95 protein-coding genes, 1 pseudogene and 1 other annotated feature (1 of these 97 cut by a window edge) are annotated in these 115,343 nt (G+C 40.5%); of the genes and pseudogenes, 39 read left to right on the top strand and 57 right to left on the bottom strand.

The genetic code is table 11. The annotated features are described in order from the left end of the window. The first annotated feature begins 456 nt into the window (after positions 1-456). Complete coding sequence (locus tag ACPEH5_RS06485) at positions 457-1,821, top strand: MFS transporter (protein ID WP_042846923.1); 1,365 nt, start codon at positions 457-459, stop codon at positions 1,819-1,821. 61 nt (positions 1,822-1,882) lie between these two features. Here the strand turns inward: ACPEH5_RS06485 and ACPEH5_RS06490 are convergent, their stop codons facing one another. Next, entirely contained in the window at positions 1,883-2,374 is a 492-nt protein-coding gene (locus tag ACPEH5_RS06490) for a YajQ family cyclic di-GMP-binding protein (RefSeq protein ID WP_042846924.1), read from the bottom strand. Between the two features lie 189 nt (positions 2,375-2,563). Here ACPEH5_RS06490 and panE point away from each other — a divergent pair, with 189 nt between their 5' ends. From panE to ACPEH5_RS06505, 3 genes are all read left to right on the top strand, one after another. After that, positions 2,564-3,475, top strand: a complete 912-nt coding sequence (gene panE / locus ACPEH5_RS06495; protein ID WP_206227204.1) for a 2-dehydropantoate 2-reductase — start codon at positions 2,564-2,566, stop codon at positions 3,473-3,475. Then, entirely contained in the window at positions 3,438-4,031 is a 594-nt protein-coding gene (gene yajL / locus ACPEH5_RS06500; protein ID WP_042846926.1) for a protein deglycase YajL, read from the top strand. Before panE ends, yajL begins: the two co-directional genes overlap by 38 nt. A 267-nt stretch (positions 4,032-4,298) precedes the next feature. Beyond that, the gene (locus ACPEH5_RS06505) at positions 4,299-4,442 is read left to right on the top strand and encodes a Hok/Gef family protein (protein WP_004914564.1); all 144 of its coding nucleotides are present in this window, start codon (positions 4,299-4,301) and stop codon (positions 4,440-4,442) included. A gap of 69 nt (positions 4,443-4,511) precedes the next feature. Here the strand turns inward: ACPEH5_RS06505 and thiI are convergent, their stop codons facing one another. After that, positions 4,512-5,963, bottom strand: coding sequence for a tRNA uracil 4-sulfurtransferase ThiI (thiI, locus tag ACPEH5_RS06510; protein ID WP_042846927.1), 1,452 nt, complete (start codon positions 5,961-5,963; stop codon positions 4,512-4,514). A gap of 219 nt (positions 5,964-6,182) precedes the next feature. Between thiI and xseB the strand changes: the two genes are divergently transcribed. The 5 genes from xseB to ACPEH5_RS06535 all read left to right on the top strand — a co-directional run bounded on the left by xseB (position 6,183) and on the right by ACPEH5_RS06535 (position 11,042). Further along, positions 6,183-6,434, top strand: coding sequence for an exodeoxyribonuclease VII small subunit (xseB, locus tag ACPEH5_RS06515; protein ID WP_042846928.1), 252 nt, complete (start codon positions 6,183-6,185; stop codon positions 6,432-6,434). Between the two features lie 3 nt (positions 6,435-6,437). Then, entirely contained in the window at positions 6,438-7,355 is a 918-nt protein-coding gene (ispA, locus tag ACPEH5_RS06520; RefSeq protein ID WP_187550661.1) for a (2E,6E)-farnesyl diphosphate synthase, read from the top strand. A 252-nt stretch (positions 7,356-7,607) separates the two neighbouring features. Next, positions 7,608-9,473: a 1-deoxy-D-xylulose-5-phosphate synthase gene (gene dxs / locus ACPEH5_RS06525; protein WP_166685959.1), complete on the top strand. Its 1,866-nt coding sequence runs from the start codon at positions 7,608-7,610 to the stop codon at positions 9,471-9,473. 614 nt (positions 9,474-10,087) lie between these two features. Then, positions 10,088-10,480, top strand: coding sequence for a carnitine metabolism transcriptional regulator CaiF (gene caiF / locus ACPEH5_RS06530; RefSeq protein WP_042846931.1), 393 nt, complete (start codon positions 10,088-10,090; stop codon positions 10,478-10,480). Positions 10,481-10,835: 355 nt separating this feature from the next. Continuing rightward, entirely contained in the window at positions 10,836-11,042 is a 207-nt protein-coding gene (locus tag ACPEH5_RS06535) for a hypothetical protein (RefSeq protein ID WP_281110690.1), read from the top strand. 98 nt (positions 11,043-11,140) lie between these two features. On the opposite strand, the pseudogene caiE reads toward ACPEH5_RS06535, so the two are convergent. The 6 genes and pseudogenes from caiE to caiT all read right to left on the bottom strand — a co-directional run bounded on the left by caiE (position 11,141) and on the right by caiT (position 18,238). After that, positions 11,141-11,733: pseudogene (gene caiE / locus ACPEH5_RS06540) on the bottom strand (carnitine operon protein CaiE). A gap of 23 nt (positions 11,734-11,756) precedes the next feature. Further along, the gene (gene caiD, locus ACPEH5_RS06545) at positions 11,757-12,542 is read right to left on the bottom strand and encodes a crotonobetainyl-CoA hydratase (RefSeq protein WP_129466860.1); all 786 of its coding nucleotides are present in this window, start codon (positions 12,540-12,542) and stop codon (positions 11,757-11,759) included. A gap of 87 nt (positions 12,543-12,629) precedes the next feature. Continuing rightward, on the bottom strand, positions 12,630-14,189 hold the full coding sequence (gene caiC, locus ACPEH5_RS06550) for a crotonobetaine/carnitine-CoA ligase (RefSeq protein ID WP_042847027.1): 1,560 nt from the start codon (positions 14,187-14,189) through the stop codon (positions 12,630-12,632). Between the two features lie 70 nt (positions 14,190-14,259). Next, positions 14,260-15,480: an L-carnitine CoA-transferase gene (caiB, locus tag ACPEH5_RS06555; RefSeq protein ID WP_042846934.1), complete on the bottom strand. Its 1,221-nt coding sequence runs from the start codon at positions 15,478-15,480 to the stop codon at positions 14,260-14,262. Between the two features lie 63 nt (positions 15,481-15,543). Beyond that, complete coding sequence (gene caiA, locus ACPEH5_RS06560; protein WP_042846935.1) at positions 15,544-16,686, bottom strand: crotonobetainyl-CoA dehydrogenase; 1,143 nt, start codon at positions 16,684-16,686, stop codon at positions 15,544-15,546. 34 nt (positions 16,687-16,720) lie between these two features. Next, positions 16,721-18,238 carry an L-carnitine/gamma-butyrobetaine antiporter gene (gene caiT / locus ACPEH5_RS06565; RefSeq protein ID WP_071547710.1) on the bottom strand — a complete coding sequence of 506 codons (1,518 nt, stop codon included), beginning with the start codon at positions 18,236-18,238 and terminating at the stop codon, positions 16,721-16,723. A gap of 504 nt (positions 18,239-18,742) precedes the next feature. Between caiT and fixA the strand changes: the two genes are divergently transcribed. From fixA to ACPEH5_RS06590, 5 genes are all read left to right on the top strand, one after another. Then, positions 18,743-19,513: a putative electron transfer flavoprotein FixA gene (gene fixA, locus ACPEH5_RS06570; protein WP_281110691.1), complete on the top strand. Its 771-nt coding sequence runs from the start codon at positions 18,743-18,745 to the stop codon at positions 19,511-19,513. Between the two features lie 11 nt (positions 19,514-19,524). Beyond that, on the top strand, positions 19,525-20,466 hold the full coding sequence (locus ACPEH5_RS06575; RefSeq protein WP_281110692.1) for an FAD-binding protein: 942 nt from the start codon (positions 19,525-19,527) through the stop codon (positions 20,464-20,466). Positions 20,467-20,518: 52 nt separating this feature from the next. Continuing rightward, positions 20,519-21,805 carry an FAD-dependent oxidoreductase FixC gene (gene fixC / locus ACPEH5_RS06580; RefSeq protein ID WP_042846939.1) on the top strand — a complete coding sequence of 429 codons (1,287 nt, stop codon included), beginning with the start codon at positions 20,519-20,521 and terminating at the stop codon, positions 21,803-21,805. Next, positions 21,802-22,089: a ferredoxin-like protein FixX gene (fixX, locus tag ACPEH5_RS06585; RefSeq protein ID WP_217008456.1), complete on the top strand. Its 288-nt coding sequence runs from the start codon at positions 21,802-21,804 to the stop codon at positions 22,087-22,089. Before fixC ends, fixX begins: the two co-directional genes overlap by 4 nt. A 77-nt stretch (positions 22,090-22,166) precedes the next feature. After that, positions 22,167-23,492, top strand: a complete 1,326-nt coding sequence (locus tag ACPEH5_RS06590; RefSeq protein ID WP_129466863.1) for an MFS transporter — start codon at positions 22,167-22,169, stop codon at positions 23,490-23,492. Positions 23,493-23,657: 165 nt separating this feature from the next. Here ACPEH5_RS06590 and pgpA read toward each other — a convergent pair whose 3' ends face one another. The 11 genes from pgpA to queA all read right to left on the bottom strand — a co-directional run bounded on the left by pgpA (position 23,658) and on the right by queA (position 33,904). Continuing rightward, complete coding sequence (gene pgpA / locus ACPEH5_RS06595; RefSeq protein ID WP_042846942.1) at positions 23,658-24,176, bottom strand: phosphatidylglycerophosphatase A; 519 nt, start codon at positions 24,174-24,176, stop codon at positions 23,658-23,660. A 1-nt stretch (position 24,177) separates the two neighbouring features. Continuing rightward, positions 24,178-25,161 carry a thiamine-phosphate kinase gene (thiL, locus tag ACPEH5_RS06600; RefSeq protein WP_042846943.1) on the bottom strand — a complete coding sequence of 328 codons (984 nt, stop codon included), beginning with the start codon at positions 25,159-25,161 and terminating at the stop codon, positions 24,178-24,180. A gap of 202 nt (positions 25,162-25,363) precedes the next feature. After that, a complete protein-coding gene (gene nusB / locus ACPEH5_RS06605) occupies positions 25,364-25,780 on the bottom strand; it encodes a transcription antitermination factor NusB (protein ID WP_042846944.1) in 417 nt (138 codons plus the stop codon). Positions 25,781-25,906: 126 nt separating this feature from the next. Further along, positions 25,907-26,380, bottom strand: coding sequence for a 6,7-dimethyl-8-ribityllumazine synthase (gene ribE / locus ACPEH5_RS06610; protein ID WP_042846945.1), 474 nt, complete (start codon positions 26,378-26,380; stop codon positions 25,907-25,909). Positions 26,381-26,470: 90 nt separating this feature from the next. After that, positions 26,471-27,586, bottom strand: a complete 1,116-nt coding sequence (ribD, locus tag ACPEH5_RS06615; RefSeq protein WP_281110693.1) for a bifunctional diaminohydroxyphosphoribosylaminopyrimidine deaminase/5-amino-6-(5-phosphoribosylamino)uracil reductase RibD — start codon at positions 27,584-27,586, stop codon at positions 26,471-26,473. A gap of 5 nt (positions 27,587-27,591) precedes the next feature. Further along, on the bottom strand, positions 27,592-28,041 hold the full coding sequence (nrdR, locus tag ACPEH5_RS06620; protein ID WP_042846947.1) for a transcriptional regulator NrdR: 450 nt from the start codon (positions 28,039-28,041) through the stop codon (positions 27,592-27,594). Between the two features lie 239 nt (positions 28,042-28,280). Continuing rightward, the gene (secF, locus tag ACPEH5_RS06625) at positions 28,281-29,249 is read right to left on the bottom strand and encodes a protein translocase subunit SecF (protein WP_042846948.1); all 969 of its coding nucleotides are present in this window, start codon (positions 29,247-29,249) and stop codon (positions 28,281-28,283) included. 10 nt (positions 29,250-29,259) lie between these two features. Further along, positions 29,260-31,107 carry a protein translocase subunit SecD gene (gene secD / locus ACPEH5_RS06630; RefSeq protein WP_071547706.1) on the bottom strand — a complete coding sequence of 616 codons (1,848 nt, stop codon included), beginning with the start codon at positions 31,105-31,107 and terminating at the stop codon, positions 29,260-29,262. A gap of 26 nt (positions 31,108-31,133) precedes the next feature. Next, positions 31,134-31,466, bottom strand: coding sequence for a preprotein translocase subunit YajC (gene yajC / locus ACPEH5_RS06635; RefSeq protein ID WP_004905542.1), 333 nt, complete (start codon positions 31,464-31,466; stop codon positions 31,134-31,136). A gap of 151 nt (positions 31,467-31,617) precedes the next feature. After that, a complete protein-coding gene (gene tgt, locus ACPEH5_RS06640) occupies positions 31,618-32,745 on the bottom strand; it encodes a tRNA guanosine(34) transglycosylase Tgt (protein ID WP_042846950.1) in 1,128 nt (375 codons plus the stop codon). Between the two features lie 88 nt (positions 32,746-32,833). Continuing rightward, on the bottom strand, positions 32,834-33,904 hold the full coding sequence (gene queA / locus ACPEH5_RS06645; RefSeq protein ID WP_042846951.1) for a tRNA preQ1(34) S-adenosylmethionine ribosyltransferase-isomerase QueA: 1,071 nt from the start codon (positions 33,902-33,904) through the stop codon (positions 32,834-32,836). Positions 33,905-34,388: 484 nt separating this feature from the next. On the opposite strand from queA, the gene ACPEH5_RS06650 reads away from it, so the two are divergent. The 4 genes from ACPEH5_RS06650 to ggt all read left to right on the top strand — a co-directional run bounded on the left by ACPEH5_RS06650 (position 34,389) and on the right by ggt (position 38,691). Next, entirely contained in the window at positions 34,389-34,997 is a 609-nt protein-coding gene (locus ACPEH5_RS06650) for an ACP phosphodiesterase (RefSeq protein ID WP_042846952.1), read from the top strand. Between the two features lie 223 nt (positions 34,998-35,220). Next, positions 35,221-35,823: a peroxiredoxin C gene (locus ACPEH5_RS06655; protein ID WP_042846953.1), complete on the top strand. Its 603-nt coding sequence runs from the start codon at positions 35,221-35,223 to the stop codon at positions 35,821-35,823. 270 nt (positions 35,824-36,093) lie between these two features. Continuing rightward, positions 36,094-36,714: a hypothetical protein gene (locus ACPEH5_RS06660; protein WP_042846954.1), complete on the top strand. Its 621-nt coding sequence runs from the start codon at positions 36,094-36,096 to the stop codon at positions 36,712-36,714. A gap of 210 nt (positions 36,715-36,924) precedes the next feature. Then, positions 36,925-38,691: a gamma-glutamyltransferase gene (ggt, locus tag ACPEH5_RS06665; RefSeq protein WP_071547704.1), complete on the top strand. Its 1,767-nt coding sequence runs from the start codon at positions 36,925-36,927 to the stop codon at positions 38,689-38,691. A 115-nt stretch (positions 38,692-38,806) separates the two neighbouring features. Here the strand turns inward: ggt and brnQ are convergent, their stop codons facing one another. The 3 genes from brnQ to phoB form a co-directional block, all read right to left on the bottom strand. Continuing rightward, a complete protein-coding gene (brnQ, locus tag ACPEH5_RS06670; protein ID WP_048608400.1) occupies positions 38,807-40,132 on the bottom strand; it encodes a branched-chain amino acid transport system II carrier protein in 1,326 nt (441 codons plus the stop codon). A 491-nt stretch (positions 40,133-40,623) separates the two neighbouring features. Continuing rightward, positions 40,624-41,934 (bottom strand): phosphate regulon sensor histidine kinase PhoR, encoded by a 1,311-nt coding sequence (gene phoR / locus ACPEH5_RS06675; protein WP_281110694.1) that lies wholly within the window; start codon positions 41,932-41,934, stop codon positions 40,624-40,626. 23 nt (positions 41,935-41,957) lie between these two features. Continuing rightward, positions 41,958-42,647: a phosphate regulon transcriptional regulator PhoB gene (phoB, locus tag ACPEH5_RS06680; RefSeq protein WP_042846958.1), complete on the bottom strand. Its 690-nt coding sequence runs from the start codon at positions 42,645-42,647 to the stop codon at positions 41,958-41,960. 248 nt (positions 42,648-42,895) lie between these two features. On the opposite strand from phoB, the gene sbcD reads away from it, so the two are divergent. From sbcD to ACPEH5_RS06700, 4 genes are all read left to right on the top strand, one after another. Then, entirely contained in the window at positions 42,896-44,101 is a 1,206-nt protein-coding gene (gene sbcD, locus ACPEH5_RS06685) for an exonuclease subunit SbcD (protein ID WP_048608403.1), read from the top strand. A gap of 11 nt (positions 44,102-44,112) precedes the next feature. Further along, positions 44,113-47,796, top strand: a complete 3,684-nt coding sequence (locus ACPEH5_RS06690) for an SbcC/MukB-like Walker B domain-containing protein (protein WP_206227198.1) — start codon at positions 44,113-44,115, stop codon at positions 47,794-47,796. A gap of 606 nt (positions 47,797-48,402) precedes the next feature. Next, entirely contained in the window at positions 48,403-49,002 is a 600-nt protein-coding gene (locus tag ACPEH5_RS06695) for a nitroreductase family protein (protein ID WP_042846961.1), read from the top strand. A gap of 429 nt (positions 49,003-49,431) precedes the next feature. Further along, complete coding sequence (locus ACPEH5_RS06700; protein ID WP_048608407.1) at positions 49,432-49,731, top strand: hypothetical protein; 300 nt, start codon at positions 49,432-49,434, stop codon at positions 49,729-49,731. A gap of 204 nt (positions 49,732-49,935) precedes the next feature. On the opposite strand, the gene ACPEH5_RS06705 is transcribed toward ACPEH5_RS06700, so the two are convergent. After that, positions 49,936-51,885 (bottom strand): bifunctional 2',3'-cyclic-nucleotide 2'-phosphodiesterase/3'-nucleotidase, encoded by a 1,950-nt coding sequence (locus ACPEH5_RS06705; protein ID WP_042846963.1) that lies wholly within the window; start codon positions 51,883-51,885, stop codon positions 49,936-49,938. 607 nt (positions 51,886-52,492) lie between these two features. Continuing rightward, a complete protein-coding gene (gene mak / locus ACPEH5_RS06710) occupies positions 52,493-53,398 on the bottom strand; it encodes a fructokinase (protein ID WP_042847028.1) in 906 nt (301 codons plus the stop codon). 190 nt (positions 53,399-53,588) lie between these two features. Between mak and rdgC the strand changes: the two genes are divergently transcribed. Together rdgC and ACPEH5_RS06720 are read left to right on the top strand one after the other, a co-directional pair. Next, entirely contained in the window at positions 53,589-54,494 is a 906-nt protein-coding gene (gene rdgC / locus ACPEH5_RS06715; protein WP_048608409.1) for a recombination-associated protein RdgC, read from the top strand. A gap of 239 nt (positions 54,495-54,733) precedes the next feature. Continuing rightward, entirely contained in the window at positions 54,734-55,243 is a 510-nt protein-coding gene (locus tag ACPEH5_RS06720; RefSeq protein WP_042846965.1) for a GNAT family N-acetyltransferase, read from the top strand. A 207-nt stretch (positions 55,244-55,450) separates the two neighbouring features. Here the strand turns inward: ACPEH5_RS06720 and yedF are convergent, their stop codons facing one another. The 4 genes from yedF to exbB form a co-directional block, all read right to left on the bottom strand. Continuing rightward, entirely contained in the window at positions 55,451-55,690 is a 240-nt protein-coding gene (yedF, locus tag ACPEH5_RS06725; RefSeq protein WP_042846966.1) for a sulfurtransferase-like selenium metabolism protein YedF, read from the bottom strand. Next, positions 55,687-56,901, bottom strand: coding sequence for a selenium metabolism membrane protein YedE/FdhT (gene yedE / locus ACPEH5_RS06730; RefSeq protein ID WP_042846967.1), 1,215 nt, complete (start codon positions 56,899-56,901; stop codon positions 55,687-55,689). The genes yedF and yedE overlap by 4 nt, the downstream gene beginning before the upstream one ends. Positions 56,902-58,519: 1,618 nt before the next feature. Continuing rightward, complete coding sequence (gene exbD / locus ACPEH5_RS06735; RefSeq protein ID WP_042846968.1) at positions 58,520-58,948, bottom strand: TonB system transport protein ExbD; 429 nt, start codon at positions 58,946-58,948, stop codon at positions 58,520-58,522. A gap of 5 nt (positions 58,949-58,953) precedes the next feature. Beyond that, positions 58,954-59,898, bottom strand: a complete 945-nt coding sequence (exbB, locus tag ACPEH5_RS06740) for a tonB-system energizer ExbB (RefSeq protein WP_042846969.1) — start codon at positions 59,896-59,898, stop codon at positions 58,954-58,956. A gap of 444 nt (positions 59,899-60,342) precedes the next feature. Between exbB and metC the strand changes: the two genes are divergently transcribed. Then, positions 60,343-61,527, top strand: coding sequence for a cystathionine beta-lyase (gene metC, locus ACPEH5_RS06745; RefSeq protein WP_129466865.1), 1,185 nt, complete (start codon positions 60,343-60,345; stop codon positions 61,525-61,527). Positions 61,528-61,700: 173 nt separating this feature from the next. Continuing rightward, positions 61,701-62,369 carry a DedA family protein gene (locus ACPEH5_RS06750; protein WP_042846971.1) on the top strand — a complete coding sequence of 223 codons (669 nt, stop codon included), beginning with the start codon at positions 61,701-61,703 and terminating at the stop codon, positions 62,367-62,369. A gap of 205 nt (positions 62,370-62,574) precedes the next feature. Here the strand turns inward: ACPEH5_RS06750 and ACPEH5_RS06755 are convergent, their stop codons facing one another. The 9 genes from ACPEH5_RS06755 to ribF form a co-directional block, all read right to left on the bottom strand. Then, complete coding sequence (locus ACPEH5_RS06755; RefSeq protein WP_166686977.1) at positions 62,575-63,600, bottom strand: MerR family transcriptional regulator; 1,026 nt, start codon at positions 63,598-63,600, stop codon at positions 62,575-62,577. A 159-nt stretch (positions 63,601-63,759) separates the two neighbouring features. Beyond that, positions 63,760-66,981, bottom strand: a complete 3,222-nt coding sequence (gene carB, locus ACPEH5_RS06760; RefSeq protein ID WP_042846974.1) for a carbamoyl-phosphate synthase large subunit — start codon at positions 66,979-66,981, stop codon at positions 63,760-63,762. Positions 66,982-66,995: 14 nt separating this feature from the next. Continuing rightward, positions 66,996-68,159, bottom strand: a complete 1,164-nt coding sequence (gene carA, locus ACPEH5_RS06765) for a glutamine-hydrolyzing carbamoyl-phosphate synthase small subunit (protein ID WP_048608414.1) — start codon at positions 68,157-68,159, stop codon at positions 66,996-66,998. Positions 68,160-68,603: 444 nt separating this feature from the next. Further along, positions 68,604-69,425 carry a 4-hydroxy-tetrahydrodipicolinate reductase gene (gene dapB, locus ACPEH5_RS06770; protein WP_042846976.1) on the bottom strand — a complete coding sequence of 274 codons (822 nt, stop codon included), beginning with the start codon at positions 69,423-69,425 and terminating at the stop codon, positions 68,604-68,606. A 284-nt stretch (positions 69,426-69,709) separates the two neighbouring features. Then, a complete protein-coding gene (ispH, locus tag ACPEH5_RS06775) occupies positions 69,710-70,663 on the bottom strand; it encodes a 4-hydroxy-3-methylbut-2-enyl diphosphate reductase (protein ID WP_042846977.1) in 954 nt (317 codons plus the stop codon). Next, positions 70,644-71,114, bottom strand: a complete 471-nt coding sequence (gene fkpB, locus ACPEH5_RS06780) for an FKBP-type peptidyl-prolyl cis-trans isomerase (protein WP_042846978.1) — start codon at positions 71,112-71,114, stop codon at positions 70,644-70,646. The genes ispH and fkpB overlap by 20 nt, the downstream gene beginning before the upstream one ends. 83 nt (positions 71,115-71,197) lie before the next feature. Then, positions 71,198-71,701, bottom strand: a complete 504-nt coding sequence (lspA, locus tag ACPEH5_RS06785; RefSeq protein ID WP_042846979.1) for a signal peptidase II — start codon at positions 71,699-71,701, stop codon at positions 71,198-71,200. Continuing rightward, complete coding sequence (ileS, locus tag ACPEH5_RS06790) at positions 71,701-74,511, bottom strand: isoleucine--tRNA ligase (RefSeq protein ID WP_042846980.1); 2,811 nt, start codon at positions 74,509-74,511, stop codon at positions 71,701-71,703. The genes lspA and ileS overlap by 1 nt, the downstream gene beginning before the upstream one ends. Positions 74,512-74,539: 28 nt before the next feature. Beyond that, a complete protein-coding gene (gene ribF / locus ACPEH5_RS06795; protein WP_042846981.1) occupies positions 74,540-75,478 on the bottom strand; it encodes a bifunctional riboflavin kinase/FAD synthetase in 939 nt (312 codons plus the stop codon). Between the two features lie 588 nt (positions 75,479-76,066). Between ribF and rpsT the strand changes: the two genes are divergently transcribed. Next, the gene (gene rpsT, locus ACPEH5_RS06800; RefSeq protein ID WP_042846982.1) at positions 76,067-76,327 is read left to right on the top strand and encodes a 30S ribosomal protein S20; all 261 of its coding nucleotides are present in this window, start codon (positions 76,067-76,069) and stop codon (positions 76,325-76,327) included. A 52-nt stretch (positions 76,328-76,379) separates the two neighbouring features. Here the strand turns inward: rpsT and nhaR are convergent, their stop codons facing one another. Further along, entirely contained in the window at positions 76,380-77,303 is a 924-nt protein-coding gene (gene nhaR, locus ACPEH5_RS06805; protein WP_048608452.1) for a transcriptional activator NhaR, read from the bottom strand. A 187-nt stretch (positions 77,304-77,490) separates the two neighbouring features. Then, entirely contained in the window at positions 77,491-78,666 is a 1,176-nt protein-coding gene (gene nhaA, locus ACPEH5_RS06810) for a Na+/H+ antiporter NhaA (RefSeq protein WP_048608421.1), read from the bottom strand. Positions 78,667-79,056: 390 nt separating this feature from the next. On the opposite strand from nhaA, the gene ACPEH5_RS06815 reads away from it, so the two are divergent. Together ACPEH5_RS06815 and ACPEH5_RS06820 are read left to right on the top strand one after the other, a co-directional pair. Next, positions 79,057-79,905, top strand: a complete 849-nt coding sequence (locus ACPEH5_RS06815; RefSeq protein WP_129466869.1) for an EamA family transporter — start codon at positions 79,057-79,059, stop codon at positions 79,903-79,905. Between the two features lie 175 nt (positions 79,906-80,080). After that, positions 80,081-81,481: an amidohydrolase gene (locus ACPEH5_RS06820; protein WP_048608426.1), complete on the top strand. Its 1,401-nt coding sequence runs from the start codon at positions 80,081-80,083 to the stop codon at positions 81,479-81,481. A gap of 70 nt (positions 81,482-81,551) precedes the next feature. On the opposite strand, the gene dnaJ is transcribed toward ACPEH5_RS06820, so the two are convergent. Both dnaJ and dnaK read right to left on the bottom strand, forming a co-directional pair. Then, the gene (gene dnaJ / locus ACPEH5_RS06825) at positions 81,552-82,685 is read right to left on the bottom strand and encodes a molecular chaperone DnaJ (protein ID WP_042846986.1); all 1,134 of its coding nucleotides are present in this window, start codon (positions 82,683-82,685) and stop codon (positions 81,552-81,554) included. A gap of 105 nt (positions 82,686-82,790) precedes the next feature. Then, positions 82,791-84,707 carry a molecular chaperone DnaK gene (gene dnaK / locus ACPEH5_RS06830; protein WP_048608428.1) on the bottom strand — a complete coding sequence of 639 codons (1,917 nt, stop codon included), beginning with the start codon at positions 84,705-84,707 and terminating at the stop codon, positions 82,791-82,793. 336 nt (positions 84,708-85,043) lie between these two features. Between dnaK and satP the strand changes: the two genes are divergently transcribed. Beyond that, entirely contained in the window at positions 85,044-85,610 is a 567-nt protein-coding gene (satP, locus tag ACPEH5_RS06835; RefSeq protein WP_129466871.1) for an acetate uptake transporter, read from the top strand. A gap of 94 nt (positions 85,611-85,704) precedes the next feature. On the opposite strand, the gene mog is transcribed toward satP, so the two are convergent. After that, positions 85,705-86,286 carry a molybdopterin adenylyltransferase gene (mog, locus tag ACPEH5_RS06840; RefSeq protein WP_042847030.1) on the bottom strand — a complete coding sequence of 194 codons (582 nt, stop codon included), beginning with the start codon at positions 86,284-86,286 and terminating at the stop codon, positions 85,705-85,707. Between the two features lie 187 nt (positions 86,287-86,473). Beyond that, entirely contained in the window at positions 86,474-87,427 is a 954-nt protein-coding gene (gene tal / locus ACPEH5_RS06845; RefSeq protein WP_042846989.1) for a transaldolase, read from the bottom strand. A gap of 353 nt (positions 87,428-87,780) precedes the next feature. On the opposite strand from tal, the gene yaaA reads away from it, so the two are divergent. Both yaaA and ACPEH5_RS06855 read left to right on the top strand, forming a co-directional pair. Continuing rightward, on the top strand, positions 87,781-88,557 hold the full coding sequence (yaaA, locus tag ACPEH5_RS06850; protein WP_048608432.1) for a peroxide stress protein YaaA: 777 nt from the start codon (positions 87,781-87,783) through the stop codon (positions 88,555-88,557). A 187-nt stretch (positions 88,558-88,744) separates the two neighbouring features. Beyond that, positions 88,745-89,740 carry an aldo/keto reductase gene (locus ACPEH5_RS06855; protein WP_281110695.1) on the top strand — a complete coding sequence of 332 codons (996 nt, stop codon included), beginning with the start codon at positions 88,745-88,747 and terminating at the stop codon, positions 89,738-89,740. Positions 89,741-89,794: 54 nt separating this feature from the next. Here the strand turns inward: ACPEH5_RS06855 and ACPEH5_RS06860 are convergent, their stop codons facing one another. Genes ACPEH5_RS06860 through ACPEH5_RS06880 form a run of 5 tightly spaced genes read right to left on the bottom strand, consistent with a single transcriptional unit; the run spans position 89,795 to position 96,426 of the window. Next, complete coding sequence (locus tag ACPEH5_RS06860; RefSeq protein WP_042846992.1) at positions 89,795-90,217, bottom strand: DUF411 domain-containing protein; 423 nt, start codon at positions 90,215-90,217, stop codon at positions 89,795-89,797. 43 nt (positions 90,218-90,260) lie between these two features. Further along, a complete protein-coding gene (locus ACPEH5_RS06865) occupies positions 90,261-93,398 on the bottom strand; it encodes an efflux RND transporter permease subunit (protein ID WP_210786769.1) in 3,138 nt (1,045 codons plus the stop codon). A gap of 3 nt (positions 93,399-93,401) precedes the next feature. Beyond that, entirely contained in the window at positions 93,402-94,670 is a 1,269-nt protein-coding gene (locus tag ACPEH5_RS06870) for an efflux RND transporter periplasmic adaptor subunit (protein ID WP_042846994.1), read from the bottom strand. 17 nt (positions 94,671-94,687) lie between these two features. Next, positions 94,688-95,029, bottom strand: coding sequence for a copper-binding protein (locus ACPEH5_RS06875; protein WP_042846995.1), 342 nt, complete (start codon positions 95,027-95,029; stop codon positions 94,688-94,690). 2 nt (positions 95,030-95,031) lie between these two features. After that, complete coding sequence (locus ACPEH5_RS06880; protein WP_272579460.1) at positions 95,032-96,426, bottom strand: efflux transporter outer membrane subunit; 1,395 nt, start codon at positions 96,424-96,426, stop codon at positions 95,032-95,034. A 162-nt stretch (positions 96,427-96,588) separates the two neighbouring features. Here ACPEH5_RS06880 and ACPEH5_RS06885 point away from each other — a divergent pair, with 162 nt between their 5' ends. The 3 genes from ACPEH5_RS06885 (at position 96,589) to ACPEH5_RS06895 (ending at position 99,250) form a co-directional block, all read left to right on the top strand. After that, positions 96,589-97,272, top strand: coding sequence for a heavy metal response regulator transcription factor (locus ACPEH5_RS06885; RefSeq protein ID WP_048608439.1), 684 nt, complete (start codon positions 96,589-96,591; stop codon positions 97,270-97,272). Continuing rightward, positions 97,265-98,653, top strand: coding sequence for a Cu(+)/Ag(+) sensor histidine kinase (locus ACPEH5_RS06890; RefSeq protein ID WP_042846998.1), 1,389 nt, complete (start codon positions 97,265-97,267; stop codon positions 98,651-98,653). The genes ACPEH5_RS06885 and ACPEH5_RS06890 overlap by 8 nt, the downstream gene beginning before the upstream one ends. A 129-nt stretch (positions 98,654-98,782) precedes the next feature. Then, positions 98,783-99,250 carry a hypothetical protein gene (locus ACPEH5_RS06895; RefSeq protein ID WP_166686983.1) on the top strand — a complete coding sequence of 156 codons (468 nt, stop codon included), beginning with the start codon at positions 98,783-98,785 and terminating at the stop codon, positions 99,248-99,250. 81 nt (positions 99,251-99,331) lie between these two features. Here the strand turns inward: ACPEH5_RS06895 and thrC are convergent, their stop codons facing one another. From thrC to thrL, 4 genes are all read right to left on the bottom strand, one after another. Continuing rightward, complete coding sequence (gene thrC / locus ACPEH5_RS06900) at positions 99,332-100,627, bottom strand: threonine synthase (RefSeq protein WP_048608444.1); 1,296 nt, start codon at positions 100,625-100,627, stop codon at positions 99,332-99,334. 3 nt (positions 100,628-100,630) lie between these two features. Further along, positions 100,631-101,560 (bottom strand): homoserine kinase, encoded by a 930-nt coding sequence (gene thrB / locus ACPEH5_RS06905; protein ID WP_048608446.1) that lies wholly within the window; start codon positions 101,558-101,560, stop codon positions 100,631-100,633. A gap of 3 nt (positions 101,561-101,563) precedes the next feature. Then, complete coding sequence (gene thrA / locus ACPEH5_RS06910) at positions 101,564-104,023, bottom strand: bifunctional aspartate kinase/homoserine dehydrogenase I (protein ID WP_042847001.1); 2,460 nt, start codon at positions 104,021-104,023, stop codon at positions 101,564-101,566. Positions 104,024-104,047: 24 nt separating this feature from the next. After that, positions 104,048-104,169 (bottom strand) — a sequence feature (Thr leader region). Further along, positions 104,108-104,176, bottom strand: coding sequence for a thr operon leader peptide (gene thrL, locus ACPEH5_RS06915; RefSeq protein ID WP_071548816.1), 69 nt, complete (start codon positions 104,174-104,176; stop codon positions 104,108-104,110). (Overlaps the previous feature by 62 nt.) A gap of 1,154 nt (positions 104,177-105,330) precedes the next feature. Between thrL and arcA the strand changes: the two genes are divergently transcribed. Continuing rightward, positions 105,331-106,047 (top strand): two-component system response regulator ArcA, encoded by a 717-nt coding sequence (gene arcA, locus ACPEH5_RS06920; RefSeq protein ID WP_004905684.1) that lies wholly within the window; start codon positions 105,331-105,333, stop codon positions 106,045-106,047. 117 nt (positions 106,048-106,164) lie between these two features. On the opposite strand, the gene creA is transcribed toward arcA, so the two are convergent. Then, positions 106,165-106,641 carry a protein CreA gene (gene creA / locus ACPEH5_RS06925; protein ID WP_042847002.1) on the bottom strand — a complete coding sequence of 159 codons (477 nt, stop codon included), beginning with the start codon at positions 106,639-106,641 and terminating at the stop codon, positions 106,165-106,167. A 184-nt stretch (positions 106,642-106,825) separates the two neighbouring features. Between creA and robA the strand changes: the two genes are divergently transcribed. Next, complete coding sequence (gene robA, locus ACPEH5_RS06930) at positions 106,826-107,740, top strand: MDR efflux pump AcrAB transcriptional activator RobA (RefSeq protein WP_042847003.1); 915 nt, start codon at positions 106,826-106,828, stop codon at positions 107,738-107,740. Between the two features lie 44 nt (positions 107,741-107,784). On the opposite strand, the gene gpmB is transcribed toward robA, so the two are convergent. Beyond that, positions 107,785-108,432 carry a 2,3-diphosphoglycerate-dependent phosphoglycerate mutase GpmB gene (gene gpmB / locus ACPEH5_RS06935; protein WP_042847004.1) on the bottom strand — a complete coding sequence of 216 codons (648 nt, stop codon included), beginning with the start codon at positions 108,430-108,432 and terminating at the stop codon, positions 107,785-107,787. 52 nt (positions 108,433-108,484) lie between these two features. Here gpmB and yjjX point away from each other — a divergent pair, with 52 nt between their 5' ends. Continuing rightward, on the top strand, positions 108,485-109,021 hold the full coding sequence (yjjX, locus tag ACPEH5_RS06940; RefSeq protein WP_004914743.1) for an inosine/xanthosine triphosphatase: 537 nt from the start codon (positions 108,485-108,487) through the stop codon (positions 109,019-109,021). 242 nt (positions 109,022-109,263) lie between these two features. Here the strand turns inward: yjjX and trpR are convergent, their stop codons facing one another. Beyond that, positions 109,264-109,581, bottom strand: a complete 318-nt coding sequence (gene trpR, locus ACPEH5_RS06945) for a trp operon repressor (RefSeq protein WP_042847005.1) — start codon at positions 109,579-109,581, stop codon at positions 109,264-109,266. Between the two features lie 343 nt (positions 109,582-109,924). Next, on the bottom strand, positions 109,925-111,838 hold the full coding sequence (gene sltY, locus ACPEH5_RS06950) for a murein transglycosylase (RefSeq protein ID WP_042847006.1): 1,914 nt from the start codon (positions 111,836-111,838) through the stop codon (positions 109,925-109,927). Between the two features lie 659 nt (positions 111,839-112,497). Here sltY and ettA point away from each other — a divergent pair. Next, positions 112,498-114,165, top strand: a complete 1,668-nt coding sequence (ettA, locus tag ACPEH5_RS06955) for an energy-dependent translational throttle protein EttA (RefSeq protein WP_042847007.1) — start codon at positions 112,498-112,500, stop codon at positions 114,163-114,165. Between the two features lie 189 nt (positions 114,166-114,354). On the opposite strand, the gene nadR is transcribed toward ettA, so the two are convergent. Then, positions 114,355-115,343, bottom strand: the 3' portion of a protein-coding gene (gene nadR, locus ACPEH5_RS06960; RefSeq protein WP_042847008.1) for a multifunctional transcriptional regulator/nicotinamide-nucleotide adenylyltransferase/ribosylnicotinamide kinase NadR. The gene runs 247 nt beyond the window's last position; the window shows 989 of its 1,236 coding nt (coding positions 248-1,236); the start codon falls outside the window, past its right edge; it ends in the stop codon at positions 114,355-114,357.

The following is a 115,343-nucleotide window of genomic DNA, read 5'->3' on the forward strand; positions in this document are numbered from 1 at the left end:
GCTACAACATCACTTTTTTATTCAAAATAGTTCGTGTTGTAGCAAGGCGGCAAACGAGGATATCTTAGGGAGCATACATCAGTATGTGACCTAAGAAGCCGAGAAAAGCCAACACCGCTACAGCTAACATACTGATAGTTTGGTTTAAATTATTTTGCTACAACATCACTTTTTTATTCAAAATAGTTCGTGTTGTAGCAAGGCGGCAAACGAGGATATCTTAGGGAGCATACATCAGTATGTGACCTAAGAAGCCGAGAAAAGCCAACACCGCTACAGCTAACATACTGATAGTTTGGTTTAAATTATTTTGCTACAACATCACTTTTTTATTCAAAATAGTTCGTGTTGTAGCAAGGCGGCAAACGAGGATATCTTAGGGAGCATACATCAGTATGTGACCTAAGGAGCCGAGAGAAGCCAACACCGCTACAGCACGAAATATGAAGAATAAAAATGAATGATAATAAAATGACATCCACAGAGCTTAGATCCACTTGGGGGTTAGGTTCTGTTTTTTCCTTGCGCATGCTTGGAATGTTTATGGTTTTACCCATTTTGACCAGCTATGGGATGCATTTACAGGGCGCTAGCGAATTTTTAGTTGGTGTTGCTATCGGTATTTACGGCCTTAGCCAAGCCATTTTCCAAGTTCCTTTTGGCTTAATGTCAGACAAAATAGGCCGTAAGCCACTCATTATTATTGGGTTAGTGATCTTTATTCTCGGTAGCATTATTGCTGCATTAAGTGATTCTATTTGGGGAATTATCATCGGTCGGGCCCTTCAGGGAGCTGGGGCGATTTCTGCGGCTGTAATGGCATTACTTTCTGACTTAACCCGCGAACAAAATCGAACCAAGGCTATGGCATTTCTAGGCATTAGCTTTGGCTTAACATTTGCCATCGCATTAGTTTTGGGCCCTATTATTACCCATATGATTGGGTTAAATGGCCTATTCTGGGGGATCGCACTTCTCGCTGTCGGCGCTATCGCACTCACTATTTTTGTTGTTCCAGACACCAATACCCATGTTTTAAACCGTGAGTCAGCCTTTGTTCAAGGTAACTTAAAAACCGTTCTTGCTCAGCCACAATTACTGAAATTGAATATAGGTATTTTATGTTTACATACCTTGTTAATGTCGAGTTTTGTTGCCTTGCCACTCATTATGACAAAAGCTGGTTTTTTAGCCCCCGATCATTGGAAAGCCTACCTAGTTACCATGCTAATTGCCTTTGTAACAGTACTGCCTTTCATTATTTATGCTGAAAAATACCGCAAGATGAAGCAAGTCTTTCTATTTTGCATCGTACTGCTCGCTGCTGCTGAAGTGACATTATGGCTTTCAGGTAATCACTTATGGGTTATTTTCTTAGGTATCCAACTGTTTTTTATTGCCTTTAATATTATGGAAGCCATTTTACCATCACTGATTAGTAAGGAAGCTCCCGCTGGTTACAAAGGAACCGCAATGGGTGTTTACTCCACTAGCCAATTTTTAGGTGTCGCTATCGGTGGTATTGTCGGTGGGTGGTTATACAATTTTGAAGGGGCAAGCACTGTCTTTATTGGTGGCTTAATTTTAACGGTTATCTGGTTTGTTATTAGCTTAACAATGCAACAACCGCCTTATGTCAGCAGTATTCGCATCGAATTACCAAAACACATTGAAGATAGTCGCGCTCTTGAGCAAAAATTACAGGCACAAAATGGAGTCATGGAAGCGCTCGTTGTAGATGAAGAGTTAAGTGCTTACGTTAAAGTTGATAGAAAGATTATTAACAGGGAACAACTCGAAGCGATTATCAACTCACAATAAGCAATAAATAGTTAGCCCATAATAAATGGGCTAACTATTTAACATGTAAGTTTCACAATGATTAATCGCGAAAATTATTAAACTGGAAAGGTTGACCTAAATTACCACCACGCACGAGCGCCATAACCGATTGTAAGTCATCGCGAGCTTTACCTGTCACACGAACTTGGTCGCCTTGAATTTGCGCTTGTACTTTTAGCTTGCTGTCTTTGATCAATTTTATTATCTTCTTAGCAATAGCAGCGTCTATCCCTTGTTTGAATGTCACTTCAACACTATAGGTTTTCCCGCTATGTACAATATCATCTGGTACATTTAATACCGCACCATCAATACCGCGTTTTGCCATTTTTTCTCTTAAAATATCGACTAACTGAAGTACTTGGAAATCAGACTCACTGGTGATTTTCACTGACTCATTTTTGTCATTTAGTTCAAAGCTGGCTTCAACATTTTTGAAATCCCAACGGCTTGTTAGCTCACGCTGTGCATTTTCCACTGCGTTGCGCACTTCATTCATTTCAACTTCAGATACAATATCAAACGATGGCATAACTAAAACCTCGACTAATTATTTTTTAGGTTGCCCGCATAATACCGTCTTTGCTCCCCCTACTTCAAGTTATCAAGGACCACTAGATTTCGTTTACTACAACTCAACGTATTAACAGTATATACTAAGAAAAAATCACTTCCGCCTTACCTTATAAGACGTTAGAGATCCGATATGAAAGGGGAAACAATGAAAATAACCCTAATTGGTTGTGGTGCAATAGGTAAATTGTGGCTTTCCTCACTAACCTTGCAAGGGCACGAAACACAAGGTTGGTTACGTGTTGCTCAGTCTGATTTATTTGTCGATGTTAATGACCCCAGTGGGCGTACTTTCCGAGAACTTATTCCTTGCAATAATATTAACCATCTGCAAACAAGTGAGCTTGTTATCGTGTGTTTAAAAGCATGGCAAGTTTCCGATGCCCTACTCCCCTTACTCGGTAATATCCCTGAGAATACGCCAATTTTATTGCTCCACAATGGAATGGGAACAATCGAAGAACTCGCCCCTATACGCCACCCAATTTTAGCGGGTGTCACAACACACGCTGCTTGGCAAAAAAATAACCAAGTATTCCATGTCGCTCATGGTATTACGCATATCGGTGCAATTAATTCACAAGCACAAGCTTACTACCCAATTGCAGATATTTTACATGAAGCTTTACCAGACGTCGCTTGGCATAACCATATTCAAACAACCTGTTGGCGCAAACTTATCGCAAACTGCGTGATTAACCCGCTTACGGTTGAATATGACTGTAAAAATGGGCAGCTAATTGATTACCCGAAACAAATTTCACAAATCATAGATGAAATCTGCGCTGTTATGGAAGCAGAAGGGCTACATACCGATAAATCAGAGCTAACCGAGTATATATACAGCATTATTTATAATACTTCGGCTAACTATTCTTCTATGCTGCAAGATGTGCGCAATAACCGCCGTACCGAAATTGATTACATTACGGGTTTTTTAATCAAACAAGCGCGAGCTCATGGGCTTAATACTCCTGAAAATGACCGCCTTTATCATTTAGTCAAAAATAGAGAACAACAATATGACGATTTCCGTTCTAATTTGCATCGCTCATGGTAGTGAAGAAATAGAAACCGTGACTAGCGCAGATTTATTAGTCAGAGCCGGTATTAATGTTACTTTAGCCAGTGTAACTGAGGATAGCTCCTTACAGGTTACTGCTTCTAGAGGAATGAAAATTGTCGCAGACACACCATTAATTAAAGTCGCAGATGAACCTTTTGACGCAATCGTACTTCCAGGAGGGCTTGCTGGCGCTGAGACTTTCCGTGATAGCCCTCTGGTTGTCGAAAAGGTTCGCCGCATGCATCTTGATGGCAAAATTGTCGCAGCTATTTGTGCAGCGCCAGCCATTGTATTGGAGTACCATCAACTATTCCCACTTGGCAATATGACGGGTTATCCTGCCATGAAAGATAAAATTTCAGCCAATAAATGGGTTGACCGCCGAGTTTATTTTGATGAGCGAGTTAATTTGCTAACGAGCCAAGGTCCCGCAACATCTTTTGATTTCGCCTTAAAATTAATCGAACTCTTAGTTGGTCGTGAAATTGCAGGGAATGTTGCCAGCCAGCTAGTTTTGCCGAATGGGATCAACGATTATTTAGAAGATTAAATGGAAATTTATAACATCGCATAATAGGTTATCAGCTAACATTAACCCACTGAATAATAATGATTATCAAATAAAATCATCAGTAAAAAGACTTCGTTTATAGCCCTTTTTTGCTATTATCATAGTGGGTGCTTGGATCATTTTGGTTCAAGCATTTGCCAAAGCCAAAAAGACGAAAGCCCCGAATTTAGATGTTAATCTTAATCCGAGGCAGTTTCCAAACTCACAATTTGATTCTGTCTCCTTTTAGAAAAGGAGTCAAGAGGAATGGCCAAAATTGCCCTTCTGGGGCTAGTTACCGTGTGTCTTACGGTATTGTGTTTTTCATTGTTAATGCAAGAAAGGCTATGCTCTTTCAGTATCAGCAGCGGAAGCACGCTGGTTCAAGCGACGTTATCTTGCGATAACTAGTCTTGTGGGGGAATTTCCCCCACATTTCTCTCTAATTGTGCGTTGGTGATACAAGCACCCTGTTTTAAGTTATGGGCGATAAACCTTTATATTTTCATAACCTTGCTCTTTTAGGTATAGTGCTTGCAAGCGGCTCATTACCCCACGGTCACAATATAATAAATAGGTTTTATCTTTTGGTAAGTCACCAAATTGCGTACTCAATTTATAGAATGGAATGTGCTTAACTTCCATTCCATCTACATTCAGTGGCTTGTCTTCAAATTCATCAATTGAACGAATATCTAAAATCACTTCATTTTCAATTGAAAGCTCACTCACCATTTCAATTTCAGGGACTTTTTCAAGGCTTTCTTGTGCAATTTGTCGAATATCGATATTTTGCGCTTGCTCCACAACAGACTCTAAAATAGCAAAATCAAAATTGGCCTCTTCTGCTTCAATTCGTGCTTTAACAGCTTTCACTGTTGGGCTTTTTGAAATCACACCACAATATTCCGGCATGGTTTTCGCAAAATCTTCAGTCCCAATTTGCCGAGCTAATTTGATTATGTGTTCTTTGTCATGAGAAATCAGTGGCCTTAGCACCAAAGTATCAGAAGCATTATCAATAAGACGCAAGTTAGTTAAAGTTTGGCTAGACACTTGACCAAGCGCTTCACCCGTAACAATTGCCTGCACACCATAACGCTCCGCAACTTTAGACGCAGCTCTCACCATCATACGTTTAAGTACAACGCCCATTTGGCCATCATCGACTTTCTCTAAAATTTCAGCCACAACTGGCTCAAAGTTTACAGCAATAAAGCGCACTTTATGGGAGCTACCAAAACGGTTCCATAGATAATGTGCAATTTGCTTCACCCCAATTTCATGTGCCGCACCACCTAAATTAAAAAAGCAGTAATGAACACGGCAACCACGGCGCATCAACATATAGCTAGAAACACCAGAGTCAAACCCACCGGAAATTAGCGATAAAACATCTTCTTGCGTCCCTATAGGAAACCCGCCAATACCTTCAATACGTGATTTAACTAAAATCAGTTTGTCATCTTCAATTTCCAAATGCACGGTTGTATCTGGGTCTTTGAGCTTAACTTTAGCCGAAGGAATATGTTGGTTTAAACCACCACCAATGTAACGCTCAGCTTCAATCGATGAAAATTCGTGCTTACCGCGGCGTTTCACCCGAACACAAAAAGTTTTGTTTTCGAGAGACGCACCATAAGATTCATGGGTCATTTCATAAATATGGTGCAGGCTAGTAAACGGTTTTTCTTCCACTTCAAGGATATGGTGGATACCGGGAATACGACCTAACATGTCACAAATTTCGTCGTGCTTCGTTTCCCCTTTCACACGCACTTCAATATTATCCCAATTACGGACAACCGAAATTTCTTCGCCAAGAGGTTTTAGCACGTTACGGATATTGCTAGTCAGAATTTTAATGAAACGTAGCCTAACAGTTTGGCTTTTGATGGTAATTTCTGGGAATAACTTAATGATAAACTTCATAATAGCTGCATGTTCATGGTTGTGGGGCAAACGAACGTGTCTTAACAAGGACACACGTATAGGTTACCAATTGTCAATAAAGAGGCGTATTATAACACTATCTTGCGGACTGAATCTAAAAACACCAATAATAAATTGTAACCATGGCAAGACTACGTTAGTCTGCTAAATATTTAACATTCCCCGAATTAACTAATTTAACATTAGTGGCTAAAGAATATGGCTAAAGAAAAATCTCAGCAAGTTGCACCTGTTAGTTTTGAAAACTCGCTTCAAGAGCTAGAGCAAATCGTCGCTCGTCTTGAATCCGGTGACCTCCCTCTAGAAGACGCTCTGAATGAGTTTGAACGTGGCGTTCAAATTGCCAAACAAGGTCAAAAAGTACTGCAACAAGCTGAGCAGCGTGTACAAATATTGCTCAGTGATGACGAAAATAAACCTCTTGCCGATTTTTCACCTGATACTGAATAAATTATGTCTGAACAACATTTAGATAGCTTCACGCTGCAACAAAAACAAACCTATGACAGAGTCAATCAATACCTTTTAGATGCCCTAAATGCGATGCCTTTTGCAAACCTTCCTCTTGCACGAGCAATGCGATATGGCACGTTATTAGGCGGGAAACGTTTACGCCCATTTTTAACTTATGCGGTAGGCTCTATGCTTGGTGTGAACCAAGAAAACCTTGATGCACCAGCTGCCGCTGTCGAGTGCATCCATGCCTATTCATTAATTCATGACGACCTGCCCGCTATGGATGACGATGATTTACGCAGAGGTCAACCAACCTGCCATATAAAATATGGTGAGGGTAATGCTGTCTTGGCGGGAGATGCATTACAAACGCTGGCCTTTCAATTACTTGCTTGTGCCCCAATGCCAGATGTCGCTGATAAAGACCGTATCGCAATGATAGCCGAGCTATCCTATGCAAGTGGCCTTGCTGGGATGTGTGGTGGGCAGGCTCTGGATTTAGACGCCGAAGGGAAATACGTCGACCTTGAATCCTTAGAACGTATTCATCTGCATAAAACTGGTGCACTCATTCGTGCAGCTATTCGCCTTGGTGCTTATGCCGCTGGCGAAAAAGGGCATCAATTACTACCTGTTTTAGATAAATACGCACAGTCCATCGGGCTTGCCTTTCAAGTTCAGGACGATATCCTAGATGTTATCGGGGACAGCACGGTAACAGGTAAGCGCCAAGGGACTGATGCTGAGCACGAAAAAAGCACTTACCCATCTTTACTCGGCCTTGAAGCGGCTCAACAAAAAGCACGTGAGCTATATCATGATGCAATAAGCGCTTTAGAGACGATCCAGTCATATGGGTATAATATAGAAATGCTAAGCGCTTTAGCTAATTTCATTATTGAGCGTAAAAACTGACAATATGCTTTGCCTTTTGGCAACAAGAAGGTCGATAATTACGGCATTTATTACCTTGATGAATCTTCAGAACATTCTATAACTCAAAAAACAGACAGACTATTGCTTACACTAAGCGAGTTATAGAAAGGCAATCAATGAGGATCACCCACAATATGCGTAGATAAATTTACGCACCGCAATACTTAGATAACTGTTTCAGTACCGAGTATTCAATATGTGGGTTTTTTATTAATTATAAGTGAGTACCTAATGAGTATTGATATCGCTAAATATCCAACGCTAGCATTGGCAGAGACACCAGATGAGCTTCGTCTGTTGCCCAAAGAAAGTTTGCCTAAGCTGTGTGATGAACTCAGACAGTTTTTGCTGAGTAGCGTTGGCCGTTCTAGTGGTCACTTTGCTTCTGGTCTCGGTGCAGTTGAGCTTACCGTCGCATTACATTACGTCTACAAAACCCCGTTTGATAACCTTGTTTGGGATGTCGGTCACCAAGCCTACCCACATAAAATTTTAACGGGTCGTCGTGACCGTATTGATACTATTCGTCAAAAAAATGGTTTACACCCTTTTCCATGGCGTGAAGAAAGTGAATATGACATTTTAAGTGTTGGCCATTCATCCACATCGATTAGTGCGGGTTTAGGAATGGCTATTGCGGCAGAAAAAGAAAAGCAAAACCGTAAAACCGTCTGTGTGATTGGTGATGGAGCTATCACCGCAGGGATGGCATTCGAAGCCATGAACCACGCAGGGGACGCCGCACCCGATATGCTTGTTATCTTAAATGATAATGAAATGTCTATCTCCGAAAATGTTGGCGCGTTAAATAACCATTTGGCTCACCTGCTTTCTGGCAAGCTATACACCACATTACGTGAAGGTGGGAAAAAAGTTTTCTCTAACTTACCGCCAATCAAAGAATTGCTGAAAAAGACCGAAGAACATATCAAAGGTATGGTTGTTCCCGGTACCATGTTTGAAGAATTAGGCTTTAACTATATTGGCCCTGTTGATGGACATGACGTCGTCGCCTTAGTTCAAACCTTAAAAAACATGCGTGATTTAAAAGGCCCACAGTTTTTACATATCATGACTAAAAAAGGTCGTGGTTATGAACCTGCCGAAAAGGACCCGATCAGTTGGCACGCAGTACCAAAATTTGACCCAAGCACATTCACTTTACCCAAAAGCAAAGAGACGGGACCGACATTCTCTAAAATCTTTGGGGATTGGCTGTGCGAAGAAGCCAAAGATGATGACAAGCTAATGGCAATTACGCCAGCTATGCGCGAAGGCTCTGGTATGGTTCGGTTTTCTAAAGAATTCCCTGATCAATACTTCGATGTCGCGATCGCAGAGCAACATGCTGTCACCTTTGCAGCTGGTCTTGCTATTGGGGGCTATAAACCCATCGTCGCTATCTATTCGACCTTCTTACAACGGGGTTATGACCAAGTCATCCATGACGTGGCTATCCAAAAAGTACCGGTGATGTTTGCTATTGACCGAGCCGGCATTGTTGGCGCTGATGGCCAAACCCACCAAGGTTCATTTGATATTTCATTCCTACGCTGTATCCCTACTATGGTGATCATGGCACCAAGTGATGAAAACGAATGCCGCCAAATGCTACATACTGGCTACCATTACCAAGATGGCCCAAGTGCTATTCGTTACCCGCGAGGCACGGGGACAGGTGCACAGCTACAGCCTTTAGCTCCACTAGAAATTGGTAAAGGAGTTATCCGTCGCCAAGGGGAAAAAGTTGCTATTTTGTGTTTTGGTACGTTACTTAGTCATGCATTAGAAGCCGCTGAGCAATTAAATGCGACTGTGGTTGATATGCGCTTTGTTAAACCATTAGATGAAGCCCTAATCCTTGAGGTGGCAAGCAGCCATGATGTGCTCGTTACACTCGAAGAAAATGCAATTAAGGGTGGTGCGGGTAGTGGTGTGAATGAGTTCCTAATGCAGGAAAAAAGAATCATTCCTGTTTTAAACCTTGGTTTACCAGACTATTTTATTTCTCAAGGTAGCCAAGAGGAACTTATCGCTGAGCTCGGGTTAGATGCAACGGGTATTATTAAGTCAATTAATACCTACTTAGCCAAGTAATAGGTTAACGAAAAAAGGCATTACCATGATAATGTAATGCCTTTTTAAATAACAAAGTTAATCACTCTCATTTTCTTTTTATATACACAGTAATAGAGTGTTAACTTTAACTCTATTATTTCATTTCCAATGCAACTTTTAAAAAAAACACTTTTAAACCCTGCTTTTACATCTTAACTATATTTTTATATCATAATAATAAATAAAAAAACCAAACATAATAAACTTATATACAATGATATTTATTCTATTCACTCTAAAACAGAATATATACAAAATATTTATCTTGAATGTAAATTTTGAAAATAAAAACATGCAAATTATTTTTAAATCCATTAATATGAACTATGTCACTGTATGACAGTGTAACTTAAGCTCTGACTTATATTGGTTTTTCATTGCATTATGCAATAAAGCTTTTCCTATTATATTTCAAAGCGTAACACTGAATAATAACGACTATATGATTTTAACAATTTTAACCAGGCTTTAATATTTAATTATTTTGTTTTCTTAATTTAAAAACCAGGAAACAAATAAACGCATTCCAACTACAATTTGCATATAGTTTCTCTTTATTTAGCCAATTTTAATAAATATATTTGGGAGCGCTTATGTGTGGACAATATATTAATGAACCTTTGTATTTATCCATTGCTAACTGGGTAATGAAACAAGGGCGCTGGATCACCGCCAGAGAAATATCTAATAATTTTGATATCCCTCACCCTAATGCGGTTAATATTGTTTCTTATATTTTATCTGACGTAGCTGAAATTCAATGTGAAGTTAAAATGATCCCGAATAAATTATCGGGTCGTGGCTGTCAGTGCCAAAGGCTGATTAAGGTTACAAAAATTGATAATCAACTTTATGCACGTCTTAGAAACCACCAATCTGAAAAAGTCACTATTGATTCTCCAGTGAAAGCGGCATCTATGCCACCGAGTGAATTAAATCGAGAGCAAAAATGGCAATGGATGCTATCAAAGGCACAACGCCGTTAACATAATGATCACATCAAAAAAACACGGGCTCAAGTCTGCGTTAAGGCTGTCGACAAAGCGGGATAAAAGCGTATTTTTCCCGCTTTGTATTATCAGCCGAAAATCAATAAATTAATTTTCTTCATATACTTTCAATAACTTATACAACTCAACAAATGAGATGCAAAGCTAGCTTTATAATTCTAAAAATATATTATTTATGGCATGATAGCCATCTATGGGAAAAATAAGCCTGTATAGTATTGCCTATCCAAGAGGAGAAATATTTACTGAATATTGGTTTAGGTTAAAAGGTTGCTAAGAAAACTTAACTTTCATAGCAGAAAATGGACGCTATTTATCACCTATAATTAATATGAAAAATAAATTATTTCTAATCGCGCTATTGTTAATAACGGCAAGCCATGCATATTCAAACCCAGAGTTAAATAATGATAACTTTGAGCAAACAAAAATATTAGCAGAACAAGGCAATATTGAGGCTCAAAATCAACTCGCGATCATGTATTTCAACAGTTCTGGCTCCAAGCAAGACTATGTTAAGGCAATAGAGTGGTTTTAAAAAGCTGAACAGCAAAAAAATAACTAACCTCATTTTTTCATAATAATCACTGTCGATAATGAAAACGCCCAGCTTTTAACTGGGCGTTCAAAGATTAATTACTGGCCTTTAGGTTTGACATCCGTTGTCCCCATGAGCCTTGGCCTATTCAACTCTATTTCTATCAAGGGTAACGTTTCATGTAATCCTTGTCGGTATCGAATGGCTAAGTCTTGATATTCTTTCGTATTGAGCTGCTTCCAATGCAATTCCTCCTCACGAATATGACGAGCAAAACGTGCAGGCTGCCAACCAGTAATTGGCGAGGTTCGCCTTGAAACCCAGCTTTAACAAAGCTCATCGCCGCAACAATACTTTGTTCACCAACCAGGGCTCCATCCATAATCACACTGTTCATTCCCACTAATGCATCACGACCAATAATACATCCATGCAAAATAGCTCCGTGGCCTATATGCCCACACTCGTGGACAATGGTTTCGACATCGCTATAACCATGCATAATGCAACAATCCTGAATATTGGCGCCTTTTTCTATGATCAAACGGCCATAGTCTCCACGTAAAGAAGCGTTAGGCCCAACAAATACCCCTTCACCGATAATCACATCACCAATCACCGTCGCTGATGGGTGTACATATGCGGTAGGGTGAACAACTGGGATCACCCCTTCAAAAGCGTAAAAACTCAAAATTCACCTCTTTGCTAAATGAACTAGCGCCCTTTCCAACTTGGTGAACGTTTTTCGGCAAACGCCAGAGGACCTTCTGTTGCATCTTCGGAGTGTAAAACCGCGGGGTAGTTTGTCAGCACACCGCTGCGCATAAGCTTATAACCCTCTTCAACAGTAAGCTCTCCGGTTGCGCGAAAAATTTCTTTCAAGGCCGCAACCGCAAGTGGTGCACTTTGAGTGATTTTTTCTGCGAGTTCACGTGCTTTTTCCATTAAACTTTCCATTGGTACTACTTCATTAGCGATCCCCCAGCGTAATGCTTCCTGAGCATCCATACGCCTTCCCGTCATCACCATTTCATTCACGATCGGTGCTGGTAAGATTTTAGGTAAACGCAAGACACCGCCGCTATCAGGCACAATACCAAGTTGGGCCTCTGGTAAGGCAAAACTGGCATTTTCAGAGCAAATGATCATATCTGCCGCTAAAGCTAGTTCAAAGCCTCCACCAAACGCATAACCATTAACAGCAGCAATCACTGGTTTGTTTAAATTGAAAATTTCAGTGAGTCCGGCGAAGCCACCGGGACCAAAGTCGGCATCAGGTGCTTCACCTTCTGCCGCAGATTTTAAGTCCCAACCCGCAGAGAAAAATCGCTCTCCTGCTCCTGTTATAATGGCGACACGCAGCGAAGGATCATCGCGGAAATTAAGGAAAACTTCCCCCATTTTAAAACTGGTTTTTGCATCTATCGCATTTGCTTTAGGTCTATCAAGTACGATTTCCAAAATGGAGCCATTACGGGTAATTTTTAATGATTCGCTCATAGTGCAATCCTTTAGTCATCATGCGCTACCATTTTGCCTACAGAAAGTTGCAGCCAAAACGTTCGCGTAATTAATAGAGTTATTCGATTATTGCAGATGTTTTTTCAGCACTTTTCCAGAACAGTTACGCGGTAAATCCTTACGTACCTCAACCCATGATGGCACTTTAAATTTCGCCATTTGCTTTTCACAAAAAGCGAAAAACTCTTCCTGAGTTAATGTTTCACCCTCTTCTAACACAATAAAGGCTTTAATCGCTTCATCACGGATCTCATCAGCAACACCAATCACCGCCACGTCAACAATCAAAGGATGTGAAGCAATAATATTTTCAATTTCACTACATGAGACGTTCTCACCGCCTCGTTTGATCATATTGATGCTTCTGTCCACAAAATAGAAAAATCCATCTTCATCTTGGTATGCATAGTCGCCTGTGTGCATCCAATTTTGCTCATCAAATGTTTTTTCTGTGGCTTCAGGGTTGTTGTAATACTCTTTAAATAAAGTTTTACCTCGTTCTCCCTTCACACAAAGCTCACCAATCACCCCAGTGGCAACAGGTTGATTGGTTTTATCCCTAATTTGCGCTTTATAGCAAAAACCAGGACGACCAATGGATGGCCAACGGCGGATATCACCAGGTCTATCCCCAATTAGCCCCACAATAGTTTCCGTCATGCCATAAGAAGTCAGAAAACTTTTCACAGCAAATCGAGCCATAAACTGCTCTTTTTCCTCATCACTCAAGTTGAGGTAAAACATGGCTTCACGTAAGCAATGGTCTTTTTCATTATCCGCCAGCGGCTGGCTTAAAAGCGTACGGATCATCATGGGGATCAGCTCAACAACAGTGGCTTGGTGCCTCACAACTTGCTGCCAGAAACGTCTCGCGCTGTATCTCTCAAGTAAGACAAATGTTGCACCCACTGAAAATGCCGCCATCGATGCTGTACATTGGCAATCGATATGAAAGACTGGCATTACCGTAAGGTAAATATCGTCGGAACGTAACGTGTTCTGCCAAGAAGAGTAATAACCCGCAAAGCGTAAGTTGTAATGGGTAATAACCACCCCTTTCGGTTTGGAAGTGGTACCTGAGGTAAATAAAATTTCCGCAGTATCACCCACACTAAGCTCAATAAGTTGGGTTAACTCTGTCGGTTTTTGTGCTTGTTCAAGCAAAAAGTTTGAAATGCCTTCCTGCGGTTTAAACGACATATCTGAAATTAAAAAAATGTGCTCAAGGCTGGTACTTTTATCATCAAGTACACGTTGATAAATATCTAAAAAAGACGCACAAGTGACCACCATACGAGGTTGGCAGTTTTGCATAATCCAAGCGGCTTCATGGTATTTATAGCGTGCGTTAACTGGGACCATAATCGCCCCAATTTTCGCCAAGCCAAACCAGCAAAAGAAAAACTCTGGGCAATTATCTAAATGTAAAGCAACCTTATCCCCTTTTTGTATTCCATAATCTAAAAAGAGATTTGCTGTGCGATTAATTTGCTGATTCATTTCTATATAACTGAATTCACGAATATTTCCATCGCAGGATTCAAAGATAAGCGCCTTATTATCCCGATGGGTCAACGCTAGGTCATCCCACATTTGGCGCAAATTTTGTTTACCGATTACATCCATTAATTGTTTCCCATCATTTCCCTAATGAATATCAGGCCAGTTGGATTAATTGACCTGACTACCCATTCAATTAATCAACTATTTTGGCTAATCCTTTGTCGACTAACCCCCGAATATCAATTTCGCTATATCCAATATTTTTTAGTATCTCTGTCGTATCCATGCCATGTGATGGCATACCACGCCAAATTTGCCCTGGATTATTTTTGAATTTTGGCATCACATTTGGGCCTCGACAGGTTTTTCCATCCATAGTCTGCCAACTGGTGATCGACTCACGAGCCAGATATTGTGGGTTGGTTTCTAATTCAGGAATAGTTAAAACTTTGGCGCTTGCAATGTTGAGTTCGGCTAATCTCGCTAGCACCTCATCAATTGAGCGAGCACCTAACCATTCATCAAGTTTTTCTTCCATTAAAGGCCCATAGGGGCACTCAATACGATGAATAAGCTGTGTGCCTTCCGGTATTTCTGGTGTACCAAGAAGATGAGCAAGGCCAATATCTTTAAATATTTCTTGGATTTGTGTGATACCGACGATTTCCATCACAATATAGCCATCATTACAACTATAAAGGCCGCAACCTGCGTAATAGGGGTCTTTCCCCTTGGTCATCCGCGGGCAGATTTCACCACCATTGAAGTAATCCATCATGAAGTATTGCCCCATTCGTAGCATGACTTCATACATGGCAATATCAATACTTTCCCCTTTCCCCGTTTCACGGGCTTTATACAATGCAGCTAGAGCCGCTGTTGTAGCTGTCATGCCTGAAAAATAATCAGCAGTATAAGGAAAGGCTGGCATTGGCTGGTCTTTATCACCATTTTGGATAAGATAACCACTAAAAGCCTGTGCAATAGTATTGTAGGCAGCTAGGTTAGTGTATTGAGGGTCACCGTATTGCCCAAAGCCTGATAAATGGGCGATAACCAGTTTTGGGTTATGTTGCCAAAGTACTTCATCGGTGATCCCTCTACGGGCAAATGCAGGTCCTTTACTCGCCTCAATGAATATATCAGTTGTTTCCATTAATTTTAGAAATGCCTCACGCCCTTCATCCTTAAAGATATTCAATGATAATGCGCGTAAATTACGCCTTGATAGCTGTGGGTAATTGGGTTGAACACGGATAGTGTCTGCCCAAGCTACGTTCTCTATCCAAATCACTTCCGCGCCCCATTCTGCAAACATTTGCCCTGCAAATGGACCGGCTATTTCAATCCCTGAAAACACCACTCTGACCCCTGCTAATGGGCCAAATTCTGGCATTGGTAAATGCTCTGCCATGTTCTAATCTCCTGTTAAATTTGGCTGGCCTTCTTAAAAAGCCAACCAATAAACATTCAGCTATTAGCGGTACTGTTTCAGTACACTGCGGCCTAATGTCAGTATTTGCATTTCATCTGAACCACCAGATACACGGTCTACACGCAAGTCACGCCAGAAACGTGCGATTCGATGCTCACCAGCAATACCTACACCACCCAGTACCTGCATCGCAGAGTCTACGACTTCAAATGCCGCATTCGCACAGAAGTATTTACACATTGCTGCATCACCTGAGGTAATCAATCCGTTGTCACTCTTCCAAGCAGTTTCATATAACATGTTACGCATTGAATTGAGCTTGATCGCCATATGTGCAAATTTTTCTTGAATTAATTGATAACGGCCAATTGCTTCACCAAACTGAACACGTTGATTGGCGTAACGGGCTGCATCTTCAAATGCACACATTGCAGTTCCATAGTTAGTCAATGCGACTAAGAAACGCTCATGGTCAAACTCTTCTTTCACACGGTTAAAGCCGTTACCTTCACGGCCAAACATATCTTTTTCATCCAGTTCAACGTTATCAAAGGTAATTTCGCAGCAGCTATCCATACGTAGGCCCAGTTTCTCAAGTTTATTGACCTTGATACCGGGTTTGCTCATATCTAAAAACCACTCGGTGAAAACAGGTTTATCAGGAGAATCTGCATCACGACTCATCACCACAATGTATGGTGTGTAAGCACTACTGGTGATAAAACATTTGCTACCATTGAGATAAACTTTGCCATTACGGCGTTGGTAAGTTGTTTGTAAACTCCCTACATCAGAACCCGCGCCGGGCTCCGTAATCGCAGAATTCCACATTTGTTTACCTGTACCGCGAAATGCCATAATTTTATCAATTTGTTCTTGGGTCCCTTCTCTGAGTACGGTATTAAACCCCCCCGGTAATTGGTACAACACATACGTTGGTGCGCCAAGGCGACCCAGCTCCATCCATACCGCAGCGACTGTAATAAACCCAGCGTTTAAACCGCCATGCTCTTCTGGGATCAACAGGTTATCAATTTCCATGTCCGCCAAGGCTTTAACAAAACGTTCAGGATACATACTGTCGCGGTCGCATTGTGCAAAATAGCTTTCCCAGTTTTCACTGGCCATCAGCTCACGGATCCCTGCGACAAACAGCTCCTGCTCATCATTCAATCTAAAATCCATATTAATAACCTCTTAAATGTTGTTTCTGAATAAATTAATCATTTTTCCAATGCACTTTTGCATCTTTAATAAAGGAGAGCGTTACCATAATGTTGACGAAAAAAAGTGGGCATCCTCCGGCAATTATCGCTGTTTGAATCGGTTTCAATCCGCCTAGAGCCAGTAATACGATACCGATAACACCGACTAAAACAGACCAACCGATACGCACCAATAACGGTGGCTCATCGCCATCTTTCACTGCGCGACAAGTCGACATAGCGAGAGTGTATGAACAAGCGTTGATGAGTGTGACGGTGGCGATAAAGCAGAGGATGAAGAAGCCCCAAATTGTTGCAGTGCTCAAAGGTAAGGCTGCCCATGTTTCAATAATGGCGCGTGCAACGCCGAATTCTTCAATCAGCTTTGGAATGTTAATAATATTTTGGTCAACGAGTTGTAATGTATTACTGCCTAGGATGGTCCAAATTAACGTTGTCCCTGCCGTCAAGCCTGCTACCATGCCGATACACAGCTCACGGACAGTACGGCCTTTAGAGATACGGGCGAGGAAAATACACATTTGGATGGCATAGATTACCCACCACGCCCAATAGAATACGGTCCAACCTTGTGGGAAACCGCCTTTACCCACTGCATCTGTATAAAACAGCATGCGTGGCATATACATCATTAAAACCCCGATAGAATCGGTGAAATAGTTCACAATGAAGCTGGCGCCGCCAACAATAAATACCCATCCCAGCATCAAGAAACTCAAGTAACTACGGACGTCACTGGCAATTTTCACCCCTTTTTGCAAACCAAAAGCCACGCAGATTGCATTTAGGATGATCCAGCAGAAGATAATGATGGCATCAAGTTGTAAGGTATGAGGAATACCAAATAAGTATTGAATACACTCAGTAACGAGTGGTGTAGCTAACCCTAAGCTGGTCCCCATGGCTAATATCAAAGCGACCAAGTAAAAATTATCAACGATGGTACCGAACCAGCCATTTACATGTTTTTGACCCACTAATGGGACAAGGGTGCTACTTGGGCGGATAACATCCATTTTGCGAACAAAGAAAAAATAACCGAATGCAACAGATAAGAAACTATAGGTTGCCCATGGTAGTGGTCCCCAGTGGAATAAACTGTATGCAAGCCCAATATTTTTGGCCTCTGTTGAATAGGCTTCAAAACCAAAAGGAGGTGCAGAGACGTAATAATAGATTTCAATAGAACCCCAAAATAGTACCGCAGCAGAGGTACAGGAGGCGAACATCATAAAAATCCAGCTCGCGCGGCTAAATTCAGGTTTTTCATCCCCCAAACGCTTTTTGGCGTAAGGACCCAATATTAACCAAAACCAGCCACCAAACATTATCACCATGTACCACTCAAATGCCCAGCCCCATACATTAGTGACATAGCTGAATACTTGATTGATAACTTCGTTAGAAGCATCAAGGTCACGGACGGTTAACCAACACAATAGTCCAACAATGATCAATGGCGGAAAAAAAACTTTTGGTTCTATTCCACCCTTTTTATTTTCTTTGCTCATAGTTCGATCCCAATTTATTATTTAATATATAAGCTTTTAAATAGATATTAGTCTCAACACCTCATCTCACTTATTTATTACTAAACTCAATAAATTTAATTAAGTATTAATCCAATCACTATTCAAATCATGTCGAGTCCCCATTAACAATTCTGTTATTAAGGTCACAATATTATTCGTGATAAATATTTGTTACTAATATCTGACGCTTTAATAATTAAAATAATCAATAAATACATATAGATAAATTATCTTGTAATATTAATGTTATTAAATACCTTCAGTATTGGTGATTAGCATAACAATATTGAACATTACATTGATAAGTTGATGATTTTTACAGTATTGGTGAGTAGTGTATCAGTATGAATATTTAAACCGACTTTAATTCAAGGTTTTCAATATTGGTGACTTAGGTTTTATTTTTAAATATCCAGTTCATGATAATTATATAATCCGAAACAAAAACGGATCATATTTATTAATTATATTTTAGGAGATGTAATGAATATTATTACATGCTATAAATCTGTTCCCGATGAACAAGATATTATTGTAAATAGCTCAGATGGTTCTTTAGATTTTTCACGTGCAGATACCAAAATTAGTCAATATGATTTAAATGCGATTGAAGCAGCTAACCAAATTAAAGCGCAACAAGCAGATAGTAAAGTTATTGCGTTAAGTGTTGGTGGTAAAGCACTAACCAATATGAAAGCACGTAAAGATGTATTATCTCGTGGTCCAGATGAACTTGTTGTCGTTATTGACGATAAACTCGAACACGCCTTACCACATCAAACTGCACTTGCCTTAAGTTCTGCGGCTCAAAAAGTTGGTTTTGATTTAATTATCTGTGGTGATGGTTCCGCAGACTTAAACGCTCAACAAGTTAGTATCTTAATGGGTGAAACCCTGCAAGTTCACGCTATCAATGGCATAAAGAAAATTGTCTCCATCACACCGGATACGCTCATTGTAGAACGCGAATTAGAAGATGAAATTGAAACATTGTCCATTTCGTTACCTGCCATTATCGCAGTGACCTCCGATATTAATGTCCCTGTCATCCCATCAATGAAAGCCATTTTAGGTGCCGCTAAAAAACCCGTTCAAGCTTGGGCAATAACCGATATTGGCTTGGATAACGTTACAGCATTATCCGCACAATCTATCGCGGCACCTAAGCAAAAAGTTCGTCAACGCATCATCATTGAAGGTGATGGCGAAGAGCAAATTGCACAATTTGCTGAACATTTAAGAAAAATCATTTAATCGGAGGAGTTATGAGCAAATTATCAACCGTTTGGGTATTTAGTGATATGACTTCCCGTTTACCTGAACTTATCGGTGGGGCCCTCACTCTCGGCGAACAAGTCAATGTATTAACGTTAGATGACGCACAAAGCTCACAAGCCTTTCAACTTGGCGCAACCCACGTTTTTCAACTGTCTGGTAAGCCTGACGACCGTATCATCGAAGACTATGCTGATACCATTGTCACGACAATTAAACAGCATGGCGATAACGGGCTATTACTGCTACCTAATACCCGTAGAGGTAAATTACTGGCTGCACGCTTAGGTGCAAGACTGCAAGCTGCTGTGTCTAACGATGCGGCAACTGTGACAGTAGAATCAGGAAAACCTGTAATAAAACATATGGTTTATGGTGGGTTAGCCTTTGGCCAAGAAACCTTAAACAGTTCATTTTCAGTCGCTACACTCACCACCGGCACGTTTGAAGCTGCGCAAAATAATGCATCACTCAGCGGTACTGCTCAAACTGCACCATGGGTCGAACCAAAACAATCTATTGTACGTACCTCGATTCAGAAAAAAGCAGGTAACTCCGTTGAACTAGATAAAGCACGTCTAGTGGTCAGTGTAGGTCGGGGGATTGGAAGCCAAAAAAATATCGCTATCGCGAAAAAACTCGCTGATACCATCGGCGCTGAAATTGCCTGTTCTCGCCCTGTCGCTGAAAACGAAAAATGGATGGAGCATGAGCGCTACGTTGGTATTTCCAACCTGATGCTGAAACCTGAGTTATATCTCGCAGTAGGAATTTCTGGTCAAATTCAGCATATGGTTGGCGCAAACGGCGCACAAACTATCGTCGCCATTAATAAAGACAAAAACGCCCCTATTTTCCAATTTGCAGACTATGGGATCGTTGGCGACCTGTTCAAAATTTTACCGGTTTTAACGCAACAACTGGCTAAATAAATTCAATAGCAGTGGGGTTTTCCTCACTGTTTCAGTGACCTTTGGAGAAACTATGTCCGATGATATATTTGATGCAATCATTGTAGGCGCGGGTCTAGCTGGTTCAGTGGCTGCATTGGTGCTTGCCCGTGAAGGTGCGCAAGTTCTCCTAATCGAAAGGGGAAACTACGCAGGCGGTAAAAACGTCACTGGTGGCCGCATGTATGCTCATAGCTTAGAGCGTATCATTCCTGAATTTACCCAAAATGCCCCTATTGAACGTATGATCACGCGTGAAAAGCTGTCATTTATGACAGAAACAGGTGCAGTAACAGTCGATTTCCAAAATGGAGCAGAGCAACCCCCAGAAGAAACCTCTTGGTCAGTGCTGAGAGGCAAGCTTGACCCGTGGTTAGTCGAACAAGCTGAAAATGCCGGCGCACAATGTATTACAGGTATTCGCGTTGATAAGTTAGTGGAACGGGATGGCAAAGTTGTAGGTGTTGAAGCCGATGGTGATGTGCTAGAAGCCAAAGTGGTGATCCTCGCTGATGGTGTGAACTCCATACTGGCTGAACAACTAGGAATGACCAAACGAGTGAATGCTGAGCATGTCGCTGTTGGGGTAAAAGAATTAATTGAATTGCCAAAAGATATTTTAGCTAACCGATTTAATCTTAAGGAAAAAGAAGGGGTTGCATGGCTATTTGCGGGGGCTCCTACCGATGGCTTAATGGGGGGAGGCTTCCTTTATACCAATGAAGATACTATTTCTTTAGGTTTAGTTTGTGGCTTACATCATATTAAAGATGCCAAAAAATCGGTTCCACAAATGCTCGAAGATTTTAAACACCACCCAGCGGTCGCCCCATTAATTGAAGGGGGCAAAATGATTGAATATGCCGCTCACGTTGTCCCAGAAGCGGGCTTGAAAATGCAATCAGAGTTGGTCCGTGATGGTGTGCTAATCGCAGGGGATGCAGCTGGGATGTGTATGAATTTAGGCTTTACCATCCGCGGAATGGACTTAGCCGTTGCTTCGGGTGAAGCCGCGGCAAATGCAGTAATTAACGCTATGAAAAAAGAGGACTTTAGTAAACAAGGACTCAGTGAGTACCTCAAATTACTCAACGAAGGCCCTCTTCGTGATATGAAAATGTACCAAAAAATGCCTGAGTTTTTAGATAACCCACGCATGTTTTCCGCTTATCCAGAAATGGCTGTCGGTATTGCTAAAAAACTCTTCACTATTTCAGATGAAGCACCTGTGCCACTGCGTAAGACTATGCTACAAGAGGCAAAAAAAGTCGGCTTCATCAATTTAATCAAGGATGGAATTAAAGGAGTGAGGGCAATATGAGTGATCCAGTCAATGTTGATGTCAAGTTAGGCATTAATAAATTTAATGTCGATGAAGAAAATCCACATATTGTTATCAAAGAGCACCCGGATATGAAAGTGCTCGAAATATTAACCAAAGCCTGCCCTGCTGGCTTATATAAAAAACAAGAAGATGGCTCCGTACGTTTTGATTATGCCGGCTGCCTTGAATGCGGAACCTGCCGTATCCTAGGCTTAGATGGTGCATTAGAAAAATGGGAATACCCACGCGGCACATTCGGCATTGAATTTCGTTACGGCTAATTTAATTAGCATAACCCTAAAAGCCATTAACTTTTAGGGTTTTTAAGCGCATATTTGCGCTGACACTGGGATGCACAATGAAACCAAGAAGTTTTGACGATGTCCAATTTTCTTCCGTTCATCGGCGGATCATGCTCTGGGGGAGTGGTGGGCCTTTTCTGGACGGTTATGTTTTAGTCCTGATCGGCGTCGCTTTAGAGCAACTCACTCCAATATTAAGTTTAAACAGTGAATGGATTGGCTTACTAGGTGCCGCAACGCTTGCGGGTTTATTCATTGGTACCTCACTGTTTGGCTACATTTGCGACCAAGTCGGTCGCCGCAAAATGTTCTTAATCGATATAGTGGCTATAGGGGCAATCTCTGTTGCAACTATGTTTGTTTCAACCCCTTTAGAACTACTAATAATGCGTTTTTTAATTGGCATTGTCATTGGTGCTGATTATCCCATCGCAACCTCGATGATCACCGAATTTTCCAATACCAAACAGCGTGCGTTTGCGGTCGGGTTTATTGCAGCCATGTGGTACGTTGGCGCAACTTGTGCCAATCTTGTTGGCTATATGCTTTATGATGTTCAAGATGGTTGGCGCTGGATGCTAGGCAGTGCCGTCATTCCATGTATCGTTATTTTAATTGGCCGTTTTGATCTACCTGAATCGCCTCTTTGGTTAATCCGCAAAGGACGTATTCAAGAATGTGAAAAAATGATGGAAAAACTGTTTGGCCAACCTGTGGTTTTTGAAGCTGAGGAAGCGAAAAAAACACATTTTCATCAACTGTTTAATAAACGACATTTTTCTTTCGTATTATTTACTGCGATTATTTGGACCTGCCAAGTGATCCCAATGTTTGCCATCTATACTTTTGGCCCACAAATTGTTGGGCAATTAGGTTGGGATCAAGGTAAAAATGCGGCTTTAGGCAACGTAGTTATTAGCTTATTTTTTATGTTAGGTTGCTTACCAGCGATGTACTGGCTAAATAAAATGGGAAGACGACCACTGCTAATTGGTAGCTTTGCCCTAATGACTGCAGCGCTAACTATACTCGGGTTATTTTCTAACCTTGGTATCTGCCTCGTCATTATCATGTTTGGTATTTATGCATTCTTCTCTGGGGGCCCAGGGATTTTACAGTGGCTCTACCCTAATGAGTTATTTCCAACAGATATTCGCGCATCCGCTGTTGGGGTCATTATGTCCATCAGCCGTATCGGAACCATTTTTTCCACATGGGCACTACCGATTTTTATCACAAAATACGGTGTTAGCACGGTGGTATTGATGGGGGCAGGGGTTTCTTTACTTGGGCTAGTTGTCTCAATTCTATTTGCGCCAGAAACCAAAGGATTAACCCTAGCACAAACCTCAGTGATGGGTATTCGGCGCAAAAAGAAGTAAAAGAAGTAAAAGAAGTTACTACGATAAGCAATCACATCCAATACGCTAAATAGTTCAGATTGTAGGTAGGCGGCAAGCGAATAAGACCCTAGGAGCATACACCAGTATGTGACTAGGGCGAATAAGCGAAGCCAACACCCCTACAATTTGAAATATGACGCGTATTTAATTGGTTGAGAATGGCATAATGTCATACCAAACCAACAACCAAATTGTCACATAAGCAAATATCGCCGCAATAATATCATCAATCATGATACCAAAACCGCCGCTGACCTTTCGGTCAAAAATACGTATTGGCCATGGCTTCCACATATCATAAATGCGGAAAATAAAGAATGCGGTAATGACCCATTCATAATCGACCACTGGGATTGCCATTAAGGTAATCCACATCCCGATAAACTCATCCCACACGATGCTACCGTGGTCATGAATTTTCATATCATCAGAGGTACGTTGGCAAATTAGACAGCCAATCCAAAAGCCCGCCACAATGAGCACCCATATGCTCCACACTGGCATATTTGCCATCAATAACCAAAAAGGTATTGCCGCAAGGGACCCCATAGTCCCAGGTACAATTGGCGATAAACCGCTGCCAAACCCCGTTGCTAGCAAATGCCAAGGGTTACGCATATTCAGCCGTTTTTTTGCTTCTGCTTTTTCTTGGCAACTTGCCATGCTACGCACCTTCCGAAACAAAATGATCGAAACCTTTTAGGTTTACATCAACTTCTTGGTTATTGCAAAAGTAGCTGATCCCTTCAGATTGCGGCTTAATTTGCCCAATACAAGTAAAACCAGACCCTGTATGAGCTAAAGCCATTTCTAATGCCCCGCGATTAATTTCCGGTACAGTAAAGCATAACTCGTAGTCTTCTCCACCACTCAGGGACCATAAACGGCTTTGCTCAACGCTACAGTTCTGTACTAAGGCCTCTGACTGCGGCAGTGCATCCAAATTAATTCGAGCGCCACAGCCACTAGCCTTCAAAATATGATTAAGATCAGAGACTAGACCGTCTGAAATATCAATCGCAGAAGACGCTAAGTTCCTAAGGGCTTGACCTTGTAAAATACGTGGCTGTGGACGTAAATGACGCATAATTAGCCATTCTTTATGCGCGGTATTTTTGATATTCAGCCTATCTTGTAAAATAGCAAGACCTGCTGCGCTATCCCCTAATGTCCCTGTCACATAAATCCAATCCCCATTACGTGCACCAGCCCGAGACAATGCTTTACCCTGTGGTACTAACCCATGGACAGTATAAGTCAGGCTCATTGGACCACGAGTGGTATCACCGCCAATTAGCTGCATCCCGTAATAATTTAATTGCTCAAATAAGCTATCACTAAATGATTGCAACCAATCACAATCAACGCAAGGTAATGTAATAGCTAAAGATACCCATGCGGGGTCTGCCCCCATTGCTGCAAGGTCACTTAAATTAGATGCTAATGATTTATAGGCTAGGTCAGCAGGTGAAATCGTAGGGAGGAAATGCACACCAGAAACAAGGGTGTCAGTACTCACAGCAAGTTGCTGTTTTTCTGGGATGGTCATCAACGCACAGTCATCTCCAATACCGATATTTACATCACGTCGGTTCGTTGTTTGACGGTTAAAATAACGTGCGATGAGGTCAAATTCGCCATAGGACATGGTAGATTTTCCGTTTTCGCTATAACTATTTTCGTTTTAAATAAAACAAATAATTTATGCTCTTAATAATACAAGTGGCAAATAACTAGCTGAATCAATATACCTGAAACTTAGAGTACCACGAATATATAAATACAAAGGTAGACTGGAACCCAGCCTACCTATTTACTACTGTAGTGTTACAGGAGGGAACCCTGATTTTTTATTTTTTGCGACGAACTACTGGTGCAGCTTTATCCAATACACCATTAACAAATTTATGGCTATCTTCCGCACCGAACACTTTAGCAAGCTCAATACCTTCATTGATTGCCACTTTGTAAGGAACATCTTCACGGAAGCTCAATTCAAACATTGAAACGCGCAAAATCGCTTTTTCTACCTGCCCTAACTCTTCGAGCTGACGAGATAAATAAGGCGCCATTAGTTGATCAAGTTTAGCTGCATTAGTAGCAACACCAGATAACAGTTCACGAAAATATTTTACGTCAACGTCTGACATGTCCTGATCAGCAATAAACTCATATTCGACTTCGGCAATTGGATTGCCAGATAATTGCCATGAATAAATGGCTTGAACAGCACACTCACGAGCGCGGCGACGAGCAGCAGGTTTCACAAGATTCCCCTTAAAATAAAAAACGATACACAAAATTATTCGGGCATATAAAAAACTAAGCTAATCAATACACTCAGTGGTATTAGTTAACTTCACTACAGTCTATAGCCCGAAGTAAAATGTGTATTACTTGCCTTTAATGGCTTTAATTACATTGATCATTTCTAATGCAGTCAGTGCAGCTTCAGCACCTTTATTACCAGCTTTAGTCCCTGCTCGTTCAATGGCTTGCTCGATATTTTCAGTGGTTAACACACCAAAAGTAACGGGCACTTCGCTATTCATTGCGACATGAGATAAGCCTGAGCTGCATTCACCAGCGACATATTCAAAGTGAGCTGTACCACCACGAATAACAGTACCTAATGCAATAACGGCATCATATTTTTTTGTTTCAACCAGCGCTTTTGCCGTTAACGGTAGTTCATAGGCACCTGGAACCCAAACAATGGTAATGTTGTCATTCGAAACTTGACCAATACGTTCTAACGCATCAACAGCGCCATCCAGCAGACTATCATTAATAAAGTTGTTAAAACGAGCGATAGCGATAGCAATACGCGCTTGTGGCGCAGCAACAACACCTTTAATTACGTCCATAGCCTTCCTCTAATATTAATTATAACCCGCGGGGCGCGGATTTTATCACATTCTTTCATGTACCGTATGTATGATTTTCAAAAAACACACTTACCATACGGGACGAAGCCTGACGCGCAGGTCTTCACCGACCTTTTCTACATCAGTAAATTCAAATTTTGGCGCTTCAATTAATGAATCGAGGGGAGGTAAATCAACCAAACCTCGGGCACTGTTCCCAAGTAATTTAGGGGCAATATACACAATTAATTCATCAACTAAGCCTAGTTTCAACAATGAGCCTGCTAATTTTGCACCTGCCTCTACCCAAATACTATTCACATTCCGTTTGGCAAGTTGCATCATCAATATGACGAGGTCTGTACCATTTTCATGTGCAGGGTTGCTAATTTGCTCGACATCCCCTTGCCATGAGCAGCCGATATCGGGATTAGAACGCACCAACCAACATTCACCTGCTAATTGAGTGACTTTATGGTTAGCGGTGACACGATTATGGTTATCCAGCACAATGCGAATAGGTTGACGTAATTGGTCTTCTGGGTAGATTTGCTGAACGTCCGTTGGCAGTTCGTTCCAACGAACCGTTAAAGAAGGGTCATCGGCGATAACCGTACTACTAGTGGATAAAATAGCGCTCGCTTGTGCGCGAAACGCCTGCACATCTTTGCGAGCCGCAGTACTGGTAATCCACTTACTTTCCCCTGACTCAAGGGCTGTTTTACCATCCAATGACGCTGCTAGCTTTAATTGGATATAAGGAAAACCAGTACGCATACGTTTCAAGAAACCACGATTCGCAGCTTCAGCTTGGTCTAAAAGCACGTTACTACGCGTTTCAATCCCTGCCTGAGATAACATATACAAACCACGGCCAGCAACTTGTGGGTTTGGGTCTTGCATCGCAGCAACAACGCGACTGACCCCTGCATTAATTAATGCTTCCGCACAAGGCGGTGTACGACCATGGTGGCTGCATGGCTCAAGGGTGACATAGGCAGTTGCCCCCTGAGCTTTTTCTCCGGCCATCCGTAATGCATGTACTTCTGCATGAGGCTCACCCGCTTTTTGGTGGTAACCCTCACCAACAATTTCACCGTCACGTACAATTACACACCCAACATTCGGGTTCGGTGATGTTGTAAAGCGCCCTTTTCGTGCAAGCTCAAAAGCGCGAGCCATATAGATGTCATCTTGTTCTATCATTTGCGTTAGTCCTGTAATTTAGCGATTTCTTCGCCAAACTCACGCACATCTTCAAAACTACGGTAAACAGAAGCAAAACGAATGTAAGCGACTTTATCGAGTTTTTTTAACTCATCCATGACTAAGCTACCAATAAGTTTAGAAGGAACTTCACGTTCTCCTGTAGCACGAAGCTGGGATTTAATTGAAATAATCGCTTGTTCAATGTCATCAGAGCTGACGGGGCGTTTTTCTAGCGCTTTTTGCATACCGCGATTAAGTTTTTCTTCATCAAACGGTTCGCGTACATCGTCACTTTTAATAACCCGAGGCATCACGAGTTCAGCCACCTCAAAGGTCGTGAAACGTTCATGACAAAGCAAACATTGGCGGCGCCTACGGACTTGTGCGCCTTCACCAACCAGACGCGAGTCGATGACTTTCGTATCTACAGCTGAGCAGAATGGACAATGCATAACGTTTCCTGGATCTATTTACGGAGACATAGTTTACCCTACTATGCAATAAAAAACACCCTAGAAGATGCCTCCTAGGGTGCTCGTAACTCTTCATATTTCGTGCTGTGAGGGTGTTGTTAGCTGCATTGCGCTATCCTTAGTCACATAGTTTATTATGCTTCTCGAGATATCACTCGTTTGCAGCCAACTCACGGCACCAACGATTTGAAGTGCTAATTGGCTTAGCCAGTTTTAAATTAAGGCAGTAATGACTCTTGGTCTGCACCTTCTTTTTCGACTTTCGCCTGCATCAAGTGCTCGCGTTTCATTCCCATCTTCAGTGCTAATGCAGAAGCCACATAGATAGATGAAATAGTACCGATGGTTACACCGATTAACATAACCAATGAGAAGCCTTCCAGCATAGTGCCACCGAACAGATACAGCATCAGAACCACTAACAACGTTGTGGCCGATGTCATGATGGTACGGCTCAATGTTTGTGTTAAAGAGACGTTCATGATTTCGTACGGCGTACCACGACGAATTTTACGGAAGTTTTCACGGATACGGTCAGAAACAACGATACTGTCGTTCAGTGAGTAACCAATTACTGACATCAGTGATGCCACGATTGTCATATCTATTTCGATATGAAACAGAGACAAAATACCTAATGTGATCACCACGTCATGAGCGAGAGACAATACAGCCCCCGCGGCTAATCGCCATTCAAAACGAAAGCCGACATATACCAAGATACAAATTAGTGCAGTTAACAGTGCTAAAGCCCCTGTTTGCGCTAATTCGGCCCCGACACTCGGCCCAACGAATTCAATGCGTTTTACCGTCGCTTTATCATCTACACTCTGGTTAATGATGGTGATAATTTCTTTACCAACCTCTTGACCCGCAGCGCCTTCGATTGGCGGGATACGGATCATGATGTCACGGCTGCTACCAAAGTTCTGGATTAATGGATCTTTATGAGCCGAGTTAGACAAGCTGTCTCGAATTTTATCCAAATCAGCAGGCTGACTTAAGTTGATCTCGATAACTGTCCCCCCAGTGAAATCTAACCCCCAGTTAAAACCTTTGAGGCCGATAATCACAAAAGAAGCGATCAGTAATACGATAGAAATACCAAAGGCAACGTTGTCCCAGCGCATAAAGTCATAGACTTTACGACCATAGTTCAATTGTTCAACAGAATAATCCTGTGCCACAACGTGCTCCTTAAATTGACAGCTTGTTAATACGTTTACCACCATAAAGCAGGTTCACGATTGCACGTGTACCAACAATAGCTGTAAACATAGAGGTTGCGACACCAATCGCTGTCGTAATCGCAAAGCCTTTAATCGACCCTGTACCCACTGCATAGAGAATAATAGCCGTGATTAATGTCGTTAAGTTAGCGTCTGTAATACTTGAGAAGGCGCCTTTATAACCTTCATGAATTGCTTGTTGAACAGACCTTCCGTTCCGCAGCTCTTCTTTGATACGTTCGTTGATAAGAACGTTGGCATCGACTGCAACCGCAAGGGTGAGGACGATACCAGCAATACCTGGCATAGTTAGTGTCGCCCCCGGTAACAGAGACATAACCCCAACAATTAATACCAAGTTCGCCATCAGCGCACTACTGGCAATCAAGCCAAATTTACGATAGTAAATAATCATAAATAGAATTGATGCTAATAGACCCGCGATACAAGCTTTCAGGCCTTGTTCGATATTTTGCATACCCAAAGTTGGGCCGATGGTACGCTCTTCGACAATTTGGATTGGCGCAATCAACGCCCCCGCACGTAACAATAATGAAAGTTGACGAGCTTCTGTACCATTGTTGATGCCTGTGATACGGAATTTGCTACCAAAGCGAGCCGAAATACGTGCCGCGTTGATGACTTTTTCATCTTTCACTAAAATTGAACGGCCTGCTGCATCTTTTTTACCACTGTCTTTGTATTCAACAAACAGGGTTGCCATCAGTTTGTCTTGGTTATCACGCGTAAAATCGGACATGATAGAACCACCAGAACTATCAAGGCTGATGCTTACTTGTGGTGCACCATTTTCATCGGCTTCAGATGTTGAATCCGTAATATGATCCCCCGTTAAGATAACACGCTTATACAGTACATAAGGCATGCCTTCACGGTCATATTTCACTTCTGAATCACCTGGCACACGGCCACGTTCAGCAGCGGATGAATCAACACTGGTATTCACCAAACGGAATTCTAATGTTGCTGTAGCACCTAAAATCTCTTTTGCTCGAGCGGTGTCTTGAATTCCGGGTAATTCAACAACAATACGGTCAGCACCTTGACGTTGGACAAGTGGCTCAGCAACCCCTAATTGGTTTACTCGGTTGCGGATGATGGTAATATTCTGAGAAACCGCATAGTTACGAGCTTCACGTAAGCGCTCGTCGGTCATCACAGCGATCATCGTGTTGTCGCTACCATCACTAAACACTAAGTCTGGATATTTACGTGCTAGTGCTTTTTCTGCTTGGCTACGATCATCTGCGTTACGGAAACGGACTTCAACGCTATAATCATTGCCTTTACGAATAGAAGAGTACGCAATGCCTTCTTGACGCAGGTCATTACGTAAACCATCCATGTTTTGTTCCTGCAATTTACCTAATGCAGTGTCCATATCAACTTCCATCAGGAAGTGAACCCCACCACGCAAGTCAAGGCCGAGTTTCATCGGCTCACCGCCGATCATTTCAAGCCACTTAGGCGTCGCAGGTGCAAGGTTTAATGCAACAACATACTGATCACCTAGTGCATTCATGATCACTTCACGAGCACGTAACTGAACATCAGAGTTGTTGAACCGGGCTAAAATTGCCCCATTTTCCAGAGAGATTGATTTGCTCTGAATTTTATCATCTTGTAACGATTTTTGGATTTGGATCAGCGTTTGTTCATTGGCGGCGGTTCCCCGCACGCCAGTGATCTGAACAGCCGGATCCTCACCATATAGGTTTGGAAGCGCATAAAGCAGACCGATGAGGATCGCACAGATCAACATCAGATACTTCCACAAAGGATAACGGTTTAGCACGGCAGTTCCCTTCGGGAGAATCAGAATTAAATTGCTTTCATTGTGCCTTTAGGTAAAACAGCAGCAACGAAATCACGTTTGATGGTTACTTCTGTGTTCTCACTCAGTTCAAGAACCACATAACCGGTTTCAGATACTTTAGTCACACGCCCGATTAAACCGCCAGTTGTTAAAACTTCATCACCTTTAGTGATAGATTCCATCAATTTACGGTGTTCTTTCGCACGTTTTTGCTGTGGACGCAAAATCATGAAATAGAAGATCAGAGCGAAAACAACAAGCATGATAACCATAGTATATGGGCTACCTTGCGCTGGCGCACCTGCTGACGCTGCTGCTTCAGAAATAAAAAAACTCATTCAACTTTCCTCATTGTTTTATTGAAAGCAATTTAAAAATATACTCTATAAATACTTCGAATTACATAAAGCTAATAAGCGCATGCGCCTCAAAGTATGGTAAGTATCAGATTGATATGCTACACAGATTAGTAGCATTTCGCACTTAAATTCACTCGATATTTAATGAAGGTTCGGGTTTACCAATCTTCTGGTAGAAATCTTTCGCAAACTCTTCAAATTTTCCATTTTCGATTGCTTGACGAATACCGGCCATCAAACGTTGATAATAACGTAAATTATGAATGGTATTGAGCCTTGCACCAAGAATTTCATTACACCTATCAAGGTGATGTAAATAAGCGCGGCTATAATGGCGACAAGTATAGCAGTCACAATCGGCATCCAGTGTCGATGTATCTGATTTATACTTAGCATTACGAATTTTTACCACGCCATGTGTGACAAATAAATGCCCATTACGTGCATTTCGTGTCGGCATCACACAATCAAACATATCAATGCCACGGCGAACACCTTCCACTAAATCTTCCGGTTTGCCCACCCCCATTAAGTAACGTGGTTTATCTGCCGGAATTTGAGGGCAAACATGCTCTAAGATGCGGTGCATATCTTCTTTTGGTTCGCCTACAGCTAGGCCGCCTACAGCGTACCCATCGAAGCCAATTTCCACCAGCCCCTTAACTGAAATATCTCGTAAATCTTCGTAAACGCTGCCTTGGATAATGCCAAATAGTGCATTTTTATTGTTCAATTCGTCAAAACGTTGGCGGCTACGAGCAGCCCAACGTAACGACATTTCCATTGATGTCTTTGCGTAATCCCAATCTGCCGGATATGGCGTACACTCGTCAAAAATCATCACAATATCTGAACCGAGGTCGTACTGAATTTCCATTGATTTTTCAGGGCTTAGGAAAATTTTCTCACCATTTATTGGGTTACGAAAATGCACGCCCTCCTCTTTAATTTTGCGCATTGCGCCAAGACTAAAGACTTGGAACCCCCCTGAATCCGTCAATATCGGCCCCTGCCATTGCATAAAATCATGAAGATCACCATGGAGCTTCATGACCTCTTGCCCTGGACGCAGCCACAGGTGGAAAGTATTCCCTAGAAGAATTTGAGCACCCGTTTCTTTTACTTCTTCAGGTGTCATGCCTTTTACAGTACCGTAGGTGCCTACTGGCATAAACGCGGGGGTTTCTACCACACCACGCTCAAATACTAAGCGACCACGACGTGCATTGCCGCTAGTCGTTTGTAATTCATATTTCACGTTTGCCTCCAAGCATCAGAAAAACAGTCTGATGCTGTCGATAATATTAATTTGCTAAGCTAGCAGCCAACGCCACCGCTCGAACTGATTATTCCCCAATTTTTTCGAATGGTGCATTCGCATTGGGTGTGATGAACATAGCATCACCGTAACTAAAGAAACGATACTTTTGTTCAACCGCCTCTTTGTACGCATTGATAGTATTTTTATATCCCGCAAACGCAGAAACCAACATAATTAATGTTGATTCAGGTAAGTGGAAATTAGTGATAAGTGCGTCTATCACTTGATATTCATACCCGGGATAAATAAAAATCTGGGTATCATCAAAAAATGGAGCAATCAAGGCATCTTGGCTAGCTTTAGCCGCACTTTCCAGTGAGCGCACAGACGTTGTCCCTACAGCAACAACGCGATTGCCACGCGCCTTACAGGCTAATACCGCATCAACCACATCTTGTGGCACTTCCGCATATTCGGAGTGCATAATGTGATCTTCGATAGTATCAACACGAACAGGTTGGAAAGTACCTGCGCCGACATGTAAGGTAACAAATGCCATTTCAACGCCTTTTTGGCGCAAAGCTTCAAGTAAAGGCTCGTCAAAGTGCAAACCCGCCGTTGGCGCTGCTACAGCCCCCGGTTTTTCACTATACACAGTTTGATAAAGCTCTTTATCCGCTTCTTCATCAGGCCGGTCGATGTAAGGGGGTAATGGCATATGACCAATTTGGTTTAAAATGCTCAAAACATCCCGTTCATCATCAAAACGCAGTTCAAATAAGGCACCGTGACGCGCCATCATCGTGGCTTTGACACTTTCATCTTCACCCAACAACAGTTCAGCCCCCTCTTTCGGTGCTTTTGATGCGCGAACATGGGCCAATACACGGTGTTGATCTAACATACGCTCAATGAGAACTTCAATTTTACCGCCGCTGACTTTGCGACCAAACAACCTTGCTGGGATCACGCGGGTATTATTGAATACCAGTAAATCCCCTTTCTCCAATTTTTCTAGAACATCTGTAAAAACACCATGCGTTAGCTGCCCCGAGCTTCCATCCAGACTTAATAAGCGGCAAGCGCTACGTTCCGCCTGTGGATAGTGGGCAATCAGTTCTTCAGGTAATTGAAAAGTAAAATCAGAAACACGCATTGTATTGACATCAATCTAAAAAAACAGGCGACTAGTCTAGTGCCGCACCGCCTTTGGCGCAAGAAATAAGCGCAAAATAGTATAAATATTCGCCATTATTTAACAAATATTTTGTTAGCAAAAAATTCTGCGTACTATTTATCCATTCAAAGAATGAATTATTTCTGTTTTGCTAAGATTTCATGACAAATTTATTTCAATCTTTTTTCTTTTGTTTCTCAATACTGATACCTATAAGCTGCAAATTAAGGAAGGTTTTTTACTCCATTTTCAAGTCATGCCCTGTAAGTTTCGAATTAAACGTAATTACTGCTATAGTTTGAGCAATCAAAAAGTTAGCTACGCTGCGCTACATGTCCTATGGGTTTCGAATCACAGGTAGGCAGCAAGTAAAGATATCCCGATGAGCATACATGAGTATGTGATTCGGGTGGCTTTACAAAGCTAACACCCCAGTGGTTTGAAAGACGACGGACATTTTAAAGTGAATTATTTAGCACACCTACACCTCGCTCATATCGCCCATAGTTCCCTATTGGGTAACATCATGGCTGACTACGTCCGCGGTAACCCTACTGGGCGATACTCACCTGAAATTGTCGCGGGTATATTTATGCACCGAACCGTCGATAGGGTCACCGACACTCACCCGCTAGTCAAAGAAGCGAAAGGCCTATTTCGTGATGAGTACCGCCGTGTTGCCCCTATTACATTAGATTTAGTCTGGGATCATTTTTTATCGCTACATTGGTCAACTCTTGAACCGACTCTGCCACTAGTAGATTTTGTGCGCTATTGCCGAAAAACAATTGAACCTCAACTGTGTCATACTCCTGAAAAATTCCAAGAGTTAAATGAATACTTGTGGCCACAACACTGGCTAATTCGTTATGCAGATAAAAACTATATAGGCAAATCACTCAATGGTATGGCCAGAAGGCGGCCAAAACTGGGGGCGCTAAGTGGTTCATTTGATGATTTTTTATTGCAATATAATCAGCTTGAAAATATTTTCTTCCAATTCTACCCACAAATGATGGCAAACGCGCTGCAACATTTTTTTGTACAAGATGTCACAATTAATACAAAGTAATAAATTAAAGCTTGCACTTTAATGGAATAAAACTATCTTATTGATATTAATTTCATAAAGTATTATGATTGATAGGTAAAACCTATCACAATAATTGGTTTAAATGCCTTTATTATCAAAAGATAATTCCTTATTCTTTTGGAAGTCTATGTCCTAAATATCCGTTTAGATTAAAAATGGATAAGGGCAAAAAACCTTTAATTCAAACTCATAGGAGTAAATTATGGTTCTGGTAACACGTCAAGCCCCTGACTTTACTGCTGCTGCTGTTTTAGGTAACGGTGAAATTGTTGATAACTTCAACCTGAAAAACCACCTGAACGGTCGTCCAGCTGTCATCTTCTTCTGGCCAATGGACTTTACTTTCGTTTGCCCTTCAGAGCTGATCGCATTTGACCACCGCTACGAAGAATTCAAAAAACGTGGTGTTGAAGTGGTTGGTGTTTCTTTTGACTCTGAGTTTGTTCATAACGCATGGCGTAAAACCCCTGTAGATAACGGTGGTATCGGTGAAGTTAAATATCCGATGGTTGCTGATATCAAACGTGAAATCATTAAAGCATACGGCATCGAACACCCGGATGCAGGTGTTGCACTGCGTGGTTCTTTCCTCGTCGATAAAAACGGTATTGTTCGCCACCAAGTAGTTAACGACCTACCATTAGGCCGTAACATCGATGAAATGATCCGTATGGTTGACGCTTTACAATTCCACGAAGAGCACGGTGATGTATGCCCAGCTCAGTGGGAAAAAGGTAAAGAAGGCATGAATGCATCTCCGAAAGGCGTTGCTGATTACCTGACTAAAAACTCTACCAAACTGTAATCAGTGATATGAGTTTTTAAAAAGCGGGCAGATGCCCGCTTTTTTATTTGCCTAAAATCCCCATTATTCGCTACATATCATTACGTCAGAAAGTTCCCAAATCACGCCAAAACCTCACTTTTCCCCCTCATTCTTACTGTAAACCCTACTCCATTTATAATATGGTTACATTTAGCGACATTTAGTTACAAATTCATCATTTTTAGATGCTCCAATTAAACTATCGCATCTTTAATTTAAATAAAAATAACGAAAACTAGGTATAGGAAAATGAACTTAAAACTCGCAGCCTCAGTGGCTATTATCAGTGCATTGCTTGCTGGCTGTGACAACAGCCAAACCGCATCTGAAAGTAACTTCAAAAAATCCATCCAAGACTACCTTGATACTAGAAAAGTTATTTGCATCAATGTCGGTCAAATGCCAGCAGGCTTTATCACGAAATTTAGCGCTCGTAATATTGAACAACTCGATACCTTAGTTGATGCGGGCTTGCTAGCTAAAGCTGAAAAACAAGTCACCATGAAAGACATGTGGAGTGGGGAACATACTGGCGAAGGGGTTGAATATACGCTGACTAGTGAAGGTGAGAAATTCTACGACGAAAAACAATCTCAATTTTCGGGACGCGGTAGCTTTTGCACTGGCAAATTAGTCGTCAATGAAGTCACAAACTTTACTGAACCCGCTGAACGCGGTGGGCAGAAAATCTCTATAGCCAACTATACCCAAAAACTGGAAGATGTGGCTCCATGGGCTAAAAATGAAAAAGTGATGGCGGCTTACCCGCAAATTCAATCAGCACAAACACATGCTGAGCGTGCACAACAAAGCCCTCTCATTTTAACCAATAATGGCTGGGTCCACATGTCGTTGTTTAACAAAAAATAATATACTTTACGGGCTCTTTTTGAGCCCTTTTCCTATCCATATTTAATCCCTGCTTATTCATAAATAACCCTACCAAGTTAACACTTATTAACTCAAATATTCAACATTCCGCACTATTGTATGCTATACATTAAAAACACAAATAATTAACAAATCATTCATATTATTAATTTGTGTTACATCAAACCTTACCTTAACTGGGAGATACTAATGATCAGAACATCATTACGCCCTGCTGCTTTATTACTTTCCTTATTATTTTCAACTCAACTCTTTGCCGCATCAGAACCTGCCGTTGAAGCCAAGAAAGGCATGGTTGTTTCATCCCAACATTTAGCCTCGCAGATTGGTGCGGATATCCTCAAATCTGGTGGTAATGCGATAGATGCAGCTGTTGCTGTCGGTTATGCCCAAGCGGTTGTGAACCCATGCTGTGGTAATATTGGCGGCGGCGGCTTTATGACCATTCATTTGGCAGATGGAAAAGATTTATTTATCAACTTTAGAGAAACCGCTCCTGCCGCAGCAAGTGCTGATATGTATCTCGATAAAGAGGGTAAGTTAATCAAAGATGCCAGCCTGTATGGCTACCTAGCCTCCGGTGTACCGGGAACGGTCAAAGGCTTAGACTACGCCTTAGAAAAATATGGCACAATGAGCCGTCAACAGGTGATGGAGCCTGCTATCAAATTAGCTAGAGAAGGTTTTGTACTAACCCGTGCAGATACCGATGTGTTAGACACAACCACTGAGCGTTTTAAACAAGACCCAGAAGTCGCACGTATCTTCTTAAAACCTAATGGTAGCCCTTATCAACCAGGCGATTTATTAGTGCAAAGTGATTTAGCCAATACCCTAGAAAAAATTGCTAAAAATGGGCCTTCCGCCTTCTATGAGGGAGAAATCCCCAAAATTATCGAAGAAGCCTCAAAGAAAAATGGTGGTATTTTGACGGCAAAAGACTTTGCAGATTATACCATCACAGATACAACCCCTATTAGCTGTACCTATAGAGGTTATAAATTCATTTCGGCGCCACCCCCAAGTTCTGGAGGCGTTACCATTTGCCAAACCCTCAATATTTTAGAAGGCTATGACCTCAAAGAAATGGGCTTTAATTCTGCGGATTATATCCATACGCTAACTGAAGCTATGCGCCATGCTTATATGGATAGAAATACCTTCCTTGGTGACCCTGAATTTGTAGATAACCCAACAGAAAAACTACTGAGTAAAACTTACGCGGAAGAATTACGTAAGGAAATAAAACCTAACCAAGCAACACCATCAACTCAAGTTCAACCGGGTATGGGACCACACGAAAAACCAGAGACGACGCACTATTCTATCGTTGATGAAAAAGGTAACGCAGTTTCAACTACTTATACTATCAATGGTCGCTTTGGTTCTGTCGTGATCCCACCGGGGACAGGCTTCTTTCTAAACGATGAAATGGATGATTTTACGACTAAAGTGGGAGAAAAAAATCTATATGGTTTAGTACAAGGTGAGCGCAATTCTATTGCTCCGGGTAAACGCCCCCTGTCCTCAATGAGCCCAACCATTGTGACCAAAGATGGCAAGGTATTCTTAGTATTAGGCTCGCCTGGTGGCTCAAGAATTATTTCTATCACCTTACAAACAGCATTAAATATTATTGACCACGGTATGCCACCACAAGAAGCTGTTAATGCACCGAGAGTCCATCATCAATGGTTACCAGATGAAGTGTATTATGAGCAAAGAGGTGTGTCTAAAGATAGCTTAGCCCTGCTTGATAAAATGGGTTACAAGATGGTTGAACAAACCCCTTGGGGCGCAGCTGAGCTGATTATGGTCGCCATTCCAGAAGGGGCTGGCGTCAGTGCCAAATCATCAGGCAATGATTCTGCTGTTTCAGGAAAAGTACGTGAAGGCTTTATTTATGGCTCTAACGATGTCCGACGCCCTGCTGGGAGTGCCGTTGGGGTTGACTAATACCTGAAAAAAATGCCCCCGCCATAATGACGGGGGCATTTAAACTTGCGAACAAAGAAGGATAAAATGTATTTTCCTCTTTGTCTTATTAGATAAAAATCAGATGTGAATTAGATTACGCTTGTTTATGTTGCGCCGCCGGTGACACAAATTTATCACACAAAATTGCAACCACTAACACAACAATTGTTGGCAATACCCATACTAAATCTTGCTTATACAGTGGCATTGCTGTCATCCACTCAGGGATATACACTTTTAAGTGATCAGAGGCTTTAACTGCGCCAATTAAACCAACAACAAAACTAACTAACATGGTTGGGGCAATAACCACGGTCGGATTCTTCCACCACTTCAGAGTAAAACTCAATAAAATCAAAACAATACATGGTGGATAAATAGAGACCAACACGGGGTATGAAAACGCAATTAGTTTACTTAAACCAAGGTTTGATATCACCATGGAGAAAACCCCTAGGATTAAAACTAATTTACGATAAGAAATAGATACATAGCGGCTAAAAAATTCTGCACATGCACAGGTTAAACCAACCGCAGTAACCATACACGCCACAAAAATTAATACGGCTAAGAAGAAACTGCCATAGTTACCGAAAGTGTATTGTACATATGTATGCAGAATATCTGCACCATCTGCTGGGTTAGGGATTAAAGAACCGCTATTTTCGCCCAGTTTAAATAAGGATAAATAAACCAGCGTTAATAATACCCCAGCAATTAAACCTGCCCACATCGTATAACGCGTCAATAACGAAGAGTTTTCAATCCCCCTTGAGCGGGCGGCATTAACAATGACAATACCAAATACCATGGCACCAAGAGTATCCATGGTCAAATAACCATTAATGAAACCATTGGAGAAAGCCATTTCACGGTAATCTACCGTTGAAGGGATTGGGTCGCCTGCAGGCCACATTACCGCAGCCACGCCTAAAATAGCTAAAGCAAGCATTTTTACAGGGGCCAAGATGTGCCCTACGCTATCTAGTAATTTACCCGGATACAGTGAAATACCAATAACTAAGACAAAGTACACTAGGCTGTAGATCAGTAACAACATGTCAGATTCACCACCAAATAATGGTGCGATACCGACTTTATAGGACACTGTTGCCGTTCTTGGTGTAGCGAAAAGAGGGCCGACAGATAGATAAGCAATAACCGCGAGTAGTAACCCTGCCGTTTTCCCCACTGGGGTACTAAGAGCTTCAATCCCCCCACCCACTTTAGCAAGGGCAATAACGGTTAAAACGGGTAGACCGACACCTGTAACAAGAAACCCAAGTGCTGCCGTCCAAACTTGTTCCCCTGCCTGCAAACCAACCATAGGCGGGAAGATAATATTCCCAGCCCCAACAAATAACGCAAAGGTCATAAAACCTAATGCGATGATATCTCTAGATGATAAACGATGAGCCATATTATGTTAATTTTTAGTGACGAAAATAGAAAGTTATGGGTTTACACTTAGCAACCCTTTGAAATATATATAGCGAGATAGAATTCTGAGAAACATACTATTAACAATACAAAAAGGTATGTTCTTTTGCATTTGACAAAATGAAAAATTAATAAACAGAAAAATTCGCCAATAACTGACAACAAGTAGAACTTTTATAGGGCAAAAAGGCAATAGCAAACGTGAAAACAAGAGTAAATCACTAAACTAATTTTCAGAACCAGTGATTCCTTTCAGTAAAATCACAATCCCCGTTATATGATTTGCTCGAAAAATAAACAACCCATCATTTTGTCCCCCCCATATTTCGATAATTTTCAGGATATATTTTTTCAAAATGAACAGTTGGTGGGATAAAATATAAAAAAAATGAATTAATAGAATTAATCAATCGATTAATAAAAAGAATCCACTTTATTAATATTTTGATTCTATTAATAAAGTGGAGTTATTTATGACTTTTTAAGGTTTTTATCATCAACAATTAACACCGTTGGTAAAGTAAATGAAAATTCACTCCCTTTACCAATCTGGCTAGTCACCACTAATTGGCTACTATGATGTTGAACCGCATGTTTGACGATAGCTAACCCAAGACCTGTCCCACCGCCACCTTGCCGTGAACGCGCTTTATCTACCCGATAAAACCGCTCAGTGAGGCGTGGAATATGTTCTGCAGGGATACCTGGACCATTGTCCCTCACGCTAAAACGTGCACCACTATAATTTCTTTGCCAATCAACCCAAATCTTTGACCCTTCCGGTGTATGACTTATTGCGTTATACACTAAGTTTGCAACCGCGCTACGTAACTGCTCTTCATTGCCATGAACCCGCAGTTTTTCATCAATATTAAACACAAACTGATGACGCCCCTGACTTAAACTCAGGGCTTCTTGCTCAATCATTTTGAGAATCAACGGGATATTAACTTGTTCATCAAGGTTGATTTGTGGGGCAATTTCAATACGGGATAACTGCAACAGTTGCTTAACTAAATTATCCATCCGCTGCGTTTGCTCTTGCATAACATGCAAGGCTTTTTTATTAACCGCAGGTACCCCTTCTTGGTCATCCATCACTTCAAGATAACCCTGAATAACGGTAAGAGGAGTACGTAATTCATGGCTTACATTCGCAAAAAAATCCCTACGAGCCTTTTCCAAACGGCGTTTTTCTGTGACATCTCGTGCCACCATCAATAACTGCCCTTCGGTATAAGGTAAGATACGAAACTCAACAATCTCACCACTATTAAGCTCAATAGTTAGCGCTTGCTCGTAATTTTTAATGGAAAAATAACGGCTAAAATCAGGGTAACGCAACAAATTAAAAATATGTTGACCATTATCTTCTGGCCAGCGAAAACCCAGTAAAGCTTGGGCGTGACGATTACACCAAAAAATCGTCCCTTCGGTTGTCATCATGACTACCGCATCAGGTAAGGATTCAGCACCACTTCGAAAACGTTTAATTAATTGGCCTAATTCACGACGGCGCTTACGGTTACGTTGCTGCATCTGGTAGATACCGTAAAAGATAGGCTCCCAACCTCCACGCCCTTCCGGTGGCAGCATACTTTTATCTAACCAGAGCCAATAGGAAAGTTTTAATAAATTATACCCATGCCAAACTAGCGCGGCCAGCAGTGATATCACCAATAGCCAAGGTAAGTGGCCAATAAAAACTGATAATATCAGTGCTGGTAAGATAAATAAAAACAGCCCTAAAATCAGCTGGTTAATGGATAAGCGTTCAAGCACGCATGCCTCTCTTTAGGTAGTTTTCAATAACGAACCGAGAAACGATAACCTGTACCGCGCACAGTTTGAACCATTTTATCATGCCCACCAATTTCCAACGCTTTTCGCAAACGCCGAATATGCACATCTACAGTTCTATCTTCCACATACACATTAGCCCCCCAGACATAATTCAATAACTGTTCACGGCTATATACACGCTCCGGGTGGGTCATAAAGAAATGTAAGAGCTTATACTCTGTCGGCCCCATATCAATAGGCGTCTCATTACTGGTCACACGATGGGAAGTTGGATCTAGCGTTAACCCATTCATTTCAATAATATCTTCTGTTGCCATTGGTGAAATGCGACGTAAAATCGCCTTCACTCGGGCAATTAATTCTTTTGGGGAAAACGGCTTAATCAAATAGTCATCAGCGCCAACTTCTAAACCCTTTACGCGATCTTCCTCTTCTCCCCGAGCCGTCAACATCATGACTGGAACATCACGCGTGGCGCTATCACGCTTCATGTGTTTAATCACTTGGATACCAGAACCACCGGGGATCATCCAATCAAGTAATACTAAATCAGGTAAAGGGTCGACCATCTGAGCGATGGCACTGTCATAATCATCAGCTTCAATAGGCTGAAAACCATTCTGTTCTAACACAAAACAAACCATTTCTCGGATGGGCGCTTCATCTTCAACAACTAGAATGCGTCTTGCCATGATTGTTCCTGTAAACTAAGAAGACATTTTTAATGTGAACGCATTATGCGTCACTTTTATGACAGAATTATGAATATCAATCTATATAGTACACATTCCTCTATATTTTAGCGGTTAAATGTCATCTAAGTGAAATATTTCCGCAATAGATGAGAAATTAATTGACTTTCCCCTATGAATTAGCGGGATCAGGTATACTGATTTGTAGAATATTCATAGCTCTTAATGATGATAGGAACTGATTACTCATGCGCATTATTCATACTTCTGACTGGCACCTTGGTCAGTACTTTTTTACCAAAAGCCGTGCGCCTGAGCACCAACACTTCTTAAATTGGCTCGTTGAACAAGTCGAATTATACCAAGTTGATGCCATCATTGTTGCTGGCGATATTTTTGATACAGGCTCACCACCAAGCTATGCACGTGAGTTATACAATAAGTTTATTGTTAATTTGCAAAAAACAGGGTGCCAATTAGTGATATTAAGTGGCAACCACGATTCCGTCTCTGTGCTCAATGAGTCTAGCGCATTGCTTAGCTATCTTAATACTCACGTTATAACTTCAAGTAGTGAACCCAATGTTATTACCTTGTGCGATAAACAGTCACAGCCAGCCGCTTTAGTGTGTGCAATTCCATTTCTGCGACCACGCGATATTCAACTAAGTATTGCGGGGCAAAGTATTGAAGAAAAACAACAATCATTGCAAACAGCGATCCATAACCATTACCAAGTCAGTTATCAACTAGCCCTTGAACAGCGTACAACAATGGGGTTAGATCTTCCTATTATCGCAACAGGGCACCTAACCGTTGTCGGTGCCGCTTTAACGGATTCTGTTCGTGATATTTATATCGGTACTTTAGATGCTTTCCCATCTGGGGCATTCCCCCCCGCAGATTATATCGCTCTTGGGCATATTCACCGCCCTCAGGTTATTGGCGGGAACCAACATATTCGTTACTGTGGTTCCCCCATCGCACTAAGTTTTGATGAGACATCCCAGCAAAAAAGTATTTGTTTGGTCGAATTCAATGGCGCTAAACTCACTCAAATCACACAACTAGAAATCCCTATTATTCAACCACTGCAAAGCATTAAAGGGTCATTAAAAGACATAGAAAAACAACTCGAAGCATGGGGAAATTACCAAGGCGATAAGCCCGTTTGGCTAGATATCGAGGTCGCTTCCCAAGATTACCTTGCTGATATTCAACAACGTATTGAATCTCTAACACACAACCTACCCGTTGAAATTGTTTTGCTACGTCGCGCTCGTAAACTACGACAAGGGCAATCAACCACTTTAGCTAATGAAACTCTGAGTGAACTCAGTGTCGAGGACGTTTTCTTACGTCGTCTGGCTGAAGGGGAATTAGACGACCCTGAACGTGAGCAGCGTCTTATCCAACTATTTAAACAATCTTACGACGCATTACGCCAAGAGTAGCAAGGAGCAATATGAAAATTTTAAGTTTACGCCTAAAAAATATTAACTCCCTCAAAGGTGAATGGAAAATCGACTTTACCCAAGAGCCTTTTGCTAGCAATGGGTTATTTGCGATCACCGGCGCTACAGGTGCAGGTAAAACCACCCTACTTGATGCAATTTGCTTAGCTTTATACCACCGAACTCCTCGCTTAAAGACCATTTCTAACTCACAAAATGAGCTAATGACCCGTCATACTGGAGAGTGCCTAACAGAGGTCGAGTTTGAGGTAAAAGGCAAAGCTTATCGTGCCTTTTGGAGCCAACGGCGGGCAGGAGGCAAACCCGATGGGAATCTACAACAACCAAAAGCAGAACTCGCTACCGTTGCTGACAACCAAATACTGACAGTAAAAATAACTGAAATAAAAGATTTAATCGCCCAAATTACAGGCCTAGATTATGAACGCTTTACTAAATCTATATTGCTCTCCCAAGGGGATTTTGCCGCCTTTTTAAACGCATCTGAAAAAGAACGAGCCGACTTACTCGAAGAAATTACTGGCACTGAAATCTATAGCCAAATCTCGATATATATTTTTAATCAACATAAGCAAGCCAAAATTGATTTAGACCTACTGAAAGCTAAAGCTCAAGCTATTAATTTACTTAGCGAATCTGAACATCAATCACTGCTAGAAAAACAAACAGGGCTATTACAACAAGAAACGCAACTCAAACAAAAGCGTGACCACCACCAGCAAGCCATTAATTGGTGGAAGCAATTCCATCAGCTCACTCAACGAATGCAATCATTAGACAGCGAATTAAAAAATGCAGAGTTGGCGCTAGAGAATGCACAACCCCAATTGAAAAAATTAGCTGACAATAGCCCAGCAGAGCTTCTTCGCCCCTTATGGCAAGATATCGAGCGCCAACAGCAACTACTCACTGAACAAATGGAGAAACAAACTCGTCTGCATAATGCCTTAACGATAAAACAAGGTGAACGAACCCCTGTTCAACAAAAATTAATACAAGCCCAAAATGATTATCAACAACATATTAATTTCACGAAACAACAGCACCAACTCATTGAGGAAATTGTTCGCCCACTTGACAATCAAATTGCGCAATTAAAGCAGCAACAGGTTGAATTTACTAAACAAATAACAGAGCAGCAGGCTTCTTTTACGCTGAAGCAACAACAAGTCATTGAAGCGCAAAATCATATTCAAAGCGCAACCCAAGAATTAGCGCAGTTGCATATATTTTTAGAAGAAAAACATAAAGATGCCGACATTCATACGCAAATAGGTAGTTGGAAACAACAGAGCCAGTTTGTCTTTGAATTAGCCGACAAACGGGCTAATTTAACTCAAAAACAACAAACGCTCGCACATGAAACTCAGCAATTACAAAAAAACAACCAACAGCACTCACAACAACTAACCCAAAAACGTGCCGAACTAGAACAACACACGGCGGTATTTCGTCAATTAGAAGAACGCTACAAAAATAGCAAACAAGAACAAGACATTAAGGTTAACACTCAACGCATTGAGCAAATACAGAACCGCCTACAACACGCTAAGTTGCTGCCATTAATGTTATCCCAATACCTCGCAACTCAGGCACAGTTCCAGCAACACCACCTACAGCAAGCTGAAATAGCACAAGCTCTCGCTCAATCTGAAAAAGAGCTAGATATAACCAAGGTAAAAATTAATGAGTTAACCCCACTCATTAAACTAACAAATGAAAAGTTGCAGCTAGAGCGGAAAATTGTCAGTTTAGAAAATGAACGCCAACACCTTATCGCCGGTGAACCTTGCCCATTATGTGGAGCAACTGAACACCCAGCAGTCGATAAATATAAATCTATTCATCTGAGCGAAACACAAAGTCAGTTGAACGAGTTAACCGAAAAACTGGATAACCTCAAACAACACCATGCTGGGCTGGTATCATTATTAGCAACACAAAACCAACGCCAAAGCGAAAACATACAGCAACAGCAGAAAGTTAAAACGCAATTAGAAGAACTTACTCACCATTGGCAAAAAACATGTGAGCAAGCACTTACACCAAAACTTGCTCAGAACGAACAATCCGTAACCAAATTAATTGATGAGTTGACTTGCCAACTGGCCTCCCAACAAAAAATCGTTGCCGATTTTGCGACGTTGGAACACGAATACCAACAAGCAAAACACCAGCAACATGAACTACAAGCCAGTTTTAACCAATTACAGGCTGACCAATTATTAATCGAGGAACGCCTGAAATACCAAACACAGTTATTTGATGAAACCCAAAAAGAACAATGCCAGATACAACAGCGCGAACGCGAACAAATAGGTCAACTACAATTAGCATTAGCTCCTTTTGACCTCAACTTACCGGAAAGCGAAACATTTGATACATGGCTAACTGAAGTCACTCAACGGGGTGAGTTTTTTAATACTCAAAAAATGTTGGCACAAACACTCAGCCAACAAATTGATGTTAGTAATGCGACATTACAATCAGAGTCCAACCAGCTAAACAAGCTTAACCAACAGCTCGATAACGATAAACATCAATTAAAACGCATTGAAATCGATTTAGAACAGAAATCTACTTTGCGAAAAACACACCTTTCAGGGCTCCCTGTGAGTCAATATATTCAGCGATTGAATACAAAACAGGAAATGCTTTCCCAAGCACAGGAAGCACTGCATAAGCAACTCAATGAGATTGATAATGCAATTTCTGTAATGAATGGAAGTTACCAAGAATTAATTGAAATAACCCGTAAGACCACCACAGCGCGGGATCAGGCTGAGTCGCAATTCACACAAGCGCTGGAGAACAGCCCATTTAGCAGCCAACAAAAATTCCTCGATGCTTTATTAACCTCAGAGGAAAAACAACTGTTAGAAGAATTAAAGCAACGCGTCAATAAAAACCTTTTACAAAATCAAACACGCCATAAAGAATGCCAACTCGCGATAGAAGCGCTAAAGCAACAAGTGATTACGGGTTTTTCTGATATCCCTGAAGAGCAAATACACACCACTATTATTGCTCTTGATGAAGAAATTAAACAGTTAAACCAAGAACAAGGCCAAATTATTAACCAGTTAGGGATGGACAAGCAACTACGCCAGCAGCAGCAAGGTTTGCTACAGGAAATAGAAAAAAGCCAATTAAGCTATGATGATTGGAGCTACTTAAGTGGGCTGATTGGTTCCGCCGAAGGGGATAAATTCCGTCGTTATGCACAAGGGTTGACTTTAGACTGTTTAGTGTCTCTTGCTAATCAACAACTTGATAAACTACATGGCCGCTATTTATTACAGCGGAATCATCAGTCTAACCTTGAGTTGCAAGTCATCGATGGCTGGCAAGCTGATACCGTGAGGGATATTAAAACCTTATCTGGAGGGGAAAGTTTCTTAGTCAGTTTAGCGTTAGCACTAGCGTTATCGGACATGGTGAGTAACCGCACACAATTAGAATCACTCTTTTTAGATGAAGGCTTTGGCACTTTAGATGCTGAAACCTTAGATATTGCTCTTGATGCATTAGAAAGTTTAAACGCATCTGGTAAAACCATCGGTGTAATTAGCCATATTGAAGCAATGAAAGAACGCATTCCCGTTCAAATTGCAGTAAAAAAGGCCAATGGGCTTGGCTTTAGCGAACTCCCTGCACAGTACCGGGTAAATTGACTGCCTTTATGATAGTGAGTACACACTTAATTTGTTGAAATCCTAGGCTAAGCCATACAGAGAGAGCATGACAAAACAATTAACCATAGTATCAGCTTATTGGTTGTAACAACGAGCAATAAGCTGACCTTAAATTTGCTAAACCAACAAAACTGTACCACACTGAATGAGTCAAAAAATATATCAATGATAACTTTGGTGGCTCAAAATTTTAAATGACCAAAGGCCTTAACTAGCTAGATTGAGCTTAATTATTTATCACTTTACCTAGTGGGGTCTTACGCCACCCCATTGGGTTTTTCTTTTGAACTTATATATTATTGATGGTCTTTCTACTCTCTCAATTTTTTTCTTTCAATTTAATTTATTTTTCCTGTTTATATTCCATAATATTCCTACGACCAACAAAAATAACAACTAATCAATTGATATTATTGAAAATAATAACATTTAAAACTTAAATCAAAATTTTGAACCTTATCGTTAAATTTTTTTTCTATGATTTTATCTCTAGCCCGTTATAGTAATAACCATTGAAACAAACTACGGCTTCTTAAATTTATTCCATAATAATGCCGTGCGCTAATGAAAAGCTAGGAGACCAAAATGTCTAATGCATTTATCGAAATGATTAAAAATCGCCGTACTATTTATAACCTTGGCGATGCTTTGCCGGTGTCTGAAGAGCATGTTACAAAATTGATTAAAGAAGCAGTAAAACATTCTCCATCATCCTTTAACTCCCAAACTTCACGTGTTGTGATTTTATTTGGTGCGGAACATAAAAAATTATGGAACATAACTAAAGAAGCATTACGTAAAATTGTTCCTGAACAGGCTTTTGCTGCAACAGAACAAAAAATTGATAGTTTTGCTGCTGGTGCGGGGTCGGTTCTTTTCTTCGAAGATCAAGATATTGTGACTGGTTTACAAGAACAATTCCCATTATATGCAGATAATTTCCCCATTTGGTCTGAACAAGCTAGCGGTATAGCACAATTTGCAGTATGGACGGCATTATCACAAGAAAATATTGGTGCTTCATTACAACACTACAACCCGTTAATTGATAATGATGTGCAAAAAACGTGGAATGTGCCAGCTAACTGGATATTACGTGCACAACTTGTTTTTGGCTCAATTAATGCGCCGGCTGGTGATAAAGACTTTATGGCTGATGAAGTGCGTTTTAAAGTTTTCAAATAATATACAAAACTTTCAAATAACCTTCCTACTGCATATTTTTGTGGGAAGGTTATTTTTCAATCTAATTTAATTTAATACATTTTCGTCATCATCAGGGATACCTAATAATTCTAAATGTATCAAAAATATTAAATGGCAACTTAATCCAAACTAACTAGATTTATCAATGATTATTGAAAAACTATTAATAACATTTAACTAAAAGATACATTTTCAATTCTACTCTCCTCCTTCATCTTTCATTGCCTTTTAACCCCCAATTAGAATGAAATACAAAAACACATAATTATCAATTACATATAAAATTCAATAAAAAAACATTCAATATATTCTCATTTTTTATTTTGCATTGCCGATATTTGAACTACACTGAAATAAGAACACAAAAGCACTAATAATAGTGGCTTGTGTTATTAAGGGGGGTGGACTATGAAATGTTTATCTTTGCTAACATCTGCTATTGCTATAATCCTTTCAAGTTTTTCTTTCACCTATGCTAGTAATAATTATTCAGGAGGTGCAATTACATTTACAGGCTATGTCTATGAACCTCAATGCTCTATAAATATGGAAAGTAAAGAGCAAGTCAATATTAAGTGTTATCGAAAAGGAAAAGATATATCAATAACAGGTTCTTTACGTGGAGGCAAAACTGTAGAGTCTGATTATGTTAAAGTCGAATATGACAAAAATACAAAACTACCGATGTTGAATGTTTTTTATGAATAATTTACTTTTAATATTAAAATAGCTCGGAATATTTAATTTAAATACAGTCATAATATTCCGAGCATTATTTATCCAAAATAACATTTTCGTAAGACTCATTTTATCTAGCAACACTTCAAGCATATTATCTCTATATTAACCAATTTATAAATATAAAAAAGCCCACCAAACGGTAGGCTTAAACTCAGATAACTACTTGAATAATTACTTAGCTGTTAAATCAACTTGGTAAATAGCAAAGCCAATCTCATCAGTACCAACCTGTTTCATTGGGTACTGAGCATTTTCTTTGATAAAGTTTGCTGCTTTTTCACTTGGCGCAGTTTCAAAGCGTACATCCAGCTTTTTGTCTGTTTTAATTGGTGTAAATGACCAATTATTAGCCGCCTTGGTAGCGATTTGCCCTTTATCTTTAGACTCTTTAGCGATATATGCAGCTAAAATAGAACGGTTTTCATCAGGGGAAGCAAATGCAATATTATTCTCACCTGTTCCCGCAAATTTACCGCCGTAGCCACGATAGTTATTCGTTGCTACTAAGAAAGTTGCTTTAGGATCAATTGGTTTACCTTGATAGGTTACATTTTTGATTCGGTTAGCATCTTTATTAATCGTTTGGCAATCAACATCATATTTTGCAGGCTGCGTCAGGTCGATTTGGTAATTTACACCGCTGATAGTATCAAAATTATAAGTTCTGAAACCATTCCAATTTAGTAAGCTTTGTGGTGCTGTTGATTGTGGGTCAATTTGATTAAACATCCCCGCAGAACATTCTAACCATTCCACAACATCTGCACCAGTTGCTTTAACAACAACAAGTGTGTTCGGATATAAATATAAATCTGCCGCATTACGGAAGGTTAAATCCCCTTTTTCAACTTCAATAAACTCAGTTGGAGAATTTTTACGTCCACCCGCTTTAAATGGTGCAGCAGCTGCTAAAACAGGTAAATCAGCAAGGTCTGGGTCACCCTGAATAAAGTTTTTGGTGTAATCAACTTGGGCATCGTTAACAATTTGTACAGTTGGGTCACTTTGAACCAACGCTAAATAGCTGTACATATTTTCAGATGCTTTACCGATGTGTTTACCAACAAATTTACGCGTATCTTGGTGTTCTTTATCGATAATTTTAGCGAGAGATTCATCTCGCTCAACAAGGGCTTTCTTATTAGGCTTATCATAAACAGGGCGCGCGTGAGCTGTCGCATCGACAACTTTCCAACCGCCATCATCATTATTTACGACTAAATCAACGACACCTAAATGATCGCCCCATTGACCTGGCATTACCGCAGGTACACCATTGACTGTACCTTTTGTAACGTCAACACCTTTAATATCGCTAAAGTCTTTGCTTGGGAATACACCGTGTGAATGGCCAAACATGATGGCATCGATACCTGGAACTTCACTGAGGTAATACACTGAGTTTTCAGCCATTGCTTTATAAGGCTCTTGAGAGAAGCCTGAGTGAGGAATAGCAACGACTAAATCGGCTCCCTCTTTTTTCATTTGAGGAACAAATTTTTTCGCAGTTTCAGTGATATCATTCACTAAAACCTTACCTTCTAGATTTGGCTTATCCCAAATTAGAATTTGTGGTGGTACAAAGCCGATGTAACCAATTTTGATGGTGTGTGTTTTACCATCCCTATCTTTAACAGGTGTATCAACAATAATGTATGGGTTAAAGTAATTTTCACCTGTTTTTGCATCAATAATATTCGCATTGATGTATGGGAATTTAGCACCTTTAATTGCTTTATGCAGGAAATCTAATCCAAAGTTGAATTCGTGGTTACCAAAATTACCTACTGTGTAACCCATCGTATTTAATAGTTTATGTGCCGGATGCGACTCACCCTCTTTTAAACCTTCGCCAACAATATAGTCAGCCAGTGGACTACCTTGGATTAAGTCTCCGTTATCGACTAATACAGAGTTTGTTGCTTCTTTTTTTGCGGCATTAATCAGTGTTGCCGTACGTACATATCCAAACTGTTCGGTTGGCTTGTCTCTATAATAATCAAAATCAATCAAGTTACTGTGAACATCTGATGTTTCCATCACTCGTAAATCAACCGTTGCGGCATTCGCATTAAATGCGACTAGCATAGCAAGCGTTGAAAGCTTCAATACTTTATTCATGTAATCCCCTTCGTTGCCATTACTGAGAGAAAATCGCCTCTCAAATTTGTATTTTCATCCCGCGCTATTGAACAATTAACAAACAAAAATAGCGTTAAAAATTCACACTATGTGCATAGCATCAATCTTTAATGATAATACACTGCAAACAGTAACCATTTTTTGTGACTAAATCACGGTTTTCATCTTTTTATCAAGCCTGATTTTTATATCGGTCACAAAAATGAATTAATAGTGACAAATTCACATAAAATAATTGAAGTTATTTTGCTGAATCTATTTTTTGAAGAGAAAGAGAACTGTGATTTAAATCACTCCCTATTTTCTATACATAATAGGCATTAAAATATTATTAAATTTGATAAATAAAATAATTAGCCATGTTACCTACGTGACTTAATAAGTATCACAACTTAAATAGTATTTTAAATAACCTAAATTTAATTTAAGTAATATAAAAACTATTTAAATACTGAATTATAATTAATCCTCTAAATTATTTGCTGAAATTTTGCTTTATCGTTAGGCGACAAAAGAGGATAACGTGGGCCATATACTAATGTATATGGCCCGATTCGCAGAGTGTAGCCAATAACACATATTGGAATTAGGCGGAAAATAGCCATGCAGCACCGCGCACGCCACTAGAATCGCCATGCGCGGCTTTACGAATTGGTGTATCGAACTCCCGACCAAATACCCACTGGCGTATTTTTTCAGGCAAATTGACATACAACGCATCCACGTTGCTCATCCCCCCACCTAGCACAATAACATCAGGGTCTAACATGTTAACAGCTTGAGCCAAAGCTTTCGCGAGGCGATTCTGGTAATTTTCAAATGCTTTGATGGCGTGCTTGTTACCATTTTGCGCCAACTGAATAATTTCTATTCCAGTCTTAGATTCTCCAGCTAACTTTTTATAATCAGCGATAAACCCCGTCCCTGAAACAAACTGCTCTGTACAGCCATTTAGCCCACAATAACAATGCTCTTCAGCAATAAATAGCCTATCTTGGTCATCTTGCCAAGGTAGAGGATTATGCCCCCACTCCCCAGCTACACCATTGCCGCCAGAGTGAACTTGCCCATTGATTGCCACCCCTGCACCACACCCCGTACCAATAATCACCGCAAAAACAACTTTTCCGCCAGCTCCAGCCCCATCAATCGCTTCTGATACCGCTAAACAATTCGCATCATTAGCAATTTTAACGGGTCGTCCTAGTAATTGACCTAAATCTGCATCAAAAAATTGACCATTTAACCATGTTGAATTGGCATTTTTAACCCTTCCTGTCACGGGGGATAATGTTCCTGGGATCCCAACGCCAACGCTCCCTGACTGCCCTGTCGCAGTTTCCGCATCACTCACTAAACTTGCAATGGCCCTAAGTGTCGCATCATAATCCCCCCTAGGAGTAGGGACCCGCTTACGAAATAGCGTTTCACCGTTATTATCTAGTGCAATCACTTCAATTTTTGTACCACCAAGGTCAATACCTATTCTCATAATGATGCTCTCTAATGTTTTTTTCATTTATCTGGTTATCATGGCTTGTCTTCATCAATATTTTCAAGGCTTAGACATTAAAATTGTGGACGACAAAGCCTAAACACATTTTTTTTCGCTTAATAACGGACAATTCGCTATCATAGCCCCTTGCTCTAATTGGCTATTTATCAACAAAGGTAGGTTTTTCATGTGGTTCAAGAATATATTAGTCTATCGCCTGAATCGGGATTTGGCACTCTCCGCTGATGATCTGGAAAAACAGCTTGCCTCACTTGCCTATCACCCTTGTGGCAGCCAAGATATGATGCAAACAGGCTGGGTAGCACCGATGAATGGCGCAGACGCCTTAACCCATGTAGCAGGCAATCAAATTCTCATTTGTGCAAAAAAAGAAGAAAAAATGCTGCCATCTCCTGTAATTAAGCAAGAAGTACAGGATAAAATTGAAAAACTAGAAGCAGACCAAGGCCGCAAATTAAAGAAAACAGAAAAAGACGCCTTAAAAGATGAAGTCGTGCATACTCTGCTTCCCCGTGCATTCAGTAAGTTTAGCAAAACCTATATTTGGATCGACACCGTCAATCAATTAATTATTGTTGATGCCGCCAGTGCAAAACGTGCAGAAGACAACCTTGCTTTGTTACGTAAAAGCTTAGGGTCTTTACCCGTAGTTCCACTTACATTTAAAGACCCAATAGAACTCACACTAACCGAATGGGTTCGTTCTGGCTCATTACCACAAGGTTTCGCGGTAATGGATGAAGCAGAACTTAAAGCCATCCTAGAAGAAGGCGGAATTATCCGTTGTAAAAAACAAGATTTAATTTCTGATGAAATTACAACTCATATCGAAGCGGGCAAATTAGTCACTAAGTTAGCGTTAGATTGGGAAGAAAGAATTCAGTTTATGTTATCTGATGATGGCTCACTAAAAAGGTTAAAATTTAGCGATACATTAAAAGATCAAAACGATGATATTGCGAAAGAAGATTTCGCCCAAAAATTTGATGCGGACTATGTGTTAATGACCGGCGAACTTAGCGCTTTGATCGCCCGTTTAATTGATGTGTTAGGTGGCGAAGCCGAGCACTAATTTTCCTTCAGGTTCCCTTTCATCTCACGGTGGCAACTTATTACCTAACTAAGTTGCCATTTCTTTTTAGACCCTGCTTACATAGCCACAATTAAGTCATTGACTGCTCACTCAATCTCTGGTTGATTAAATTACATCCACACTACCAATTTATTTGATACTTAGTTTGTTAAACAAAAATAATAAATAATAACCTCCATCATTGGAGCTATGGTCAATATTCTATCGAAGGAATTGTTATGAAAGAGCTCATCGAACCTGAAGTGGATGAAAATTCACTGGTCACCTTGCAAAAAATCACTGCTGATAATTTCTCTGAAATTTGCTTACTAAGTCATACCCTTAGTGAAGCACAACGTAATATGGTGGCAGACAATGCTTATTCGATGGTCGAAGCACAATTTTCTAGTTGTGCGTGGTACCGAGGAATTTACGCAGATGATGTCCCTGTTGGCTTTATCATGCTTCACTCTGGTTTAGATGATGATGAATTAGAATATGATGGCATTATGCTGTGGCGCTTTATGATTGCGGAACCCTATCAAAAACTAGGGTTTGGTCGCGAAGCATTACTTCAAGTCATTGCTTATCTAAAAAAGAAAGGCTATCCGCGCCTTTATAACAGTTGTGGCGAAGGGGAGGAAAGCCCATTCGAATTTTACAAAAAGCTCGGTTTTGTCCCTACAGGGGGATATATTGACGATGAGTGTGAATTAGTCCTTGATATTACAAATTGGCAAGAAGATTAACTGAACATCTGTCGATATTTTACTCATAAACCCATCTGCAATTTAAATATTTTAATAAATTGAATGGTAAGTCACTAATATACCTTAAATAATTTGTGCCGTAGCTAGGCGATAAGCGAACCGAACCCTAGGAGCATACAAAAGTATGTGACTAGGGGCGGTGAGAGCGGTCAACAACGCTACAGCGCGAAGTATGACGGGTATCTGTTATTTTTGGATAAGATAACGAATAGTCGGCCCATCCTGTTGAATATCCAACACCGTATAACCATAATTTTTCGCATCTAGTGGGATATTATTAATTGACTGGGGGCAGTCACTTACCACTTCTAAGATTTCACCGCTTTTCAGTGATGGCATAGCCTCTAACGTTGCTACAGCAGGATATGGACAAGGTTCTCCAACCATATCTAAGCGGTAATCAGGGATAATGTCTTTCTTGTTCATACTGCCTCCACGGATGTATTCGATGACTTTTGCTCTCGTTTACGGAAAAAGTGTTTTTCCCATAACAGCATCAGCACAAACGCTACCGCTAATAATGCATAAGTAACCAATAAACCACCTTCTGGCCCAAAAGTTTCTAATAGATTAACTTTATCAAAATCAGTGGCCAACCAAGGGCCCAAATCATCCCAATAATAAGCAAGAACTGTTGCGCCAATAATATTACCGAAGCCAACCCACCAATAATGAACTTGGCCTTCAACAGCACGATACATCCAGCCCGTTTCACAACCACCAGCAAGAACAATACCAAAGCCAAATAATAAACCACCAATTACTGCATTCGGGCCTGCCCATAGGATTTTAGGTGTAGCACCTAATTGTACGTAGCTAAAAATCCCCACGGCACTAACCGCCATGCCGATAATAATTGCTTTCGCCATATGCGTACGCCCCGTGATCCAAAGATCACGAAATGCAGAAGTAAAGCAGATCTGAGCTCGCTCAATTAATAAACCAAAACCTATCCCACATAAAATCGCGAAACCCATCACTGGAGAATCAAGCAACGTATAAAAACCCCAAGCAATGGCTAAAGTAAAAATCACCATACCAAGTTTAAAACGTCTTTTCGCCACATCATGGTTTTGGGTTAGTGGGGATGCAGTATTGACCTTTTTGAGCTTCACGGGGATCCGAAACATTGGCATCAGTGTAAACTTGGCGCCAAAATATGACCCAGCAGCAGTGGCAACGGCAAAGTACCACGCATGTAATGAAAATTGAGGTATCCCAGTAAAGAATGCGGCTAAATTACAGCCCATAGCTAAACGAGCCCCAAACCCCGCAATAATACCGCCTAATATTGCTTGGAAAATACGGATTCGGTGTTGAGGCATACGTAATTTGATGTTATTGGCCCAAAGGGCTGCCGCAAAACACCCTGCAAACATACCAATAATCATAACACCATCAATACGGTCTAATGGCGTGCCTTCAAAGCCAATAACTTTAAAATATCCCCAAGTTTCAGGCTCCGCACCAAAAAGTTGCATGACATGTCCGCCCCAGCGAGTGAACTCGCCAGTCACAGCCCAAAATGTGCCCGTTAAGCCAAAATAATAAGTTGATAAGATCCCCGCAGCAATTACTGCAGGTAATGGTTTCCAAAAACCGATGAGATAGTGAGATTTAAAATCAGACCAAGTCATTGTTACTTCCAATTCGTTTCACGCCAGATCCTGGCAGAGAAATTCGCCGTTGTATAATTATCTTTATAAGTAGTTATATCGATACCCCACAGCGAAGAGGCAATATCATACTCTGATAAATTTTTTCGTGAAGCCATTTCATCATAAAACACAGAAAAGGTTGATGCTTCTCATATCTCACCCCCTTAGCTATATCAATTCATTCTTTAGTTAACTTGTATTGTTTTTCTTTATGTTATCCCAGAAAGAGATGAGAGCTTAAACTACGAAATGAATACAAAAAAAAAGCGTTATCGAAATGATAACGCTGGAAGTGTAGTCTTATTTTATCTATAGAGGTGTATAATATGAAATTGCCGTATTACGGCGACGCTTGCTATGCGTAGTCTGTAGTCAGCCCATTTGACTCCAGTAATAACACTTATCTCACTATATAAATACGCCCGCTATTCGAATTATCTAACTAAGTAATTATAGTTATTTTTAAGATAAAGCCTAATAACTTGCTAAATTTAAAATTCAAAAATTAGCGATGGCTTTATTAACCCTAGCGTAAGTAAATTTTAAATAAACATTTCAATATAACAAGGTATTTAAAAGTGTTTCTAAATGTTATTGATTGCATTATAACGTAATACATTTGTTGCGCAAGCATTTTTTTGTTCGAGTCCCTACGTGAAAATAAAAAAATATTCTTATTTTAAATCAATTAGTTATGTAAATTCACAGAAAAACAACAAAATAATAGTCTTATAGTTAAGATATTACAGACAATTTACATTTATTCGTTAAATATATATTTTACATATTTAAAATAATTTCCAATAAATAACTTTAATATTATTTAATCACTACAGATAATTACTTAAATATATTATTTAAGATTTCAAACTCCATATAAACATTAATAATACTTACATATAAAAAAACAAAAGAAATAAGCAGATATACTTATCTGTGTATTTTAAATTTACATAATAAAACTAATAGCTACTATTCCTATGATTAACAATCATTTTTTGTTTTTTTTAAAACAATAAAATAGCCGCAATATATATATGGTTATTGATATTAACAGGTAAAAAAAGATAAAAACATAAAACCTTATTAACAAAATGGTTTATTTTTTATTATATATAACTTATCTTTAAAATCGTTTTTAACAAAATAAAAAGCATTTACAACCAGACAAACTCGCATTTTAAAACTAAAAAACCAACTCAATAATCAACATTTCTTATGCGTATTCTAGAAAAATAAAGCTATCACTTACCGTTATCATCAAAAATCAGATGCCAAGTAACACCTATTCATTATAAAATTTAATGTTCCCCCTTATTTTTTTATTACTATAACCAACGCCCCGCCTAAAAATCGGCGAAAAAACATGAAGAACAAACTATAGCCCCATAAATTTGACGAAAAAATAGTGTGAAATAAGAATAAAACGCTTTAAAAATAAGTTAATCACTAAAAAATATGATTAAGCACAAGAGAAATACTATAAAGAGGTTAGCTCAAAACACTACATAGCTATTTTTGAACAATTAATTTTATACATAAAAAAACGCGTTCCATCCCAAAGGATAAAACGCGCCGGAAAGATTTGATGCTCCCCTTATTTAGAAGAGGATGTCGCTTCCATACCAACTAGACCGATTTTTAAATACCCTGATTGGCGTAATGCGTTCATTACATCCATCATAGTTTCATAATCTACACTCTTATCAGCTTGAAAAAAGATTGTTGTATCTTTATTCGCACTAGTGGCTTGGTCAAGCATTGCTGAAAGCTGATCTTTTGATACCGCTTGATCACCAATAAAGAGTTGGTTGTCTGCTTTAACAGTTAAAAATACGGGTTTTTCTGGGCGAGGCTGCGGCTTCGCAGTCGAAGCAGGTAAGTTGACTTTAATATCAACAGTTGCCAACGGTGCCGCAACCATAAAGATAATCAATAAAACTAACATAACGTCAATAAAAGGCGTTACGTTAATTTCATGCATTTCACCACTATCGTCTTGTTCGTCACCTAAACGCATTGCCATAATAATTACCTTGCTTTGCTATTTGCCAGATCGAGATCACGTCCCAATAATAATGCAGATTGAGCAGCGACATCCCCTACTTGACCACGGTAGTTGTTGATCATCCGAGCAAAAATATTATAAATCACAACGGCTGGAATTGCGGCGATAAGACCAATTGCAGTCGCTAGCAATGCTTCTGCTATCCCTGGTGCAACGACGGCAAGGTTAGTGGTCTGTGAGTGAGCAATTCCAATAAAGCTGTTCATGATCCCCCAAACTGTGCCAAATAAACCGACAAATGGAGAGATCGCGCCAATCGTTGCCAAATAACCATTTCCGCGCCCCATATAACGGCTAATTCCAGCGACAGCTCTTTCGAGGCGGAACGAAGTACGCTCTTTAGTCCCTGATAAGTCAGTACTATTGACAGAAAGTGTTCTTTCATTAACAGCTTCATTTAATAGCATACGGGTAACACTATTAGCTTTGAAACCATCTGCAATGCTGACAGCTTCATCAAGTGATTTTACCTCTGCAATCGCTTTGGCTTCTTCTTTTAAGCGGCGACGTGCAACTAAGATTTCTAACCCTTTTGAAAAGAACAGTGCCCAAGTAATAATTGAAGCAATGACTAAACCTATCATCACGGTTTTAACCACATTATCTGCATTTTGGTACATCCCCCAAACAGATAAGTCTTGATCAAACCCGCCAGTTGGTGCCTCTGTTGCCAGCTCAATATTTTCGCTAACCGCTGATGTATTTCCACCTTCCCCTTGAATGGGCTCTGCGGGTACTGATGCAACCTCAGCATTTGGTGCCGTTGTGGTTGGCGTAGCAGAATTTTCTACCGATGGTGTTGAGGATGTATTTTGAGACGCCGCTGGTGTTGTTGCAGGTGTGGTTTCAGCGACTGCCGTCCCCATCAAGCCGAACGCCAATAGAATAGAAGCTGTTAGTTTACGCATCAGTTGGCCTTTACTCTCTTTTTAGTGTTGTATAACAAAATTTATATCGATGATTGTGCCATTCATCGACTAACCATTAAAAGCGAAATTTGACTCGCACTGTCCATTCTTTTCAAAAAGACGCTGCTGATAATATCAAACACAGCGCGAATTGATAGTAATTATCATTAGTATTTGCAATTTTTTTATGTTTTTTTGCTCTTCGACAAAGAAGCCCTCTTCTATGATACGGTTATTTATCTTCAGCTTTGAGTTAACAATTTAGCTAGTTCACCATCGGCCTTGGTTGCTTTCACTCGGTAGATTACCCACAAATTTACTTCATCCCCATATTTAAAATGAAAGTTGAAGAATACTCAGGTTACATTTCCTTCGAGATCATTTAACGTCTTAGTATTAATCACCTTAGAATTCGGCAAATCACATTCTGTGTAGGGAAAAATCATGGCAGAGAGTAAACCTGAAACTCAATTAGTACATATTGGTCGAAACCCTAAGTACACACAAAAAGGGGTAAACCCAGTTATTCAGCGTGCATCATCTATTATTTTTGACACTCTGGAAGAAAAACGTCACGCAACCCGTCACCGTGCAGGTAACACTTTATTTTATGGGCGACGGGGTACACAAACACATTTTGCTTTTCAAGAAGCAATGACTGAATTAGAACAAGGGGCTGGTTGTGTGCTTTATCCTTCGGGCGCAGCCGCAATTACCAATGCTATTTTGTCTTTTATTTCAGCGGGAGAGCACATCCTTGTTACCGGCTCTGCCTATGACCCTACGCAGAATTTTTGCGACAACATTTTAACTAAGCTAAGCGTTCAAACGACTTATTTCGACCCATTAATTGGGGAAGATATCGCTGAGTTAATCCAGCCAAATACTCGTATCGTCTTCTTAGAATCACCCGGCTCTATTACAATGGAAGTTCATGATTTACCGGCTATTGTTCATGCAGTCCGTGCCAAATCACCTGAAATTATTATTATGATTGATAATACTTGGGCGGCTGGCGTATTGCTTAAGCCCTTATTATTCGATATTGATATATCCATTCAGTCTGCCACAAAATATATTAACGGCCACTCTGACGGCATGTTAGGTCTTGCTGTTGCCAATCAACGTTGTATCGAAACATTACGTGAAAATTCTTATCTATTAGGCCAAACCGCAGATCCTGATACCGTTTATATGGCAAACAGAGGGCTTCATACCCTAGCAACTCGATTAAAACAGCACCAAATTAATAGTTTGCAGATTGCACACTGGCTACAGCAACGGCCAGAAGTCGACCAAGTTTTTCATCCTGCACTTCCATCATCGCCCGGTCATGAATACTTCATACGCGATTTTTCTGGCTGTAATGGCTTATTCTCTTTTCAACTAAAATCTCGATTATCTCCTGAGCAATTCACCATATTTCTTGATAACTTTACTCATTTCAAAATGGGGTATTCATGGGGTGGGTTTGAATCACTGATTTTGGGGTATCAAAAAGAGGATTTACAAAACATGCGCCAATATGATTTTTCACCTAAAGAGGGGACATTTTTCCGAGTGCATATCGGCTTAGAGCACCCTGATGATTTAATTCATGATTTACAATTAGCTTTCGAGCGAATTTGATTTCCATTAAAAATCAATAAATTAATTATTTTAAATTGCAGGTTTCCATTTGCTTGTTGCCTGCAATTAATTTGCTAAATCACTAATTCATCAAACAAATCAAACTCGACGCACATTTTTCCTGTAATATAGTTAATAAAGAAATTCGCTTTTACGCAAATACAGGAACGATTATGGAAGTCCTACGCGAAATCGTACTGGCACTTTGGAACCACGATTTCCTTAAACTCTCCAACCCTGAAGTGCTTTGGGTTATTTATACCGTGCTTTTTGTTGTCATTGTTTTAGAAAATGGCGTTCTTCCCGCTGCATTTTTACCGGGAGACACCTTGCTTATCTTGTCAGGTGCACTAATAGCCAAAGGTGTATTACATTTTATTCCAACCATATTATTGTTAACGGTGGCGGCAAGTTTAGGGTGTTGGCTAGGTTTTCTACAGGGAAGATGGCTAAGCGAGACCACCGTTGTCAAACGTTGGTTATCCCAAATCCCTGAGGAATATCATACTAAAGCAAACAATATGTTTAACAAACAAGGGTTATATGCGTTACTTATAGGCCGGTTTCTTGCATTTGTTAGAACAATATTACCATTGCTCGCGGGGCTATCCGAACTCAGTCACCGTCGTTTCCAATTTTTCAATTGGTTAAGTGGCTTATTATGGGTTGGCTTAATTGTGAGCTTAGGTTACGCCCTCAATCAAATTCCTTTTGTAAAAGAACATGAGCAAATTGTTATCAGCGCACTGATGATCATCCCTGTTGTTTTACTCGTGAGTGGGTTAATTGGTTCAATTGTCGTGTATTGGAAACACCGTAAGGCCCTGTCAAATAACAAATAAAATTGATAACAGCAATGGCCACTAAATAGCGGCCATTCAGACTGTTGACAAACATATCATGTTTGGCGACAGTCGTTAGGGGTTCTGAAATAAACGAGGAAAATCAATTCATTGATTTTCGGCTGATAACACGGAGCGGGGAAAACCACGCTTTTATCCCGCTTCGTCAGCAACTTCAATGGCCGCTAAATAGCGGCCGTTTCACTTATTGCGCCATCAAAACAGTGATAGCTGAAAACAAATACTGACCAATTTCTGGGGTCATCCACGTCCCTTGAGAAATCCTTGGTTCTTCTCGATATACCATACGGATCTTTTCCTGTAGTTCAGGGTCTTTCCCCGTGAATTGATTAAACATCGCTAACCAGGTTTTCGCCAACTGCTGAACTTCCTCTGAGTCTGGGGATTTACGTGCTTTCATTGCATTATATAAACCTGCAATTAATTCGGGCCACACCTGCCCCGAAGCAAAATAATGCTGCCTAACCAAAGCAAATTGTGCAGCCGTTAAATGTGGTCTAAACAACGACAATTGGTATTCACTAAAACCCTCTGCAACATATTGGATCATTGCAACGGAAATCCCCGATGAATAAGCTAATGTATTATCGGATAAATGAATTTGATTCAGCCGAGCAAAGAAATCAGGGTTCCCTCCGGTATCTCTTTCTAGTGCAGTCATCCATTCATGTGCAATTTGTTGCACCTCTGTAGATTGCGGTGCTACACCTTGCTCCATTAACTGACTTACTGCTGCTATACGCTGTTGCCATTCTTGGTTTTTCAGCGTATGTGCTGTATACAATGGCAATTGTTCCAACTCTTGGGGGGTAAAATATTTATCAAACATCGACATCATCTCCAATACAGAAAACCAATCAGCCTGAGTTAAAACATCTCCTGTTTGCATTTGCCTATGTAATTGCTCTAATCGATAACGTAACGTTGCCATTTGTTCCATTTGTTCCGTTAATAATGCAATACGTTCTTGCAACAAACTTGCGATATCCCCACTCTGACCATCGAGTAATTCACCGATGTCTTTCAGTTTGACTCCAACTTGCCGTAACAATTGAATTTGCGTTAAACGCTCTATACATTGCATGTTGTAAAGCCGATAACCCGCATCGGTCCTTGCAGTTGGAAGCAACAAGCCAATCTCTTCATAATGATGAAGTGTACGGATGGTTAACCCTGTTTTTTCCGCGATTTCACCGACTTGAAATAGCATACGTTCCTCCTGTAATTGCGACTAAGGTTAGTGCCTCACGTTACGTGAGAGTCAACCAACATTTTGCATTTTTTTATTGAAATTGCATATTATCCCCAGATAAACAAAAAAGCCCCAGCAGACTGAACTGCAGGGGCTCATTAATGGCTAATGAATAATTTACTTAATTAACGCATGCATTTCTTGAACTGAAATCACTTTTTCTGTTGGGTCAGCGCTCAATGACATAGTCGTTGCAAACCCACCGTTTAACGTTGTGTCATAATGTACTTTATACTGCAAGGCACTACGGCGAATTAATTTAGAATCTTCAATGGCTTGGCGCCCCGCGGTTGTATTTACAATATAATCGTATTCACCATTCTTAATTCTATCTTGAATATGTGGACGACCTTCATGAACCTTATTCACCAACCTAGGGTTAATCCCAGCTTCCCCTAATACAATCGCTGTTCCGTGCGTCGCATCTAATTCGAAACCATGTTTTAGCAATTTTGCGGCTAAATCCACGACGCGCGTTTTATCACCTTCACGGACAGACAGGAGCGCTCGCCCTGATTTTTTCATGGTTGAGCTACTGCCTAACATTGCTTTAGCGAATGCTTCTGCAAATGTCCGCCCGACGCCCATGACTTCACCCGTTGAACGCATTTCTGGCCCAAGGATCGGGTCTACGCCTTGGAATTTATTAAATGGAAGAACAACTTCTTTCACTGAGTAATAAGGGGGAATGATTTCTTCTGTAACACCTTGTTCAGCCAATGTTTGCCCAACCATCACACGTGCTGCCACTTTAGCTAATGGCACACCGGTTGCTTTCGACACAAATGGGACGGTTCTTGCTGCTCGAGGGTTAACTTCAATCAAGTACACCTCATTATTTTTCACCGCAAACTGTACGTTCATTAAGCCACGCACACGTAACTCAAATGCAAGGTTACGAACTTGTTCACGCATGACATCTTGAATTTCTTGGCTTAAGGTATAGGCAGGCAACGAACATGCGGAATCGCCAGAATGCACACCGGCTTGCTCAATATGCTCCATAATACCGCCAATCAATACCATTTCACCGTCACAAATCGCATCAACATCCACCTCGACTGCATCGTCTAAGAAACGGTCAAGCAGTACTGGTGCATCATTCGATACACTCACCGCGGTTTGGAAATAACGGCGTAAATCCACCTCATCATACACGATTTCCATCGCACGACCGCCTAGCACATAAGATGGGCGAACTACCAGTGGGTAACCAATTCCCGCAGCTTTTTCAACCGCTTGTTCAATAGCAGTTACCGTTGCATTCTGGGGTTGTTTTAAATTTAAACGATTAACTGCTTGTTGGAATCGTTCACGGTCTTCAGCGCGGTCAATGGCATCAGGGCTAGTACCAATAACAGGAACACCTGCTGCCTCAAGTGCTCTCGCTAATTTAAGCGGAGTTTGACCGCCATATTGCACAATCACACCTTGTGGTTGTTCAATACGCACGATTTCAAGAACATCTTCCAATGTCACTGGCTCAAAGTACAGGCGGTCAGATGTGTCATAATCTGTTGAAACCGTTTCAGGGTTACAGTTAACCATGATGGTTTCATAACCATCTTCACGTAGTGCTAAAGAAGCATGTACACAACAGTAGTCAAACTCAATCCCTTGGCCAATACGGTTCGGGCCACCGCCTAACACCATTACTTTGGGCTTATCATTATTTGGGTTTGATTCACACTCTTCTTCATAAGTGGAATACATATAAGCCGTATCTGTTGCAAACTCTGCTGCACAAGTGTCTACTCGTTTATAAACAGGGTGTAAGCCATACCCTTGGCGTAATTTACGTAGCTCGGCTTCGGAGACGCCAACTAAGCTAGCAAGACGTGCGTCTGCAAAACCTTTGCGCTTCAATACCCGTAAAAAGTCTTTTGTCAGGCCATTTACACCTAACTCTGCAACTTTCTCTTCTAAACGGACTAACTCTTCAATTTGTACTAAGAACCAACGGTCGATATTCGTTAGGTTAAAGACACCATCTACCGAAAGACCTGCGCGGAAAGCATCTGCGATAAACCAAATTCGCTCTGCTCCCGCATCTTTTAATTCACGGCGGATCCGAGTTAATACTTCAGGGTCTTCTTGAGAGACTTTTGGGTCAAAACCAGTCGCACCGACTTCTAAACCACGTAGGGCTTTTTGCATTGATTCTTGGAATGTGCGACCAATTGCCATCACTTCACCCACAGATTTCATCTGAGTCGTTAAGCGGTCATTCGTACCTGCAAATTTCTCAAAGTTAAAGCGTGGTATTTTTGTCACAACATAGTCGATAGAAGGCTCAAATGAAGCTGGTGTACGGCCTCCAGTGATATCATTCATCAACTCATCGAGGGTATAGCCGACCGCTAATTTGGCAGCAATTTTGGCAATAGGGAACCCTGTCGCTTTTGATGCTAGCGCCGATGAACGAGAAACACGCGGGTTCATTTCAATAACAATTAAGCGCCCATCTTTAGGGTTTACAGCAAATTGAACGTTAGAGCCACCTGTTTCCACACCAATTTCACGTAAAACAGCCATAGAGGCATCACGCATGATTTGGTATTCTTTGTCCGTCAAAGTCTGCGCTGGTGCAACGGTGATAGAGTCACCGGTATGAATCCCCATCGCATCAAAGTTTTCGATTGAACAGACAATAATGCAGTTGTCTTTTTTATCGCGGACAACTTCCATTTCATATTCTTTCCAACCAATTAATGACTCATCAATTAATAACTCATTCGTTGGTGATAAATCTAAACCACGCGTACAAATTTCTTCGAATTCTTCACGGTTGTATGCAATACCGCCCCCCGTTCCGCCCATAGTAAACGATGGGCGAATAATACATGGGAAGCCAACATCATCAGCAACTGCGTAGGCTTCTTCCATATTATGTGCGATACCAGAACGCGCTGTACCCAAGCCGATTTTTTTCATTGCTTTATCGAAACGCTGACGGTCTTCTGCTTTATCAATCGCATCTGCAGTAGCCCCAATCATTGTTACACCAAATTCGGCTAAAACCCCTTTTCGTTCCAATTCAAGTGCGCAGTTTAGTGCCGTTTGCCCACCCATCGTCGGCAATACCGCATCAGGGCGCTCTTTTTCGATGATTTTGCGAACCACTTCCCAATGAATTGGCTCAATATAAGTAGCATCAGCCATCTCAGGGTCAGTCATGATCGTTGCAGGGTTCGAGTTAACTAAAATAACGCGATAACCTTCTTCACGTAACGCTTTACATGCCTGTGCACCTGAATAGTCAAATTCGCATGCTTGGCCGATAACGATTGGGCCCGCACCTAAAATCAGAATGCTTTTTATATCAGTACGTTTTGCCATTTTTCTGCTCCCGATTATTTTGCGTTTTGACGTGGTGTGTTTTGACGGTATTCATTGATTAAATCAATGAAATGGTCGAATAAGTTCGCCGCATCATGTGGCCCTGAGCTTGCTTCAGGATGGCCTTGGAAACTAAATGCTGGTTTATCCGTACGGTGAATACCTTGCAATGTCCCATCAAACAGTGACTTGTGCGTCACACGCAGTGTATCGGGGAGTGTTGATTCATCGACAGCAAAACCATGATTTTGCGCGGTGATCATAACAACATCGTTGTCTAAATCTTTCACAGGATGGTTAGCACCATGATGACCAAACTTCATTTTCATGGTATTTGCACCACTAGCCAGAGCCAATAATTGATGCCCTAAGCAGATCCCAAAAACAGGTATATTGGTGGTTAAAAATGTTTCAATTGCATTGATTGCGTAATCACAAGGGGCAGGATCACCAGGCCCGTTAGATAGGAAAATACCATCCGGCTCCATCGCTAGAACCGTTTCTGCCGAGGTCGTTGCGGGAACAACTGTTAAGCGGCAACCGCGGTCAACTAGCATTCGTAAAATATTACGTTTAGCACCAAAATCATAGGCAACGACATGTAAAGGAAGCTGTTCAGCGGCTTTCGCACCTTGCTGACCATTTTCTAGTGTCCAAGATCCTTGAGACCAACTATAAATCTCTTTAGTGCAGACTTCTTTTGCTAAATCCAATCCATTCAACCCAGAGAAACTACGTGCTTTTTCAAGTGCCAATGCGGCATCTGGACTATCCCCTGCGATAATGCAGCCATTCTGAGCCCCTTTTTCTCTCAATAAGCGGGTCAATTTACGTGTATCGATATCTGCGATAGCCACAACGTTGTGGCGTTTCAGATACTCTGACAACCCTTCTTGCCCACGAAAGTTGCTGTAAACCAATGGTAAGTCACGAATGATTAGGCCTTGAGCATGAACATTTGGAGATTCTTCGTCATCAGCATTTGTGCCGACATTACCAATATGGGGATAAGTAAGAGTAACAATTTGGCGGGAATAGGAAGGGTCTGTAATTATTTCTTGATATCCGGTCATTGACGTATTGAAAACGACTTCTCCAACTGCGGCACCTTCTGCGCCTATGGCATGCCCGTGGAATTGGGTTCCGTCTTCCAGAACCAATATAGCTGACTTAATCAAAACACCCTCCGGAGAATAATAAATCACGTTTTTTGCATATTAATTCAGATTTTGCGATCTAAATCAATGCCAAAATGAGTTTTTAAGCAGATTTTTGGCAAATTGCGCGCATTCTAATGATGAGATAGGGTCTTGTCTAGAAAAAAATGCATTTTTTACAATTTTACCTTACTTTTTTGCCAAGCTACCCTGAATTTATCGTTATGACCACCAAAAATGATAGCCAATATGAATAAGTAAACGGTTGCAACGTAAGATAACTGTAAAAATGATAATAACTCAGCTAAAAATCAGTTTAAAGAGAAATTAGTGATAAAAAAAGCATTAAAAAACAGGAAGACAAATAGAAATAATTACTTGAAAAGGTAAAAACACCGAACATTAAATATAATCAGATTGATGACTGTATCAATCTGATTATAAACAAAAATTATAATTTAAAAATTAAATATCATCTAAACACAATACATCTTTCATATCATATAAACTTGGTTTTTTAGCGACTACCCAGCCTGATGCCCTTATTGCGCCATTTGCAAACGTCATCCGGCTAGACGCTTTATGAGTGATCTCAACTCGCTCACCAATATCGGCAAACATCGCGGTATGCTCTCCCACAATATCACCAGCTCGAATAGTTGCAAAACCGATCGTCCCAGCTTCACGCTCACCGGTATAGCCTTCTCTTGCATATACCGCACAATCTTTTAAATCTTTACCAAGTGCACCAGCAATAGATTCTCCCATTGCTAAAGCTGTGCCTGATGGCGCATCAACTTTATATCGATGATGGGCTTCAACAATTTCAATATCGGTGTAAGTTCCCATCACTTTTGCGGCTTTTTCTAGTAATTTGAGTACTAAATTAACACCAACACTAAAGTTTGCCGCGAAAACAATTGGGATCACCGTTGCAGCATCTGCAATAGCTTGCTTACCTTGTTCATCGAAGCCTGTCGTGCCAATGACCATCGCTTTTTGATTCTCTTTACAAAATGCTAAATAATGTAATGTGCCTTCTGGGCGTGTAAAATCAATCACAACATCAAAATCATTTACCACTTGGTTGAGTGAATCAACAACAGAAACACCTAGTTTACCAACCCCTGCAAGCTCACCGGCATCAGCTCCAATGAGTGATGAGCCTTCACGTTCAATGGCTGCGCCTAGTTGAATACCTTCTTGCTCTTGTGCCGCTTGAATTAATTGCCGCCCCATGCGACCACCTGCGCCGACTACCGCAACACGTACCACTGAATTTGCCATGGTTCATCCTTTTTTCATTATTAATGCAAGAAATTGAATCTAAACTGCTTTAGGCTGCAAAATTAATATATTGCCCGCAGTCTGAAAAATGATTGTGATACAGATTAACCATCATAGCGGCAATCCGCTAGCAAAAATGCATTGATATTAACAAAAGCATAGAGAGCGCGTTGATTATCAGAAAAAGTTTTAATAGGAGGAAAAAAACAGGAAATGAATGTTTAAACAAAATAAAAATAGCAGCTACTTTATGAAAATGTAGCTGCCTTATTTACAGCAAATAATTAATTGATTTCTTTGACTTCAACTCGTAATTCTTTAGGTACTTCAAAGACGATATTTTCTTCCCGTCCCTGTAATTCCACAACAGAATCTGCACCTAGCTCTTTAAGTCGATCAATAACTTGCCTAACTAGAATATCGGGTGCTGACGCCCCAGCCGTTAGGCCAATAATATTTTTACCTGCTAGCCATTCTGTTTTGATATCCTCTGCGCCATCAATTAAAAATGCAGGTTTTTGCATTCTAGATGCTAATTCAGCAAGGCGATTTGAGTTCGAGGAGTTTTTAGAACCGACAACTAAGACAATATCAGCACGTTCAGCAAGCTCTCTCGCAGCTTCTTGGCGGTTAGTTGTTGCGTAGCAGATATCATCTTTACGCGGCCCGACAATGCTTGGGAAACGCTTTGTCAGTGCATCGATTACATCTGATGTATCATCGACTGAGAGTGTTGTTTGGGTCATAAAAGACAAATTATTTTCATCTTTCACGGTTAACTTCCAAACGTCTTCAGGGCTTTCAACAAGGTACATACCACCTTCAGGGTTACTGTATTGCCCCATAGTACCTTCAACTTCAGGGTGGCCTGCATGCCCAATTAAAATAGCCTCTTTACCTTTGCGGCTTGCACGTGCAACTTCCATATGAACTTTAGTGACCAATGGGCAAGTTGCATCGAATAACATGGTTAAATCACGTGAACGAGCTTCCTGACGAATAGCTTGTGATACGCCATGTGCCGAGAAAATTAAAATTGAACCATCAGGCACTTCAGAAATTTCTTCAATAAAAATAGCCCCACGCTGCCGTAGATCATCCACAACATAACGGTTATGAACCACTTCATGACGAACGTAAATAGGTGCGCCGTAAATTTCCAACGCCCTTTCTACGATACTAATTGCACGGTCTACACCTGCACAAAATCCACGAGGATTAGCCATTAATATTTGCATTGTGATCCTCCAATTGCGGGTCTACTTCAAGCACTTCTATTTCAAAGCTAATCTGCTGCTCTGCCAGAGGATGATTAAAATCGACTGTGATAGATTCGCCTTCGATCGATTTTACTACCCCTGGCATTTCACTGCCATTCATCGCGCTAAATAACATGATAGTACCAATTTCAGGTATACCTGTTTCAGTAAAATCACGCAATGAAAAGTATTGCACTAAATCAGGGTTATGTTTCCCAAAAACAGTGTCTCCGGGTAATGAAAAGTTTTTCTTTTCACCTTCATTGAGGCCAATAAGCTGGGCTTCAAGTTCTGGAGATAAAGAATCATTCCCTAAGACAAACAACGCAGGCTTTCCTTGTGCGTGTGAGGAATCTGCGGTAGAGCCATCTTCCAATTTCAATGTGAAATGCAGTAAAACAGAGCTCTGCGCCTGTATTTGAGTAGACATAAACCAAACCTATTTTGTCATAAAATTCAGCCCAGAAAATCTGGGCTGTGAGTTATTGCATTGTAACCTATTGTGTCGCCAATTTATTTAGCTTTTTCTTGCTTTGGTTTATCTGGCAAGAAACCTTCAAAAATGACGAGTGCTGCACCAATACAAATGGCCATATCAGCTAGGTTAAATGTTGGCCAATGCCAATTACCGACGTAAAAGTCAAGGTAATCAACAACAAAGCCATGAACTAACCGGTCACTCAGATTACCAATTGCACCACCAATAATTAATGCATAAGCAATATTCGATAAGCGCTTTTGTGCACTTTGGCGATACATCATAACCATTAAAATAATGGAGATCCCAACCGCTATCCCAGCGAAGAACCAACGCTGCCAGCCGCCTTCATCCGCTAAGAAACTAAATGCAGCACCAAAATTTTGGGCATACATGATGTTGAAAAACGGCATTACAGGATGCGGTTCGTACAGATTGAGATCTTTTAGCACTAATTGCTTGATCCCTAAATCCGCAACGATGATCACAATGGTTAACCATAACCAACGCAGACCGGTCGAACAAATTGGCGCCTTCATTAAGCAAACTTACGGGTTTCGCCGTTGCCGGCTACGTTAGTCACACAGCGACCACAAATTTCAGGTTGCTCGCTTGAAGAACCAATATCACTCGCATAGTGCCAGCAACGTGGGCATTTTTCACCCACAGCTTTGCTGAAAGCAATTTTCAGGCCGCTTAATTCACTTTCTTGCGCATCCACTGGCGCTGTTGCAATATCTGCAACTGTAGCTTGTGATGTCAGTAGCACAAAACGTAGTTCGTCACCTAAGCTTTGCAGTTTACTTGCTAATGCTTTATCAGCATACAGTGTGACCGCCGCTTCTAATGAACCACCGATGTGTTTATCTGTACGAGCTTGCTCTAACACTTTATTCACTTCGCCACGAACAGCTAACAACTCAGCCCAGAAACTGTTGTTCATTTCGTTTGACGCATCTAAACCAAATAAACCGTCATACCATTCTTCGGTTAAAACAAACTGTGAGCGCTTACCTGGTAACTGGTTCCAAATTTCATCTGAAGTGAAAGAAAGAACAGGTGCAACCCAACGTACTAATGCTTCAACAATGTGGAACAGAGCAGTTTGACAGCTACGACGCGCTAAGCTATCACTTTTCGCTGTATACTGACGGTCTTTGATGATATCTAGGTAGAACGACCCCATTTCAATGGAGCAGAAATGCATTAAACGCTGAATGACTGATAGGAAGTCATACTCATCATATGCTTTAGTAATTTCAGCTTGAGCTTCAAGCGCACGGCTAACCGCCCAGCGGTCTAGCAGCACCATATCTTCAGGCTTAACCATGTCTGTTTCAGGATTGAAGCCATTCAGATTAGCCAATAAGAAACGAGCCGTATTACGAATGCGGCGATAAGAATCAGCGGCACGTTTTAAAATTTCATCAGAAACAGCGATTTCGCCCGTATAATCCGTTGATGCCACCCATAAACGTAAGATATCCGCACCCAGTTTGTTCATGACATCTTGTGGGCTCACTGTATTGCCTAACGATTTAGACATTTTGCGGCCTTGGCCATCAACAGTAAAGCCGTGTGTCAGAACTTGGCGGTAAGGTGCTTTACCTTTCATCGCAGTTGATAGCATTAATGAAGACATAAACCAACCACGATGTTGGTCTGAACCTTCAAGGTACATATCCGCTGAATTACCGTGGAACTCAGGGCGAGCATCAACCACTGCAAAATGTGTCGAACCAGAATCAAACCACACATCTAATGTGTCAGGGACTTTTCGGTAAGTCTCCGCTTCAGCGCCTAATAGCTCTTCTGGGTCAAGATCCCACCATGCTTGAATACCATCGACCTCAACACGCTTAGCAACCTCTTCCATTAATTCTAATGTACGAGGGTGCAACTCTTCAGTGTCTTTATGAACGAACAGAGACATTGGTGTGCCCCATGTACGCTGACGAGAAATACACCAATCAGGGCGATTTTCAACCATTGCCTCAATACGAGCACGACCCCAGCCAGGAATCCATTGAACAATATCAATTTCCTTCAATGATTGTTCACGTAAGCCGTTTTTATCCATACCGATAAACCATTGAGGTGTCGCACGGAAAATAACAGGAGTTTTATGGCGCCAACAGCATGGGTAGCTATGTTGAATTGCTTGTTTATAGAGCAATGCCCCTTTTTCATCGAGTAATTCAACGATCAGGTCATTCGCTTTAAAAATAAATAGCCCATCCAATGTTGGGTAGGTATTTGGTAGGAAACAGCCATCTGGACCCACTGGGTTCGCTGTTTCTAAACCATATTTTTGACCAACAATGTAGTCTTCAGGACCGTGGCCTGGCGCCGTATGAACGGCTCCCGTACCGGCGTCTAATGTCACGTGGTCGCCCAAAATTGCTGGAACATCAAAGCCCATAAATGGATGTTGGAAGCGCAGCAATTCCAGCGCAGTGCCTTCACACTCACCTAACACTTTCCACGACTCGATACCGGATGTTTTCATCACATCTTCTACGAGGTCGGCAGCTAAAATGACTAATTCGCCATTTGCTTCAACTAAATTGTATTTGAATTCAGGATTCAAAGAAATTGCACGGTTAGCAGGCAAAGTCCAAGGGGTCGTCGTCCAGATAACTAATGAAGGTGTTTTTTCACTAACAATGCCAAATTTTTCGCATACGGCTTTGCCATCTACCGCAGGGAAGCGAACGTAGATAGAAGGGGACGTTTTGTCATAATATTCCACTTCAGCTTCTGCAAGTGATGAACCACACGCAGTACACCAGTGAACAGGTTTAGCCCCTTTCACTAAATGGCCATTTTCGATGGTTTTTGCCAATGCCCTAATGATATGAGCCTCAGTTTTAAAATCCATCGTTAGGTAAGGTTTATCCCACTCACCTAAAACCCCTAAACGTATAAAATCAGCTTTTTGCCCTTCAATTTGCTCTTTTGCATATTGACGGCATTGTGCACGAAATTCAGCGGCAGAAACTTTTTCGCCCGGTTTACCTACGATTTGTTCAACTTTATGTTCAATAGGTAATCCGTGGCAATCCCAACCAGGAATATACGGGGAATCATAACCCGACAACCCTTTGGATTTAATAATAATATCTTTGAGAATTTTGTTAACTGAGTGACCAATATGAATACTACCGTTCGCATATGGAGGGCCATCGTGCAGAATAAACGTTTTCTTGCCCGATTTTGCTTTACGGATTGCCTGATACAAACCTTCTTTGTACCAGCGCTCTAACATCTGTGGTTCGCGTTTAGCGAGATCGCCACGCATTGGGAACCCTGTTTCTGGTAGATTCAGGGTATTTTTATAATCACTCATCGATTCTCAGTTCCAATTTTCCGCTAAATTATCTGATTCCTATTGCAGTAAGATATTCTCTCGCTGCAATTACATCATTAGCAATTTGCTCCTTAAGCGCTTCCAACGAAGCAAACCGCTGCTCATCACGTAATTTTTTACGTAACACTACATCAATATGACGCCCGTATAAATCCATACTTGCATCAATCAGATGAACTTCTAACTGCGTTCCTTTTCCAGATACAGTCGGTCGTGTGCCGATATTCGCCACACCAGGTAAAGGCTTATCGCCTAAACCATAAACTTCTACAGCATACACACCTGTAACTGGTGTGACTAAACGTTTTAACGGCAAGTTAGCTGTGGGAAAACCGATTGTCCTACCGAGCTGGTTACCATGTACGACCCGCCCGCTAATACGATAAGTATGCCCTAACAGATTTTCTGCCAATTCAAGGTCATTGTCTTGTATCGCTTTTCTAATAGCCGTGCTACTGATACGAAGACCCGAATCACAAAAGCTTTCTGTATCTGCAACCTCAAAACCGAATTCATGACCCGCTTGTTTTAAAAAGGTAAAGTCACCCATACGATTTTTCCCAAAACGGAAATCATCGCCAATAGCAAGGTACTTCACGCCTAGTTTGTTGACAAGTAAGTCCAATACAAACTCAGCCGGAGTCAATGACGCAAAGTGCTGGTTGAATTCAACACATAAGAGGTAATCAATACCACTATCTGCAAGATATTTCACTTTGTCTCGCAAACGTGTCAAACGCGCAGGCGCTTTGTCACCAATAAAAAACTCAAGAGGTTGTGGTTCAAAAATCATCACTACCGTTGGTAGCCCTAACTCCGCACCTTTGAGCTTCAAATTTTGAAGTAAAACCTGATGCCCACGATGGACACCGTCAAAATTACCAATAGTCAGCACGCAACCATGATGGCACGCCCGGATATTCTGTATACCGCGAATTAGCTCCATAACAGGCTCAATACCGAGGAAATTGCAGGATTATACCTTGTACGACGCCTAAGGTTAACCTTAGTTCGCAAAAGGTTTCATTAAACCCTATTTTTTTGATCTCTACACGATTTATTACCGACCCATTTTATGTGATTAGTCGGTTATAATGCTACCCAAACAGAGCTGTTAGGCACGAATATCAAAAACGTTGGGATAACCAATGGATTATCAATACAACAAATTTGTTCCGAGGTCTCTAAAAATATTAAATTTTTATCGTTTTCTCATCAATGCCTATAGCTAAACATAGATTACGATTAATAAGCAACCAATAACCGGGTAAATTTCATACTACCCACTGATTGATAGGCCAAATTTTTTTTTAGTTTTCATTTTTTTCAAATATCTGCCATCAATTACGCATTTTTTCACGCTAAGATCTGTATTCTTCTCATATTTGCTGATAGAATCTTGCACCATTCACAACGCATTAGCATCGAAGTACACGATGTTTATTTGCACAAATCCATTGACAAATGAAGGGCGAAAGGGCATATTCCTCGACCTTTGAATTGTCCTCAATAGAATACATTTGGGAGTTGGACCTTGGCTAATATCAAATCAGCTAAGAAACGTGCCGTTCAGGCAGAGAAACGTCGCCAGCACAACGCTAGCCGTCGCTCTATGGTACGTACTTTTATCAAGAAAGTTTACCTTGCTATCGCTGCTGGCGATAAAGAAGCTGCTCAGAAAGCATTCAATGACATGCAACCTATTGTTGATCGCCATGCAAGTAAAGGCCTGATCCACAAGAATAAAGCAGCACGTCATAAAGCTAACTTAGTTGCTCAAATTAAAGCAATGTAATTTTGCTTCTTGATTAGCTAAAAAAACCGGCTTTTGCCGGTTTTTTTGTCTGCTAAGCTTTTTTCTCTACGCTATTAAATGGAACCGAGAATAGATCAGAAAAATCTTTATTACAGACACGTTGTACCGCAGGGTGCTGGATCATCCTTTCGGCAAAAATAACATAATACTCTTCTTTTACACTTTCTAAACGCCCTAACTCCACAATATCATCACCACCTAAAAGATCAGGTGTATATTGAGATGGAGCGACAAAAATTGCATTATAATGCATACCAAATGCTTTCATTAATGCAGCATCATCAAACTCACCTAACACTTCCACTTGTAAATTTTTATTCCGTATCCAAGCGAGTATATGCCGACCTAATAGATAGCGCCGTCCCGGTATTAGTAAACGACGTTCTTCTAAACATTCAGGAAAGGGTTTTTTAGGGATAGGCTGACGGCAAAAGAAGCTCATGCTGCACTCCCCGAGTTTTACCGAGAACAAGCCTTCTTGTTGAGATGAGTCAACAGGGCAATCCGATAAAATCATATCGAGCTTATGTTGACTAAGTTGTTCTAATAGCAGCTCATGCGTTGACTCAAAGCAGCGCAAGTGAATTTGCTCATGCTCAACAACTGTAGTTTCTAATATTTTACTGACTAACTGTTTTGATAGTGTATCTGCCACTCCTACATCAAACAGTAGATTAGATTCCCGGCTATAATTGACGATATCTAACATTTCTTGGCTAAGCATAAACATTTTGTCTGCATAGCGAAAAATTAATTGCCCAAGCTCGGAAGGAACTAACCCACGCCCCTGCCGCTTAAACAATTTCCCCCCTAAACGCTCTTCTAGTGCTTTTATTTGCCCTGTAATTGTTTGAGGAGTCAGGTAAAGTGCTTCCGCTGCTCCAACTACAGAACCTTCTTTGCATACATGCCAAAAGTAGTAAAGGTGGTTAAAATTAAGATGTGAAACCCGCATATCTATTCCTTTTGCACCGCCAACAGTAATCATCCGCGCTGCTGGTTATACACGTTTACCTGTACCCCATAACTCAGGAGCTTTCATTTAAATGCCGCAGTATATTCACAATATACTGCGGCATATCATAGAGTATTAGCTCGGAAATTCTTACTAATAATTTGAAAAATTATTTCGATAGTATGAACTATACTGACTCTTTTTGCTTCGGTAAGACTACCCTTAACATAAAATAACCTAAGAATGCTGCTAATGTAGAGCCAATTAAGATCCCTAGGCGTGAATAGGTACTATACACCTCATCAAGCCCATCAAATGCGAGACCCGTTATAAAAATAGACATAGTAAAACCGATCCCACATAGAACCGAAACAGCAAAGACTTGCTTTAAGTTAATCGACTCAGGTAATTTTGCAAACCCAAGTTTTACCGAAACCCAACTAAACAGAAAAATCCCAATTGGTTTACCGAGAATAAGCCCCGCAGCGACACCTAATGGCAATGGGCTGAGTAACCCTTCAAAAGTGACGCCTTGTAGCTGAACGCCCGAATTCGCAAAAGCAAATATAGGTAAAATTAGATAGACAACCCATGGGTGTAAAACATGCTCTAATTCTTCAGAAGGCTTAGTCTTATTCGTACCATGTAATGGAATTAAGAAGCCAACAATAACACCCGCTAATGTAGCATGAACACCTGATTTTAATATGCACACCCACAGTATGATACCAATAACCAAATATGCGGCAGTATTCTCAACCCTACGCCAATTCATTACACATAACAAGGCGATACATAATGCTGATAAACCTAAGGCAATCAGAGATACAGAACTTGTATAGAAAAATGCAATAATAACAATGACACCAAGATCATCAATAATGGCTAGTGCTAATAAGAACACTTTTAATTCTGTTGGTACACGCTTTCCTAATAGCGCCATCACTCCCAATGCAAATGCAATATCAGTTGCAGCAGGTATCGCCCAACCTTGTTGAGTAACACTGTCTCCGCCATTAAATAAAAGGTAAATTAATGCAGGTGCTAACATTCCTCCAAGTGCTGCAATTGCAGGAAATATGGCTTTATCTCGTCCAGCAAGAGATCCTTCTAATAATTCACGCTTTACTTCAAGGCCAACAACCAAAAAGAAGATCGCCATTAAGAAGTCATTAATCCATAATATCAATGGCTTATCCAAACCAAATTCTGATATTTTAATGGACACGGGGATATCTAAAAATTGCTGATAAGCCCCTTGTAATGGTGAATTAGCCATTACTAAAGCGACTATGGCAGCAATAATCAGAAGTAAGCCCCCTGCTGCTTCTAACCTTAAAAATTTACGAATAATTGCTGTCATATATATAACCCCAGTATTTTTTTGAATGTTAATACTATGCTAATTATTAATTCGTAAAAAATCGTTTATTTATCCATTACCACTCGGAATAGACGATGTTTTAAGGGCGATGATCACGCTAAATGATAAAAAAACGTTAATTTTACTATAGACAATTTTTATAAAAACAAATAATAACTTTTGTTAAAAATAAACTTTATAAATTCAACTTTTATTACAGTACAAAATCTACATTTCTTTATGTCCTGATAAAAGCTTCCTCCTTTCTTTATTCGATTCCTTTCGCAAAAAAGTTAAATGTGGGAGACTGCTAATAAAATAGTTGCCAAGCGCTTCTCAAAAACGATGTGGTTAATTTGCCAATAAAACACTAACGATTACTATTTAACGATGACAACTTACGTACTATTTGCCGTACTTTTCGCTGCTTTTTGCCATGCGACTTGGAATGCCCTAGTTAAATTTGGCAGTGACCGTTTCTTCGGCCTTGTGATGATTTCTTTTTTTTCAGGGGTATTAACCATACCTGCAATACTTTGGCTTGGTTTACCTTCGCCTGAGGCCATCCATTGGCTTGCGTTATCGGTACTGTTTCATATTGGTTATACCTACTTTTTGAGTCAGGCTTATACATACGGCGATCTAGGGCAGATTTACCCAATATCTCGTGGGTCTGCACCTTTAATAACGGCTCTACTTAGTGCTTTATTATTCAATGAGTTAATACCATTAATGGGGTTTATTGGCATCCTATTAATTATAAGTGGTGTTGTCTTAATTGCTTTTGCAGGGAAAAAATTCACCTTAAATATCAATGGGAAGGCGCTCACCTTCGCTTTATGTACCGCTTTTTTTACGGCTTGCTATACCCTATCAGATGGTCATGGTTCTCGATCTAGCGAAGACCCTGTGGTGTATACACTTTGGTTATTTTTATTAAATGGGGTCGTATTAATCGTACCTGGCATCATTAAATACCGTCGTCGTTTATTGAGCGGGGTTCAGCAATATTGGCGTTCAGGGCTATTAGGTGGGTTAATGCAACTTATCAGTTACGGGATTGCAATATGGGCAATGAGCCAAGCACCTATTGTCGTCGTTGCTGCCATTAGAGAAACCAGCGTTCTGTTTGCCATGTTTTTATCGATTGTTTTTCTGAAAGAAAAGTTCAATATGATGCGGGTCATTGCCTGTGTCGTTATTTTATTTGGTGTCTTACTCGCTAAACTCAGCACCTAATATACTAATACACTGATATTACTAATAAAATAACTATTAGTTTTTATAATAGTCTCTGTAAACTATCATTGGTATATCAAAATACCCAGAGTGATTGCAATTAACTTCACTCTCAAACACCCTGAAACGATATATAAAAAACGCAGCTAATTTTTCATTTAGATATGAGGCAATAATGTCATTCTCAAAATCCTTACTAGCACTAACTGTTATCAGCGCTTCTTTCACCAGCTTTGCTGCTACGCCCGCTGATATCATGATTGTTGATGGTACTGTCCTCACTATGGATAATAAAAAACAAGTTATCGACCACGGAACCGTTGTGGTTAAAGACAACAAAATCATAGCTGTTGGGGGGCCTGAGCTAGCAAAAAATTATCAAGCATCAGATGTTCTAAATGTTAATGGTGATATTGTTATGCCTGGGCTAATTAATACCCATACTCACGCCTCTATGACTGTATTTCGCTCTTTAGCCGATGATGTGCCTGACCGCTTACATCGCTATATTTTCCCATTAGAAAGCAAAATGGTATCTCGTGAGATGGTACGTATTGGGGCAAATCTCGCCAATATCGAAATGATTAAAGGTGGTGTTACCACATACGTTGATATGTATTATTTTGAGGATGAAGTCGCTAAAACAGTAGATAAAATTGGTTTAAGGGCGGTACTAGGGGAGTCAGTCATCAAATTCCCTGTGGCTGATGCGAAAAATGCCGATGAAGGCATTGAATATGCCGTTAACTTTATTAACCAATATAAAAATCATCCACGTATTACACCAGCTTTCGCCCCTCATGCTCCCTATACCAATTCAACTGAACATTTGCAGAAAATTGCTAAGTTATCTCAAGAACTGAATGTGCCAGTGATGATCCACCTCGCCGAAACAGACCGTGAACAAGAAGAAATTGCGAAACGCACTGGTGGTAAAAGCCCTGTTCAGTACATGGCTGATATTGGCGCATTGAATAATAAAGTTATCGCCGCCCATGCCATTATGGTCGATGAAAAAGACATGGATTTATTAAAGCAATATGATGTAGGTGTCGCACATAATATTAGTGCGAATACTAAATCAGCTAAGGGAGTTGCTCCCGTAACAACTATGCTAGAAAAAGGAATTCGGGTAGGTCTAGGGACCGATGGGCCGATGTCGAGCAACACGCTAACCACCTTAAATGAACTCAATTTGGTCGGTAAAATTCACAAACTCGAAAATAAAGATAGAGCTGCTATGCCACCTATTACCGTTGTTGAAATGGCAACAATGGGTTCTGCTCGAGCACTACATATGGAAGACAAATTAGGTTCCCTTGAAGAAGGTAAGTTGGCAGACATTATTGTTATTGATACTAAATCACCAAATATGGTTCCTATGTATAGCCCATATGCTGCTTTAGTGTATGGAGCCAATGGCTCGAATGTTCGCCATACTATTGTTGATGGTAAGCTATTGATGAAAGATCGCCAATTACTGACCGCAAATGAGGGGTCAATTATTGCAGAGGCCCAAGATTTTGCTAACCAAGTACGTAAAACGGTGATTGCTAGCGGAGAAGTTGTTAAATAAGGTATAAAAATGGCTGACTTCACCATATGTAAAGTCAGCCATCCAGCTTGATTTATTATTAACTAATTATTTATTTAGTTAAATCATCAAAGAATTTTTTAACACCATCTAAAAAACTTTTAGAACGAGGGCTATTCTTTTCTCCCCCTTTTCCACCTAACGACTCACCAAACTCTTGCAGTAATGCTTTTTGTTTCTCATTCAGTTTGACTGGTGTTTCGACCACAATGTGGCACATTAAATCACCTTGTAAGCCCCCACGAACGGATTTCACCCCTTTCCCTTTCATGCGGAAAATTTTACCGGTCTGAGTTTCTGCCGGGATTTTTAGTTTCACACGCCCATCAAGAGTTGGGACTTCAATTTCCCCTCCAAGTGCAGCGTCAGCGAAGTTAATAGGCACTTCACAATGCAAGTTATTACCATCACGCTCAAAAATATTATGAGGTAATACATGAACCTGAACGAATAAATCCCCTGATGGCGCCCCATTTTCACCGGCCTCACCTTCGCCAGATAAGCGAACGCGGTCACCTGTATCAACCCCTGCAGGAATTTTTACTGATAAGGTTTTATACCTTTCAACTCGACCATGACCATGACATTTATTGCATGGGTCTTTAATCACTTTACCGCGACCATGACAGGTTGGGCAAGGCTGTTGTACTGAGAAAAAGCCTTGGCGCATATGTACTTGCCCCATCCCATGACAGGTTGAGCAGGTATCTGCACTGGTCCCTGGTTTAGCACCATTTCCATGGCACACATCACAGGTTTCCAGTGTTGGAATACGAATTTCTTTGGTCACTCCACGGACGGCTTCTTCAAGAGTCAGTTCCATGTTGTATTGCAGGTCAGAACCACGGCTTGGGCGTTGCTGTCTGCGGCCGCCTCCAAAAATATCACCGAAGACGTCACCAAAGATATCGCTAAAGTCAGCACCACCGCCGAAACCACCGCCGCCCATTCCACCTTGTTCAAACGCCGCATGGCCATATTGGTCATAAGCTGCACGTTTTTGATCATCAGATAGAACTTCGTAAGCCTCTTTAATTTCTTTAAATTTGACTTCGGATTCGTCTTTATTCCCCTGATTACGGTCAGGGTGATACTTCATTGCTAAGCGCTTATAAGCCCGCTTAATATCTTTTTCGGAAGCATTTTTCTCGAGGCCTAGAACCTCATAAAAGTCTCTTTTTGCCATTCTCTATTTACCCTTAACATGCGGAACGGGCGTAGAGTTTCCTCGACGCCCGTATCCGGTATCAGTAACTATCATTTGCTACAGCTACTGCGCCCGCTAAGGGCATTATTTTTTGTCTTTGTCGTTAACTTCTTCGAATTCAGCATCAACAACATCATCATCTTTCTTAGCTTCAGCGCCAGTTGCATCTGCGCCACCAGCTTGAGCTTGTTGTTGTGCAATTTCTAAAAGTTTCGCAGATGCAGTTACTAAGGCTTGGATTTTCGCTTCAATATCTGCTTTATCTTCACCTTTAGATGCTGCTTCTAACTCAGAAGTTGCTTTTTCGATATTCGCTTTATCTTCCGCTGGGAGTTTATCACCGGCTTCTTCGATTTGTTTACGAGTACCATGCACCAGTTGGTCAGCTTGATTACGAACTTGAACCAACTCTTCAAATTTACGGTCAGATTCAGCGTTCGCTTCTGCGTCACGTACCATTTTTTCGATTTCCTCGTCATTCAGACCAGAGGAAGCTTTAATAGTGATATTTTGCTCACGACCACTGTTTTTATCTTTCGCAGAAACATGCAAGATACCATCAGCATCAATGTCGAAAGTAACTTCAATTTGTGGCATACCACGTGGTGCTGCTTGGATACCATCTAAGTTAAACTGACCCAGTGATTTGTTATCACTTGCACGTTTACGCTCACCTTGCAGAACATGGATAGTTACTGCAGCTTGGTTATCTTCAGCGGTTGAGAATACTTGGCTGTGTTTCGTTGGGATAGTCGTGTTCTTCGAGATTAACGAAGTCATCACACCGCCCATAGTTTCGATACCTAAAGACAGAGGCGTTACGTCAAGTAACAGAACGTCTTTAACATCACCCGCTAAAACACCACCTTGGACTGCTGCACCCATTGCCACTGCTTCGTCAGGGTTCACGTCTTTACGTGGCTCTTTACCGAAGAAATCAGCAACAACTTTTTGTACCATTGGCATACGTGTTTGACCACCAACTAAAATAACGTCGTTGATTTCACTCACGCTTAAACCTGCGTCTTGTAGAGCAACTTTAACTGGCTCCATTGAACGCTTAACTAAATCTTCTACCAGTGACTCTAATTTCGCACGAGTCACTTTGATATTCATATGTTTAGGACCTGTTGCATCCGCAGTAATATACGGCAGGTTAACATCAGTTTGTTGTGCAGAAGACAGCTCAATTTTTGCTTTTTCTGCAGATTCTTTCAGACGTTGCATTGCTAACGGGTCGTTACGCAGGTCAACACCTTGTTCTTTCTTAAATTCTTCAACTAAGTAATTGATTAAACGAGTATCGAAGTCTTCACCACCTAAGTGAGTATCACCGTTGGTTGCCAGTACTTCATATGTTTTTTCGCCATCAACTTCATCGATTTCGATAATTGATAAGTCGAATGTACCACCACCTAAGTCATAAACCGCAATAGTACGGTTACCAACTTCTCTATCTAAACCATAGGCCAGAGCAGCAGCTGTTGGTTCGTTAATGATACGTTTTACTTCTAAACCAGCGATACGACCCGCATCTTTAGTTGCTTGACGTTGCGCATCATTAAAGTATGCAGGAACAGTGATAACAGCTTCTGTTACAGGCTCACCTAAATAGTCTTCTGCTGTTTTCTTCATTTTTTTCAGAACTTCAGCTGAAACTTGTGGTGGAGCCATTTTTTGGCCTTTCACGTCTAACCAAGCATCGCCGTTATCAGCCGCAATAATTTTATATGGCATGATAGAAACGTCGCGTTGAACTTCTTCGTCTTGGAAACGACGACCAATCAAACGTTTGATTGCAAATAAAGTATTTTCAGGGTTAGTCACAGCCTGACGTTTTGCTGGCTGACCAACTAAAATTTCACCATCTTGAGTGTACGCAATGATGGAAGGAGTAGTTCTATCACCTTCGCTGTTCTCCAGAACACGAGCTGTAGTACCATCCATAATTGCAACGCATGAGTTTGTTGTACCCAAGTCGATACCAATAATTTTACCCATCTAAAACGCCTCCAAAGGAATTCTTTTCACTATGATTTCGATATCAATCTATATGTGGCTCAATATTTCATTTTCAAGGGAGTTTTCACTCTGAGCTCAAAATTATTTTTAAATACGCAATAATTCTGATTGATATCCGTCGATGTCTTAAAGATGGGGTCACAAATCCATTCATCAAGGGGGGAATTAAAAAAAATTTGCATTTATTGCAAAAAAACCTGTCTTGTGATCATGGTTTGAGCAATTGAAACTGCGTATGATCCGCCGTTGCTGCCAACCAGGCAGCATTAATCAACTTATATCTACTTGAATTTTATATATTTTACTAGAGGTTATATGCAGCCTAGCTCTCTTGCAAATCCAGGCCCGCTTGGTTTACTCGGCTTTGGTATGACAACCATCCTGCTAAATATCCATAATGCAGGTTTCTTTCCTCTTTCATCTGTTATTTTAAGTATGGGGATTTTCTACGGTGGGCTTGCTCAATTTATTGCTGGACTGATTGAGTATAAAAAAGGCAATACATTTGGTGCAACCGCATTTACCTCCTACGGCATGTTTTGGATTTCATTAGTTGGTTTATTATTTTTACCAACATTAGGGTTAGCCGAAGCAACTTCCCCTGAGTTTTTAGGCGTCTTTCTCGCTATTTGGGGAATCTTTACCTTTTTTATGTTCTTAGGAACCTTTAAAGCAAACTTAGCACTGCAATTTGTCTTTGGTAGCTTAACGGTTTTATTCGCGCTATTAGCCATTGGAAATATAACAGGCAATGCCACATTACTGAAATTTGCAGGTTTTGAGGGCATTATCTGCGGCGCCAGTGCATTTTACTTAGCTGTTGCTGAGATTTTAAATGAACAATATGGCAAAACAGTATTACCTATAGGGCTGCGCAGTTAATGATAAAGAATAGTTTTTAATTATTTACCTTAAATCGTTTTAATCAGGTGGGGAACACTCACCTGATTACGTTCAATGACACTTCTCACGATAACTATTCTGACCGGATCGCCGATTTAGGCCTAAAAGCTTTGACTATTGCAGGGTCAGTTTCCACATATGGGCCGTCAAGTAATTGAATGCAATATGGAATACTGGCAAAAATCCCAGAGACTAATACATTACCGTCTTTATCTTTTAACCCCTCAAGAGTCTCGGCAATTGCTTTCGGCTGCCCTGGCAAGTTCAAAATTAAAGCTTGATTACGGATCACACCAACTTGGCGGGATAAAATCGCCGTAGGGACAAACTTCAAACTAATTTGGCGCATTTGTTCACCAAACCCGGGCATTTCACGGTCTGAAACCGCAAGAGTTGCATCTGGAGTCACATCACGGCGAGCTGGCCCAGTACCACCTGTTGTTAGAACCAAGTGGCAAGCAAATTCATCCACCAGCTCACACAGTGTTTGCTCAATCATGATTTGCTCATCAGGGATCAGGCGAGTTTCAATACGAAAAGGCGTTGTCAGCGTTTTTGCTAACCACTCTTCTAATGCAGGAATACCTTTATCTTCATAAATACCACTCGAAGCACGATCAGATACTGAAACCAGACCTATGCGCAATTCATTCATATAAACCTCAAAAAATTGATCAATCAGAAGCTGTTTACTCATGGGTAAACAGGCTCTTATCATATCATGATGCGTTTTTTCATACAGCGCCCTCAATTTTATATATTGAAATTGAGAACTAACTCAATGAAAAATTTCCATAAAAAAACCCAGCTCGTAAGCTGGGTTTGAATAGAAAAAGGTAATATTACAGTAAATCTGCAATCATTTTTTCCAGTTTTTCTTGGTCTACCGCAAACTTACGAATACCATCAGACAGTTTATCAACCGCCATTGGGTCTTGGTTATGCTGCCAGTAGAACTCAGCTTCAGTCAGTTTTTCACCTGGCTCTTGAGTTTTACCCGCATCAGTCAGTTTACGAACTAATTCACCTTGTGATTCAGATAACTCTTTCAGTAAGCCCGGAGAGATTGTTAGACGGTCACAACCTGCTAATTCGATGATTTCACCAACATTACGGAAGCTTGCACCCATCACTACTGTTTTATAGCCATGAGCTTTGTAGTAGTTATAGATTTCAGTCACAGAAATCACACCTGGGTCTTCTTGTGGCGCAAATTCTTTTTTATCCGTATTGGCTTTGTACCAGTCAAGGATACGGCCTACAAATGGGGAAATTAGGTAAACCCCCGCTTCCGCACAAGCACGAGCTTGAGCAAAAGAGAATAATAAGGTTAGGTTACAGTTAATGCCTTCTTTTTCTAGTTTCTCCGCAGCACGGATACCTTGCCAAGTTGAAGCGAGTTTAATCAGAATACGGTCATTGCTGATGCCAGCATCGTTGTACATTTTGATTAAATGACGAGCTTTAGCAATACAAGCTTCTTCGTCATAAGAAAGACGCGCATCAACTTCAGTAGAAATACGACCCGGAACTAATTTCAGAATTTCCAGACCGATATTAACTGCCAGTTTGTCACAAGCATCAACAATTTGTTGCTCGCGGTTGCTGCTTTGCTTACGCGCCCACTCTACCGCTTCATCGATTAGTTTGCGGTATTCAGGCATTTGTGCAGCATTTAAGATCAGCGACGGATTAGTTGTCGCATCTTGTGGTTTGTATAGCTTCATCGCTTCGATGTCGCCAGTATCAGCAACAACGGTTGTCAGACTACGTAAGGAGGTTAGTTTATCGGTCATTTCTTTAATCTCGTTGTTATACCCGTCATACTTCAAGCTGTAGTGGTGTTTGCTTACCACCTACCTACAATTTGAATTACTTTGCGTATTATAAAGGAATTGTGGCTATAGCCGCACCGTATACAGATAATATCATGCATCCACATTGCTGCAAGCAAGGAAATCCAGTCAGAAGTAACTATTTGATTGGCAATCGGTTTCGCCCCTTGATATAAAACTGAATCCTTTTAGCTAAACATCATTGATTAAAGAATAACAAAAAACAATATTGGTTTGGCTTATTATATCAATTAGCCATTAAGGATGAATTTTTGCTAAAGTAACGGCTATCATTGTTTAAAAAGGGTCAAGTCATGCTGATTACTATTTCACCTGCAAAAACATTAGACTACGAAAGCCCCCTGGCAACCCAGCAATTCACACAACCCGAGCTATTGGCTGAATCACAGAAACTGATTAATGTATGCCGTAAGCTAACCCCCGCTGATATTGCAAGTTTAATGAAAATTAGTGATAAGCTAGCAGGGCTCAATGCCGCTCGTTTCGCAGAGTGGCATGCTGATTTTACACCTGACAATGCAAGGCAAGCTATTTTAGCGTTTAAAGGTGATGTCTATACTGGCATGCAAGCCGAAAGCTTTTCTCAAGCAGATTTTGAATTTGCCCAATCTCACTTGCGTATTTTATCTGGTCTGTATGGCGTATTAAGGCCTTTAGATTTGATGCAGCCATATCGCTTAGAAATGGGCATTCGTTTAAAAAACACCCGTGGCAAAGACTTGTATGAATTTTGGGGAGACATTATCACCAAACAGCTTAACCAAGCACTTGCAGAGCAAAAAGACCAAGTGCTCGTCAACCTTGCATCCGATGAATATTTTAAATCAGTGAACACTAAAAAACTGGATGGCGAAATCATTAAACCTATTTTTCTTGATGAAAAAAACGGTAAATATAAAGTCATCAGTTTTTATGCAAAGAAAGCTCGTGGTTTAATGAGCCGGTTTATTATCCAAAATAAATTAACGAAAACAGATCAGCTTTCTGATTTTAATTTAGATGGTTATCAATTTGATGAAAGCCAGTCTAAAGGTAATGAGTTAGTCTTTACCCGCTCAGAACAGCCTTAAAACTCAAATTCAGGTATTGCTATAAGGTCAATACCTGATTATTTCAAGATGTTTTATTTTTTCGTACCCCATCACAGTTTAATAATAAAGCCTGCATACTCACAAAAATTCGCATCGATTACTCAGTTTACGGTTTCAGTTTATGACAACATAGGTTAAGTTTTACCCACTATTTTGGAGGTAAAGTATGCCTTATGTTGCATCATCAAAGCGCTATACTGAAATGGAGTATCGTTCATGTGGCCGTAGCGGGTTACGTTTACCAATGATTTCATTAGGGTTATGGCATAATTTCGGCGATAACAAACCTTTTGATAATTGCCAAGCCATGCTTCGGCACGCATTTGACCTTGGGATCACCCATTTTGATCTCGCCAATAATTATGGCCCACCACCCGGTGCTGCGGAAAGCAAATTTGGTCGGATCTTACAACAAGATTTCCTACCTTATCGTGATGAAATGATTATTTCTTCAAAAGCAGGTTATACCATGTGGGATGGCCCTTATGGTGATTGGGGAAGTAAAAAATATCTTATTGCAAGCCTAAATCAAAGTTTGAAACGGATGGGAGTTGATTATGTCGATATTTTTTATCATCACCGCCCTGATCCAAACACCCCTTTAGAAGAAACCATGGGGGCTCTTAACCTCATTGTGCGCCAAGGTAAAGCATTATACGTAGGTATATCTAATTATCCTACAGATGTAGCAAAGGAGGCCATCAGTATCCTCAATAAATTAGGTACTCCATGTCTTATCCATCAACCTAAATATTCCATGTTAGAACGCACGCCCGAAGAAGGACTCCTTGATTTACTGGAAGAAGAAGGGGTTGGCTCTATCGCTTATTCACCACTGGCTGGTGGAATTTTAACTGACCGCTATTTAAACGGTATCCCTGCCGATTCACGGGCTGCCGGTAACCCTTCACTACCGCCAGAAAGGCTCACTTCAAGTGTTTTATCTAAAGTCAAACAGTTGAACGAACTTGCGGAAAAAAGAGGTCAAAAACTCAACCAAATGGCCTTAGCATGGCTACTTCGTCATGACCGAATCACCTCGGTATTGATTGGTGCTAGTCGCATTAGCCAAATTGATGATGCTATGGGGATATTGAAAAATCGCGCTTTTACGCAACAGGAACTTAAAACTATTGAATTGATTTTAGAAGATTCAATATAAATTGCTTCTTAAGGCAAGTTGCAGAGTATATCTGCAACTTGATAATAATAAAAACTAACGGTATTCACCATTCGCTTTAAATTGGACGACGGAATATGGCTGGGTTCTGCCATCCGGTTGTTCCATCCCTAAACTGCCAATTGGCATCCCCGGCACCGAAATACCAACGACATCCGCGGGGAGTGATTCAATAGCGTCAAGACTACTTACAGGGACATGACCAACAATCACTTTCCCTTTATATTTCGCAATATGGCAGCTACGTAAATTATAAGGCACCTTTAATTTATCATTTAACTGGCTTAATTCATCATAACTTATCTCATTAATAACAACATCATAGCCCGCTTTATTAATTGCTTCCCCCCATAACTGGCAGCAGCCACAGTTTGCATCTTTATACAATTGTACGCTTTCTGCTTGCGAAAAAGCCGAAAATGACAGTAATAACATTCCACTTAAAATTAGTTTTTTCATCCAGTTCACCTTTTAAATAATCACTAATAATATTTATAAAAATCTATTTTTTATTGCGCGCCTGACAAATTAGTTTGTATGCAGCAGGAATAATAAATAACGATAATAATGGTGCAGTGATCATTCCTCCAATCATGGGGGCTGCAATCCGACTCATCACTTCAGAGCCAACCCCAGTACCTAATAAAATAGGTAATAAACCTGCTAAAATTACCGCAACCGTCATGGCTTTAGGTCTGACTCTAAGTACTGCACCTTCATATAATGCACTATCTAAATCTTGTTTTGATAACTGGTTAATTCCTTGCACTTTTTCTTTATCTTCAATAGCATGTCTTAAATAAATCAACATAACAACACCGAACTCAGCGGCTACGCCCGCCAATGCAATGAACCCCGTTCCCGTCGCAACGGATAAATTAAAATTCATCCAATAAAGGAACCAAATAGCCCCGACTAAAGCAAAAGGTAGGCTGAGTAAAATAAGTAATGCTTCACTGAAACGCCTAAAAGCTAAATACAACAACACAAAAATGATCATAATAGTTGCGGGTACCATTAGCATAAGCTTTTGGTTAGCTCTTTCTAATAATTCAAATTGCCCTGTAAATGAATAACTCAACCCCGGCTTCATTTGGATGTTATCTTTTATTGCGGCATCAATATCTTTAATAACAGAAACCATATCGCGGTCTCGTGCGTCAATATAAATCCAACTTGTTGGACGTGCATTTTCTGTTTTCAACATAGGTGCCCCCATATTGACAGCCACATCGGCGACATCACTCAGTACAATTTGTTGCTTACTTGGCGTTAAAATCGGTAATAATTTCAATGCGGAAACACTATTTCGATGATCCTGTGGATATCTTAGACTTATGGGATAACGTTCAATACCTTCTACCGTTTCACCAATCATTTCCCCCCCTGTCGCCATCGATATATACACTTGTACATCGCTAATACTCATTCCATAACGGGCGGCTTTTTCTCTATCAATCTTGACATCAATATAGCGGCCACCAACCAACCTTTCTGCTAATACAGAAACAACACCGGGCACAAATTTAGTTACTTTTTCAATTTCTTGCGCTAAAGCATCAATTTCTTGGAGATCTTTACCTGAAACTTTAATCCCGATAGGGCTTTTTACCCCGGTTGAAAGCATATCGATCCGGTTACGAATTGGTGGAACCCATAGGTTTGCAACCCCTGGTAAACGAACTGTTTCATCTAATTCGTCAATGATTTTTTCAAGCGTCATCCCTTCTCGCCACTGTGATTGTGGTTTCAAACGAATTGTCGTTTCAATCATTTCCATAGGAGCGGAGTCTGTTGCCGTCTCAGCTTTACCAACTTTGCCAAATACAGTGTCTACTTCAGGAATGGTTTTTATAAGCTTATCGGTGTTCTGTAATAAAAATGCAGCTTGAGCGGGTGAAACCCCCGGCAATGTTGAAGGCATATATAACAAGTCGCCTTCATTAATTGATGGTAAGAATTCACCGCCTAAATGCTTTAACGGCCATATCACGGTAAATAGTGTTAAAAAACCGATTAATAATGTCGTTTTCGGCCATGCTAAAACCTTAAGCAAAATAGGGCTATACAGTGAGATAAGCCAACGGTTAAGTGGGTTTTTATTTTCATTTGGAATATTACCGCGGATCCAATACCCCATTAAAATAGGGATCACTATTAACGCTAAGGCAGCTGCCCCAGCCATTGCATAGGTTTTTGTAAACGCAAGTGGTCCAAATAACCGTCCTTCTTGCCCTTCTAACGTAAAAATAGGGATAAAAGAAAGAGTGATAATTAATAAACTAATGAATAAGGCAGGCCCAACTTCCACAGCGGAATCAGTTATAAGTTTCCAACGCTGAGCATTATCGAGTATTTTACCTTCATTTTGGTGTTGCCATTTTTCTAATTTTTTATGGGCGTTCTCTATCATCACGATTGCAGCGTCAACCATCGCACCAATCGCAATTGCAATCCCCCCTAACGACATAATATTTGCATTTATTCCTTGATAGCGCATTACAATAAAAGCAATAAATAAACCAAGCGGTAAAGAAATAATAGCCACTAATGCCGAACGAAAGTGCCATAAAAAAACGGCACAGACGAGGGCTACAACAATAAATTCTTCCAGTAATTTATAACTTAAATTATCTATAGCATTATCAATTAATATGCTTCTATCATAGGTTGTGATGATTTCAATACCTTCGGGTAAGCTAGCTTTTAAATCATCAAGTTTTTGTTTTACATCTTGGATAACATCACGTGCATTTTCACCTGAGCGAAGTAAAATTATTCCACCAACAACTTCCCCCTCACCATTCAGCTCCGCGACCCCACGGCGCATCTCAGGGCCTTCTTGTACTCGAGCAACATCTTGTAAATAAATAGGAATGCCACTTTCAGATGTTTTCAGGTAAATTTTATTAAAATCATCCAGTGACTGAAGATAGCCACTAGCTCTAACCATATACTCAGCTTCAGCAATCTCAATTGAAGAGCCCCCAGCTTCTTGGTTAGCCATCTCTACCGATTGTTTTATCTCAGGTAAAGTAATTGAGAACTGGGCAAGCTTCAGAGGGTCAACCACTATTTGGTATGATTTCACCACACCACCAACGGTTGCTACTTCCGAAACATTAGGCAGCGCTTTTAATTCATACTTCAAAAACCAATCTTGTAATGAACGTAATTCAGCTAGATTATGCTTTCCAGTTTTATCGACTAAAGCATATTCAAAAACCCAGCCTACTCCTGTCGCATCTGGTCCAATCGATGCGACTGCCCCTTTAGGTAACTTAGTTTGAACCTGATTTAAATACTCCAAAACCCTTGAACGAGCCCAGTACAAATCAGTATTATCTTCAAAAATAACATAAACATATGAATCACCAAATGCAGAAAAACCTCGTACTGTTTTGGCACCTGGTACAGATAACATCGTGGTAGTTATTGGGTAAGTAACTTGGTTTTCAACTAACTGTGGAGCCTGACCCGGATAGGTCGTTTTAATAATGACTTGAACATCGGATAAGTCAGGCAAGGCATCAACTGGTGTATGGCGAATACTCCAGAGGCCTGCAATAACTAAAAAAACTACCCCCATTAATACCAAGAACCGATTAGCTACTGAGCGTCTTATAATCCATTCCAACATAGTCTACTCCTGAGATTTATGTGATGAATGATTAGATGGTGTGGCTTGCTCAGAAAGTGCTTCCATTCGTGCTAATGCACCAGCAATATTGGCTTCAGAATCAATAAGGAAAATACCTTGAGTCACTATAGGCTCTCCAACTTGTAAACCTTCAGATATGGCTGTCATTTGTTGAGATTCCTTGATGACCCGGACTTTTTTCGGGATAAACTCACCGTCTTTCCCTACCGCAATCACATGTTGTTCTTTACCTGAATCCACTATCGCCTGAGAAGGAATTAACAGACTTTCTTTATCTTCAGCGACTAAATTTAAATAAGCAGTCATCCCAGGTTTTAATAAATTTTCTCCATTTGTAATTTCTGCACGAATATTAATAGTCCGGCTAGCCGCATCAGCACTCGGTAATATCAACCAGTTATTTACTTTAAATTGGTGATTAGGATAAGCAGGAATAGCAACAGAAAATTGAACCTCTTTATTCAACAATTCTGCTGTTGATTGTGAAATAGATGCATTCAACCATAATGGAGTTGTTCCTTGAATTTGAGCAATAACTCCTTCTTTTGTCACATTCATTCCAAGGCGTAGGTTTAGTGCTGTAATCACCCCTGAAATAGGCGCTTTGATGATAAAACGAGTTTGTACTTTGCTACTTTTAATAAATTGAGCAATTGAATTTTCTGGCATGCCATTTAAACGTAGGCGTTCAAGCACGCTATTAAGATCTGTTTGTGGAACGCCCATCTGCTTCAAGGCGAGATATTCACTTTGAGCTTCGACCCATGCAGGGATGGTTAACTCAGCGATAGCTTCTCCTTTTTGGATCTGCTCGCCCACCGTAAATGGATAAACTTTTTCGACAAAACCACTTTCCCGTGCTTGTACGATGGCAAATTGGTGGTCATTAAATACAATTTCAGCAGGAAATGTTAAGTCATAGTTTAATTTTCCCCATTTCACAGCCACTGTTTTTACACCTAAATTTTGCGTTTGTGTTGGGTTAATAGTGACCCCTTTACTATCTGCTGAAGCTAAATTCTCATCCGCATATTTAGGTACTAAGTCCATATCCATAAAAGGAGACTTACCCGGCTGCTCAAATTTAGTATTTGGGTACATCGGGTCATACCAATATAAAACGGTGCGCTCTTGTTTTTCAGTTTCCTGTACCAGTTTTTCATCTACAAAGAAATAACGGTAAAATAAAATTGAAATCGCACTCGATAAAATAACCACAAGCAGTAATTTGGCCAGGTTGACTAATGACATAACATCTCTCTATCTATTTAATTTATCTTTTCGATTGATTTCAATATGGAAAGGTTGCCTTTTTGAGAAAAAGAAAACGTTAGTTCATCATTCTCTTGTAAACCTTTAATCATATTTTCATCTTCATAGGTAAAACGCATAGTCATTGGTGGCCAACCAATACTTTCAATTGCTTGGTGGTTAATTGTTAGTTTTTTATTCGCTTTATCAATCGCAATTAACTTACCTTCTGTGTTAATAACCGGCTCAGCAACTTTTTCTGGGTAAACAGAATGATCGTGCTCCGCTGTATTTGCGTAACCTATCGTTGTGAACATCCCTATCGAAAGGGCAAAAATAACTTTATTCAAATTTTTCATGTTTACGATCCTATTTGTCCGCCACCTAATGCAGAGAATAAATTCACTTCATTCTTCTGCTGCTCTATTTTCAACATCAATAAATTCTGTTGCTCTGTAAATAAAATTCTTTGTGATTCAAGAACATCTAAATAGCTTAAACTGCCATATTGGTAACTAGCTTGTTTTTGAGCCAATACATGTTCTAACGTTTTGACATACTGCTTTTGAGAGAATATTTGTTTTTCTAAACTAGATTTAATCGCCAACGCATCTTTCACTTCACGAAAAGCCACTTGGATATTTTTCTCGTAATTAACAATTGCTTTATTTTTGCGAATAGTCGCTAGCTCTAAATTTCGGCTATTTGTACCACCAGTAAAAATAGGGAGTGTAATTTTAGGAATAAAATTCCAAATACCATTCGAGGAATCAAATAGTCCCGACAAAGAGTCATTACTATTCTCAATGCCAGTATTGAAAGAAATAGAAGGGAAGAATGCCGCTCTTGCTACACCAATATTCGCATTTTCTGAAATAATATTTTGCTCTGCCGCCATAATATCAGGCCTTTTTAATAACATTTCAGAAGGTATATTTGAGGGGGTTATAATAAGTGGATACTTTGGCTCATAGCTCGTTGAGGCTATTTTTATTTTCTCAGCGTAATCATGCGTCAAGAAATTGACTAAGTTTTCATTTCTTACTATTTCACTATTAATTTTTTCTATACTAATTTCAATGGATTGAACTTGCCCTTTCGCTTGCTCTAAATCTGATAGTGTCGCATTTCCTGCTGCAACTTTTTGCCTCACAATAGATTGGCTGTTGAGATAACTGTTTTTTGTTTCTTGAGCAATTAATAAAAGTTGTTGGTTGTATACCACATCTAAATATGCGTCAGCGACAGCCTTAATCGTTAAAATTTGTGTAGCTCGGCTCATTTCTTTAGAAGAAAGGAATTTTGCTTTATCAGCTTCTGATAAATTCTTAATACGACCAAAAAAATCGAGCTCATAACTAATATCAATACCCGCACTGTATTTTTTATTTAGAGATGAATCAGAATTCAGTGACTGGTTATAATCACCACTCGCTGATGAGCTAATTTGTGGGTACTTTTCAGCCTGAGACAAGCCAAAACGAACACGAGCTTCTTCCACATCTAATGCGGCAAGATAAAGGTCACTGTTCTTTTCAAGGGCTGTCTGTATCACCCTTTTCATTTGCGGGTCTTGAATAAACGCTTGCCAGCTAGGTATAGAAAATGTCGATTCCCTTGTTCTGCTAGCGGCCGTTAAATCAGAATGTAATTGTTCTGGTACATTAGACTTTGGGCGCTGATATTCAGGAGCGAGAGAGACGCACCCTGTTAAAATTAGAGCATGAGCTATCAGTAATATTTTTGGTGAAAACATGGTATAGCCACGCCCCTAGTAATTAAAATTATTGCTATGGTAAAAAACACCTCCTGTTAGATTCATGACATGAAAATGACAAATTTGTCATTTTACATTTGTTGGTTTCAATGCTTAGAATAAAGCTGGATAAAATAGCTCCAACTCAGCTTTGAGGTACTTGTGAAATTACTTATTGTAGAAGATGAACATAAAACCAGAGAATATTTATCAAAAGGGTTAACTGAATCTGGTTTTATTGTCGATGCGATAGAAAATGGTATTACGGGGCTTCATATGGCAACAACAGAAGAGTATGACCTCATCATCCTTGATGTCATGTTGCCTGATATTAACGGTTGGGAAATAGCGAAAAACCTACGTACTATTGGCAAAAACACTCCTATATTAATGTTAACTGCATTAGGTAATGTTGAGCATCGAGTGAAAGGCCTTGAACTTGGCGCTGACGATTATCTTGTAAAACCTTTCGATTTTTCTGAATTACTTGCTCGTGTTAGAACTCTTTTACGTCGAGGAAATAATAATATTCAAAAAACTCAATTTTCTATTGCTGATTTGCATGTTGATTTAATTAAAAGACGAGTCACTCGGTCTAATGAAAAAATTAATTTAACGAGTAAAGAATTTGCTTTGCTTGAGCTTTTTGTTCTACATCAAGGCGAAGTGCTATCACGCTCTTTAATTGCATCAAAAGTATGGGACATGAATTTTGATAGCGACACCAATGTTATTGATGTCGCGATTAAGCGTTTAAGATCAAAAATCGATCATAATTACGAACCGAAACTGATCCATACCATTAGGGGTATGGGGTATTTACTTGAGATCCCAGAAAATGAATAAGCTATTTCGCTCCCCGATCTCTATTTCTGCTCGGCTTATTTTCTTGATCAGCATCACCCTTTCCCTTGCATTGTTATTATTTAGCTGGCTTATGATCAACTCTGTCGTTTTGCATTTTAAACAGCAAGATGAATATACACTCAACCAAATTAATTTAACGATCCACAGTTTATTAAACGAAAATGCTGGCTCACAAGATGAGCAATATACACTGATCAGAACTATTATTAATGAACATCAAGATATTGTGGTTTATTTGAGTGACAATAATGGAAAGGTATTAACATCACCGAATGCAACAACAGAACTTATTTCCCACTTAAAAAATTATGACCCTAGCAAAAGCAATAAAGACCTCTACCTTAAAAATTACCGCCTGTCAGAAAGCTATATTCAAATCAGTGGACCTTCAGAAGCAAAAAAATATCGGCTAGTAACAGCTTTATCCTTAAATTTCCATCATGATTACCTTAATTCACTAATAAATAATTTAATTATCAGTGCGGTTTTGCTATGTTTTTTAACCGTTTCTATTGTTTATTTTCTTGTTATCAAAGGGTTGAAACCACTTAAAGATGTCAGTGATGAAATAAAAAATGTCACCTCAGAGAATTTAAGTATTCGCTTAGACCCAACCGCTGTCCCTAAAGAACTAAAACAATTAACTATTTCATTTAACCAAATGTTGGTTAAAATTGAAGATGTTTTTGTCAGGCAAACCAATTTTTCAGCGGATATAGCCCATGAAATGCGCACTCCTATCACTAATTTAATGACTGAAACACAAATATCTTTAAATAAAAATCGAACAAAGGAAGAATTAGTCGAGGTGCTTTATTCAAACTTGGAAGAATATAATCGACTATCACGGATGATCTCAGACATGTTATTTCTGGCGCAAGCCGATGATAACCGATTGATCCCAGAGAAAAAACAGATCAATCTTAAGGAGGAAATAACTTTAATTCTTGATTACTTTGAGTTTTTAGCAGAAGACAATGAAATTCAATTAAAACTTATTGGTGAAGCAAACCCTATTTTTGCAGATAAAAACATGCTTCGTCGAGCAATTACCAATTTAATTTCGAATGGCATCCGCTATACGCCAAAAGGTGATTCCGTCAGTATAAATTTGGCAAATGTCAAAGGTGGAATTGAGATTATCATTAGTAACCCAGGTAAAAAAATCCCTGAAGAACATCTCCCTAAGTTATTTGATCGCTTTTATCGGGTGGATAAATCAAGGCAAAGAAAAAATGAGGGGAGTGGAATTGGTTTAGCGATTGTGAAATCAATTATACTTGCACATAAAGGATCTATTCAGATTGCTTCAGATGAGTATTCTACCCGTTTTACAATTTTCCTTCCTAATAATATATAAAATTTCTCATTTAGAGTTAAAAAAGAAAAATGGCAGATTTGTCATTTTTCTGTCAGGTATTAGACAGAAATAAACCCTTATTATAACCATATAGAAAGTTATTCTGTTTTATTTTAATAAGGATTTATCATGAAAAAAGTTATTTTGACTTTGGGGCTTATCGTTGTCACTGCTAATATGGCTTACGCAAAACCTGAAAATAATATACATAAAAATGCGGCAACGGCGCTTTCATTTACTGAGAATAGCACATCTGCATCGACTCAAAAGGCGATTAATAACCACCTTAATCAAGCTGGAATTAATACAAAAAAAGCCATTAACCAAGGATTAAGTTTTTCTGAATTAGATAGCCATGCTAAAGCGGCTGTTGCCCTTAGTTTTACTAAAAACAATACGTCACCAACTATGAGGCAAGCAATTTTAAATCACAAAAGCCAATCTAAAGATTTTCAACAATCAAAACCTTTGAGCTCAACATTATTTACCGATATGAATGAACATGAGAAGGCAATTACTATTCTGAAGTTTAATAAAAATAGTTCCTCAGCGAATATTCAAAATGAAATTAACCGTCATTTAGAGCAGCTCAATTAATAGATTAAATTTACTTGTTCATTCACTTGAATAAATAACGGAGGCCAGAGCCTCCGTTATTTATTAATATGCTATTTACTCTTATTGCTTAGGTGCTAATTTCATCAAGAATGTACGCAACTCTGCAAAATCAGAAGGTAAGAAATGCGATAACAGCGGAAGTTCAGCACGCTCAGCAAGCTCTTTTGGTAAAGGGATCTGTTTACCTAAGATTTCCTCGACACTTTCTTTAAACTTAGCTGGGTGAGCCGTTCCTAAAAATAGTCCGTATTCCCCTTGTTGTAGCTGATCACGTAAAACACGATAAGCAACAGCAGCATGTGGTTCTGATAGATAACCTTTTTTATCCAATTCACGTACGGTTTCTTTTGTCACATCATCATTAACCGTGCCATAACCAAGATCTTTCAGTGACCAGCCTTTACGACGGAATAATTCCTCAATGCGTGGCCAGTTATTTGGTTGGCTAACATCCATAGCGTTCGACAAAGTAGCTACGGTTTGATGTGGTTTCCACTCGCCTTCAACAAGATAGCGTGGGACAGTATCATTCACGTTAGTCGCGGCAATAAAACGCTTAACAGGTAACCCCATTGATTTAGCTAATAAACCTGCGGTTAGATCCCCAAAGTTACCACTTGGTACAGAGATCACGAGTTGATCACGTTTTTCAGCTGGGATCTGTGCAACGGCTTCAAAATAATAACAAATCTGAGCCAGTAAGCGGCTAATATTGATCGAGTTAGCTGAGTTAAGGTATAGGGCCTTTTTCAGTGCTTCATCATCAAATGATTGTTTGACTAATGCTTGGCAAGCATCGAAATCATCTTTGATAGCAACGGTATGAATATTGTCACCCAGTGTACAGAATAGCTTTTCTTGTAACGGGCTGATTTTCCCTTCTGGGTATAAAATAACAACCTGCACATTTTTTAAACGATAAAATGCATGTGCAACTGCTGCCCCTGTATCACCGGAGGTTGCCGTTAAGATAGTAACTGGTTGGTCACCTGCGACTTGCCCTAAAGCTTGAGCCATAAAACGCCCACCAAAGTCTTTAAATGCTAGCGTAGGGCCGTGATAAAGCTCTAAAGTCGCGATATCTTCCTCAACCTTAGACACTGGTGCAGGGAAGGCAAATGCGGCTTTCACGCGTGCAGCTAATTCTTCTTGAGGAATTTCATCACCAATAAAGGCATTTAAAATACGGCTACTACGTGTCACGAAATCTAATTTTAATAGTTCTTCAATTTCGCTTGCACTAAACTCTGGCAGATCTTGCGGAAAAAATAAGCCTTGTTGTTTACCAAGCCCCTGCTTAACTGCCTGTGCAAAACTTACTTGTTCGTTATTATCTTTTAAATTATACAGTTTCATTATTTACCCTATTGTCCTTGCCCCTGCGAGATCCAAACGGCAGATATGCACAAAGCCTTCATCATTCTGAATATAATGTTGTTGCAAGTAATCCGCCATATTTTCAGCGATTTGTTTATCATCGCAAATGGCAAACAGTGTCGGCCCCGAACCGGAAATACCACATGCTAACGCACCAATTTCTTTGGCATTTTTACGTGCCTCTGCAAACCCTGGCAGTAGCTGAGTGCGATAAGGCTCAGCCACGACATCTTGGATCATTGTTGCAGCAAGTAATGGTTGGTTAGTATGGCATGCATGGATAAAACCAGATAAATACCGGCCATGATTTACAATGTCATGGCGTGGGTAGCTATCAGGGAGAATAGCACGCGCTTCTGCTGTCGATACTTTAATTCCCGGATACGCCATTACCCAATACCAGTTTTCAAATGCAGGCACAGGTTGGGAAATAATGCCATTTTGTTCGATGATCAACTGTAGCCCACCTAAGAAACAAGGCGCTACATTATCGTAATGCACGCTACCAGAAATTCGCCCTTCTAATTCGCCCATCATGCCTAATAATTGCGTATCATCAAATGGCTTGTCCGCAAACTCATTTAATGCCATTAACGCGGCAACCACGGAACATGCACTTGAACCAAGACCAGAACCTATTGGCATATTTTTTTCAAGGGTCATTGCAACATTCAACTGTTTGCCAAGGCGTTCACAAAACAGCTGCCAACATTGGTAGACAATATTGTGTTCGTTCTTTTTCGGTAACTTAGCAACGAATTTACCTTTGTTCGTTAGCGAGAAAGTATCCGCAGCTTCAACGGTGACACAATCACCTAATAATGAGCCATCAGCAGGGGAGACCGCCGCTCCAAGGACATCAAACCCAACGCTAACATTACCTATTGAAGCTGGTGCATAAACTTTAATCACTTCTTAAACTCCCAATTTCCATGAAAGGGTACGCAGCATATCTGCAAATACACCAGCAGCAGTAACATCATTACCTGCGCCATAACCCCTTAAGACTAAAGGAATTGGTTGGTAATAGCGTGTATAGAAAGCCAGTGCATTTTCGCCATTTTTAACCTTGAAGAGTGGGTCATTGCCATCAACAGCAACAATTTTAACCTGACAGCGCCCTTCTTCAATTAACCCAACATAGCGTAACACTTTTTCTTCTGCTTCTGCGGCTTTTATACGCTGAGCAAACTGTACATCTAATTGTGGTAAACGAGCCATAAATTCAGCAACAGAGCCACTGCTATCGAAATCCATAGGTAAAACAGGTTCAATTTCAATATCTTGTAGCTCTAAGTCATAACCTGCTTCGCGGGCTAAAATCAATAATTTACGTGCTACGTCCATACCGGATAAATCATCGCGAGGGTCTGGTTCTGTAAAGCCTTTCTCTTTTGCCAGCGCCGTTGCCTCAGATAAAGACATGCCCTCATCAAGCTTACCAAAGATAAAAGACAGTGAGCCCGATAAAATACCACTAAAGTGAACTAATTCATCCCCTGCATTGAGCAAATTTTGTAAATTTTCAATAACAGGTAAGCCCGCACCAACGTTTGTATCATAGAGAAATTTACGTTTCGAGCTTTCTGCTGCGCCACGCAATTGGTGGTAGTAATCCATGGATAATGTATTGGCTTTTTTATTTGGCGTGACGACGTTAAAACCATCTTTTAAGAAATTCACATATTGCTCTGCAATTTCTTGATTGGAAGTACAATCGATAATCACAGGGTTTAAGAAATGATACTCGCGTTCTAAACGGATCAAACGGCTTAAGCTAAAAGGTTCTTTTGCTTCCGCTAATTCAGCTTTCCAGTTAGCTAAATCAATGCCTTGCATATCCGTTAACATTGCACGTGAGTTTGCTATACCACACACACGCAGGTCGATATGCTTTTGCTTCAACCATTGTTGCTGACGGTGTATTTGTTCAATCAATGCATTTCCCACCCCACCGACTCCGATGATAAAGGCTTCAATCACTTGCTCTGCATTGAACAACATTTGGTGACAAAGACGTACCGCCGTGGTTCCCGCCTCGTTCGCAATTACGGCTGAAATAGAGCGCTCAGATGAGCCTTGTGCAATAGCAACAATATTGATATTGCCACGGGTCAATGCAGAGAAAAAGCGCGCTGAAATACCTTTCAATGTACGCATGCCATCACCGACTACAGAAATAATCGCTAATTGCTCCATCACGCCCAGTGGGTCTAATACGCCATCTTTCAACTCTAAATAGAATTCATCTTCTAGTGCAGCGCGAGCACGCTGTAGTTCATTATGTGGCACACAGAAACTGATACTGTACTCCGATGAAGATTGGGTGATCAACACGACTGAAATACCTTTACGTGACATGACAGAGAAAATACGTGCAGCCATGCCCACCATTCCTTTCATACCAGGCCCCGATACGTTGATCATTGCCATGTTATTTAAGTTAGTGATCCCCTTAACTGGTGTGCTGTCATCCGTTTGACCATCCCCAATCAGAGTACCGGGAGCACTTAGGTTAGTGGTATTTTTAATTAGGCAAGGTATTTGGAATTGGGCGATAGGAGCGATTGTACGAGGATGGAGAACTTTGGCGCCAAAATAAGATAACTCCATGGCTTCTTGATAAGACATCCCCTTCAATAAGCGTGCGTCAGGTACTAAACGCGGGTCACAAGTATACACACCATCAACATCAGTCCAAATTTCACAACAATCTGCACGTAAGCAAGCTGCCAATACCGCGGCGGAGTAATCAGAACCATTGCGGCCTAACACTACTAGTTCGCCTTTATCATTCCCAGCGGTAAAACCAGCCATTAAGACAAAGTGATCTTTGGGAATATTTAAAGCAGCAATACGTTTTGTCGATTCATTTATATCAACAGTAGATTCAAGGTAATGCCCTTTTGCTAATAGGCTTTCAACTGGATTAATCACTGTCACATTATGACCACGAGCTTTTAATACAGATTCCATAATAGCAATAGAGAGCTTTTCACCACGGCAGATAATTGTAGCGTTGATGCTATCAGGGCATTGACCTAGGAGAGTAATACCATGCAGTACTTGTTTGATTTGTGCGAATTCTTGTTCTGTAAGTTTTTTCAGCTTGTCATATTCGAAACCAGGCTGTTTTTCTTTCAATCCTTTTAAAAGGTTAGCAAAAATCATTTCGGCATCATTTACATGCGTGATGACATCTTGACCTGCAACCGTTTTTTCAATCATAGCAACCAGATGGTTAGTGATTTTTGCTGGTGCTGATAGCACCAGTGCCACTTGCCCATCTGCTAATTTACTTTCAGCGATGTCAGCAACATTTAGTACCCGTTCGTCATTTGCAACCGAAGTACCGCCAAATTTAAGCACACGCATGGTATTTCTCTCCTGAATTAACACCAAAAAAAAGCCCGCATCTTATGGGGATGCGGGCTTTTTCATTTTTATTTTTTGGATGCGTCAGCCCGCCCCGTTTCCTGTGGTTACGGTGGTGGTGGTAATAATAATAGTCAGGCTGATATTACGCATAAATTCTGTCTGTCTCTTAGATCTTTTGGGTTTCTCCCTATACGGTTAAAGCAATCGGCATAATTTGTCAAATTTATTTGATTCCAACCCCTTTAACAAAACAGTTTTTCAATAAAAACCCCTCTAGGAAAAGGGAAAAAATCTTCATAAAAAAACAAAAACCCCACCAGTACCAGCTTTAACAACCAAAATAATTTAAATTACCAGATGAATAATTTTTTGCGATTTTAATGGCTTATTTGTTTATTAAATGAGCAAATAAATACAATGATGGGATTTGATAAAAGTTATGTACCACTAAAAATAAGCAGGAATTTCCACCAAGATGAGTCAGAAAAAACCCATGTTCCAATTAACCTGATAGAGACTTATTTCTAGTTGTAGATCAATGCATGGGGTTTTGTGATTTACCGGGAAAGTTGATCGTTATCATATGGGCTTAATCTGAAAATATCTGATATCACTCTCTACATTTACACTCATATTCGTTGTTTAGCATAATCTCCACCAATTTATGCTTTATTTAAATGTAAAAATATTGTTAGTAAATTTCTTCACCCTTAAAATAACATAAGTATATTTACTTATTTACAATCATAAACGACTCATCATATTACTGCATAGACACTTTACTTCTAGTTTAGAAGCGTTTGCTCTCTATCATTTAAACAAAACAACCTGTCAAAATTCGAGATGAGTCACAAATCAGACATTATTTTTGATGGTATATTGGGGGAATTGCAGATTAAATTCTTTAATTTCAAGTCAAAGCAACAACCCTCATATTCGTCTTCTGCATTTTGACCGACTATCTGATATCTAAATCGCATGTTAATTTATATAATTATGTACCTAACAATTTTTGTTAACGTGCTACAATTGATTTTGATATGTATCAACAAAAGTTAGTTTTTTAGGTGGTAAATGCAGTATTAGCTGTTATATTGCTGTTAACAGCCCAATATTGGGAAAGTGCTTATATTTTGGCTAGTTTTTTAGAGCCATTTGCTGCAAAAGCAACATAATGTCACTGTTGGATTTTGAAACAAATTTATACTCATAAACGTGTTTTTTCAGAGAAAAATATAATAACCACCTAACTGAAAACGGCTTGTGAGTTCAGTATTTTTATTTTAATACTTTAGGTAGCAACTATGCAGACCCCACACATTTTGATTGTTGAAGACGAAATAGTCACACGCAATACGCTAAAAAGTATCTTTGAAGCTGAAGGCTATGTGGTTCATGAGGCAACTGATGGCGAAGAGATGAACAACGTTCTCTCCGAACATGACATCAATTTAGTCATCATGGATATTAACTTACCAGGTAAAAATGGCTTATTACTTGCTCGTGAATTACGTGAGCAAGAAAGTATTGCGTTAATGTTCTTAACTGGCCGTGATAACGAAGTTGATAAAATTCTCGGTCTGGAAATCGGTGCTGATGACTATATCACCAAACCATTTAACCCACGCGAATTAACTATTCGTGCGCGTAACTTACTGTCACGTACCATGAATTTGGCTGGCGGTACTGAAGAGCGTCGTTTGGTTGAAAGCTATAAATTTAATGGTTGGGAATTAGACATTAATAGCCGTTCATTAGTTAGCCCTGCTGGTGAACACTACAAATTGCCGCGCAGTGAGTTCCGTGCAATGCTGCATTTCTGTGAAAACCCAGGGAAAATTCAGACTCGAGCTGATTTACTGAAGAAAATGACTGGCCGTGAATTAAAACCTCATGACAGGACTGTTGACGTGACTATCCGTCGTATTCGTAAGCACTTCGAATCTACGCCTGACACACCAGAAATTATTGCCACTATCCACGGTGAAGGTTACCGTTTCTGTGGTGATTTAGACGAATAATTAACAACCTAATTATTTGCATTATAGTTATCGAAATCCGCTGTCTTTTAAGCAGCGGATTTTTTTATGAGTGGCATCCATACTATCAGAGGATTGCAGCCCAAACACTCGTCATAATCACCACGGCATGATCGGTACAGCACTTAACGCATTTTTCGGTGAGCCGTCGATCATTTTGTCTGAATACGTTAAATAAACCAGTGTGTTACGTTTCGGGTCATAAAAACGAACCACTTGCAGTTTTTTGAAAACTAACGATGTGCGCTTTTGAAAAACAACTTGGCCTTTTGTTGGTTTACGCTTTACACGGTCGCTCAGTTCAATCGGACCAACTTGCTGACATGAAATAGCAGCATCAGAAGTATCTTCCGCTAACCCCAACCCCCCTTTGATACCACCCGTTTTTGAGCGACTCAAATAACAGGTAACGTTATCAACATCAGGGTCATCGAATGCTTCCACGACAATTTTATGGTCAGGGCCGAAAATCTTAAATACAGTATCGACTGAACCGATTTCTTCAGCGAAAGTAATACAAGGCAACGCTGATAATAATGACGCGAGAACAATATTTTTTAATCTGGAACAACGCATACTGGGTTTCCTATTCAACTCACAATCGGTAAACCTCGTATCAATACAAGGTTAATTATTCACTTTTCTAACTAATTCTCAAATACAACTCATTTACTATAAACGAAAAAGGTAACTTGATATAGAATAGCGATTCATTGATAGATTATATCTGTACTATAAGTCGCATTGGCTGGGGATATACATGGATCAAACTAATATTATTCGCGACTTGCTTCGCTGGATAGATGACAACCTTGATAAACCACTCTCGCTGGATAATGTTGCCGCAAAAGCAGGCTACTCTAAGTGGCATTTACAAAGAATGTTTAAAGAAGTCACTGACCAAGCGATTGGTGCTTATATTCGAGCCAGAAGACTTTCTCGTGCTGCGGTTGCATTGCGCTTAACAAGCCGCCCAATTCTTGATATTGCGCTACAGTATCGCTTTGACTCGCAACAAACTTTTACGCGCGCATTTAAAAAACAGTTTAACCTGACACCGGCTTTCTACCGCCGTAGTGAGGAGTGGTGTGCTACTGGGATTTGCCCACCGATTATCTTAGATAATCATATAAATATTGAACATGAATTTATGCAAATGCCTGAACTGCAATTGGTCGGTTTGGAGCAAAGCTGTTCTTATGCTTTAGAGGAATGGTCAACCGCATGTTCAGAAATGCGCCAAACGTTTTGGCATTATTATTTAGATAATACCACCAAGATTGCTTCTGAGGTGTTCGGGCTGCATCATGCAATCCATAACCCTGAAAAAGAAGACGAGCAAACTGTGTTCTATACCACCGCAGTTAGGCCTGAAGATGCAAGTTTCAATACTAATCAGTATACCAATTTGACATTACCGAGTGGTAAGTATGTGAAATTTTCATTTAATGGCGTGCCAACCCGAAATGCGTTACAGGAGTTTTTATACCAAATTTATGGTGTTTATTTACCCAAACTCAATTTAACGCGTCGCCCTGGGTATGATATTGAACATTACCGACTAAAAAATATCGACTTGCATAATATCACCCCAGAAAGTGATGACCCTAAAACGCATATCGATACGTTTGATTATTATGTTCCTATCAAAGCAGACGGTACTAAAGCACGCTAAGCTGAGGGAGTTTCATTATATTGAAACTCCTTACTTTTCAATAATTAGCCTTGTTGTTCATCAAGGGCTGGCTGCGTTAAATGAGTCACTTCCCCCGCAGTTTCGACTATCCACCCATTCGCAAGCCATGGGCTGTTTTGGTAGTCTACTCGAGATAATGAGCAATTACGTAAACGTAAGCGGCGCTCTGAATACGCAGGAACCCCCATAATACGGCTAATTAAAGTACTTAGTGCGATGCCATGGCTTACAAGCAGGGGTCGACTCCCTTCGGGGAGATCTAAGCAACTATTTAATGCCGCAAACATACGCGTATAGAGTTCTTCCATCGATTCCCCCTCAGGGATTCGACCACCACGAGTGCCGTCAATCAAGCTTTTACGCCACTGTTCTTCTTCTGAGGTTAACGACTCAATCGCTCTTTGTTCAAGAACCCCCATATTTAGTTCACGTAGACGCGGTTCTGTGGTAATTTCACATCCGCATACACTTGCAATTATTTGTGCAGTTTCCAGTGTGCGTCCCATATCACTAGTGATAATATGGGTAATGCCTTCTGATTTTATCCTTTCAGCCACCTGCCTTGCTTGCAGTCGTCCAGTGGCTGTCAGAGGGCTATCGGATTGTCCCTGGATGCGACGAGCTAAATTCCATTCAGTTTCGCCATGGCGAACAAGATAAACCTGTAACATAGATGTGTTCCGTTATTACTTTTCGAAGTATGTGTTCAAAGGAAAATAATTAATGTACCAAGTTATAGCTGCAACGACTAATCCTGCCAAAATTAAAGCGATCCATCTAGCTTTCGATGCTGTATTTGGGGCTGGCAGTTATCAAATTGAAGATATTAATGTCGATAGCAGTGTTCCACAGCAACCTATCGGTAATAATGAAACCCGTACAGGGGCTAGACAACGCGTAATGGCTTCAAGACAAGTTCGCCCTGAAGCAGACTTTTGGGTCGGTATCGAAGCAGGCATTGAAGATGATATGACTTTTGCTTGGATAGTTATTGAACATAAGCAAATACGCGGCGAGTCTCGCTCTGCGAGTATTATGATCCCAGAAAAAATTCTGGCAGGTATTCGTGAAGGTCGTGAACTTGGCGATGAAATGGCCTTTTTGACCGGTATTGATAATATCAAACAACAAGGTGGCGCTATTGGTTTTTTCACCGACGGGGTATTAACCCGCACAAGTGTTTACCAACAAGCCTTAATTTTGGCCTTAGTTCCCATTAAGCATGAAATTTATAAAGAGCTAAACCAAGTAGAAGACTAATTATACTTAAAATAATTAAAATTGCATGTGCGATTAAACATCACGCTTTTCACACTAAAGTATGGGAAACCATACTTTTTTTGTGTCTATTAATTTTAAAAATAGATAAATGCCAATACTCAAAATAGTTCGAATTGTAGGTAGGCGGCAAGTCGCGCTAAGCCCTAGGAGCATACATAAGTATGTGACTAGGGTTAGCAAGCGCAGCCAACACCCCTACAATTTGAAATATGAAGAGTATTTTAGAGAAGTTGAGACTCGAGCCAAGCCTTCACATCCAATGGAGCCGACTTTAAACTATTCGAACCTCGCGTTATGGTCGCTATCCCCACTCCGAGTTCATTTTTAAGTTCTCTTTGGCTCATTTCGCCGCGCATTAGCTCTTGCACTATTTTAACTCGGGTCGATAAGGCTGTACGCTCATCTGGCGTAAGTAATAACTGAAGAACTGGCAAATGGATATCTTGTTCAAATGCCAATTGTAATAAATTCACAAAGCGCAGCCAGTCAGCGTTCTCATCCGCGGTCAAAGCCGGGTCATATTGTTGATTTGCTGTCATCGTCTATCCATCCATACTATTTAACTAGTACAGATAATAACACACTCTTATTAGAAATCATCAACCAAACACAAAGCGATTGCCAAGATGCCAAATAATATGAGTTATACGCTAAAGCATTCGTACTGTAGCAAGGCGATCAGCGAGGATAGCTCGGGGAGCATACACCTGTATGTAACACGAAGCCCCAATAAAACGAAATATAAAAAATATGAATACTCAAAATAGTTCGGATTGTAGGTAGGAGGTAAGTGATGCTAAGCCCTAGGAGCACACACAAGTATGTGACTAGGGTTAGCAAACGTAGCCAACACCCCTACAATTCGAAATATGAAGAGTATCTTTAGTATTTCATATTCCATTCATTAGGAAGCAAAATCTTCATACCTTTTTGCCCCATAAAATGGCGATAAAACAAGTCATAGGATAAAACGTTTTTCACATAACCACGGGTTTCAGAAAACGGAATACTTTCAACAAATGCAATTGCATCAATGCGTCCGCCACTATTACCTAACCAACGAGTTACCCTTGAAGGGCCTGCATTATAGGCTGCGCTGGCTAAAATACGGTTATTTCCAAACTGCTGGTATACATCTTCAAGATAGGCAGTTCCCAACTCGATATTGGTAGTTGGATTAGTCAACTGACTCGTATTCACATAATTAATACCTTGCTTTTTAGCGGTATGTTTCGCTGTTGCTGGCATTAACTGCATTAAACCTGTAGCCCCTACGGGTGAGCGTGCTTGTGGGTTCCAAGCGCTTTCTTGGCGAGCAATTGCCATGGCATAACTCTTTGGAATATCTTTTGATTTTGTATAGAGGCTAAATTCTTTATCCCACGCCAATGGGAAGCGCTCTTCCAAGTGATCCCACAATTTTGCTGTGATCGTAGCTTGAACGCTAAGATCGGGCCACTTGTTATCAAATGCATAACGCGCAAGCTGTTCTTGTTGATTAGCAGGGAGAGAAGCCACTAAGCTAACCCATTCAGAACGCGCAAGATTTTCCAGTTCCCAGTACATTAACTCACGCACGCGTTGCACTTCAGGTAACTGATTAATACTGGCATCAGGCTTAGCGGCAGTATTGACATAGACAGGGTATTCAATATTTAAAACCTGCGCAGCAACCATTGGGTAAAAACCACGTTTCTTGGTTAATTCACGAAGCTTTGCTTCACCCTCGGCTTTCTTACCCGCATCAATGAGCGTAATAGCCTGCCAGTATTGCCATTCTTCTTTATTTTTCACATCAGCAGGTAATTGCCTCAGCCACGCGGCTACTCCGGTTTTATCCCCTGCCCCTAAAGCAAGGCGGACTCGGCGTTCTTTCAATGATGATGAATGACTTTCCTGAATAGTTTCATCGCGCCATTGCGCCTGTTCTGGCGTGACATCCCCCATATATTGCCATGCGATACTATCTTTAAGCGCTTGGCTTTCTGTCATATTCATTTTTTGTGCAGAACTTACCGTATTTAATACTGCACGAGCTGCATCTGGGGATTGACGTGCATAGCGGCTAAAGCCTGCTGTCGTGGCTTGGCGAGTAAAGTCGGTAGGAGTTACTGTTTTAGCAAAAGTGACAACAGACGCTGGGTCATTTTGTAGTTTAATCAGCGCATCGCCTATCGTTTTATAACTCGGTGGTAAACGTTTAGCCAAATAGCTCGCAATCGAAGTATTCCCTTCTTTAATTGCCAAACTAATACGCTCAAGGGTCATTTCAGGGGTTAAATAACCTTCTTTTTCCCATTCATTGAAAAGCTTATCACACGCTGATGGCATAGAACGGCCGTTTAACCACGCTTTCTCTGCACCTTGCCAAGCAACTTGCTTGTTACCTACTGCCCAATTTGCAAAATAAAAATTACATTGTGCTTCAGCCGGCTTTGGAGCTTCAGGACTAAATTCCAACAATGATTTCCATTCTTGGCGGCGTGCTAATTCATTAACAAAGCGAGTTTTTAAATTTTTTGCGACAGGTAGCGTCGGGTAAGTGTTAATAAATTCCTGAACTTGGCGAGGTGATACAATATCTAAGTCTTGAGTTAGCTCACGATAAGCAAGATAAGGGTAAAGTGGATAATCATGCAAGGTCGGCAGTAAGCGCTCGACTTCATCCATTTTATTGGCATCCCATGCAACCTTAATTGCCTGATAGCGCTCCCGCTGCGCTTGTAAGGAATCAGCCCATACGGTGCTGGAAACCAGCAACATTGTTACTGGTACTGCCGCTAACCAACCTTTCATATTCACTCGCTCCATCGCTAAACTAAAGTCAAACTACAGGGAAAACCTTAACCTATATATACACATATCCCAAATAATTCGAGTTGTAGGTAGGCGACAAGCGAAGATAGACAGAGAGCATAGATAAACTATGTGACTCGGCTAGCTGAGCGCAGTTAACACCACTGCAACTTGAAGGATTACGGGTATATTAAGCATATATCAATACTATGAATGCTACCGAAAGTTTTTATTTAGTAACAGCGGAGAGTTCTTGATTATTTCGACTTTACAGTCTTTTACGTATCAGCCACTTTATGAATAATTTAAAGTCTTTGCCCCTCGGCAATATTCAGCGCAATCAGTTGTATTCGTAACTTTGTTATGTGTTTCGATTAAATACCTGACGTAACGCCCATTTTAAAAAAGTATTCAATTCCTTTATGTTTATCATGGGTAACTCCCTGTATAGCGCATCACATCACTACATCCCCATGAGTTGATAATAGAAAGTCATCAAGCTTGTCTCACTGAGAGGGAGGGATGGATGATCTCCTGATGTTCAGGTATAGTTCTAGAAAATTATATGGCTGTTTATTAAATGCTTTTCAGCCTAAGCTTGTTAAAGCAAAATAAACTAAAAAACTAAAGTTCCCTTTATAAATCAAAAGGTAAATAAATTGGCTCAATACGTTTATAGTATGTATCGGGTTGGAAAAATTGTTCCACCGAAACGTCATATTTTAAAAAATATCTCTCTGAGCTTCTTTCCGGGGGCTAAGATCGGTGTTTTAGGTCTAAACGGGGCGGGTAAATCAACATTACTGCGTATCATGGCAGGTATTGATACCGATATCGAGGGTGAAGCGCGTCCTCAACCAGGTCTAAAAATTGGTTACCTACCACAAGAACCAAAACTCAACCTTGAACACACAGTGCGTGAAGCCGTTGAAGAGGCCGTTGGTGAGGTTAAACGTGCATTGACCCGCTTAGATGAAGTCTATGCGGCTTATGCAGAAGAAGGCGCGGATTTTGATAAACTGGCCAAAGAACAAGGCGAGTTAGAAGCCATTATTTCTGCGCAAGATGGCCACAACCTTGATAACCAACTAGAACGTGCTGCTGATGCATTACGTCTTCCCCCTTGGGATGCAAAAATAGAGAATCTATCTGGGGGGGAGCGCCGCCGAGTGGCGATTTGCCGCCTGCTGCTAGAAAAACCAGATATGCTGTTACTCGATGAGCCAACCAACCACTTAGACGCAGAGTCTGTGGCGTGGTTAGAGCGCTTCTTACACGACTATGAAGGTACCGTCGTAGCTATCACGCATGACCGTTACTTCCTTGATAACGTAGCAGGTTGGATCCTTGAGCTTGACCGTGGTGAGGGCATTCCTTGGGAAGGTAACTATTCTTCTTGGCTTGAACAAAAAGATGCTCGTTTAGCCCAAGAGGCCTCAACTGAAGCGGCTCGCCGTAAGTCTATCGAGAAAGAGCTTGAGTGGATACGTCAAAACCCTAAAGGCCGCCAATCGAAAGGGAAAGCGCGTCTGGCGCGTTTTGAAGAACTTAATAACGTTGAATATCAAAAACGTAACGAGACCAGTGAGCTATTTATTCCACCAGGTCCACGTTTAGGTGATAAGGTTATTGATGTTGAAAACCTAAGCAAATCATATGGCGACCGCGTTCTGATTGATAACCTGAGCTTCTCCATTCCTAAAGGGGCAATTGTTGGGATTATCGGGCCGAACGGTGCGGGTAAATCAACACTATTTCGGATGATTTCAGGGCAAGAACAGCCTGATTCTGGCTCCATCACTGTTGGTGAAACCGTGAAGATTGCCTCTGTTGATCAGTTCCGTGATTCCATGGATGACAGCAAAACTGTTTGGGAAGAGATTTCTAACGGTCAGGACATCATGCGTATCGGTAACTTTGAAATTCCTAGCCGTGCTTATGTTGGCCGCTTTAACTTTAAAGGCATTGACCAAGGTAAGCGCGTCGGTGAGTTATCTGGTGGTGAACGTGGTCGTTTACACTTAGCTAAACTACTGCAAGTGGGCGGTAACGTCTTGCTACTCGATGAACCAACCAACGACCTCGACGTAGAAACTTTACGTGCGTTGGAAAACGCCCTATTAGAGTTCCCGGGCTGCGCAATGGTTATTTCCCATGACCGTTGGTTCCTTGACCGTATTGCAACACATATCATTGATTATCAAGATGAAGGGAATATCAGCTTCTTCGAAGGTAACTTCTCTGAATATGAAGATTACAAGAAACGCACATTAGGTGCCGAAGCGCTGCAGCCACATCGTATGAAGTATAAGCGTATGACCAAATAATCCTTGTCATAATTTAGAATTATAGCGGTGTTGGCTGCTTTTGTGAGACCTAGTCACATACTGGTGTATGCTCCTAGGGACTCACTCTCTTGCCGCCTACCTATAATTCAAATTATTTAAGGGATCGATATCATATAGATAGAATCAAAACGGCATCATTCGATGCCGTTTTTTATTGGGTGACTTTATTTATAAGTCATCCAACATCAATAACTGCTGAACGAGGGTTACACATTCTAAGAAACGCGTATCGTAATCAGAGGACTCTACACGTACAAACTCAATATTATTTTTCTTAAGCATTTCAATGAGTAAGTTTTGGAAAGCTTTGCGGTCTTTATCGCTTCCTAAACTTCTTAAACCATCAGCCACCCACGGCGTGTTATTTTCCAGTACTATCACCAAATCAAATCGGTATTCATCGATCAGTGCCTGAACGAATGGATGCTCTTTGCCTTCATAGCGTAAACAGAAGGCTTGCGTTGTCACAAAGTCCGTATCAATAAACGCCACTTTATTGGCATATTTTACTGCAAAATCAATATATTGCGCATGACCCAAGGCGATTTTATCGTAATCTGAATATTGCAATGCCATTTCGTCACCACCTAAATGGCTAAAAACATAATCGCGCCCATACTCCCATGCACTACTGGTATTAAAAATGTTGGCTAATTTGTTAACTAAGGTAGATTTCCCACTTGATTCGCCTCCTAAAATCGCCACCTTCCGGACAAAGAAAGGTTTAACTTCCGTTGGAATGTAATCCCAATAGCGAAACGGTGCCTGACGAATTTGGTTACCACTGATATTCATAAAGGTGCGCTCAGGGTCAACCAAAACAGTTTCAATACCTAAATATTTTTTGTAGCGAGGAGCATCGTTTGCCTCCCCCGAATAAATAAAACTAGGGTGGATATTGTGCTTTTTCAAAAAGCCTTTCATACCATCGCTCCACACTTCCCAGCCGTGTGGATAAGGCTCTATGCCATTTTCATCAAATGAATGAATGTGAATGTTTTTTTGATATTTAAAGGTTTGCAGTAACCAACGCAGCCGGTCACTGACAGTTGGTTGTTGTGACATTGAACTATTAATAAACAGGTCTTTATCACGAGGTTCATCATGGCAAAGGATTACATGCAGTTCATCCACTTGGCTGCAAGCACGTTGGATCA

The organism is Providencia sp. NPDC089933 (genome assembly GCF_049545585.1).
Classification (GTDB): Bacteria; Pseudomonadota; Gammaproteobacteria; order Enterobacterales; family Enterobacteriaceae; genus Providencia; species Providencia huashanensis.

Bases quoted from the DNA above. Each gene is read 5' to 3' on its own strand.
- ACPEH5_RS06485 (WP_042846923.1), top strand. From the start codon at position 457: ATGAATGATAATAAAATGACATCCACAGAGCTTAGATCCACTTGGGGG.
- ACPEH5_RS06490 (WP_042846924.1), bottom strand. From the start codon at position 2,374: ATGCCATCGTTTGATATTGTATCTGAAGTTGAAATGAATGAAGTGCGC.
- panE (WP_206227204.1), top strand. From the start codon at position 2,564: ATGAAAATAACCCTAATTGGTTGTGGTGCAATAGGTAAATTGTGGCTT.
- yajL (WP_042846926.1), top strand. From the start codon at position 3,438: ATGACGATTTCCGTTCTAATTTGCATCGCTCATGGTAGTGAAGAAATA.
- ACPEH5_RS06505 (WP_004914564.1), top strand. From the start codon at position 4,299: ATGGCCAAAATTGCCCTTCTGGGGCTAGTTACCGTGTGTCTTACGGTA.
- thiI (WP_042846927.1), bottom strand. From the start codon at position 5,963: ATGAAGTTTATCATTAAGTTATTCCCAGAAATTACCATCAAAAGCCAA.
- xseB (WP_042846928.1), top strand. From the start codon at position 6,183: ATGGCTAAAGAAAAATCTCAGCAAGTTGCACCTGTTAGTTTTGAAAAC.
- ispA (WP_187550661.1), top strand. From the start codon at position 6,438: ATGTCTGAACAACATTTAGATAGCTTCACGCTGCAACAAAAACAAACC.
- dxs (WP_166685959.1), top strand. From the start codon at position 7,608: ATGAGTATTGATATCGCTAAATATCCAACGCTAGCATTGGCAGAGACA.
- caiF (WP_042846931.1), top strand. From the start codon at position 10,088: ATGTGTGGACAATATATTAATGAACCTTTGTATTTATCCATTGCTAAC.
- ACPEH5_RS06535 (WP_281110690.1), top strand. From the start codon at position 10,836: ATGAAAAATAAATTATTTCTAATCGCGCTATTGTTAATAACGGCAAGC.
- caiD (WP_129466860.1), bottom strand. From the start codon at position 12,542: ATGAGCGAATCATTAAAAATTACCCGTAATGGCTCCATTTTGGAAATC.
- caiC (WP_042847027.1), bottom strand. From the start codon at position 14,189: ATGGATGTAATCGGTAAACAAAATTTGCGCCAAATGTGGGATGACCTA.
- caiB (WP_042846934.1), bottom strand. From the start codon at position 15,480: ATGGCAGAGCATTTACCAATGCCAGAATTTGGCCCATTAGCAGGGGTC.
- caiA (WP_042846935.1), bottom strand. From the start codon at position 16,686: ATGGATTTTAGATTGAATGATGAGCAGGAGCTGTTTGTCGCAGGGATC.
- caiT (WP_071547710.1), bottom strand. From the start codon at position 18,238: ATGAGCAAAGAAAATAAAAAGGGTGGAATAGAACCAAAAGTTTTTTTT.
- fixA (WP_281110691.1), top strand. From the start codon at position 18,743: ATGAATATTATTACATGCTATAAATCTGTTCCCGATGAACAAGATATT.
- ACPEH5_RS06575 (WP_281110692.1), top strand. From the start codon at position 19,525: ATGAGCAAATTATCAACCGTTTGGGTATTTAGTGATATGACTTCCCGT.
- fixC (WP_042846939.1), top strand. From the start codon at position 20,519: ATGTCCGATGATATATTTGATGCAATCATTGTAGGCGCGGGTCTAGCT.
- fixX (WP_217008456.1), top strand. From the start codon at position 21,802: ATGAGTGATCCAGTCAATGTTGATGTCAAGTTAGGCATTAATAAATTT.
- ACPEH5_RS06590 (WP_129466863.1), top strand. From the start codon at position 22,167: ATGAAACCAAGAAGTTTTGACGATGTCCAATTTTCTTCCGTTCATCGG.
- pgpA (WP_042846942.1), bottom strand. From the start codon at position 24,176: ATGGCAAGTTGCCAAGAAAAAGCAGAAGCAAAAAAACGGCTGAATATG.
- thiL (WP_042846943.1), bottom strand. From the start codon at position 25,161: ATGTCCTATGGCGAATTTGACCTCATCGCACGTTATTTTAACCGTCAA.
- ribE (WP_042846945.1), bottom strand. From the start codon at position 26,380: ATGGACGTAATTAAAGGTGTTGTTGCTGCGCCACAAGCGCGTATTGCT.
- ribD (WP_281110693.1), bottom strand. From the start codon at position 27,586: ATGATAGAACAAGATGACATCTATATGGCTCGCGCTTTTGAGCTTGCA.
- nrdR (WP_042846947.1), bottom strand. From the start codon at position 28,041: ATGCATTGTCCATTCTGCTCAGCTGTAGATACGAAAGTCATCGACTCG.
- yajC (WP_004905542.1), bottom strand. From the start codon at position 31,466: ATGAGTTTTTTTATTTCTGAAGCAGCAGCGTCAGCAGGTGCGCCAGCG.
- queA (WP_042846951.1), bottom strand. From the start codon at position 33,904: ATGCGTGTTTCTGATTTTACTTTTCAATTACCTGAAGAACTGATTGCC.
- ACPEH5_RS06655 (WP_042846953.1), top strand. From the start codon at position 35,221: ATGGTTCTGGTAACACGTCAAGCCCCTGACTTTACTGCTGCTGCTGTT.
- ACPEH5_RS06660 (WP_042846954.1), top strand. From the start codon at position 36,094: ATGAACTTAAAACTCGCAGCCTCAGTGGCTATTATCAGTGCATTGCTT.
- ggt (WP_071547704.1), top strand. From the start codon at position 36,925: ATGATCAGAACATCATTACGCCCTGCTGCTTTATTACTTTCCTTATTA.
- brnQ (WP_048608400.1), bottom strand. From the start codon at position 40,132: ATGGCTCATCGTTTATCATCTAGAGATATCATCGCATTAGGTTTTATG.
- phoB (WP_042846958.1), bottom strand. From the start codon at position 42,647: ATGGCAAGACGCATTCTAGTTGTTGAAGATGAAGCGCCCATCCGAGAA.
- sbcD (WP_048608403.1), top strand. From the start codon at position 42,896: ATGCGCATTATTCATACTTCTGACTGGCACCTTGGTCAGTACTTTTTT.
- ACPEH5_RS06690 (WP_206227198.1), top strand. From the start codon at position 44,113: ATGAAAATTTTAAGTTTACGCCTAAAAAATATTAACTCCCTCAAAGGT.
- ACPEH5_RS06695 (WP_042846961.1), top strand. From the start codon at position 48,403: ATGTCTAATGCATTTATCGAAATGATTAAAAATCGCCGTACTATTTAT.
- ACPEH5_RS06700 (WP_048608407.1), top strand. From the start codon at position 49,432: ATGAAATGTTTATCTTTGCTAACATCTGCTATTGCTATAATCCTTTCA.
- ACPEH5_RS06705 (WP_042846963.1), bottom strand. From the start codon at position 51,885: ATGAATAAAGTATTGAAGCTTTCAACGCTTGCTATGCTAGTCGCATTT.
- mak (WP_042847028.1), bottom strand. From the start codon at position 53,398: ATGAGAATAGGTATTGACCTTGGTGGTACAAAAATTGAAGTGATTGCA.
- rdgC (WP_048608409.1), top strand. From the start codon at position 53,589: ATGTGGTTCAAGAATATATTAGTCTATCGCCTGAATCGGGATTTGGCA.
- ACPEH5_RS06720 (WP_042846965.1), top strand. From the start codon at position 54,734: ATGAAAGAGCTCATCGAACCTGAAGTGGATGAAAATTCACTGGTCACC.
- yedF (WP_042846966.1), bottom strand. From the start codon at position 55,690: ATGAACAAGAAAGACATTATCCCTGATTACCGCTTAGATATGGTTGGA.
- yedE (WP_042846967.1), bottom strand. From the start codon at position 56,901: ATGACTTGGTCTGATTTTAAATCTCACTATCTCATCGGTTTTTGGAAA.
- exbD (WP_042846968.1), bottom strand. From the start codon at position 58,948: ATGGCAATGCGTTTAGGTGACGAACAAGACGATAGTGGTGAAATGCAT.
- exbB (WP_042846969.1), bottom strand. From the start codon at position 59,898: ATGCGTAAACTAACAGCTTCTATTCTATTGGCGTTCGGCTTGATGGGG.
- metC (WP_129466865.1), top strand. From the start codon at position 60,343: ATGGCAGAGAGTAAACCTGAAACTCAATTAGTACATATTGGTCGAAAC.
- ACPEH5_RS06750 (WP_042846971.1), top strand. From the start codon at position 61,701: ATGGAAGTCCTACGCGAAATCGTACTGGCACTTTGGAACCACGATTTC.
- ACPEH5_RS06755 (WP_166686977.1), bottom strand. From the start codon at position 63,600: ATGCTATTTCAAGTCGGTGAAATCGCGGAAAAAACAGGGTTAACCATC.
- carB (WP_042846974.1), bottom strand. From the start codon at position 66,981: ATGGCAAAACGTACTGATATAAAAAGCATTCTGATTTTAGGTGCGGGC.
- dapB (WP_042846976.1), bottom strand. From the start codon at position 69,425: ATGGCAAATTCAGTGGTACGTGTTGCGGTAGTCGGCGCAGGTGGTCGC.
- ispH (WP_042846977.1), bottom strand. From the start codon at position 70,663: ATGCAAATATTAATGGCTAATCCTCGTGGATTTTGTGCAGGTGTAGAC.
- fkpB (WP_042846978.1), bottom strand. From the start codon at position 71,114: ATGTCTACTCAAATACAGGCGCAGAGCTCTGTTTTACTGCATTTCACA.
- lspA (WP_042846979.1), bottom strand. From the start codon at position 71,701: ATGAAGGCGCCAATTTGTTCGACCGGTCTGCGTTGGTTATGGTTAACC.
- ileS (WP_042846980.1), bottom strand. From the start codon at position 74,511: ATGAGTGATTATAAAAATACCCTGAATCTACCAGAAACAGGGTTCCCA.
- ribF (WP_042846981.1), bottom strand. From the start codon at position 75,478: ATGGAGCTAATTCGCGGTATACAGAATATCCGGGCGTGCCATCATGGT.
- nhaR (WP_048608452.1), bottom strand. From the start codon at position 77,303: ATGCGGGTTTCACATCTTAATTTTAACCACCTTTACTACTTTTGGCAT.
- nhaA (WP_048608421.1), bottom strand. From the start codon at position 78,666: ATGACAGCAATTATTCGTAAATTTTTAAGGTTAGAAGCAGCAGGGGGC.
- ACPEH5_RS06815 (WP_129466869.1), top strand. From the start codon at position 79,057: ATGACAACTTACGTACTATTTGCCGTACTTTTCGCTGCTTTTTGCCAT.
- ACPEH5_RS06820 (WP_048608426.1), top strand. From the start codon at position 80,081: ATGTCATTCTCAAAATCCTTACTAGCACTAACTGTTATCAGCGCTTCT.
- dnaJ (WP_042846986.1), bottom strand. From the start codon at position 82,685: ATGGCAAAAAGAGACTTTTATGAGGTTCTAGGCCTCGAGAAAAATGCT.
- dnaK (WP_048608428.1), bottom strand. From the start codon at position 84,707: ATGGGTAAAATTATTGGTATCGACTTGGGTACAACAAACTCATGCGTT.
- satP (WP_129466871.1), top strand. From the start codon at position 85,044: ATGCAGCCTAGCTCTCTTGCAAATCCAGGCCCGCTTGGTTTACTCGGC.
- mog (WP_042847030.1), bottom strand. From the start codon at position 86,286: ATGAATGAATTGCGCATAGGTCTGGTTTCAGTATCTGATCGTGCTTCG.
- tal (WP_042846989.1), bottom strand. From the start codon at position 87,427: ATGACCGATAAACTAACCTCCTTACGTAGTCTGACAACCGTTGTTGCT.
- yaaA (WP_048608432.1), top strand. From the start codon at position 87,781: ATGCTGATTACTATTTCACCTGCAAAAACATTAGACTACGAAAGCCCC.
- ACPEH5_RS06855 (WP_281110695.1), top strand. From the start codon at position 88,745: ATGCCTTATGTTGCATCATCAAAGCGCTATACTGAAATGGAGTATCGT.
- ACPEH5_RS06860 (WP_042846992.1), bottom strand. From the start codon at position 90,217: ATGAAAAAACTAATTTTAAGTGGAATGTTATTACTGTCATTTTCGGCT.
- ACPEH5_RS06865 (WP_210786769.1), bottom strand. From the start codon at position 93,398: ATGTTGGAATGGATTATAAGACGCTCAGTAGCTAATCGGTTCTTGGTA.
- ACPEH5_RS06870 (WP_042846994.1), bottom strand. From the start codon at position 94,670: ATGTCATTAGTCAACCTGGCCAAATTACTGCTTGTGGTTATTTTATCG.
- ACPEH5_RS06875 (WP_042846995.1), bottom strand. From the start codon at position 95,029: ATGAAAAATTTGAATAAAGTTATTTTTGCCCTTTCGATAGGGATGTTC.
- ACPEH5_RS06880 (WP_272579460.1), bottom strand. From the start codon at position 96,426: ATGTTTTCACCAAAAATATTACTGATAGCTCATGCTCTAATTTTAACA.
- ACPEH5_RS06890 (WP_042846998.1), top strand. From the start codon at position 97,265: ATGAATAAGCTATTTCGCTCCCCGATCTCTATTTCTGCTCGGCTTATT.
- ACPEH5_RS06895 (WP_166686983.1), top strand. From the start codon at position 98,783: ATGAAAAAAGTTATTTTGACTTTGGGGCTTATCGTTGTCACTGCTAAT.
- thrC (WP_048608444.1), bottom strand. From the start codon at position 100,627: ATGAAACTGTATAATTTAAAAGATAATAACGAACAAGTAAGTTTTGCA.
- thrA (WP_042847001.1), bottom strand. From the start codon at position 104,023: ATGCGTGTGCTTAAATTTGGCGGTACTTCGGTTGCAAATGACGAACGG.
- arcA (WP_004905684.1), top strand. From the start codon at position 105,331: ATGCAGACCCCACACATTTTGATTGTTGAAGACGAAATAGTCACACGC.
- creA (WP_042847002.1), bottom strand. From the start codon at position 106,641: ATGCGTTGTTCCAGATTAAAAAATATTGTTCTCGCGTCATTATTATCA.
- robA (WP_042847003.1), top strand. From the start codon at position 106,826: ATGGATCAAACTAATATTATTCGCGACTTGCTTCGCTGGATAGATGAC.
- gpmB (WP_042847004.1), bottom strand. From the start codon at position 108,432: ATGTTACAGGTTTATCTTGTTCGCCATGGCGAAACTGAATGGAATTTA.
- yjjX (WP_004914743.1), top strand. From the start codon at position 108,485: ATGTACCAAGTTATAGCTGCAACGACTAATCCTGCCAAAATTAAAGCG.
- trpR (WP_042847005.1), bottom strand. From the start codon at position 109,581: ATGACAGCAAATCAACAATATGACCCGGCTTTGACCGCGGATGAGAAC.
- sltY (WP_042847006.1), bottom strand. From the start codon at position 111,838: ATGAAAGGTTGGTTAGCGGCAGTACCAGTAACAATGTTGCTGGTTTCC.